Origin of the sequence: Microbacterium sp. NPDC089696, assembly GCF_044749125.1 — a bacterium.
Lineage (GTDB): Bacteria > Actinomycetota > Actinomycetes > Actinomycetales > Microbacteriaceae > Microbacterium.
The window spans coordinates 896,993-1,011,786 of record NZ_JBIVHF010000002.1 but is presented as its reverse complement, the minus strand read 5'-3'; the positions used below and the strand labels follow the sequence as shown (position 1 = coordinate 1,011,786).

At 67.4% G+C, this 114,794-nt stretch carries 102 protein-coding genes and 1 pseudogene (2 of these 103 running past the window's edge); 69 read left to right on the top strand and 34 right to left on the bottom strand.

The window, feature by feature from the left end; all coding sequences use genetic code 11:
- Positions 1 to 654: the 3' portion of an electron transfer flavoprotein subunit alpha/FixB family protein gene (locus tag ACIPY8_RS15235; protein ID WP_400820369.1), read on the top strand. The gene continues 318 nt to the left of window position 1, outside the view; the window shows 654 of its 972 coding nt (coding positions 319-972); the start codon falls outside the window, past its left edge; its stop codon occupies positions 652 to 654.
- 2 nt (positions 655 to 656) lie between these two features.
- Positions 657 to 2,204 (top strand): cytochrome b/b6 domain-containing protein, encoded by a 1,548-nt coding sequence (locus tag ACIPY8_RS15230; RefSeq protein ID WP_400819831.1) that lies wholly within the window; start codon positions 657 to 659, stop codon positions 2,202 to 2,204.
- Positions 2,205 to 2,355: 151 nt separating this feature from the next.
- Here the strand turns inward: ACIPY8_RS15230 and ACIPY8_RS15225 are convergent, their stop codons facing one another.
- Positions 2,356 to 2,862 (bottom strand): GNAT family N-acetyltransferase, encoded by a 507-nt coding sequence (locus tag ACIPY8_RS15225; RefSeq protein WP_400819828.1) that lies wholly within the window; start codon positions 2,860 to 2,862, stop codon positions 2,356 to 2,358.
- Positions 2,863 to 2,992: 130 nt separating this feature from the next.
- Between ACIPY8_RS15225 and ACIPY8_RS15220 the strand changes: the two genes are divergently transcribed.
- From ACIPY8_RS15220 to ACIPY8_RS15210, 3 genes are all read left to right on the top strand, one after another.
- Positions 2,993 to 3,553: an acyl-CoA thioesterase gene (locus ACIPY8_RS15220; RefSeq protein ID WP_400819825.1), complete on the top strand. Its 561-nt coding sequence runs from the start codon at positions 2,993 to 2,995 to the stop codon at positions 3,551 to 3,553.
- 4 nt (positions 3,554 to 3,557) lie between these two features.
- Positions 3,558 to 4,406 carry an SDR family NAD(P)-dependent oxidoreductase gene (locus ACIPY8_RS15215; protein ID WP_400819822.1) on the top strand — a complete coding sequence of 283 codons (849 nt, stop codon included), beginning with the start codon at positions 3,558 to 3,560 and terminating at the stop codon, positions 4,404 to 4,406.
- 77 nt (positions 4,407 to 4,483) lie between these two features.
- Complete coding sequence (locus ACIPY8_RS15210; protein ID WP_400819820.1) at positions 4,484 to 5,953, top strand: hypothetical protein; 1,470 nt, start codon at positions 4,484 to 4,486, stop codon at positions 5,951 to 5,953.
- On the opposite strand, the gene ACIPY8_RS15205 is transcribed toward ACIPY8_RS15210, so the two are convergent.
- From ACIPY8_RS15205 to ACIPY8_RS15195, 3 genes are read right to left on the bottom strand one after another with little or no spacing between them, the layout of a single operon-like run.
- Positions 5,839 to 6,444: a hypothetical protein gene (locus ACIPY8_RS15205; RefSeq protein WP_400819818.1), complete on the bottom strand. Its 606-nt coding sequence runs from the start codon at positions 6,442 to 6,444 to the stop codon at positions 5,839 to 5,841. The genes ACIPY8_RS15210 and ACIPY8_RS15205 overlap by 115 nt on opposite strands.
- A complete protein-coding gene (locus ACIPY8_RS15200) occupies positions 6,441 to 7,061 on the bottom strand; it encodes a hypothetical protein (RefSeq protein WP_400819816.1) in 621 nt (206 codons plus the stop codon). The genes ACIPY8_RS15205 and ACIPY8_RS15200 overlap by 4 nt, the downstream gene beginning before the upstream one ends.
- A complete protein-coding gene (locus ACIPY8_RS15195; protein WP_400819814.1) occupies positions 7,058 to 7,810 on the bottom strand; it encodes a hypothetical protein in 753 nt (250 codons plus the stop codon). The genes ACIPY8_RS15200 and ACIPY8_RS15195 overlap by 4 nt, the downstream gene beginning before the upstream one ends.
- A gap of 116 nt (positions 7,811 to 7,926) precedes the next feature.
- Between ACIPY8_RS15195 and ACIPY8_RS15190 the strand changes: the two genes are divergently transcribed.
- The 6 genes from ACIPY8_RS15190 to rocD all read left to right on the top strand — a co-directional run bounded on the left by ACIPY8_RS15190 (position 7,927) and on the right by rocD (position 15,648).
- Positions 7,927 to 11,583: a proline dehydrogenase family protein gene (locus ACIPY8_RS15190; protein WP_400819812.1), complete on the top strand. Its 3,657-nt coding sequence runs from the start codon at positions 7,927 to 7,929 to the stop codon at positions 11,581 to 11,583.
- Positions 11,584 to 11,663: 80 nt separating this feature from the next.
- Positions 11,664 to 12,110 (top strand): hypothetical protein, encoded by a 447-nt coding sequence (locus ACIPY8_RS15185; RefSeq protein ID WP_400819810.1) that lies wholly within the window; start codon positions 11,664 to 11,666, stop codon positions 12,108 to 12,110.
- Entirely contained in the window at positions 12,110 to 12,340 is a 231-nt protein-coding gene (locus ACIPY8_RS15180; protein ID WP_400819808.1) for a helix-turn-helix transcriptional regulator, read from the top strand. The genes ACIPY8_RS15185 and ACIPY8_RS15180 overlap by 1 nt, the downstream gene beginning before the upstream one ends.
- A gap of 1 nt (position 12,341) precedes the next feature.
- The gene (locus ACIPY8_RS15175; RefSeq protein WP_400819805.1) at positions 12,342 to 13,382 is read left to right on the top strand and encodes an NAD(P)-dependent alcohol dehydrogenase; all 1,041 of its coding nucleotides are present in this window, start codon (positions 12,342 to 12,344) and stop codon (positions 13,380 to 13,382) included.
- Between the two features lie 164 nt (positions 13,383 to 13,546).
- Positions 13,547 to 14,452 (top strand): dimethylargininase, encoded by a 906-nt coding sequence (gene ddaH, locus ACIPY8_RS15170; RefSeq protein WP_400819803.1) that lies wholly within the window; start codon positions 13,547 to 13,549, stop codon positions 14,450 to 14,452.
- Positions 14,449 to 15,648, top strand: a complete 1,200-nt coding sequence (gene rocD, locus ACIPY8_RS15165; RefSeq protein WP_400819799.1) for an ornithine--oxo-acid transaminase — start codon at positions 14,449 to 14,451, stop codon at positions 15,646 to 15,648. The genes ddaH and rocD overlap by 4 nt, the downstream gene beginning before the upstream one ends.
- 23 nt (positions 15,649 to 15,671) lie before the next feature.
- On the opposite strand, the gene ACIPY8_RS15160 is transcribed toward rocD, so the two are convergent.
- From ACIPY8_RS15160 to ACIPY8_RS15150, 3 genes are read right to left on the bottom strand one after another with little or no spacing between them, the layout of a single operon-like run.
- Positions 15,672 to 16,076, bottom strand: a complete 405-nt coding sequence (locus ACIPY8_RS15160) for a hypothetical protein (protein WP_400819796.1) — start codon at positions 16,074 to 16,076, stop codon at positions 15,672 to 15,674.
- Between the two features lie 59 nt (positions 16,077 to 16,135).
- Positions 16,136 to 17,488 carry an MFS transporter gene (locus tag ACIPY8_RS15155; RefSeq protein WP_400820367.1) on the bottom strand — a complete coding sequence of 451 codons (1,353 nt, stop codon included), beginning with the start codon at positions 17,486 to 17,488 and terminating at the stop codon, positions 16,136 to 16,138.
- Between the two features lie 5 nt (positions 17,489 to 17,493).
- Positions 17,494 to 17,934, bottom strand: a complete 441-nt coding sequence (locus tag ACIPY8_RS15150; RefSeq protein ID WP_400819793.1) for a MarR family transcriptional regulator — start codon at positions 17,932 to 17,934, stop codon at positions 17,494 to 17,496.
- A gap of 93 nt (positions 17,935 to 18,027) precedes the next feature.
- On the opposite strand from ACIPY8_RS15150, the gene ACIPY8_RS15145 reads away from it, so the two are divergent.
- The 6 genes from ACIPY8_RS15145 (at position 18,028) to ACIPY8_RS15120 (ending at position 24,205) form a co-directional block, all read left to right on the top strand.
- A complete protein-coding gene (locus ACIPY8_RS15145; protein WP_400819790.1) occupies positions 18,028 to 18,768 on the top strand; it encodes a copper homeostasis protein CutC in 741 nt (246 codons plus the stop codon).
- A gap of 43 nt (positions 18,769 to 18,811) precedes the next feature.
- Positions 18,812 to 19,666 (top strand): alpha/beta fold hydrolase, encoded by an 855-nt coding sequence (locus tag ACIPY8_RS15140; protein WP_400819788.1) that lies wholly within the window; start codon positions 18,812 to 18,814, stop codon positions 19,664 to 19,666.
- Between the two features lie 275 nt (positions 19,667 to 19,941).
- Positions 19,942 to 20,679 carry a DUF1684 domain-containing protein gene (locus ACIPY8_RS15135; RefSeq protein ID WP_400819786.1) on the top strand — a complete coding sequence of 246 codons (738 nt, stop codon included), beginning with the start codon at positions 19,942 to 19,944 and terminating at the stop codon, positions 20,677 to 20,679.
- 46 nt (positions 20,680 to 20,725) lie between these two features.
- On the top strand, positions 20,726 to 21,775 hold the full coding sequence (locus ACIPY8_RS15130) for a biotin/lipoate A/B protein ligase family protein (protein ID WP_400819784.1): 1,050 nt from the start codon (positions 20,726 to 20,728) through the stop codon (positions 21,773 to 21,775).
- Positions 21,772 to 22,689 (top strand): DNA-methyltransferase, encoded by a 918-nt coding sequence (locus ACIPY8_RS15125; protein ID WP_400820365.1) that lies wholly within the window; start codon positions 21,772 to 21,774, stop codon positions 22,687 to 22,689. The genes ACIPY8_RS15130 and ACIPY8_RS15125 overlap by 4 nt, the downstream gene beginning before the upstream one ends.
- Positions 22,690 to 22,717: 28 nt before the next feature.
- Positions 22,718 to 24,205, top strand: a complete 1,488-nt coding sequence (locus tag ACIPY8_RS15120) for a carboxylesterase/lipase family protein (protein WP_400819783.1) — start codon at positions 22,718 to 22,720, stop codon at positions 24,203 to 24,205.
- On the opposite strand, the gene ACIPY8_RS15115 is transcribed toward ACIPY8_RS15120, so the two are convergent.
- The 3 genes from ACIPY8_RS15115 to ACIPY8_RS15105 are packed head-to-tail and all read right to left on the bottom strand — an operon-like array spanning position 24,193 to position 26,454.
- Positions 24,193 to 24,540, bottom strand: a complete 348-nt coding sequence (locus ACIPY8_RS15115) for a cupin domain-containing protein (protein WP_400819781.1) — start codon at positions 24,538 to 24,540, stop codon at positions 24,193 to 24,195. The genes ACIPY8_RS15120 and ACIPY8_RS15115 overlap by 13 nt on opposite strands.
- Positions 24,537 to 25,943: an NAD(P)/FAD-dependent oxidoreductase gene (locus ACIPY8_RS15110; RefSeq protein ID WP_400819779.1), complete on the bottom strand. Its 1,407-nt coding sequence runs from the start codon at positions 25,941 to 25,943 to the stop codon at positions 24,537 to 24,539. The genes ACIPY8_RS15115 and ACIPY8_RS15110 overlap by 4 nt, the downstream gene beginning before the upstream one ends.
- A gap of 43 nt (positions 25,944 to 25,986) precedes the next feature.
- A complete protein-coding gene (locus tag ACIPY8_RS15105) occupies positions 25,987 to 26,454 on the bottom strand; it encodes an Lrp/AsnC family transcriptional regulator (RefSeq protein ID WP_400819777.1) in 468 nt (155 codons plus the stop codon).
- 100 nt (positions 26,455 to 26,554) lie between these two features.
- Here ACIPY8_RS15105 and ACIPY8_RS15100 point away from each other — a divergent pair, with 100 nt between their 5' ends.
- From ACIPY8_RS15100 to ACIPY8_RS15080, 5 genes are all read left to right on the top strand, one after another.
- A complete protein-coding gene (locus ACIPY8_RS15100; RefSeq protein WP_400819775.1) occupies positions 26,555 to 28,003 on the top strand; it encodes a gamma-aminobutyraldehyde dehydrogenase in 1,449 nt (482 codons plus the stop codon).
- 88 nt (positions 28,004 to 28,091) lie between these two features.
- Positions 28,092 to 29,270 (top strand): ROK family transcriptional regulator, encoded by a 1,179-nt coding sequence (locus tag ACIPY8_RS15095; RefSeq protein ID WP_400819773.1) that lies wholly within the window; start codon positions 28,092 to 28,094, stop codon positions 29,268 to 29,270.
- Entirely contained in the window at positions 29,267 to 30,172 is a 906-nt protein-coding gene (locus ACIPY8_RS15090) for a polysaccharide deacetylase family protein (protein ID WP_400819770.1), read from the top strand. Before ACIPY8_RS15095 ends, ACIPY8_RS15090 begins: the two co-directional genes overlap by 4 nt.
- A complete protein-coding gene (locus tag ACIPY8_RS15085; RefSeq protein ID WP_400819767.1) occupies positions 30,169 to 31,497 on the top strand; it encodes an MFS transporter in 1,329 nt (442 codons plus the stop codon). The genes ACIPY8_RS15090 and ACIPY8_RS15085 overlap by 4 nt, the downstream gene beginning before the upstream one ends.
- 276 nt (positions 31,498 to 31,773) lie before the next feature.
- Complete coding sequence (locus ACIPY8_RS15080) at positions 31,774 to 32,847, top strand: hypothetical protein (protein ID WP_400819765.1); 1,074 nt, start codon at positions 31,774 to 31,776, stop codon at positions 32,845 to 32,847.
- Positions 32,848 to 32,913: 66 nt separating this feature from the next.
- Here the strand turns inward: ACIPY8_RS15080 and ACIPY8_RS15075 are convergent, their stop codons facing one another.
- Together ACIPY8_RS15075 and ACIPY8_RS15070 are read right to left on the bottom strand one after the other, a co-directional pair.
- On the bottom strand, positions 32,914 to 33,042 hold the full coding sequence (locus tag ACIPY8_RS15075) for a hypothetical protein (protein WP_400819763.1): 129 nt from the start codon (positions 33,040 to 33,042) through the stop codon (positions 32,914 to 32,916).
- Between the two features lie 185 nt (positions 33,043 to 33,227).
- The gene (locus tag ACIPY8_RS15070; RefSeq protein WP_400819760.1) at positions 33,228 to 34,058 is read right to left on the bottom strand and encodes a DUF2971 domain-containing protein; all 831 of its coding nucleotides are present in this window, start codon (positions 34,056 to 34,058) and stop codon (positions 33,228 to 33,230) included.
- A 262-nt stretch (positions 34,059 to 34,320) separates the two neighbouring features.
- On the opposite strand from ACIPY8_RS15070, the gene ACIPY8_RS15065 reads away from it, so the two are divergent.
- The 9 genes from ACIPY8_RS15065 (at position 34,321) to ACIPY8_RS15025 (ending at position 42,991) form a co-directional block, all read left to right on the top strand.
- Positions 34,321 to 35,841 carry a hypothetical protein gene (locus tag ACIPY8_RS15065; RefSeq protein WP_400819757.1) on the top strand — a complete coding sequence of 507 codons (1,521 nt, stop codon included), beginning with the start codon at positions 34,321 to 34,323 and terminating at the stop codon, positions 35,839 to 35,841.
- Entirely contained in the window at positions 35,841 to 36,227 is a 387-nt protein-coding gene (locus ACIPY8_RS15060; RefSeq protein WP_400819755.1) for an ASCH domain-containing protein, read from the top strand. Before ACIPY8_RS15065 ends, ACIPY8_RS15060 begins: the two co-directional genes overlap by 1 nt.
- A gap of 599 nt (positions 36,228 to 36,826) precedes the next feature.
- Positions 36,827 to 37,741: a hypothetical protein gene (locus ACIPY8_RS15055; RefSeq protein ID WP_400819752.1), complete on the top strand. Its 915-nt coding sequence runs from the start codon at positions 36,827 to 36,829 to the stop codon at positions 37,739 to 37,741.
- 75 nt (positions 37,742 to 37,816) lie between these two features.
- Entirely contained in the window at positions 37,817 to 39,055 is a 1,239-nt protein-coding gene (locus ACIPY8_RS15050; protein WP_400819749.1) for a PASTA domain-containing protein, read from the top strand.
- 389 nt (positions 39,056 to 39,444) lie between these two features.
- Positions 39,445 to 39,882, top strand: coding sequence for a helix-turn-helix domain-containing protein (locus ACIPY8_RS15045; RefSeq protein WP_400819747.1), 438 nt, complete (start codon positions 39,445 to 39,447; stop codon positions 39,880 to 39,882).
- Between the two features lie 27 nt (positions 39,883 to 39,909).
- Positions 39,910 to 40,485, top strand: coding sequence for a hypothetical protein (locus ACIPY8_RS15040; RefSeq protein WP_400819744.1), 576 nt, complete (start codon positions 39,910 to 39,912; stop codon positions 40,483 to 40,485).
- A 441-nt stretch (positions 40,486 to 40,926) separates the two neighbouring features.
- Positions 40,927 to 41,964: a nucleotidyltransferase gene (locus ACIPY8_RS15035; RefSeq protein WP_400819742.1), complete on the top strand. Its 1,038-nt coding sequence runs from the start codon at positions 40,927 to 40,929 to the stop codon at positions 41,962 to 41,964.
- Positions 41,961 to 42,467: a hypothetical protein gene (locus tag ACIPY8_RS15030; protein WP_400819740.1), complete on the top strand. Its 507-nt coding sequence runs from the start codon at positions 41,961 to 41,963 to the stop codon at positions 42,465 to 42,467. Before ACIPY8_RS15035 ends, ACIPY8_RS15030 begins: the two co-directional genes overlap by 4 nt.
- Entirely contained in the window at positions 42,467 to 42,991 is a 525-nt protein-coding gene (locus ACIPY8_RS15025) for a hypothetical protein (RefSeq protein WP_400819737.1), read from the top strand. The genes ACIPY8_RS15030 and ACIPY8_RS15025 overlap by 1 nt, the downstream gene beginning before the upstream one ends.
- Positions 42,992 to 43,059: 68 nt before the next feature.
- On the opposite strand, the gene ACIPY8_RS15020 is transcribed toward ACIPY8_RS15025, so the two are convergent.
- Genes ACIPY8_RS15020 through ACIPY8_RS15005 form a run of 4 tightly spaced genes read right to left on the bottom strand, consistent with a single transcriptional unit; the run spans position 43,060 to position 49,250 of the window.
- Entirely contained in the window at positions 43,060 to 45,396 is a 2,337-nt protein-coding gene (locus ACIPY8_RS15020) for a zinc-ribbon domain-containing protein (RefSeq protein ID WP_400819735.1), read from the bottom strand.
- On the bottom strand, positions 45,386 to 46,477 hold the full coding sequence (locus ACIPY8_RS15015; RefSeq protein WP_400819733.1) for a TniB family NTP-binding protein: 1,092 nt from the start codon (positions 46,475 to 46,477) through the stop codon (positions 45,386 to 45,388). Before ACIPY8_RS15015 ends, ACIPY8_RS15020 begins: the two co-directional genes overlap by 11 nt.
- A 27-nt stretch (positions 46,478 to 46,504) precedes the next feature.
- On the bottom strand, positions 46,505 to 48,484 hold the full coding sequence (locus ACIPY8_RS15010; RefSeq protein WP_400819730.1) for a Mu transposase C-terminal domain-containing protein: 1,980 nt from the start codon (positions 48,482 to 48,484) through the stop codon (positions 46,505 to 46,507).
- 28 nt (positions 48,485 to 48,512) lie between these two features.
- Positions 48,513 to 49,250, bottom strand: a complete 738-nt coding sequence (locus ACIPY8_RS15005; protein ID WP_400819728.1) for a TnsA-like heteromeric transposase endonuclease subunit — start codon at positions 49,248 to 49,250, stop codon at positions 48,513 to 48,515.
- A gap of 92 nt (positions 49,251 to 49,342) precedes the next feature.
- Here ACIPY8_RS15005 and ACIPY8_RS15000 point away from each other — a divergent pair, with 92 nt between their 5' ends.
- The 3 genes from ACIPY8_RS15000 to ACIPY8_RS14990 all read left to right on the top strand — a co-directional run bounded on the left by ACIPY8_RS15000 (position 49,343) and on the right by ACIPY8_RS14990 (position 51,236).
- A complete protein-coding gene (locus tag ACIPY8_RS15000; RefSeq protein ID WP_400819726.1) occupies positions 49,343 to 49,780 on the top strand; it encodes a hypothetical protein in 438 nt (145 codons plus the stop codon).
- Between the two features lie 224 nt (positions 49,781 to 50,004).
- Positions 50,005 to 51,012, top strand: coding sequence for a metallophosphoesterase (locus tag ACIPY8_RS14995; protein WP_400819724.1), 1,008 nt, complete (start codon positions 50,005 to 50,007; stop codon positions 51,010 to 51,012).
- Positions 51,009 to 51,236: a hypothetical protein gene (locus ACIPY8_RS14990; RefSeq protein WP_400819721.1), complete on the top strand. Its 228-nt coding sequence runs from the start codon at positions 51,009 to 51,011 to the stop codon at positions 51,234 to 51,236. The genes ACIPY8_RS14995 and ACIPY8_RS14990 overlap by 4 nt, the downstream gene beginning before the upstream one ends.
- 135 nt (positions 51,237 to 51,371) lie before the next feature.
- On the opposite strand, the gene ACIPY8_RS14985 is transcribed toward ACIPY8_RS14990, so the two are convergent.
- A complete protein-coding gene (locus ACIPY8_RS14985; RefSeq protein WP_400819718.1) occupies positions 51,372 to 51,821 on the bottom strand; it encodes a hypothetical protein in 450 nt (149 codons plus the stop codon).
- An 850-nt stretch (positions 51,822 to 52,671) separates the two neighbouring features.
- Between ACIPY8_RS14985 and ACIPY8_RS14980 the strand changes: the two genes are divergently transcribed.
- Both ACIPY8_RS14980 and ACIPY8_RS14975 read left to right on the top strand, forming a co-directional pair.
- Positions 52,672 to 53,634 (top strand): helix-turn-helix domain-containing protein, encoded by a 963-nt coding sequence (locus ACIPY8_RS14980; RefSeq protein ID WP_400819716.1) that lies wholly within the window; start codon positions 52,672 to 52,674, stop codon positions 53,632 to 53,634.
- Between the two features lie 284 nt (positions 53,635 to 53,918).
- A complete protein-coding gene (locus ACIPY8_RS14975) occupies positions 53,919 to 54,587 on the top strand; it encodes a hypothetical protein (RefSeq protein WP_400819713.1) in 669 nt (222 codons plus the stop codon).
- A 312-nt stretch (positions 54,588 to 54,899) separates the two neighbouring features.
- Here the strand turns inward: ACIPY8_RS14975 and ACIPY8_RS14970 are convergent, their stop codons facing one another.
- Positions 54,900 to 55,541, bottom strand: a complete 642-nt coding sequence (locus ACIPY8_RS14970; RefSeq protein WP_400819711.1) for an NAD(P)-dependent oxidoreductase — start codon at positions 55,539 to 55,541, stop codon at positions 54,900 to 54,902.
- Between the two features lie 335 nt (positions 55,542 to 55,876).
- Here ACIPY8_RS14970 and ACIPY8_RS14965 point away from each other — a divergent pair, with 335 nt between their 5' ends.
- Positions 55,877 to 56,830 (top strand): hypothetical protein, encoded by a 954-nt coding sequence (locus ACIPY8_RS14965; protein WP_400819709.1) that lies wholly within the window; start codon positions 55,877 to 55,879, stop codon positions 56,828 to 56,830.
- Positions 56,830 to 56,994: pseudogene (locus ACIPY8_RS14960) on the top strand (LysR family transcriptional regulator); the annotation flags it as partial. The gene ACIPY8_RS14965 and the pseudogene ACIPY8_RS14960, both read left to right, overlap by 1 nt.
- 87 nt (positions 56,995 to 57,081) lie before the next feature.
- On the opposite strand, the gene ACIPY8_RS14955 reads toward ACIPY8_RS14960, so the two are convergent.
- The gene (locus ACIPY8_RS14955) at positions 57,082 to 57,546 is read right to left on the bottom strand and encodes a GNAT family N-acetyltransferase (RefSeq protein WP_400819706.1); all 465 of its coding nucleotides are present in this window, start codon (positions 57,544 to 57,546) and stop codon (positions 57,082 to 57,084) included.
- A 281-nt stretch (positions 57,547 to 57,827) separates the two neighbouring features.
- Entirely contained in the window at positions 57,828 to 58,451 is a 624-nt protein-coding gene (locus ACIPY8_RS14950; protein WP_400819704.1) for a TetR/AcrR family transcriptional regulator, read from the bottom strand.
- A 147-nt stretch (positions 58,452 to 58,598) separates the two neighbouring features.
- Between ACIPY8_RS14950 and ACIPY8_RS14945 the strand changes: the two genes are divergently transcribed.
- Positions 58,599 to 59,948, top strand: a complete 1,350-nt coding sequence (locus tag ACIPY8_RS14945) for an MFS transporter (RefSeq protein ID WP_400819702.1) — start codon at positions 58,599 to 58,601, stop codon at positions 59,946 to 59,948.
- Positions 59,948 to 62,629 carry a family 78 glycoside hydrolase catalytic domain gene (locus ACIPY8_RS14940; protein WP_400819700.1) on the top strand — a complete coding sequence of 894 codons (2,682 nt, stop codon included), beginning with the start codon at positions 59,948 to 59,950 and terminating at the stop codon, positions 62,627 to 62,629. The genes ACIPY8_RS14945 and ACIPY8_RS14940 overlap by 1 nt, the downstream gene beginning before the upstream one ends.
- Before the next feature lie 21 nt (positions 62,630 to 62,650).
- Here the strand turns inward: ACIPY8_RS14940 and ACIPY8_RS14935 are convergent, their stop codons facing one another.
- Entirely contained in the window at positions 62,651 to 63,964 is a 1,314-nt protein-coding gene (locus ACIPY8_RS14935) for a glycoside hydrolase family 140 protein (RefSeq protein ID WP_400819698.1), read from the bottom strand.
- A gap of 53 nt (positions 63,965 to 64,017) precedes the next feature.
- A complete protein-coding gene (locus tag ACIPY8_RS14930) occupies positions 64,018 to 65,625 on the bottom strand; it encodes a DUF5597 domain-containing protein (RefSeq protein WP_400819696.1) in 1,608 nt (535 codons plus the stop codon).
- A gap of 191 nt (positions 65,626 to 65,816) precedes the next feature.
- Here ACIPY8_RS14930 and ACIPY8_RS14925 point away from each other — a divergent pair, with 191 nt between their 5' ends.
- From ACIPY8_RS14925 to ACIPY8_RS14885, 9 genes are all read left to right on the top strand, one after another.
- Positions 65,817 to 67,613: a family 43 glycosylhydrolase gene (locus tag ACIPY8_RS14925; RefSeq protein ID WP_400819694.1), complete on the top strand. Its 1,797-nt coding sequence runs from the start codon at positions 65,817 to 65,819 to the stop codon at positions 67,611 to 67,613.
- Positions 67,607 to 69,403: a beta-glucuronidase gene (gene uidA, locus ACIPY8_RS14920; protein WP_400819691.1), complete on the top strand. Its 1,797-nt coding sequence runs from the start codon at positions 67,607 to 67,609 to the stop codon at positions 69,401 to 69,403. Before ACIPY8_RS14925 ends, uidA (ACIPY8_RS14920) begins: the two co-directional genes overlap by 7 nt.
- Positions 69,400 to 70,836, top strand: coding sequence for a glucuronate isomerase (gene uxaC / locus ACIPY8_RS14915; RefSeq protein WP_400819689.1), 1,437 nt, complete (start codon positions 69,400 to 69,402; stop codon positions 70,834 to 70,836). The genes uidA (ACIPY8_RS14920) and uxaC overlap by 4 nt, the downstream gene beginning before the upstream one ends.
- Positions 70,833 to 72,152, top strand: a complete 1,320-nt coding sequence (locus tag ACIPY8_RS14910; protein ID WP_400819687.1) for a mannitol dehydrogenase family protein — start codon at positions 70,833 to 70,835, stop codon at positions 72,150 to 72,152. The genes uxaC and ACIPY8_RS14910 overlap by 4 nt, the downstream gene beginning before the upstream one ends.
- Positions 72,153 to 72,282: 130 nt before the next feature.
- On the top strand, positions 72,283 to 73,839 hold the full coding sequence (locus tag ACIPY8_RS14905; RefSeq protein WP_400819684.1) for an ABC transporter substrate-binding protein: 1,557 nt from the start codon (positions 72,283 to 72,285) through the stop codon (positions 73,837 to 73,839).
- 49 nt (positions 73,840 to 73,888) lie between these two features.
- Complete coding sequence (locus ACIPY8_RS14900) at positions 73,889 to 74,830, top strand: ABC transporter permease (protein WP_400819681.1); 942 nt, start codon at positions 73,889 to 73,891, stop codon at positions 74,828 to 74,830.
- A gap of 41 nt (positions 74,831 to 74,871) precedes the next feature.
- Complete coding sequence (locus tag ACIPY8_RS14895) at positions 74,872 to 76,650, top strand: ATP-binding cassette domain-containing protein (protein ID WP_400819678.1); 1,779 nt, start codon at positions 74,872 to 74,874, stop codon at positions 76,648 to 76,650.
- Complete coding sequence (locus ACIPY8_RS14890) at positions 76,647 to 77,471, top strand: ATP-binding cassette domain-containing protein (protein ID WP_400819675.1); 825 nt, start codon at positions 76,647 to 76,649, stop codon at positions 77,469 to 77,471. Before ACIPY8_RS14895 ends, ACIPY8_RS14890 begins: the two co-directional genes overlap by 4 nt.
- Before the next feature lie 2 nt (positions 77,472 to 77,473).
- Positions 77,474 to 78,931 (top strand): family 43 glycosylhydrolase, encoded by a 1,458-nt coding sequence (locus ACIPY8_RS14885; RefSeq protein ID WP_400819672.1) that lies wholly within the window; start codon positions 77,474 to 77,476, stop codon positions 78,929 to 78,931.
- 25 nt (positions 78,932 to 78,956) lie between these two features.
- Here ACIPY8_RS14885 and ACIPY8_RS14880 read toward each other — a convergent pair whose 3' ends face one another.
- Positions 78,957 to 79,550 carry a TetR/AcrR family transcriptional regulator gene (locus ACIPY8_RS14880; protein WP_400819670.1) on the bottom strand — a complete coding sequence of 198 codons (594 nt, stop codon included), beginning with the start codon at positions 79,548 to 79,550 and terminating at the stop codon, positions 78,957 to 78,959.
- Between the two features lie 96 nt (positions 79,551 to 79,646).
- On the opposite strand from ACIPY8_RS14880, the gene ACIPY8_RS14875 reads away from it, so the two are divergent.
- The 10 genes from ACIPY8_RS14875 to ACIPY8_RS14830 all read left to right on the top strand — a co-directional run bounded on the left by ACIPY8_RS14875 (position 79,647) and on the right by ACIPY8_RS14830 (position 91,251).
- Entirely contained in the window at positions 79,647 to 80,891 is a 1,245-nt protein-coding gene (locus ACIPY8_RS14875; protein WP_400819668.1) for a family 1 glycosylhydrolase, read from the top strand.
- A 63-nt stretch (positions 80,892 to 80,954) separates the two neighbouring features.
- Positions 80,955 to 82,280: an MFS transporter gene (locus ACIPY8_RS14870; RefSeq protein WP_400819666.1), complete on the top strand. Its 1,326-nt coding sequence runs from the start codon at positions 80,955 to 80,957 to the stop codon at positions 82,278 to 82,280.
- Positions 82,281 to 82,308: 28 nt separating this feature from the next.
- Positions 82,309 to 83,136, top strand: coding sequence for an SDR family NAD(P)-dependent oxidoreductase (locus ACIPY8_RS14865; protein ID WP_400819663.1), 828 nt, complete (start codon positions 82,309 to 82,311; stop codon positions 83,134 to 83,136).
- A gap of 110 nt (positions 83,137 to 83,246) precedes the next feature.
- Positions 83,247 to 85,040 (top strand): beta-glucuronidase, encoded by a 1,794-nt coding sequence (uidA, locus tag ACIPY8_RS14860; RefSeq protein WP_400819661.1) that lies wholly within the window; start codon positions 83,247 to 83,249, stop codon positions 85,038 to 85,040.
- A gap of 19 nt (positions 85,041 to 85,059) precedes the next feature.
- Entirely contained in the window at positions 85,060 to 86,298 is a 1,239-nt protein-coding gene (manD, locus tag ACIPY8_RS14855) for a D-mannonate dehydratase ManD (RefSeq protein WP_400819658.1), read from the top strand.
- A gap of 29 nt (positions 86,299 to 86,327) precedes the next feature.
- Positions 86,328 to 86,810 (top strand): gluconokinase, encoded by a 483-nt coding sequence (locus ACIPY8_RS14850; protein WP_400819655.1) that lies wholly within the window; start codon positions 86,328 to 86,330, stop codon positions 86,808 to 86,810.
- Positions 86,811 to 86,833: 23 nt separating this feature from the next.
- Positions 86,834 to 87,871, top strand: coding sequence for a LacI family DNA-binding transcriptional regulator (locus ACIPY8_RS14845; protein WP_400819653.1), 1,038 nt, complete (start codon positions 86,834 to 86,836; stop codon positions 87,869 to 87,871).
- Positions 87,872 to 88,008: 137 nt separating this feature from the next.
- Entirely contained in the window at positions 88,009 to 89,448 is a 1,440-nt protein-coding gene (locus tag ACIPY8_RS14840) for an MFS transporter (RefSeq protein WP_400819651.1), read from the top strand.
- Positions 89,441 to 90,409: a Gfo/Idh/MocA family protein gene (locus ACIPY8_RS14835; RefSeq protein ID WP_400819648.1), complete on the top strand. Its 969-nt coding sequence runs from the start codon at positions 89,441 to 89,443 to the stop codon at positions 90,407 to 90,409. Before ACIPY8_RS14840 ends, ACIPY8_RS14835 begins: the two co-directional genes overlap by 8 nt.
- Before the next feature lie 38 nt (positions 90,410 to 90,447).
- Entirely contained in the window at positions 90,448 to 91,251 is an 804-nt protein-coding gene (locus tag ACIPY8_RS14830; RefSeq protein WP_400819646.1) for an SDR family NAD(P)-dependent oxidoreductase, read from the top strand.
- 8 nt (positions 91,252 to 91,259) lie between these two features.
- Here ACIPY8_RS14830 and ACIPY8_RS14825 read toward each other — a convergent pair whose 3' ends face one another.
- Positions 91,260 to 91,745 (bottom strand): MarR family winged helix-turn-helix transcriptional regulator, encoded by a 486-nt coding sequence (locus tag ACIPY8_RS14825; RefSeq protein ID WP_400819644.1) that lies wholly within the window; start codon positions 91,743 to 91,745, stop codon positions 91,260 to 91,262.
- Between the two features lie 174 nt (positions 91,746 to 91,919).
- Between ACIPY8_RS14825 and ACIPY8_RS14820 the strand changes: the two genes are divergently transcribed.
- A complete protein-coding gene (locus tag ACIPY8_RS14820; protein ID WP_400819642.1) occupies positions 91,920 to 93,770 on the top strand; it encodes a flavin-containing monooxygenase in 1,851 nt (616 codons plus the stop codon).
- Positions 93,767 to 94,777, top strand: coding sequence for an SMP-30/gluconolactonase/LRE family protein (locus tag ACIPY8_RS14815; protein WP_400819639.1), 1,011 nt, complete (start codon positions 93,767 to 93,769; stop codon positions 94,775 to 94,777). Before ACIPY8_RS14820 ends, ACIPY8_RS14815 begins: the two co-directional genes overlap by 4 nt.
- 425 nt (positions 94,778 to 95,202) lie before the next feature.
- On the opposite strand, the gene ACIPY8_RS14810 is transcribed toward ACIPY8_RS14815, so the two are convergent.
- The 5 genes from ACIPY8_RS14810 to ACIPY8_RS14790 all read right to left on the bottom strand — a co-directional run bounded on the left by ACIPY8_RS14810 (position 95,203) and on the right by ACIPY8_RS14790 (position 101,827).
- The gene (locus ACIPY8_RS14810; RefSeq protein WP_400819636.1) at positions 95,203 to 97,839 is read right to left on the bottom strand and encodes a family 78 glycoside hydrolase catalytic domain; all 2,637 of its coding nucleotides are present in this window, start codon (positions 97,837 to 97,839) and stop codon (positions 95,203 to 95,205) included.
- A 93-nt stretch (positions 97,840 to 97,932) separates the two neighbouring features.
- Positions 97,933 to 98,400 carry a MarR family winged helix-turn-helix transcriptional regulator gene (locus ACIPY8_RS14805; RefSeq protein WP_400819634.1) on the bottom strand — a complete coding sequence of 156 codons (468 nt, stop codon included), beginning with the start codon at positions 98,398 to 98,400 and terminating at the stop codon, positions 97,933 to 97,935.
- A gap of 183 nt (positions 98,401 to 98,583) precedes the next feature.
- Positions 98,584 to 99,876 (bottom strand): MFS transporter, encoded by a 1,293-nt coding sequence (locus ACIPY8_RS14800; protein ID WP_400819631.1) that lies wholly within the window; start codon positions 99,874 to 99,876, stop codon positions 98,584 to 98,586.
- Between the two features lie 927 nt (positions 99,877 to 100,803).
- Positions 100,804 to 101,175 (bottom strand): DoxX family protein, encoded by a 372-nt coding sequence (locus tag ACIPY8_RS14795; RefSeq protein ID WP_400819630.1) that lies wholly within the window; start codon positions 101,173 to 101,175, stop codon positions 100,804 to 100,806.
- Between the two features lie 28 nt (positions 101,176 to 101,203).
- Positions 101,204 to 101,827 (bottom strand): NADPH-dependent F420 reductase, encoded by a 624-nt coding sequence (locus tag ACIPY8_RS14790; protein ID WP_400819627.1) that lies wholly within the window; start codon positions 101,825 to 101,827, stop codon positions 101,204 to 101,206.
- Positions 101,828 to 101,933: 106 nt separating this feature from the next.
- Here ACIPY8_RS14790 and ACIPY8_RS14785 point away from each other — a divergent pair, with 106 nt between their 5' ends.
- Together ACIPY8_RS14785 and ACIPY8_RS14780 are read left to right on the top strand one after the other, a co-directional pair.
- Entirely contained in the window at positions 101,934 to 102,404 is a 471-nt protein-coding gene (locus ACIPY8_RS14785) for a MarR family winged helix-turn-helix transcriptional regulator (RefSeq protein ID WP_400819624.1), read from the top strand.
- A gap of 142 nt (positions 102,405 to 102,546) precedes the next feature.
- A complete protein-coding gene (locus ACIPY8_RS14780; RefSeq protein WP_400819621.1) occupies positions 102,547 to 103,197 on the top strand; it encodes an NAD(P)-dependent oxidoreductase in 651 nt (216 codons plus the stop codon).
- Between the two features lie 201 nt (positions 103,198 to 103,398).
- Here ACIPY8_RS14780 and ACIPY8_RS14775 read toward each other — a convergent pair whose 3' ends face one another.
- Positions 103,399 to 104,439 carry an AraC family transcriptional regulator gene (locus ACIPY8_RS14775; RefSeq protein WP_400819619.1) on the bottom strand — a complete coding sequence of 347 codons (1,041 nt, stop codon included), beginning with the start codon at positions 104,437 to 104,439 and terminating at the stop codon, positions 103,399 to 103,401.
- Positions 104,440 to 104,818: 379 nt separating this feature from the next.
- Here ACIPY8_RS14775 and ACIPY8_RS14770 point away from each other — a divergent pair, with 379 nt between their 5' ends.
- The 3 genes from ACIPY8_RS14770 (at position 104,819) to ACIPY8_RS14760 (ending at position 108,145) form a co-directional block, all read left to right on the top strand.
- The gene (locus ACIPY8_RS14770) at positions 104,819 to 105,976 is read left to right on the top strand and encodes an NAD-dependent formate dehydrogenase (protein ID WP_400819617.1); all 1,158 of its coding nucleotides are present in this window, start codon (positions 104,819 to 104,821) and stop codon (positions 105,974 to 105,976) included.
- Positions 105,977 to 106,109: 133 nt separating this feature from the next.
- On the top strand, positions 106,110 to 107,333 hold the full coding sequence (locus tag ACIPY8_RS14765; protein ID WP_400819615.1) for a hypothetical protein: 1,224 nt from the start codon (positions 106,110 to 106,112) through the stop codon (positions 107,331 to 107,333).
- Positions 107,334 to 107,662: 329 nt separating this feature from the next.
- Positions 107,663 to 108,145, top strand: coding sequence for a hypothetical protein (locus ACIPY8_RS14760; RefSeq protein WP_400819612.1), 483 nt, complete (start codon positions 107,663 to 107,665; stop codon positions 108,143 to 108,145).
- 752 nt (positions 108,146 to 108,897) lie between these two features.
- On the opposite strand, the gene ACIPY8_RS14755 is transcribed toward ACIPY8_RS14760, so the two are convergent.
- The 4 genes from ACIPY8_RS14755 to ACIPY8_RS14740 form a co-directional block, all read right to left on the bottom strand.
- The gene (locus tag ACIPY8_RS14755; protein WP_400819611.1) at positions 108,898 to 109,377 is read right to left on the bottom strand and encodes a VOC family protein; all 480 of its coding nucleotides are present in this window, start codon (positions 109,375 to 109,377) and stop codon (positions 108,898 to 108,900) included.
- 96 nt (positions 109,378 to 109,473) lie between these two features.
- Positions 109,474 to 109,869 carry a nuclear transport factor 2 family protein gene (locus ACIPY8_RS14750; protein WP_400819608.1) on the bottom strand — a complete coding sequence of 132 codons (396 nt, stop codon included), beginning with the start codon at positions 109,867 to 109,869 and terminating at the stop codon, positions 109,474 to 109,476.
- A gap of 56 nt (positions 109,870 to 109,925) precedes the next feature.
- A complete protein-coding gene (locus tag ACIPY8_RS14745; RefSeq protein WP_400819605.1) occupies positions 109,926 to 110,513 on the bottom strand; it encodes a flavin reductase family protein in 588 nt (195 codons plus the stop codon).
- A 95-nt stretch (positions 110,514 to 110,608) separates the two neighbouring features.
- Entirely contained in the window at positions 110,609 to 111,655 is a 1,047-nt protein-coding gene (locus tag ACIPY8_RS14740; protein ID WP_400819603.1) for a LacI family DNA-binding transcriptional regulator, read from the bottom strand.
- Between the two features lie 96 nt (positions 111,656 to 111,751).
- Here ACIPY8_RS14740 and ACIPY8_RS14735 point away from each other — a divergent pair, with 96 nt between their 5' ends.
- The 3 genes from ACIPY8_RS14735 to lpdA form a co-directional block, all read left to right on the top strand.
- A complete protein-coding gene (locus ACIPY8_RS14735) occupies positions 111,752 to 112,777 on the top strand; it encodes an NAD(P)-dependent oxidoreductase (RefSeq protein ID WP_400819601.1) in 1,026 nt (341 codons plus the stop codon).
- Positions 112,774 to 114,075 (top strand): M24 family metallopeptidase, encoded by a 1,302-nt coding sequence (locus ACIPY8_RS14730; protein ID WP_400819599.1) that lies wholly within the window; start codon positions 112,774 to 112,776, stop codon positions 114,073 to 114,075. Before ACIPY8_RS14735 ends, ACIPY8_RS14730 begins: the two co-directional genes overlap by 4 nt.
- Positions 114,076 to 114,149: 74 nt before the next feature.
- Positions 114,150 to 114,794, top strand: the start of a protein-coding gene (gene lpdA / locus ACIPY8_RS14725; RefSeq protein WP_400819597.1) for a dihydrolipoyl dehydrogenase. It continues 753 nt past the right edge of the window; 645 of the gene's 1,398 nt are visible here — the first part of the coding sequence; the start codon lies at positions 114,150 to 114,152; the stop codon falls past the right edge of the window.

The following is a 114,794-nucleotide window of genomic DNA, read 5'->3' as shown; positions in this document are numbered from 1 at the left end:
GTGCGCGCGACACTCGCCCTCGCGGTCGACGCGGTCGGCGTCTCGCGCGACGACGAAGGCATCGTCGCGCACCACTCCGTCTACGGCGGGGCCTACCTCGTCGATGCGGCCGCCACCTACGGCGCCCCCGTCATCACGGTGCGTCAGGGGGCGGTCGAGGCGCGGGCCGACGCTGTGGAGTCGCCGACGGTCGAGGCGCTGGAGGTCACGGCGTCCGACGTCCCCGTCGCGACGGTGGGTGAGATCGAGGCCGTCGAGCAGGCGTCCTCGCGTCCCGAGCTGCGCGGCGCGACCCGGGTCGTGTCCGGAGGGCGCGGACTCGCCTCGAAGGAGAAGTTCGTCCTCGTCGAGGAGCTCGCCGACGCGCTCGGCGCCGCCGTCGGAGCATCCCGCGCCGCGGTCGACGCCGGCTACATCCCGCAGTCCCACCAGGTCGGCCAGACGGGCGTCTCGGTGTCGCCGCAGCTGTACGTCGCGCTCGGCATCTCGGGTGCGATCCAGCACCGCGCCGGCATGCAGACCTCGAAGACGATCGTCGCTATCAACAAGGGCGGCGAGGCCCCCATCTTCGACGTGGCCGACTTCGGCATCGTCGGCGACCTGTTCACGGTCGTGCCGCAGATCATCGCGGCCCTCGAGGCACGGAAGAAGTAGCGATGGCAGAGCGGATGCTGCGCCGCGGCCTTCCGCGGACGCCCGGTGGCGAGCCGTGGCCGCCCGGCGGCGTCGTCGACGTGGCGGAGGTGACGGTCGTCGACGAAGTGGGGGTGGTGGCGGCCGACGTGAGCGAGGCGACGGAGACGCCGCCGGTCGTTGAGCGAGCGGAGCGAGACGAAACGCGTCGACCCGCCGGTACGACCGTGCGCCGCGGCCTCCCTCGGACACCGGGCGGAGAGCCGTGGCCACCCGCCGGTGCGACCGCCGCCGCAGCATCCTCCGCGACCCCGTCCGCTGAGGAACGCGTTTCGTCTCGGTCGACTTCGTCGTCCTCGCTCAACGACCGGGATCCGGCCGACTCGTCCTCGCTCGACGTTCGGGATACGGCACCGTTCTCGGCATCCGTCCGTCGAGGCCTGCCCCGCACTCCCGGCGGCGAGCCCTGGCCGCCGGCGGGCACCGCTTCCGCGCCGGGCCCCGACGTGGCAGCCGCGACCACGACCACGACCCCCACGACCACGGCCGTCGCGACCGTAGCCGAGGCTCCGACCGACGTCGTGGCCCGTGACGTCTCGACGCCGCTGCCGTGGAACCGCACCGTGTGGGACGGCCGCGCGCCGCGTCACGTCGCCGAGGTTCCGGCATCCGCGCGTCGCCGCCCGACCTGGACGCAGGCGATCGCCGTCCTCCTCGGCGCCGCAGCCCTCGGCATCCTCGCGGGCGCGGCGATCGCGTTCGTGCGCACGCTGCTGAGCCTCCCGGCGATGCAGGACTTCCTCGTGGCGTTCCCGGGCGAGTACGAGCCGGCCGTGCACGTGGAGCCCGGCTTCGCGCCGTGGGTCGGCTGGCAGCACTTCTTCAATGCGTTCCTCATGGTGCTGATCATCCGCACGGGACTCACGATCCGCACCGAGAAGCGGCCGACCGCGTTCTGGACCCCGCGGAACAACCCCAAGGGCAAGGTCAGCCTGACGATCTGGTTCCACCAGGCGCTCGACGTGCTGTGGCTCGTGAACGGCGTGATCTTCGTGGTGCTGCTGTTCGCGACGGGGCATTGGGTGCGCATCGTGCCGACGAGCTGGGAGGTCTTCCCGAACGCGCTGTCGGCGGCCCTGCAGTACGTGTCGTTCGACTGGCCGCACGAGAACGGCTGGAACAACTACAACAGCCTGCAGCAGCTCGCGTACTTCGCGACCGTGTTCCTCGCGGCGCCGCTCGCTGCGATCACCGGGTTCCGGATGTCGGGGATGTGGCCGAAGAAGGCCGAGCGTCTGTCGAAGGCGTATCCGATCGAGTGGGCGCGGGCGCTGCACTTCCCGGTCATGCTGTACTTCGTGGCGTTCATCATCGCGCACGTCGCGCTCGTGATGCTGACCGGATTCCTCCGCAACCTCAACCACATGTACGCCTCCCAGGATGCCGTGACCTGGACGGGCTTCTGGGTGTTCGTCGCGTCGCTCGTCGTGATCGCCGTCGGCTGGGTGGCTGCGCGTCCGCTCGTGATCGCGCCGATCGCGAAGCTCTTCGGGAACGTCTCGGGCCGCTGACCCGCGGCATCCTTCGAAGACCTGTCGTCGAGGCCCATCTCGCGCGTCGAGACCCACCGCCCGCAACGTTCGGACTGGTGGGTCTCGACGAGGGCGATGGGTCTCGGTGCAGGATGCTGCAGGGCAGCGCGGGGCCGCGACGCAGAGCGGGTCAGCGCGTGAAGCGGACCTCGGTCAGCGTCTCGCCGAGGAACGGCTCCGTGTGGCTGGCGCCGTCGAGCGCGAAGCCGTTGCGCGTGTAGAAGCGGTGCGCGCGGGGGTTGTCCTCTGCGACCCAGAGATACAGCGGCTCGTCCTTCTCGACGGCGGCGTCGAAGAGCTTCTGGCCGATGCCGGTGCCGTGATACGCGTCGAGCAGGTAGATGAAGTAGAGCTCGCGGAACGACGGGGCGTCCTTGTCGCGCGCCGGACCGGAGCCGACGAAGCCGACGATCTCGCCGTCGACGAGCGCGGCGTTCATCGTGAACTCGGGGCCCTGAGCCGCCCAGTGCGTCCACAGCTCGGCCATGCGCCGGGGCGAGACCTTCTCGAGCGCGGCCTTGCTGATCAGGTGGTCGTAGGTCTCGTGCCAGCACTGCGCGTGCACGCGACCCAGGGCTTCCGCATCCACATCACGGACCGGACGGACGATGACTTCAGGCTGGGCTTCGGCGCTCATGCCGTGACTCTACGCGCGGGTTCAGCGAACCGGAAATCGAGGAGAATGCCGAAATGCCGCTGTAACACCGTATGGAGGGATCTCACAACGAAGTTCGCGGATCGTGCGTCGAAGGCTACGATCGTTCCTCGTGAACGTGATCTGGCGCACCCTCCTCGTGATCCTTTCCGCCCGTCGCCGCGTGCGTCGGGGCAAGGCCCTCGATCCGACGGCCGTCGGCAGCGTGCGTCTCACGACCCTGCCCAGCGACATCGACATCCTGCGCCACATGAACAACGGCCGCTACCTGTCGCTCTTCGACCTCGGACGCTGGGACCTGCTGATCCGCACAGGCCTCTTCGACGCCATGAAGGATCACGGCTGGTACGCGGTCGTGTCGAGCGAGACCATCACGTTCCGCAAGTCCCTGCAGCTGTGGCAGCGGTTCGAGGTGCAGTCGCGTTTCATCGGCCACGACGAGAAGGCGCTCTTCCTGGAGCACCGCGCGGTCGTCAAGGGGCAGGTGTACGCGCGGGCTATCGTCCGGGCGCGGATGCTGCGGCGCACCGGCGGCACCGTGAGCAACGAGGAGCTGTTCGCCGCGGTCGGCAAGCCGGAGGGTGTGCGCGAGATCGACGCCTGGGTGCACGACTGGGCCGCGGCGTCGGCGCTGCCGCCCGTGCGCACGCCGGCCCCGAGCGACTGGAGCTGAGCCGGTGACGGATGCGGGCCGGCGCCCCGGTCGCACCCTGCTCGTCGGCTGCGGTGCGCTCGGCGCGGCTCTGGGCGAGCGACTCGTGGCCGACGGCGGCGAGGTCGTGGCGATCCGGCGCGACGCCTCGCGACTTCCGTCGACGTTCTCGACGATCGAGGCCGACCTCCGGCATCCGCTGCCGACGGTGCTTCCGGCGTTCGGCTCGGTCGTGATCACGCTGCCGCCCGGGACGGGGCCGGAGGGCTCGATCTACCCGGCCGCGCTCACGCACCTCGCCGCCGCACTGTCCACGCGTCCCGAGCGCGTGGTCTTCGTGTCGTCGACCCGGGTGTTCGAGGGGTACGGCGATGAGACGTTCGGTGGCCCGGACGGACGCGACCCCCTCACCGAGGACGACGACCCCCGGGTCATGGGCCACCGGGGTGAGGCGCTTCTCGACGGCGAGCGTCGAGCCGCAGACCTGCTCGGCGCGGTGATCGTGCGCCCCGCGGGCATCTACGGTCCGGGGCGCGACTCGCTGATCCGCCGGGTGCGCGAGGGCGCCGCGGTCGATCACGAGCGCCGCACCAACCGCATCCACGAGCACGACCTCGTGCGCCTGCTGGAGGTGCTGCTGCGCGCCGAGGGCCCGCCCGCACTCGTGCACGCGATCGATCGCGAGCCGGTGCTGCTCGGCGAGGTCGTCGCGCATATCGCGGCTCGGCTCGAGGTTCCGCTACCGCCGCAGAGCGCGGGGGATGCCGGCGGCGGAACGGTGCTCGACGGAGCCCTGGCGCACACGCTGCTCGGCGAGCTCGTCTACCCGACGTTCCGCGAGGGCTACGACGCGATGCTCGACGCCGCGACCTGACGCGCGGCTCACGGAGGTGCGGCACCGGGCACCCGAGAGGATGCGCGGCGGCGGCGGCCCCGCGGTAGTCTCGGGGCGTGGGGGCGATCCTGAACACGGTCGGGCGTGTGCTGTGGCGGCACTGGCCGGCGATGCTGGCGTGGTATCTCGCCGGCCTGCTCGTGCACTACGTCGTGGTGCAGATCGCCGGTTTCGTCGGCGGGTACTCCGCGACCCTCGGCTTCCTCGTCCTGCCGATCGCGATCCTCGCGCGGCTCGTGAGCTACGTCGCGATGTTCCTCGTGCTGCGCGACGGGCTGCGCGAACTCGAGCGCATCGCGCCGCTGCCCGAATCCGCCGCTGACCGCCGGCGCACCTTCCTCACCGCGCTGCTCGCCGGCATCCTGCCCTTCTTCGCCGTGTACTGGGCGCAGGGTCTGCTCCGCGAGGACATCAACGCTTACTCCGCGCGTGCGCTCGACGCGCTCACCGATCGCACCTGGATCGCCGCCGCGGCGGGCGTCGACGGCCCGGCCCGCGAGGACACCGTGCTCAACCTGCCGCTGAGCGTGTGGACCGTCGCCATCATCGTGGTCGCTTTCGCCGGACGCTGGGCATGGACCAAGTGGTCGACGAAGCTCGCGCGCTGGCTGTCGCCGGTCGCGGTGTACTTCGAGGTCGTGTGGGTGTTCTTCTCGGTCATGGTGATCGGTGACATCGTCGACGGCGTGCGCGGGTGGGTCGATCAGCGCGCCGTCGTTGTCCTCCTCGAGCAGACGTGGACGGATCTGGCGGATGCCGTGGCACCGCTGCGCTGGCTGGGTGACGCGATCGGTTGGGTCCTCGCCGCGGCGGGCCCGGTGCTGCTCGCACCGCTCGCCTGGCTCACGATCGGCGGTGTGATCTACGGCCAGGCGATCGTGGCGGAGAAGCTCCGCATCGAGAACCGGCTGGTGGCCCGGTTCCGCGAGCACACGGCCGCGGTCCCGAACCCCGTGCTCCGACGGCTCAAGGACCTCGGCGATGAGCTCGGCGACCGGTTCCGGCCGATCGGGCGCGCACTCCTCCTCATGTGGCGGGCGGGGCCGGTGCTCGTCGCCTCGTACGCGCTGCTCTCGGTCGCGGTGAAGGCGCTGGAGTCGTATCTCGGGCTCGGCCTCACGCGCCTCGTCGGACCCCACGAGTTCGTGTTCTGGGCGATCGTGTCGCCGCTCGTGCTCGCGATCCCCGCGCTGCTGTGCGAGCCGATCCGCATCGCGGTCGTCGCCGGCGCGTACGACGCGACGCTCGGGCGGCTGCACCGCATCCAGGAGCGCACCGCCGAGGCTGAGGGGACCTCGCAGGCCGAGGCGGAGCTGCGCGCGGTCGCCGACGCCGCCGGCCTCCTGCCGCGTGCCGCGGACGCGGTCGTCGCAGCGGTGGTGAACGCGCCGCCGCGCGACGTCGTCGGCGGTCAGGGCTCGAGCGGGAACCTCACGAACGCACCCGCCGACCCGGAGGGACGCACGTCGACCCAGAACGGCCCCTCGACGTCGTCGGGCACGACGAACGGCACGATCAGCTCGTAGGAACCCGTGTCGCTCGCGAGGCACGAGGCCGGTTCGTCGGGGGAGTAGTCGAGTCCGATCTCGCCGCGCACGGGCGTCCAGGAACGACCGGTGGCCTGCTCCGTGAGGACGGGGGCATCGCAGGCGACGCCGTCCGGCGCATCGACCCGGACGGCCACCGCGATGACGGTCGCTCCCGGAGGCACGTCGAGGCCCGCGAGATCATCCAGCTCGCCGCCGCGGATGGGTCCCCACGTCGCGCCGACGAGGTCGACGGTGTCGTCGGGGGCGACCAGGACGGGAGTGACCGGGCGCGCGTCGAACGCGAAGAACTGGCGCCAGCCCTGCCATCCGATGACGGCGGCGGTCGCGGGGAGCAGCACGGCGACCGCGACGAGCGCGAGCAGGTTGCGCCGCCACCAGGTGGGGCGCGGGGAGGATGCCGTCGGCGCGGCGCTCGCGGGGCCGGGGGCATCGGGCGCGGGCGGGACGGGCGCGGGAGGAATGGTCATCGGGCCCAGCCGTTCTCCGTGATCGTGGCTTCGGACTCCACCGGCAGCGCGTCGAGGTCGATCGTCATCTCGATCACGCCGTCGAGTTCGGCCCCCGAGGCGACACCCGGAGCCCCGAGCCGCAGTGTCGCCGTCCCGGTCAGGGCGTCTGCGGGCAGCTCGAAGGCCAGGGCGCCCGATCGGGGCACGCCCGGCACGAGCGACTGACCGCGGAAGGTCGTCCCGCGGTCGGTCGCGCTGTAGGTGCGATCGCCGACCACGAGCTCGACGAGGGTCAGACGGGCGTTCTGCTGGGCGACGACCGCCGCGGCCTCGAGGTCGACCACGACCCAGGTGCCCTCGGCCGACCAGCCCCCGGCATCCGTCACCGTGCGCGCTGCGCGCACGTCCGTCACCGTGACGGCGAGGTTGCGGGCGGTCGCGGGGTCGCCGAGGGTGGCGGCGGTGACGAAGGGGGCGAGGGCGGCGTCGTCGGGGAGCGTCACCTGTGTGAGGCCCCAGGCCGCCGCGAGCATCGCGATCGTGAGGGCCCAGGCGAGGAGCTTCGGCGTGCGGCGAGCGGGAGGGCGCGCGGGCGTCGTCACGCTCGGCGTTGCAGGAGGTGGCGGGATGCTCATGGCATCGTCTCCTCGACCGTCGTCGTCACGGTCGCGCCGACCTCGACGTCCCACCAGTAATCGCCGTCGACGACGCTCGTCCCGGTGTACCGCGTCGAGTCCGGCAGGGTCAGGGTGATCTCCTCGCCCGGCTCGACCTCGCCGTCGGCGACGATCCACGCGATCAGCACCCGCGTGGGCACATCGGGCTGCAGCATCGGGGAGCCGGTGCCGTCGTCCGCCCGCGAGATCGCCGGGGGAGTGCCGACTCCGCGATGCGAGGAGTAGTCGGCCGCGGCCTCGTCGTCGGAGGCGTCGAACTCGACCGTCTCGACGGCCGCGCCGCCCAGTGATGTGATGCGGATGCCGTCGACCACCGGCGACAGGACGGAGCCGTCGACCGAGGGGCGGGGCTCGCGGTACGTGTTCACGACCTCGGCCTCGATCGCGAGGATGCGCTCGCCGGCTTCCTGGTCGGGGTACAGGGCGGCGTAGCCGGGTTCGTCGACGAGGGAGACGCCGAGCACGGTCATGGTGAGGTCGGCTGCCGCGAACGGCTCACCGATCTCGATCTGCGGCGTCGGTTCGGCAGGGGCGGTCGCGAGGCCGCCGAATCCCGCGGTCGTCGCGAGCGCGACAGCGGCCAGCCCACCCAGCAGCCAGGGCGTCGGAATGAGATCGATGCTGCGTCGCGCCCAGCCGAGCACCTTCGCTCGCGCGTCCGTGCCGGACGTCGGTGTCGGCGTCGCGGGCGTGTCCCTGTCCCCCACGACATCAGCATATCGGCGGGGCGTTCCGCGTCGAGAGCGACGGGTCGAGCCGTGACGAGGTCGTGCGCCCGGCGCGGGGACGCGGCGACGAGCCCGCGCAGTCCTAGGCTGAGGCCATGGCCGACCCGACGCCGTCCGCACCCGCATCCGACACCCTCGCGGAGCGCGCGATCGAGCTCGCGCGCCGCTGGGTCGCCGAGGCCGCCGCGGTCGACGTCGACCCCGCCGCCGCGCGTCTGGCGGGCGTGCTGCAGGACGCGAACGGCCTGCCCTTCACGCTCGGCTTCGTCGACGGCGTCATGCGGCCGGAGAGCCTCGGCGCCGCCGCATCACAGCTGCACCGCATCGCGCCGATCGTGCCCGACTTCCTGCCCTGGTACCTGCGCTCCGCCGTGAAGATCGGGGGCGGCATGGCGCCCGTGCTCCCCGCGCCGGTCGTGCCGATCGCCCGCCGGGTGCTGCGCGAGATGGTCGGGCACCTCGTGGTCGACGCCCGCCCCGCCAAGCTCGGACCGGCGATCGCGAAGATCCGCGAGAGCGGTGCGCGGCTGAACCTCAACCTCCTCGGCGAGGCCGTGCTCGGCGAAGCCGAGGCGAAGCGCCGCCTCGACGGCATCCACGATCTGATCCGCCGCCCCGACGTCGACTACGTCTCGGTCAAGGTGTCGGCGATCATGAGCCACATCTCGATGTGGGCCTTCGACGACGTGGTGGATGCCGTCGTCGAGCGCCTCCTGCCGCTGTATGCCACCGCGGCGTCCGACCGCACCTTCATCAACCTCGACATGGAGGAGTACCGCGACCTCGACCTCACGATCGCGGTGTTCACGCGCATCCTCGAGGACCCGCGGCTGCAGGGGCTCGAGGCGGGGATCGTGCTGCAGGCGTACCTGCCCGACGCGCTGCCCGCGCTGCAGGAGCTCACCGCCTGGGCGCGCGAGCGCGTGGAGCACGGCGGAGCGCCCATCAAGGTGCGCCTCGTGAAGGGCGCGAACCTCGCGATGGAGCACGTCGAGGCCCGCATGCACGGCTGGCCCACGGCGACCTACGACACCAAGCTCGACACCGACGCCAACTACCTGCGCTGCCTCGACTGGGCGCTGCGCCCCGAGAACGTCGCGGCCGTGCATCTCGGGATCGCCGGTCACAACCTGTTCGGCATCGCCTACGCGTGGCTGCTCGCGGGGGAGCGGGGTCTGGTCGGCGCGACGTCGACCGACAGCGGCGCGGTCATCGCCGGGCAGCCTCCGATCGAGTTCGAGATGCTCCTCGGCATGGCGCAGGGCCAGGTGCAGGCCGTCTCCCGCGAGGTCGGCGAGGTGCTGCTGTACGTCCCGGTCGTGAAGCCCGACGAGTTCGACGTCGCGATCAGCTATCTCGTGCGGCGCCTGGAGGAGAACGCCTCGTCGGAGAACTTCCTGTCGGCGGCCTTCCGGCTCGGCGACGACGAGGCGCTGTTCGTGCGCGAGCAGGATCGATTCCTCGACGCGCTCGACCGCTCCACGTCGCCGACCCTGCGCCGCGGGCCTCGGCGCACGCAGGACCGCAGCGCGCCCGTGCACGAGTCGATGCGCCCCGTGCCCGTCGCTCCGGCGCCCGAGCAGGACCTCACGAAGGCCGTGCTCGGCATCTCCCGCGGTTCCGACGGCGGAGGGCCGTTCCTCGAGACGGCGGTGTACGACCCGCGCGAGCTCGAGCGCGGGACCGGCGGCGCACCCGGGTTCGAGAACACGGCGGACAGTGACGCCTCCCTGCCCGCGAACCGCGCCTGGGCCCGCGACGTGCACGCGCGCATCGCCGGCTCCGTGCTCGGCGAGGCGACGATCGCCGCCGCCCGCATCGACGACGCTTCGGTGCTCGAGGGCACCGTCGCCCGCGTCCGGGATGCCGGGAGCACCTGGGGATCGCGGTCGGCGGCCGAGCGCGCGGAGGTGCTATTGCGCGCCGCCGCCGCGCTGGAGGGTCGCCGCGGCGACCTGATCGTGGTCGCGGCTGCCGAGACGGGGAAGGTGTTCGCCGAGGCCGACGTCGAGGTCAGCGAGGCCGTCGACTTCGCCCGGTACTACGCCGCCACGGCGCGGGAGCTGGATGCCGTCGCCGGCGCCTCGTTCGAGCCGGCGCGCGTGACAGTCGTGGCCCCGCCGTGGAACTTCCCGCTCGCGATCCCGGCCGGGGGAGTCCTCGCCGCGCTCGCCGCGGGCTCCGGTGTCGTGTTCAAGCCCGCTCCGCAGTCCCGCCGCTGCGCGGCCGTGATCGCCGAGACCCTGTGGCAGGCGGGGATCCCCCGCGACGCCCTCGCGCTCGTCGACATCGAGGAGGGCGACCTCGGCCGCACGCTGATCACGCACCCCGCGGTCGACCGGGTGATCCTCACCGGCTCGTGGGAGACGGCGGCGCTGTTCCGCTCGTGGCGCCCGGACCTGCCGCTCCTCGCCGAGACGAGCGGCAAGAACGCCATGATCGTCACCCCGTCGGCAGATCTCGACCTCGCGGTGGCCGACCTCGTGCGCAGCGCCTTCGGCCACGCGGGGCAGAAGTGCTCGGCGGCCTCGCTCGCGATCCTCGTCGGTCCCGTGGGGCGCTCGCAGAGGTTCGCCCGCCAACTCGCCGACGCCACCCGCTCGCTGCACGTCGGGTGGCCCGAGGACCCGCGCTCCGAGGTCGGTCCGGTGATCGAGCGCCCGCAGGGCAAGCTCGCCTGGGCGCTGACCGAGCTGGAGGGCGAGGAGCAATGGCTGATCGAACCCGCGGTCGCCGCCGACGACCCGTCGGGGCGGCTGTGGCGCCCCGGCATCCGCGTCGGGGTGCAGCCGGGTTCGCGCTTCCACACCGAGGAGTTCTTCGGTCCGGTGCTCGGCGTCATGCACGCGCCGACGCTGGAGGCGGCGATCGAGATGCAGAACGCCGTCGCCTACGGCCTCACCGCGGGGCTGTACACGCAGGACCCCGACGAGCTCGCCCTGTGGCTCGACCACGTGCAGGCGGGCAACCTGTACGTGAACCGCGGCATCACCGGGGCGATCGTGCAGCGACAGCCGTTCGGCGGCTGGAAGCGCTCCTCGGTCGGCCCCGGCGCCAAGGCCGGTGGTCCGAACTACCTGATCGGGCTCGGCTCCTGGCGTGCCAGCGGCTCCGGTCCCGTGTCGAGCACGCTGCATCTGCGCGGGCTCGACTCGCGGATCACGGACGTCATCGAGGCCGCGCAGTCGTCACTCGACTACGAGGCGTTCGAGTGGCTGCGGCGCGCGGCGCTGTCGGACGCCCTGGCCTGGGACCGCGAGTTCGGCCGTGTGCGGGACGTGTCGCAGCTCGGCGTCGAGCGCAACCTGTTCCGCTACCGGCCGGTGTCGGTCGCGATCCGCGCGACGGCGGACGCCGGATGGCAGGAGCTGCTGCGGGTCGTCGTCGCTGCGGTGCGGGCAGGAGCGGGTTTCGTCCTGTCGACGCCGGTCGGTCTGCCCTCGGGGGTGCGTCACGCGCTCGGCGAGCTCGGCGCCGTCGTGTACATGGAGACGGACGACGAGTGGATCGAGCGGATGCGGTCGCCGGAGCGCCCGGCGCGCGTGCGCCTCGTGGGGGAGCGGGTCTCGGTCGCCGCGCTGCACGGTGCGCTCGCCGCGGCCCTCGACGGGGACCCCGACCTCGCGGTGTACGACGGCGAGGTCACGTCGGCCGGACGCATCGAGCTGCTGCCGTTCGTGCACGAGCAGGCCATCGCGATCACCGCGCACCGCTACGGCAACCCCGACGACTGGAGCGCCGACGTCATCTGACGATCGATCGCGACACCGTGTAAAAAATTCTTGACACGAGGATCTGGAGCGTCGTAACCTCCATGTAAACAATCTTTTACATGGAGGCTGTCATGGTCTACGAAGAGCGCAATGTCTGGGCGGGACTCATCGTCGCCGTCCTCGTCATCCCCGCGTACATCGTGATCGTCCTGCAGCAGGCGGCGCGCGGACCGGTCGACGCGATCGACTGGTTCCCGCTCATGCTCTGGACGATCGGCATCGGCATCGTCGCGACCATCGTGCTCAGCGTCGTCTGGGGCATCGTCGCCGGCGCCCGCGACCCCGACGGCGTCGGGAAGGCCGACATCCGCGACCGCGACATCAGCCGCATGGGCACCAGGGTCGAGCAGTCCTTCCTCGTGATCGCGGGACTGGGCGTGATCGTGCTGTGCGCGATCGGGGCCGACGTGTTCTGGATCGCGAACACGATGTTCGCCGGGTTCGCCGTCTCGGCCGTCGTCGGCGGTGTCGCCCGTGCCGTCGCCTACCGGCGGGGGCTCGTGTGATGGTCAAGCCCACGCTCGTCTCGAACCGCATCCGCATCCACCGGGAGGCCGCGGGCCTCACCCAGGCCGAGCTCGCCCGCACGATCGGCGTGACCCGGCAGACCCTCATCGCGATCGAGCAGGAGAAGTACTCTCCCACCCTCGAGCTCGCGTTCCAGATCGCCCGGGCGTTCGGCGTCGGCCTCGACGACCTGTTCCAGTACCCGGATCCCGCTCCGACGGAGGCCTGACATGACCGCAGCCCGCTCCACCCCCACCACGTCGACCATGCCCGCCTGGAGTCGCGAGACCTACGGTCCGGCCGACGGAGTCCGCCTCGCGCAGCTCCCGATCCCCGTGCCCCGTCGCGGCGAGGTCGTGCTCCGGGTCGAGGCCACCGCGCTCAACGCGGGCGATGTCCGCCTGCTGCTCGGCGACCCGCTGCTCGTGCGTCCGGTGTTCGGCCTCACCCGTCCCAAGAACCCCGTTCGCGGCATGGAGGTCACGGGTACCGTCGTCGAGCTCGGGCCGGAGGCGATCGGCGTCGAGGTCGGCAGCCGCATGGTCGGCGAGCTCGTCGACGGAGGAGGGCTGGCCTCGCACGTGGCGGTGCCGGCCTCGCGGCTCGTGGCGGTGCCGCCCGACGTGGCGTCGGACACCGCGGCGACGCTTCCCGTCGCGGGAGGAACGGCCTGGCAGGCGCTCGACCTCGCAGGCGTCGGCATCCGTCCCGCGGGCACCAGCCCGAGCGACGGCGCGGGTCGGGTGCTCGTGATCGGAGCGTCGGGCGGCGTCGGCACCTTCGCGGTGCAGCTCGCCGCGCTCCGCGGGGCCGAGGTCTGGGCCACCTGCGGAGAGCGCAACGCGCGACTCGTCGAGCACCTCGGCGCCGTCCGCACGCTCGATCACCGACACACGCCCCTGTCGACGCTGCCGGACGGGCACTTCGACGCCGTGATCGACATCGCGGGCGGCCTCCGGCTCCGCGACCTGCAGCGTCTCGTCGTCTCCGGTGGCACGGTCGTGCTCGCCGCGGGCAACGGCGGGCACGTGCTCGGGCCGATGCCCCGCATCCTCGCCGCCGCGCTCCGCTCGATCGGGTCCCGCCGCCGCATCCGCCCCCTCCTCGCGACGCCGCGCGCCGAGGTGCTCGCGGCGCTGCTCGAACTCGCCGCCGAGGGGCGGATCACCCCCGTGATCGAGCGCGAGTACGCGTTCGACGAGGCCCGGGACGCGCTGCGCCACGTCGAGGCCGGTCACACGGTCGGCAAGGTGGTCGTGCGCGGGGCGTGAGCCCGGGGGTCGGGGTTCTGGCGGCGTCCAGGCGCCGGGTGACAGAATGGACCCCGGCGTGCTCGAGTCGCATCTTCCCCGAGCGCCGACTCCCTCGGAGCGGCACGGGTCGAAGGACCGCCGGGCCCCTGGACAGCGTCCGCCGCATCCGTTCGAGGAGCACCATGTCTGTCGAAACCACTGCGTCGTCCGAAACCGCGTCCGAGACCGCGGCGTCGAGCGCTCCGGTCCGCACCGCCCACCGCCGTCGTTACCTGATGTGCGAGCCGTCGCACTTCACGGTGAACTACTCGATCAACCCGTGGATGGAGCCCGCGAAGCCGACCGACACGGCCAAGGCCGTCGCCCAGTGGCAGAAGCTGCACGATCTCTACCTGAACCTCGGCCACGAGGTCGAGCTCATCGAGCCTCTCGCCGGCTATCCCGACATGGTCTACACGGCCAACGGCGGCTTCCTCATCGACGGCCGCGCCTACGTGCCGAAGTTCCGCTTCGTCGAGCGCCAGGGTGAGGCCCCGGCCTTCGCCGACTGGTTCCGCGCCGCCGGCTACGACACCGTCATCCCCGAGGAGGTCAACGAGGGCGAGGGCGACTTCCTGCTCGTCGGCGACGTGATCCTCGCGGGCACCGGCTTCCGCTCCACGGGCGACAGCCACCGCGAGGTCGGCGAGGTGTTCGGCCGCGAGGTCGTCTCCCTGAACCTCATCGACCCGCGCTTCTACCACCTCGACACGGCCATCGCGGTGCTCGACCCCGTGCAGGGCGTCGAGAACGGCGGACCCGAGCGCGCCAACATCGCATACCTCCCCGGAGCGTTCGACGACGAGAGCCGCGCGATCCTCGAGGAGCGCTTCCCCGACGCGATCCTCGTGTCCGACGAGGACGGCTCGGTGTTCGGCCTCAACTCGGCCAGCGACGGCTACAACGTGATCATCTCCCCGCGCGCCGTGGGCTTCGAGAAGCAGCTGCGCGAGCGGGGCTACAACCCGATCATGGTCGATCTGTCGGAGCTGCTGCTCGGCGGCGGCGGCATCAAGTGCTGCACGCTCGAACTGCGGGGCGCGGCATGAGCGGCGTCGAGGTCGCGGTCGGCGCCGAACCGCACGTCGCGCACAACTACCACCCGCTGCCCGTCATGATCGCCCGCGGCGAGGGCGCCTGGGTCACGGACGTCGAGGGCAAGCGCTACCTCGACCTCCTCGCGGCCTACTCGGCCGTGAACTTCGGACACCGGCATCCGGCCCTCGTCGCAGCCCTCACCGAGCAGCTCGGGCGGGTGACGCTCACCAGCCGCGCATTCATGAGCGACCGGCTCGAGCCGTTCGCGGCCGCGCTCGCGGACCTCGCCGGCAAGGACATGGTGCTCCCGATGAACACCGGCGCCGAGGCCGTCGAGACCGGCATCAAGGTCGCACGCGCCTGGGGGTACCGCGTCAAGGGCATCGCCGACGGCGCCGCTCGCATCATCGTCGCCGCCGGCAACTTCCACGGCCGCACCACGACCATCGTGAGCTTCAGCGACGACGAGGAGGCGCGCGCCGGCTTCGGCCCGTACACGCCCGGCTTCGATGTCGTTCCCTACGGCGACGCGGATGCCGTCGCCGCGGCCATCACCGATGACACGGCCGCCGTGCTCATCGAGCCGATCCAGGGCGAGGGCGGCGTGATCATCCCGCCCGACGGCTACCTGCGCCGCATCCGCGAGATCTGCGACGAGAAGAACGTGCTGTTCATCGCCGACGAGATCCAGTCGGGCCTCGGCCGCGTGGGGGAGACCTTCGCGTGCGACCGGGAGGGCGTCGTGCCCGACCTGTACCTGCTCGGCAAGGCGCTGGGCGGCGGCATCCTGCCCGTGTCGGCCGTCGTGGCGAACGCCGACGTTCTCGGTGTGATCCGGCCCGGCGAGCACGGCTCGACGTTCGGCGGCAATCCGCTCGCGGCGGCCGTCGGTCTGCGCGTCGTCGAGATGCTCGGGACCGGCGAGTTCCAGGAGCGTGCCCGCGCCCTCGGCGCTCATCTTTCTGCGGCGCTCGAGCCCCTGATCGGGCACGGCGTCACGGCCGTGCGCATCGCGGGGCTCTGGGCCGGCGTCGACATCGACCCCGCGAAGGGCACCGGCCGCGAGATCGCGGAGAAGCTCCTCGACCGCGGTGTGCTCGTCAAGGACACGCACGGACAGACGATCCGCATCGCGCCGCCCCTCGTCGTGCGCGCGACCGAGCTCGACTGGGCGGTCGAGCAGCTCAAGCACGTGCTCGGGGCGTAGGGAAGAGCTGCCGCCCCGCGGGCTCAGGCCGGGGCGTCGTCCGGGTCGAGCGTGCGCAGCGTGTCCCGTTCGACGTCGGTGTCGGCGTCGAGCTGCTCGGCGGTCGTCGCGTCGCCGCCCAGATGCGCTCCGCGATCGGGGTCGGCGTCGCCCTGGATCGCGCCGTGCGGCGATTCGCCGTGCGAGCTGTCGCCCTGGATCGCGCCGCCCTGCGTCGCGCCCTGCGGATCGCCGTCCTCGGCCTCGCCCTGGATAGCGCCGCGCGGCGACTCTCCATGCGAGCTGTTGCCCTGGATCGCGCCGCCCTGGGCCGCGCCCTGCGCGCCTCCGTCTTCACCGTCGGGGGCGGTGTTGTGCTCGGGGTTGACGTCGGGGGACCCCTCGGCGGGCTGCTCGGGGTGCGGCGTGCGTCCTGTGTTCTCGTCCATGAACGCGACGCTACGCGCGCCCGCACACGTCCGAGAGGGCGTTGACAAAGGGGTGGGGGTCAGTCCTGCTTCGCGATGCGGATCGGCGTGGTCGCCGTCGCCTTCTCGGTGAAGTCGACCGGCTCCGCGGATGCCGCGGGCTCGGCCAGCTCCGGCTCGTCGACGATGCTGAGGGGCCGCGTCTCGTCGAGAGTGAGCAGGAAGCGCCGGCTCTCGTCGCGGTGCACGCGCCCGGACGTGAGCACCCAGATCAGGCCGATCGCGCAGGCCACGAAGCCGGCCGTGCCGCCGAGCATGATCGCGCTGCGGGGTCCGAACGTGTCGGCGACCCACCCGGCGATCGGCGCCCCGACCGGGGTCGAGCCCATGATGACCGCCATGTACAGCGCGAGCACGCGACCGCGCAGCGCCGGGTCGGTCGTCATCTGCACGTATCCGTTGGCCGTCGTCAGCAGCGTCACGATCATGAACCCGGTGAACGTGAGGGTGATCGCATACGTGAGGTAGGTCGGCATCGCGGCCGACACGAACGCGGCGATGCCGAACCCGCCGGCGGCGAAGATCACGACGCGCACGCGGGCGCGGTCACGTCGCGCCGCGAGCAGCGCCCCGGCGAGCGAGCCGATCGCGAGGATCGAGCTGAGCACGCCGTAGCCGTCGGCCCCCGCACCGAACTCGAGAGCCATGGTCGAGGCGAAGATCGGGAAGTTCATGCCGAACGCGCCGATGAGGAACACCGTCACGAAGACCACGCGCAGGTCGCTGCGCCCCCAGACGTAGCGGAACCCCGCCGCGAGACCGCCGCGACTGCGGTTCTTGAGGCGCGGAGCCAGCTGCCCCGTGCGCAGCAGGAGCAGTGCCACGAGCATCGCGAGGAAGGTCACGGCGTTCGCGATGAACACCCAGCCGGAGCCGATCGCGACGATCAGCAGACCGCCGACGGCGGGGCCGATCATGCGGGCGAGGTTGAACGACGCCGAGTTCAGGGCGACCGCGTTCGACGTGTCGCCGACCGAGACCATGTCCGATACGAAGGCCTGCCGGGCCGGGGCGTCGAACGCGTTGACCACGCCGAACGCCGCCGCGAAGCCGAACATCATCGGCAGCGTCATGAGGCCGTTGAGCAGCAGGGTGCCGACGGCGATCGCCAGGATGAGCAACGAGGTCTGCGTGGCGAGCAGGATGCGGCGGCGCTCGAACCGGTCGGCCACCCATCCCGTGAGGCTCACGAGCACGAGAGGCGGGCCGAACTGCAGGGCCATCGTGACGCCCATGGCGGCTGCGTCGTTGTCGGTGAGCTCGGTGAGCACGACCCAGTCCTGCGCGGTGGCCTGCATCCAGCCGCCGACGTTCGACACGAGCGCCCCGGCGAACCAGATGCGGTAGTTGATGTTCGCGAAGGAGCGGAACATGGCGCTCATCGGTCGACCACCTTGCGCATCAGGGCGCTGGCCTCGCGGAGGGTCGCGAGTTCGTCCTCGGTGAAGTCGAGCTCGGCGAGCATCTCGGCGAGCAGCTCGTCGCGACGCTGGATCGTCTCGGCGACGATCGCGGTGCCCGATTCGGTGATGTCGACGTGCACGCGGCGTCGATCCTCCTCGTCGGGGATGCGGATCACGTACCCCTGCTCCTCGAGGCCGTTGATCATGCTCGTCATCGACGGTGCGGTGACGCGCTCGCGTTCGGCGAGGGCGCTGATCGTGCGGCGCCCGTGCATGCGGAGCGTGGCGAGGACAGCGAGCTGCGCATCGCTCATGGCGTCGACGGCGCGGGCGCACCGGAGGCGGCGCGCGAGCCGGAACGTGGCCATGCGCAGGTCTGTCGCGGTGAGGTGGAGGGCTTCATCAGACGCAGACATTACTTAGACAGTCTAAGTAATTTTTCCGGCGCGCGAAAGCCCGACTGCGACGATATGGGGCGGATGCCGGTGCGTGCGCGCCAGAATGGACGGATGACGACCCGCACGCCTGCCCTCGAGATCGCCGTCAACGGACCCGCCGGAGTCCGCATCGCCGGAGCCGTCGGGGCCGTGCGCGTCGAGCTCGCCCAGGCGCTGCCGCTGGGCGGCCTGACGCCGTCTCCCGCGACGCTCGAGCTCTCGATAGAGACCGCCCGCGAGGTCGGCGTCGAGGTGCACGTGCTCGTGCGTCCGCGCGCGGGCGGCTTCCACTACGACGACGACGAGATCGCGCTCTCGGCGCTCGACGTCCGCCGCGCGATCGAGGCCGGCGCCCACGGCGTGGTCGTCGGAGCGCTGGATCCCGCCGGGCGCCTCGACGTCGATGCCATGGCGCGGCTCCGCGACGCCGCGGGGGCGGGGTCCGTCACCCTGCACCGGGCGATCGACGTCACCGCCGATCCCGTCGCGACGCTCGTCGCCGCACGATCGCTGGGGCTGCGCCGCGTGCTCACCTCCGGGGGCGCCTCCGCCGCGATCGACGGCATCGACACGCTGCGCGCCATGGTGTCGGAGGCGGCGGGCGCGATCGAGGTCATGGCCGGGAGCGGGGTGGATGCCGCATGCGCGGCCGCACTCGCCGGAGTCGGCGTGGACGCCCTGCACTTCTCGGCCAAGCGCACGGTGCACGAGGACGGCGGCGTGCGCATGGGGTCGGCATCCGACGGCGTCGGCGGCTACGAGGTCACCGACCTCGACACGGCGCGCGCGGTCGTGGCCGCCCTCGCGGCGTGAACTCGTCCGCGCCGGTCTCCGTCGCGATCAGTAGGGTGGGGGCGTGACGGATACGCGCGAGTTCACGGATGCCCACGGCATCGCCATCGTCTACGACGTGCACCCCGCAGCGGGTGAGGCGCGAGGGGTCGTGCAGCTCCTGCACGGCGTCGGCGAGCACGCCGGGCGATACGTCGCGCTGATCGCAGCGCTCACCGAGGCGGGCTTCCACGTGTACGCCGACGACCACCGCGGGCACGGTCGCACCGGCATCCGCCAGCATGACGGTCCGGCGAAGCTCGGCCGTCTCGGCGCGGGCGGCATCCGCGCCGCCGAGGCCGCGATCTGGCAGCTCACCGGCATCATCCGGGACGAGCACCCCGACCTGCCGCTCGTGCTCCTCGGGCACTCGTGGGGCTCGTTCCTCGCGCAGATGCTCGTGAACGACCACCCCGAGGCGTGGGACGCCGTGATCCTGTCGGGATCCGCGCTGCGCATGCCCGGCTCCCTCAACGCCGCGCCGCTCAACGCCCGCTGGGCGGCGCCCGATGCCACCGGCCTGGAGTGGCTCAGCCGCGACCCGGAGGTCTGGACCGCGTTCCACGACGATCCGCTCACGACCGAGGTGCCGCTGCTGAAGCTGTTCGGTCCGATCGAGGCCGCGAAGCTCTACGGACGACCGCGCCGCGACCTGGGCCACGACATCCCGATGCTCCTCCTCGTCGGACGCGACGACCCGGTGGGCGGCCCGCGCAGCGTGCACAAGCTCGCCGACGAGTACCGCTCACGCTCGGGCCTCACCGACATCACGACTCTCGTCTACCCGGACGCCCGTCACGAGATCTTCGCCGAGCTGAACCAGGCCGAGGTCCGCGCCGACGTGCTGTCCTGGCTCGACGCCCGCATCCAGCGGCGCTGACCTGCGCTCGAGGCGCGAGCCCTTCCGGAGGCGATGCCGTTCCGCAGGCGATGTGCGCTTCGACAGGAGCATCGGCGCGGAGGGATCCTTCGGAGGTGCGCATCTCCTGTCGGGACGACCGCCTGCGCGGGGGCGGGCCTCGGGAGAAGTCGTCCCGTGACGCCGCGTGACCCCGTGTGACAGCGGGTGAAGGCGCATGACGCCACGCCCTCGCGGCATCCGCTCCTCCGCCTAGATTCACGTCGGAGGGTGAGAGCGGCGAGAGGAGGTGCGCGGTGGGCTTCGTACAGGAGTGGCGCAGCTGGCACGAGTCGCGCGAGCGCTATGCCGGCGCCGAGTACGGACCGGCCGCGCTCGAATCGACGAACTGGCTCATCACGGAGCCGGCCGCGGTGGAGGGCGTGCCGGGGCTCTGGGCGCTCACGGGCGACGGAGGCATCCGTGGCAGCGACCTCGGGACCGCCGGGAACGTCGTCACGCTGCGGGGGCGCGAGACGCTGCGACTCGGACGACGCGAGCTGCGGGTGTTCGACCGTCGAGGGGCGGTGGCGCTGCGGGTGTTCAACCCGCGGCGCGCCGAACGAGAGCGGTTCAGCGGGATCGACGCGTATCCGCCGCGGGAGGGGTGGCGGGTGCGCGCCGACTTCGAGGAGACGCCGGGCGAGACGGTCACGATCACCGCGGTCGACGGCGCCGTGCACGAGCAGCCCCTCGCGGGACGGCTGCGCTTCGCGCTCGACGGCATCCCGCTCACGCTGTCGGCGACGCGCACGCCTCAGGGGGAGCTCACCGCGGTGTTCGCGGACGGGACGAACGGCACCGAGACCTACCGCTTCCGGTTCCTGCCCATCGAGCACCCCGGCGACGACGGCACCGCGATCGTCGACTTCAACCGCGCGTACCTCCCGCCGTGCGCGTTCTCGGACCAGTTCGTGTGCCCGCAGCCGCCCGCGGAGAACCGCTACTCGCTGCCGATCCGCGCGGGTGAGCGCGCGGTCGTGCTGGGCCGCTGAGCCCCCGGCATCCCCCGCCCGCGCAGGCGCGCCTTAAGCTGGAACCGTGCACGGAGAATACAAGGTCCCAGGCGGAAAGCTCGTGGTCGTCGACCTCGAGGTCGAGGACGACCGGATCGCGCGATTCCGTCTCGCGGGCGACTTCTTCCTCGAGCCGGACTCGGCGATCGAGGACATCGACGCCGCCGTGAACGGTCTGCCCGTCGAGTCGGACGCCACGACGATCGCCGCGGCCGTCCGCGCCGCGCTCCCCGAGGGGGCGCAGCTGCTCGGCTTCACGCCCGAGGCCGTGGGCACAGCGGTGCGCCGCGCGCTGGTCACGGCTCCCGGCTGGGGCGACTTCGACTGGGAGATCGTGCACGAGAAGGCCGTCTCGCCGCGCATGAACCTCGCGCTCGACGAGGTGCTCACGGCCCGCGTCGGCGAGGGGCGCCGACGCCCCACGCTGCGCATCTGGGAGTGGGACCAGTCGGCCGTCGTGATCGGCTCGTTCCAGTCGTACCGCAACGAGGTCGACCCCGAGGGAGCTGCCCGGCACGGCTTCGACGTCGTGCGCCGCATCTCCGGCGGCGGGGCGATGCTCATGGCCGCGGGGCAGATCATCACCTATTCGCTCTACGTGCCGGCATCCCTCGTGCAGGGAATGACGTTCGCCGACTCCTACGCGTTCCTGGACGACTGGGTGCTGCAGGCGCTGCGGTCGCTGGGGATCGACGCGGTCTACCAGCCGCTCAACGACATCGCGAGCTCGTCGGGCAAGATCGGCGGCGCCGCGCAGAAGCGCCTCGCGAACGGCGGGGTGCTGCACCACGCCACGTTGTCGTACGACATCGACGGCCAGACCATGACCGAGGTGCTGCGCATCGGCCGCGAGAAGCTCAGCGACAAGGGCACGACGTCCGCAGCCAAGCGCGTCGACCCGCTGCGCAGCCAGACCGGGCTGACGCGGGCCGAGATCATCGACCGTTTCATCGCGACGTTCCGGTCGCTCACGCACGCGGAGGACGGCGCGATCACGGCCGACGAGTACGCCGACGCCGAAGCCCTCGTCGAGTCGAAGTTCGCGACGGACGCGTGGCTGCACCGGGTCCCGTGACGCCCGACGCGGCATCCGGATCCGCTGCTGCCGACAGCTCCGGGGCCGTCACCGTCATCCAGGGCGACAACCTCGCGGTCGCGGCGTCACTGCCCTCGGCGTCCTTCACGCTCGTGTACCTCGACCCGCCGTTCAACACCGGGCGGGCGCAGGAGCGGCAGGTCGTGACGGCCCGCCGTGCCGCACCCGACGAGGAGCCGCAGGCCGAGGATGCCGAGCAGGCGGCGCCCACCGAGGTTCGCCACGGCTTCCACGGACATCGGTACGAGCGCGTGCGCGGGATGCTGCGCGCGTACGACGACCGGTTCGACGACTACGGCGACTTCCTCATGCCGCGCCTCGAGGAGGCATGGCGTCTGCTCGCCGACGACGGCACGCTCTACCTGCACCTCGACTACCGCGAGGCGCACTACGCCAAGGTCATGCTGGATGCCGTGTTCGGTCGCGACTGCTTCCTCAACGAGCTGATCTGGGCGTACGACTACGGCGCCAAGTCCCGGAGGCGGTGGCCGACCAAGCACGACACGATCCTCGTGTACGTGAAGAACCCGCGCGAGTACGTGTTCAACGCCGATGACGTCGACCGCGAGCCGTACATGGCCCCCGGTCTCGTCACACCCGAGAAGGCCGCGCGGGGGAAGCTCCCTACTGACGTCTGGTGGCACACGATCGTCCCGACGACCGGACGCGAGAAGACCGGCTACCCGACGCAGAAGCCCGAGGGCATCCTCCGCCGCATCGTACGGGCGTCGAGCCGACCCGGCGACCGCGTGCTCGACCTCTTCGCGGGCAGCGGCACGACCGGAGCCGTCGCCTCGGCGCTCGGACGCGACGCCGTGCTCGTGGACGACAACGCCGAGGCTATCCGCGTCATGACCGAGCGGATGCCGCACGCCGAGGTCGTGCGGGGCTGACCGCGACGGCATCCGGCAGACTGCTGTGATGAGCGAATTCGTCGAGGTCGACACCGCTGCGGGGCGCGTCCGAGGACGCTGGCGTCCGACGACGGGAGGTCCGGATGCGCCGAGATCGGCCGCGTTCCTCGGCATCCCGTTCGCCGAGCCGCCGGTCGGCGACCTCCGTTTCGCGGCCCCGGTGCCGCATGCGCCGTGGGAGGGCGTGCGCGATGCGCTCGAGTTCGGGGCGACCGCGCAGCGCGGCGATCAGGGCGACACGCTGATCCCGGAGCCGAGCGTCGAGGGGTCGTCGACGCTGAACGTCAACGTGTTCTCCCCCGACCCGGATGCCGAGGGCCTGCCGGTGCTCGTGTGGATCCACGGCGGCGGCTTCACGAGCGGCTCTCCGGCGAGTCCCTGGTACGACGGCCGCGCGTTCACCCGCGACGGCGTCGTGACGGTGACGCTCTCGTACCGGCTGGGCTTCGAGGGCTTCGGATGGATCGAGGATGCCCCGGCGAACCGCGGCGTCCGCGACTGGCTGCTCGCGCTCGAGTGGGTGCAGCAGAACATCGCGGCGTTCGGCGGCGACCCGGGGAGGGTCACGATCGCCGGGCAGTCCGCGGGCGGCGGCGCGGTGCTCACCCTCCTCGGCATGGCGACGGCGCAGCATCTCTTCCACGGGGTGTACGCGCTGTCCTCGGCGCTCACCGACGTCGCGGCAGCGCGGTCGGAGGCCTTCGGGCGCGCCCTGGCGACCTCGGCCGGCGTGGAGGCGACCGTCGCGGGGATGTCGACGGTCGACGAGCTGCGGCTGCTGACGCTGCAGAAGAGGGCCATGCATCTGAGTCCGCAGGCGATCGCTTCGCTCGTCGACGAGGGCCTCCCCCTGGGTCCCGCCGTCGACGGCGACCTCATCGTGCGCCCGACCCTCGAGTCGCTGCGCGCGGGCGTCGGCGCCGACAAGCCCCTCGTGCTCGGGGCCACCGACGACGAGTTCACGATGGTGTTCGGCGGGGCCGCGGCGAAGGCGCTGCGCTGGGTGCCGCGGAACGTCCTGCTCGACCGGCTCGGCCTCCCGCGGGGCGCCCGTGCCGAGTACCTCGCCGCGAACGCCGACGTCGTGCGGCTCGGCAAGTCGCGTCTCGCGGGCCGCGTGCTGACCGACCGGATGTTCCGCGTCGGCGTGCTCCGGGCGGCGGATGCTCGTGGCGACGCGCCGACCTGGGTGTACCGGTTCTCCTGGCCGTCCGGACGCTTCGGGTTCGCGGAGCACTGCCTCGACGTGCCGTTCTTCTTCGACTGCCTCGACGGTCCGCGCATCGAGAACCTCGCCGGTCCGAATCCTCCGCAGCAGCTCGCCGACGAGGTGCACGCGGCCGCCGTCGCGTTCGTCACGGACGGCGATCCCGGCTGGCCGCGACACGAGGGGGATGCCGGCATGGTGCGCGTCTACGACGTCCCGAGCCGTGATGTCGCCGACGCATACGCGACCATCAGGCCCTTGAGGGCGACTGACTCTCAGGCGATGTAGACCTTGCGGAGCGTCTCGGTCACCGTCCAGACCGTGCGCTGACCCTCGGCGAGACGCACGAGCGACCCAGGACCCACCTCGATCGACGGGAGCGGCGGGTCGACGAAGTCGATGCGCGCGTGCCCCGACAGCACGACGAAGACCTCGTCGGCTTCGATGTCGGTTGCCGTGCCGGGGGTCATCTCCCACACGCCGACCTCGATGTCCCCGAGCGCGCCGAGAGCCGCCGTCGCGGTCGTCGGAGCGCCCGACACCACCTCGGACGCCGGGAGCGCCTGATGTGCGAGGGACAGAGCCCCCGCATCCACCACGGCCCCCGGAGCGAGACCGGTCACGAGTCGAACCCCATGCCCACGGCATCCAGCGTCTTGAGGAACAGGTTGCGCTTGCCCTCGTTGTGGTCGGCTCGGTCCATCGCGGCGCGCACGAGGTTGATGCCGATCGCGGCGGCGGGCTCCGGAGGGAACGGGATCGGCTTCTCGCGGACCATCGCGAGCTCGGTGCGCTCGGTCGGCTCGCCCGACAGCTTGTCGAGCATGACGTCGGCCGCGAAGCGGGCGGCCCCGACGCCCAGTCCCGTGAACCCGGTCGCGTACGACACGCGCCCCTTGCGAGCCGTGCCGAAGAACGCGCAGAAGCGGCTCGACGAGTCGATCGCCCCGGCCCAGCGGTGCGTGAAGCGCAGGCCCTCGAGCTGCGGGAACGTCGTGAAGAAGTGCGAGGCGAGCTTGCGGTGGCTCTCCATCCGGTCCTCGTACTCCGGGCGCACCTTGCCGCCGAAGTGGTAGACGGCGTCGTAGCCGCCGAACAGGATGCGGTCGTCGGCGGTCAGGCGGTAGTAGTGGAACTGGTTCGCACTGTCGGCGAGGCCCTGACGGTTCGACCAGCCGATCGACGCGAGCTGCTCGGACGACAGCGGCTCGGTCATGAGCACGTAGTCGTACACGGGCACGGTCATGAGGCGGTTGCGCTTCAGGAGCGAGGGGAACACGTTCGTCCCGAGAGCCACGGACTCCGCGAAGACCTTCCCGCCGTCGCGCGTGACGACCGTGATCGGGCCGGAGCCGTCGCCGGAGATCTCCCGCACGAGCGAGTTCTCGTGGATCACGACGCCGAGCTCGACCGCCACGCGCGCGAGCTCGAGCCCGAGCTTGGCAGGGTGCACCATCGCGCACGCGTCGCGTTCCCAGGCGCCGGCGAGGAACGTGGGCGAGTGCACTTCGGCCTGCACGGCCTCCCGGTCGAGGAAGCCCTCCTCCTCCCGCAGCCACTCGACCTGGTGCGGCTCGACGGCCACGGCGAGCTGACCCGTGCGCTCGAAGTCGGCATCCATCTCGTAGCGGCGCACCGCGGCCTCGATGCCGTCGAGGTTCTCGAGTCCCAGCTCCTCGAGGCGGTCGATCTCCTGCGGCCACCGGGTGACGCCGTTCTCGTGCCCGTGCGTGAGGCTCGCCTCGCAGAACCCGCCGTTGCGACCGGACGCCGCCCACGCGATGCGCGACGCCTCCAGCAGGACGACCGAGCGCCCGGGGTCGCGCTCCTTGGCGCGGATAGCGGTCCAGAGGCCGGTGTAACCGCCGCCGACGATCACGAGGTCGGCGCTCGTCGTGCCCCGCAGCGGCGGATGCGTGGGGCGGTCGACGTCGTCGAGCCAGAACACGCGGAAGGCCGTGTCCTGCAGGGATGCATCGATCACGGCATCCGCGGGACGCCGGCGTTCGAAGACGGTGGTTCCCATGATCATCACTCCGATGTGTGCGTGAGGGGGAGGGTGCGGCGCGTCAGCGCGTACCCCAGTTGTAGAGGTCCTTGTAGAGGCCCGCGTAGAGCAGGCTCTCGGTGTGCGTCACACCGGGGATCGTGCGGATGCGCGTCGCGATGAGATCGAGCAGGTCGGCGTCGCTCTCGCACACGGCCTCGACGAGGATGTCGTAGGTGCCGAGCGTCACGACGACGTAGGCGAGCTCGGTGATCGCGGTCAGCTGCTCGGCGACCGCACGCGGATCGCCCGTGACGCGGATGCCGATCATCGACATGCGGTGGAATCCGAGCTGCATGGGGTCGGTGACCGCGACGATCTGGATGATGCCCGCCTCGGTCATGCGCTGCACGCGCTGCCGCGCCGCGGCCTCGCTGAGACCGACCTCGCGGCCGATCTCGGCGTAGGGGCGACGGCCGTCCTCCTGCAGCAGTTCGACGATCCGCTTCGAGATGTCGTCCAGCACGGGCTGCTTCGTCGGCGCGCTCATGTGTCGATATTGACAGGTGACCGAGTGTCTCGCAACTGATTCCATCGTCATTCCCAGATGACTCTTCTGTATTCGCAGTGCTCTCGCTAGCATGGCGGGCATGGTCACTGAGCATCCGAGCGCCGAGCTTCTGCAGAACTTCGTCGGCGGCGCCTTCGTCCCCGTGAACGGCACCGGCCGGATGCCGCTGATCGATCCCGCGACCGAAGAGGTCTACGGCGAGCTGCCGATCTCCGACCCCTACGACGTCGACGCCGCCTACGCCGCGGCCGCCGCGGCCTTCCCGCTGTGGCGCGACACCACCCCCGCCGATCGTCAGCTCGCGCTGTTCCGCATCGCCGACGAGATGCAGGCGCGAGCGGAGGAGTTCGCCGACCTCGAGTCGAAGGACACGGGCAAGCCCCGAGCGAGCCTCGTCGCCGACGAGATCCTGCAGTCGATCGATCAGCTCCGCTTCTTCGCCGGCGCCGCCCGCAGCCTCGAAGGCCGTGCCGCCGCGGAGTACCTCGCCGGGCACACCTCGTTCGTCCGCAGGGAGCCGATCGGCGTGATCGGCCAGGTCACGCCGTGGAACTACCCGCTCAACATGGCGGTGTGGAAGATCGCCCCGGCGCTCGCCGCGGGCAACACGGTCGTGCTCAAGCCCGCCGAGTCGACGCCGCTCACCACGCTGCTGCTCGCCGAGATCGTCGCGGTGCACACCCCGGCCGGCACGCTCAACGTCGTGCTGGGCGACCGTGACACGGGAGTCGCGCTCGTCGAGCACCCGACCCCGCAGATGGTCGCGATCACGGGGTCCGTGCGCGCCGGCATGGCGGTCGCCCGCTCGGCGGCGGCCGACGTCAAGCGCGTGCACCTCGAACTCGGCGGCAAGGCCCCCGCGGTCGTCTTCCCCGACGCGGACCTCGCCAAGGCCGCGGAGGGCATCGTCACCGGCGCGTTCTTCAACGCGGGCCAGGACTGCACGGCGGCGACGCGCGTGCTCGTGCACTCCTCCGTGCACGACGAGTTCGTGGCGTCGCTCGTCGAACGGGCGCGGACCGACGCTCGCACCGGCGCTCCGCAGGACGAGGGCGTGCTGTACGGGCCGCTCAGCAGCGCGGCGCAGCTCGCCCAGGTGTCGGGCTTCGTCGACAGGCTTCCCGCGCACGCGACGATCGCGACCGGCGGGCGTCGCCAGGGCGAGAAGGGCTACTTCTTCGAGGCGACGATCGTCACCGGGCTGCGTCAGGACGACGAGGCCGTGCAGGGGGAGATCTTCGGCCCCGTGCTCACGGTGCAGTCGTTCGAGACGGAAGAGGAGGCGCTCGCGATGGCCAACGACGTGCCCTACGCGCTCGCCTCCTCGGTGTGGACGACCGACCACGCGCGGGCCATGCGGTTCTCGCGCGACCTCGACTTCGGCTGCGTGTGGATCAACACGCACATCCCGTTCGTGTCGGACATGCCGCACGGCGGGTTCAAGCACTCCGGCTATGGCAAGGACCTGTCGCAGTACGGCTTCGACGACTACACCCGCCTCAAGCACGTGATGACCGCTCTCGACTGAGTCGGTTCGCGGGAGGGCTCCCGCGGCGCTCGACCGGTGAGACGCGATGTGTCTATGCTGGGTCGGACGTCGACTCGGGGGGACTCTCATGGCACGACCGCTCGCCGGTCCGCAGACGCTGCTGCGCACGCTGAACGGACGCGCGATCCTCGAATCGCTGGCACGTCGCGGCCCGCTCACCCGCGCCGAGCTCATGACCGAGACCGGTCTCTCGCGCACCGCGGTCACGCAGGTGCTGCGGATGCTGGAGGGGTCGGACGCCGTCGCCGCGGCGGGCGTCGACCGGGACACGCGCGGTCCCGCGGCGGGACGCGTCTCCCTGCATCCCGCCCTCGGGTACGCGGCCGCCGTGCACGTCGAGCCGTCCGCGGCGCATGTCGCTCTCGTCGACGCGACCGGGGCCGTGCGCGTGGAGACCCACGGTCCGTTCCCGCCTCTCGGCGATCGGGTCGACCACATCGCGGGCCTGATCGAGGCGTGCCTCGAGAAGGTGCACGGACCGCTGCACGTCGCCGTCATCGGAGTGCCCGGCATCGTGACGGCCGACGGCGCGATCCGCGACGACCAGGGGCCTGACGGGGGTGCCTTCCGCGCCGCGCTCTCCGCCCGCCTCGGCGCGCCGGTGCGGATCGAGAACGACGTGAACCTCGCCGCCCTGGCGGAGCTCGCCGACGGCCGAGGAGCGGAGCTCGCGAGCTTCGCGCTCCTGCTGCTCGACGACGGGCTCGGCGGCGGCATCGTGATCGACGGCGCGCTGCACCGGGGGTTCTCCGGGGTCGCGGGCGAGATCACGTTCCTGCCGCAGACCCCCGTGCCGATCGGTGCGCCCGTGCTCGGCGACGCGGTCGTGCGCGACCTCGCCCTCGCCCACGGACGCGATCCCGAGGAGACCGTCCATCAGCATCTGGACGCCGCGGCCGCGGGCGACGAGGCCGCACTCGCGATGGCCGCCGAGATGGGACGCCGCCTGACGATCGTCGCCGGCAGCATCGCGCTCGTGCTCGATCCCGAGGCGTTCATCCTCGGAGGCGTGGCCGCGCACCCGGTGCTCGTCGATGCCGTGGCGCGCGTCGCCGAGGAGTACGCCGCACAGCTGCCGATGCGCTTCCTCGTGTCGTCGTTCGGGCCGGAGGCGCCGTTGGTCGGCGCCGTGCAGGAGTCCGCCGCCGCCCTGCGCGCGACCGTGTTCTCGCGTCTGGTGCCCTCGGTCGATCGCGGCGCCTCCGTCGATCACGGTGCCGCTGCCGTCGACCGGTCCGTCCGATGATCTCCGACCTCGCCGACCGACTCGGCCTCGCGCCCGGAGCACGCGCGATCATCGTGAACGCCGACGACTTCGGCATGTGCCACGCGGCGAACACCGCCATCACGCAGCTGCTTCCGACCGGTCGCGTCGACTCGGCGACCGTGATGGTCCCGTGCGCCTGGGCGCCGGAGGCGCTGGCCTTCGCGGCCTCCCGCACCGACCTCGACGTGGGTGTGCACCTCGTGCTCACGAGCGAGTGGACGCGCTACCGCTGGCGGCCGCTCACCGGCACCGCCTCCACACTTGTCGACGACGCGGGGTACTTCCCGGCGGAGGTGCTCGCGGTCGAGCAGAACGCCGCGACGGCCGACGTCGCCGCCGAGATCGAGGCGCAGCTGCAGGCGGCCCTCGACGCCGGCGTCGACGTCACGCACCTCGACAACCACATGGGCTCGGTGTACGGGCTGCTCACCGGCCGCGACTTCCTCGGACCCGTGCTCGAGCTCGCGGCGCGACACGGCCTGCCCTTCCGTCTTCCGCGCACGATGGAGGGCGCCGCCGGCGACCCCGCGCTCCAGGCTCAGCTCACGGAGGCCGCTGCGGCCGCCGACGCGCTGGGCGTCGAGATCGTCGACCGCCTCTGGACGCATCCGTTCGAGACTCTGCCCGGAGAGACCTACGAATGGGTGCGAGAGGGGTTCCTCGCCCTGTTGCGTGCCGTGCCGGCCGGGGTCACCGAGATCTACCTGCACCCCATGGTCGATGACGAGGAGCTGCGCGCGGTGGTCGACTTCGGCGCCGAGAAGCGCGGGCACGAGCTGCGGCTGCTCGACGATCCGATGGTGCTGCAGGCGATCGACGAGGAGGGGCTCGTCCGCATCGGATGGCGCGAGCTGCGCGCCCTGCAGAGGGGAGAGCGGTGACCTCGCTCACCACGCGGTTGCGCGACCGCCGGCTGGACGCCGCGCCGACCAGGGCACAGGCCATCGCGTTCGGCGCCTCCGGCTTCCCGACGCAGCTCATGGCGCAGACGTTCTCGGCGTTCGTGGTCTACTTCTACGTCACCCACCTCGGCGTCGCCCCGGGCTGGGTCGCGGCCGCGATGATCGCGCACGGCGTGCTCAACGCCGTGCTCAATCCCGTGGCCGGGGCGCTCTCCGACCGCATCCGCACGCCGTGGGGGCGCCGCATCCCGTGGATCGGGATCGGCATCGTGCCGCTCGTGGTCGCGTTCGCGCTCGTCTGGATGCCGCCGGCGCTGCCCACCGCCGGGCTCATCGTCTGGTTCCTCGTGGTCGTCGCGGTGTACGACATCGCCTTCGTCGTCGTGGTGCTCAACATCTCGGCGCTGTTCCCCGAGATCTTCCGTACCACCGAGGAGCGCGCTCGCGGGAACGTGCCCCGGCAGATCTTCGCGATCCTCGGAATGGTGCTCGGCACGGCCGGAGCGCCGGCGCTGTACGGCTGGATCGGCTGGTCGGGCATGGCGATCGCGCTCGCCGCGGTCTGCCTGGTGATGCTGGTGTGGTCGTTCGCGGGCGGCATGATCGAGCGCCGGGTGCCCGAGGCGTCGTCCGAGGCCATGCGCTGGGGCGACCAGCTGCGGTACACGTTCGCGAACCGGGCTTTCGTCCCCTACGTGCTCGGCTCGCTCTTCGTGCAGACGTCGATCGCCGTGATCCTCGCCGCGATCCCGTTCTACGTCCGCTATTCGCTGGGAGCGGCGGAGGGTGAGGGGAGCCTGCTGCTCGGGGCGATCTTCGTCACCGCGATCCCGTCGATCGTGCTGTGGAGCGCGGTCGTGCGCCGCACCTCGCCCCGCACGGCGCTGCTGTGGAGCGTGTCCGTGTTCGGCGTCGCCGTACTCGGCTACCTGCTGCCCACGAGCGTGCTCGCGGCGGCGCTCGTGGGCGTCGCGGTGGGCGTCGGAGTGGGCGGCCTGCTGCAGCTGCTCGAGGTCGTGCTCGCGCAGATCATCGACGAGGATGCCGCGCGCACGGGGCACCGGCGTGAGGGAGCGTACTTCGGCATCAACGGCTTCGTCGTGCGCGGGTCGGTCGTGCTGCAGGCCGTCGTCGCGGCGGCCGTGCTCACGGCGTCAGGGTTCGACGCGGGCCTGGGTGACGCCGCCCAGCCGGACACGGTCGACGGCGGCATCCGGATCATGGTCGCGGTCGTGCCGCTCGTGTTCACGGCGCTCGCGTGGCTGTGCTTCTGGCTCTACCCGATCCGCGCGCGCGACGTCTGACCCATCCAGCGCGTTTCGTCTCGCTGCGCTCGCTCAACGACCGGATCGGCGCCCCTGGTCGTTGAGCGAGGAGCGCAGCGACGAGACGAAACGCCCCCGCGTGTCCGCTCAGCGGGTATGACTCACCTCGATAGTTGATCCAGGTGATCCCTGAGAGCACTGGGGTGCGGCCACGCTCCACCCCGCCGATCTCGTCATCTAAGTTGCTCCGGTGCGGAGGCCTCGGAGATCAGTGGAACTACGCGGGTGCTGCGGTGGCTGGCTATGCTCGACCTCGTGAGCGACGACGTGCTGGCAGAAGCCCCCTCCGCCTCCAGCCCGTCTGCGAAGCCGACTCTCGGCGTCCCGACACCTCCGCCAGTTCGAACCGCCACGCGCTGGGTATGGGCGTCGGTAGTCGGAGCGGGCGCGGGAGTAGCGGTCGGCGTCGCTGCACTCACCATCGGCGCGGGCACAGGTCACATCGAAGCCATCGGTCAGTTCGTCCAGGACTTCGTGAAGAGTCCCGGCCTTGGCGGCATCGCTGCGCTGGTGGCTGCGATGATCGCATACCGCGGGATCAAGGGTCAGGTCGAGACGTCTCGAGCCGCACTCGCCAGTCAGCAAGCCGCAGAAGAGGCAGATCGGTGGTGGACGACCTTTCAGTGGACTGCGGATCGCGCACTCCCATCCGTGAAGCTCGATGTTCCGCTCCCGGAGCCGGTCGCCATTGCCACACTCAAGGAACTCGCGGTCACGGCGACGGACGACGCTCAGCAGATCGCATGCGCTGGCCTCGTCAACACGCTTGGCAGCAAGGCCGAGGCGCTGCTGGAGGAACCCGACGATTCGAGCGAGGCATCGCAGGAGGCGCTTCGGTCCGTCAAGGCAACGGAGGCGGCGGCACAGGAAGCGATGATCAGTGCAGCGCTCGCGAGTTATGCCAGGGCGACCGCTGGAAGTCTTGCCGAGTCCTCCGTCGCGCAGGAACGCACGTTCGAGATAGACGCTCTCGCCGCCGTTGAGCGGACTGCACGCTCGCTCGGACTCGAGTACGAGCGCGAGCCATACGTCGGAATGGACGATGAGCGCTCGAGAGGACGCCACAGTCGAGCGGACGCCGCGGTCGTAAGTCTTACTGGCAGAAGAGTACTCATTGCGGTGCACTCCAGCCCTCGAGTGGGTGGGATCTCGTCCAATTACTTCCGGCGCCTCGCTAACAACGGCAGGAATTCGCTGTTGATCATCTCGCCCTTTCCGCAGCCCAAGGCCATGGAAGAGTTTCCCGCCTCGACCCGCTGGCTGCAGTGGAAGCCCAACGACATCACCCCGACTCTCACTGGCACGCTCCGAGAGATGACCATGCACTAACCCGCGGGCGCCTGTCGGCCAACCTGCCCCTCACCCCGCGAAGCAATGCCGCCAGGTGACACTCCCTCACACGGACACCTTCGCGCCCAAGTGGGCGAGCTGCACGGCGACGACGTTCAGCCTGCGTCGGATGAGGTGGGCGGTGATGGATGCTGCGAAGGCAATGACCGTGATGGCGGTGAGTACCGGGTACACGGTGGCCAGTACTTGCGGGAAGTCCTACGAAATCAGGGTGTCCGAGCCGCAGCGCGATGACCATGGTCACGGCGGTAGCCATAGCCCCAGCAAGGGCGAGGCGGCCGGAGAACTACGCGACCCTCATCTGACGAGATCCTGAGCGACAAACGTTGCGCGCTGGGTGCGGAGCTACTCGGCCTTGGCTACTGGACTGGCAGGTACCGGATGGTCGAGCCGTTTACTGCTGCCTCGATTCCGTGGGTGTTCAGGAGTGACCTAACACCGATGATCCGCTGACGCTCACTCTCACCGTCGGGAGGTCCGACCCGAACCTCCTGAATAGGCAAACCGACCCTCTCGCCCACCAACGCACGCCCCGGGAGCTCCCAGCCGAGCATCGCGTCGTGAGTGATCTTCAGGAACGGAATAACGCCCCTAGTCGATCCCCGATGATGCGGTTGACGCCCATCTGGGAGATGCACTACGAGCCTCACTTCTTTCTCCTCCGCGTAAGCGGGGTCCTTCATCGACGCTGCAAGGGAAGCAAGCGTGCCGCGGATCAGCATGTTCGCGATCCCGGGGTTGTTCGCAATAACGTCTCGGAGTCTTCCTGTGCCGATGTCGGCTAGGACGCGTCCGATCCTCGCGTCCTGATCCGCCGGCGCGTACTTGACCTCAACCCACTGAGGCAGAAAGAGGAAGCCCGCGTCCGCAGCGTCGTCATGAACCAGCGGTGCATGTGGTTCAAGCCGGAGACTCACACCGGACGTACTTCCATAGTTCCGCCACTGGTTCAAGACCCGGTAGTCGGTGGATGCGCACACGACGTACGCCGGGTTCTCCTGCGTACGCTCAATGAAGTTGTCTTTCAGGATCTCCGTGAGCTGCAGGTGTAGCCCGATGTTCTTCGGCAGGCTTTCGCCATGCGTTTCGTACCAGTCGACGATTCGCGCCGCGCCATACACCAGTTCCTCAGGGTCGTTCAGCATCGTCGCCGCAGAAGCCCACAGCTCTTGCCTCTCGACGATGCTCACCAGGGCGCTAGCGTCAGTGAAGTGCCAGATCGGTCCGTGGTAATGCTCGCTAAAGGGCAATGGCGTGATCACCCCTTCTGGCGTATCAACCTCATCGCTCGCCGAGGCACGGCCTGTTCTGCTCACCCACCCAGGCTAGGGGCAGGCGCTGCCGTGTGGGCCGCGTCTGCCGTCCCGCGCTGAAGAACTCGTTGATAACGAATCCACGTGTCGAGAGTCGAAGCACAATAGCATCAGCCGCGGGGGACTCATGCAGACTGCGATGACATTCTTGATCGACTCGAACGTCGTCATCGCCGCCGAGCCCTTCAACGGCAAGCTCGAGGCGCGACATGCGCCGGTGAGCAAGTTTCTCCGAATCGCGGGAGAGCATGGCCACGTCGTCTTCGTGCACCCGGCGACGCGCGATGATCTCGGCGAAACGCGTGACCCGGCTCATCGCGCGCAGAACCTCGCCGCGTTCGAAAAGTACCCTGCGCTGACCGATGAGCCTGCATCTCCAGCCGTTCTTGCCGAGTTCCCGTCCCCAATCGGGAAAAACGATGACCGTGACGCTCGCATTCTCGCTGCACTCCATGTGGGTGCCGTCCACTTTCTGGTCACCGATGACACGCGGCTGCGGAAGCGGGCCGGGCGACTCGGGCTCGAATTGAAAGTGCTGACGCCAGGCGAAGCGGCTACTCAACTTGCTGCATGGCATCCCGATGTTCCTCCGCCGCCCCCGTCGGTCGAGGAGATGAAGACGTATCTTCTAGACACCTCACAGGGCATCTTCGATGACCTCCGACGAGACTACTCACCGCACTTCGACGCTTGGGTTGCCAAAGTGAAGACGGAGTCGATAACAAGGCGTGCGTGGGTGGTTCGAACCCCGAGCGGCGAGTACGAAGCGATGGCAATCGTCAAGATGCGCGACGCGCACCCGTCCGTGCCCGGTGCTGAGGCGATCAAGCTATCGACTTTCAAAGTAGCCGATAGTGCAGCCGGCCGCCGGCTCGGTGAACTGATGTTGAAGGCGGTGCTGAGGTGGGCCGCCTCCGAGCCGGGACGCCCCAGCGAGTTATTTGTGGAGGTCGACGCTGCCAAGGTCCGAATGGTGGAGTTCCTCCGTGACTTTGGTTTCGCCTTCGTCACCTTAAAACCGGGTAAGCCCGATGAACACGTATATCTGAAGTCACTCGATCCACAGGCCGGACAAGCGCTCGGTGGTCTCGAGCATCACGTGGCCTACGGACCGCCGGCGATCCGGACGGATCAGCCAGTGTTCATCATCCCGATCACTCCGCAATGGTACGAAGACCTTTTCCCCGACGCGACGGTTATCGGCGCATCCGGAGTGGCCGTCATCCCCGGAACCGTGGCGTCGACGAAGGCGCATGGCAACGCCATCCGGAAGGCGTATCTCTGCCACAGCCCGACCAAGTCGATCCCCGCCGGTTCGACCCTTCTGTTCTATCGAAGTCAAGGAAAGAAGCGAGGCGACGGCGCGATCGTCGCGGTCGGTGTCGCCGAGATGTCCAGTCGGTCGGCGGACCCCGTCGAGACGATCGAGTTGTCATTCAAGCGGACGGTCTACTCCGCGGACGATGTCGCAGGCTTACATCAAGATGGAAAGGCGGTGTTGACGATCCTGTTTCGACACGACCGCTTCCTCGTTCCGCCTTGGACGTTGGATGACATCGTTTCGAATAGTCTCGTGAGAAGTTGGCCACAGTCCATAGTTCGGGTCGCCGACGGAAAGGCAATCGCGTGGGTCGAGCAGATGCTGAACGCGTCGCCCTGATGGCGATCCATGAACACTGGGCGGACGCCATCATGGATGGTCGTAAGACTGTTGAGTTCCGCAAGCGTCGCCTTGCTCCGGACATCGACACCGTCATCGTGTACGCCACGGCTCCGGTGAGTATGGTCATCGGTCGTTTCACCATTGCCGAGGTGGTGTCCGGCACTCCGGAGGAGATCTGGAGCCGTTTTGGTGATGTGGGGGAGATCGACCACGCCTCCTACAGTGCCTACTACGAGGGGCGAGACTCCGCGGTGGCCATCGTTGTCGCAGAGGCGAGCCGGTTCGACGATCCACTGGCGCTGGCGGACATCGAACCTCGGCCAGCGGTCCCGCAGAGCTTCGCTTACTTGCCAGCCGCTACGCCCGCGTTGGCTGGAGCTTAGGGGCGAACTTTCCTGATCCGGGCGGACTGTTTCTGATGGTGGTCCTAGCGGGCCTCGAGATGAGCGAGGAGCGAAGCGACGAGACGAAACGGGCCGACCCCGCGTACCTGCTCAGCTCGCTATGACCCACCTCGATAGTTGATCCAGGTGATCCCTGAGAACACTGGCGCGTGACTACGCTCCACACCGCTTATTTCGTCATCTAAGTTGCTCCGGTGCGGAAGCCCCGGAAATCCGCGGAATTACGGGGGTGCCGCGGCCGCTGGTTAAGCTCGACCTCGTGAATGACGACGTGCCGGCAGAGGTCCTTCCCGATGTCCCGACGCCTCCTCCAGCTCGCAGCGCCAAGGTGGGGCGTGGCCATCTCGCACTCGACAGAAGCGTGCACTCGCTCGCGACGATGTCCGTGCGGCCGGCGCGGCCTGAAGTGTGAGGCGGAGGACTGCACGCCCGTTCAATTCGTTATCTCCATTCGCTGTGGAATGTCTGTGGGTGCCACTAGATTGAGGTTGTCCATCCGGACACTGGGGGAGTCACAGGGGCTATGGGTCCCGCGCCATTCGCGCGCGCCCCCGCAAGAACACAGCACCTGGAGAATCATGACGAACGTCCCGCCCCCGGCTCCCGACGCGCAGCCGGCGCCCGCCCCCGAGTACGCGCAGCCCGCACCGAGCGCGCCCTACGCGCAGCCAGCTCCCGAGCACGGCCTGCCACAGGCTCCCGCCGCCGTCGCGCCGCCAACGAAGAAGCAGCGAAACATCCTCGGCCTCATCGCGCTCATCGTGTCGGCCGTCGGCTTCATCTTCGCCTGCATCCCCGGCGCCCTCATCGTCGGCTGGGTGCTGCTGCCCATCGGCTTCATCCTCGGCATCGTGTCGCTCTTCCTCAAGGGCAAGGTGAAGTGGCAGGGTGTCACCGCCATCATCGTCTCCATCGTGGGCACCATCATCGGCATCATCGTCTTCACCGTCGTCGTCGCCACCGCGTTCAACGACGCATTCGGCGGCTCGGACGTCGAGGTCGGATCCCCGACCAGCGTCACCGAGGAAACCGACGCTCCCGCCAACGACGAGGGCGCCGCAGCCGAGGCTGGCACGCGCGAGAACCCCATCGCCCTGGGCACCCCGTTCTCGTCCTCGGACTGGACGGTCGTCGTCAACTCCGTCACCCTCGACGCGAACGCGCAGATCGCCGCGGAGAACCCGTACAACGAGGCTCCCGACGCGGGCTCCGTCTTCATCCTCGTCAACTACACCGTCACGTACATCGGCACCGACCCCGAAGGCCAGATGCCCGCGTTCGTCGGCCTCGACTACGTCACCGCTGATGGTGTGACCATCGACCCGCTCGAGAAGCTCGTCCTCGCCCCCGAGGCCATGAACAGCACCTCGCCGCTGTACGAGGGCGCGTCGGCGACCGGTAACTACGCCATCCAGGTCCCGAGCCCCGTGGACGGCGTCCTCGCGGTCCGCGCCGGCATGATCACCGACAAGGTGTTCGTCGCCGTCCAGTAATTCGCGAGCAGGGGAGGGCCAGGTCACACGTGCCGGCCCTCCCCGAACCAGCAACCCTGAATCCAAGGAGCAACGGTGGTAGATGAGTCTTCGGGAGCAGAGCCCGGCACCCAGATGCCCGGTGACGATCCGGAAGCACCAGCGATTGAACGCGGCACGCTCTTGGACCGCATTCGTTCCCGGATCCGCAAGCGCTCGATCCTGGTCGGCGGGATCATCGTCGCAGGCGTGGTCGCGCTCGGGCTCGTCGCGTTCGTCATCGTCGACCAAGTCACCCGGGTGTCGGTTCCGGTCGTCGAACAGCAGACCCTCGCTGACGCCACGGCCGCCCTCGACGGCGTCGGGCTCAAGAGCGTCTTCCACACCGATTCGTCGTTCTGCGAAGACGACGACCGCGGACCCGAGTTCTGCGTGGTGACTTCTCAAAACCCAGCCGGGGACGAGCGTATTCATGCGGACGAAGTTGTGACACTTGAGGTAGTCCCGTCCGAAGTCTCGATCCCGGACTTGGACGGGATGACCTACAGCGACGCGCGCGACGCAGGCGCCGAAGTCGCGCTCGAGGTTCTGCCCGCCGACACCTCCGACAGCCTCATCGACGGATACGAGGACTGGACAGTCCTCACCCAAGCCGACCGCGGAACCTCGACAGCCGGATCCAACCTGAGGGTCACACTCGACCGCCCCGTCGCCGACGCCCCCGCAGTTATCGGAATCAACCTGCAGGGGGCAGTTGACACGCTTACGGCTGCCGGGTTCCTGGCGGTGGTGTCCTCGGATCCTGGCGACCCGTACGACCCAGCCTGGGTCGTGACTGGGACCGATCCGGAGATCGTCAACGGCAAACTACCCATCGCCAGCAAGATCTCACTCTCGTGGGGAGTGCAGCTGCCGAGCGTCGTCGGGATGACGGACCTTGCAGCGAACAACGCGCTCTCGAACGCCAAACTGACCGTGACGGGTTCGAAGTCCAGCTCGCAGGCGGTCGCCACCCAAGACCCTGCCGCTGGCACAGTCGTCAAGCCCGGCGACACCGTGACCATCACCCTTGAACCGCCGTCCACCGTGTACGAAGTCGTGTCGAACGGAAGTCGTGGCACCGTTACCTGGGTGCCACCGAACAGCTTCAGCATCAGCCAGGCGGGCGACACCCCGCTCCCGTGGCGAATGTCCTGGCCGACCGACTCCGGCTACCGCAACTTCAACGCCCAGATCATGGACGGCAACAGCGTCACCTGCAACATCTACGTCAACGGTCAACTCATCAAGACAGCCACGTCCACGGGACGCTATGCGGTCGTCAGCTGTGGGTAGGCGAGACGTGGTCCTCTGACGCAGGAATCGGAGACGACTGACCTGCCTCGTCCGAGAGGCGGCCTTGCCCTCAGCCAGAGCCTGGCTGAACTGACCAACTCGAAGCGTCACCCGCTCGAAGTGGCTCGCTCTGCGTGTCCGTTCACGTGCTGATCGTCGGCTGAGTCAGCGCCTGAGGCATCCTGCTGGGAGCAATCCCGTTGGACAGAGGTTCACGCGACCGCTTGTGTCCGGCCTCCGCGAGGCTGACCCGTTGCAGCAGATTCATAGGCTTGACTTCCGAGATGGGATTTCGGAATGGGGCGCCATTGGTCTATCGTTGCACCTGCAGGTGAAGCTCGTACGCCCCCAGCTAGCCGTAGCTTTCGCATACCTGAAAGAAGGATCTGATGGCATCCTCGACGCTCCTTACGCGCGGGACGGTACTTGTCGACGAAGAGACCCAGGCTCTTGCCAACAAAGCAGTGCAGGACGTGGGCGATGACAAGATCGCGCGACTGATGTTCACCACGGAGTCCGGGCATGAGGTTGAACTACCCGCTCGCCTTGTTGAGTTGCTCGCGGGTGTGATGAGCCGAGTTGCGCTCGGCGGCTCGATGAGTGTGCAGACGATGCCCGACTTGCTGACCACGTCGGCTGCGGCGGAACTGCTCGGAGTGTCGCGTCCCACGGTGATGAAGCTGATCCGCGACGGGTCTCTGACGCCGGTCATGGCCGGTTCCCACCATCGCTTACACCTACGAGACGTGATCGCAGTGAGATCGGAGCGTGAAGACGCTCGTCGCGACGCAGTCGACGCGCTTCTGTCTTTGGGTAAGAACCAGTAGATGTAGCCTGCGCGCTAGTCTGAGCGTGTGCGCACCCCGGTAGCATTCGTCGACGCAAACGTCTTGGTGTCCAAGACGTTGCGCCTCTGGCTGCTCATGCTGCGCGTGTACACGCAGGGAGGATTGTTCGTCCTCCACTCGACGGACGAGTTCTTCAGCGCCGAGCACGTTGCGGCGCCAGAGCGGGACGAAGCCCGGATCTTTGTTGACGATGTCGTTGATGAACCGGATCTGTCGGACTTGTCCGGCGCAGACGAGAGAACCAGCCGTCTCCACGCCGCGGCCGTATCGAGCAATGCCGTCTACGTCATCGCGGACGCGGGCCTGTTTGACAACGTCGACCTGGACGAGCTCCCATACGAGGTGCACACCCCTGACTCGTTCTTCATGCTGGTGGCGGCCAACCACGCAGAGGCCGTCGACGCAGTGATCGAGGCCCATCTCGGTAGTGCCGACGCCTCGAAGAAGCCCCACCTTCAGCTCGAACAGGCTGGGTGTCCGGAGTTCGCGACGTGCGTTCTCGCACACATGCAGCGCACCTTCTCGGGTAAGTCCACACACGGGATCGCAGACGGATTGCTTCTCGGAAGCGCCACCGACTAAGCCGCAGCCTGATCCACTTGCTCTAGCGAGTCGACGATTCCCGGTGATCGAACCTGTTTGAATAACAGCGATGTAGTTCACCGGGTGTCGCCCGGCCTTCATTTGCCCCTCAGCGGCCGTGTACGCACGCCTGGCGCTCGGTTGGACTGCGCGGCACGACATCTGCTCAGAACCCGATGAAGAAGCCTCTGAAGGGCGCCGGGGAGAATCTCTCCTCGCCGATGTCGCCGGCGGCGGGTACACTTGTAAGTGAAAGGAACAAGAAGACCCCGACTCACCGGAGCCGGGGCTCAGGCAGGTCGGGGCCGAATGTCTTTGGTAGGACAATTCGACCCTAAGCGCAATTCGTTGTGCGATCAAGCCCGCACCCGTGGGCTGATCAAGCCTGCCTTCCGTGCCCCCGGGATCCTCCCGGGAGCAAGACACCGAAGGAGGCCCATCGTGGTCCAGCCGTACCCCACCATCGAACACGTGGTGAACATCGCCCGCACCAAGATCCAGGTGACCGAGGAGGAGCTCGCCGAGGCGCGTAAGCGTCGCACCGCCATCGCCAACGCCCTCCACATCGCGTTCCCCGGATCCCGTCACTACTACAACGGCAGCGTTGCCCACGGCGACGCCCTCACGCCGCTCACCGACGTCGACCTCGGCATCGTGATCGCCGACCCCGACGGCGAGTACGGCCCCGGCAAAAAGGGGCCGGCCGCGCTGCAGGAGCGTGCAGCCAGCGCCATCCGACGCGAACTCGCCGACACCTACGAGGACCTGCGGATCGAGTTCCGGGGACGGAAGCGATCCATCCTCATCCGCTTCCGCGACCCGATCCGACCGGGCCTCCCTGACTTCACGGCGGACGTCATCGTCGCCATCGACAACGTCTCCGCCGAGGGCCTCTTCATCCCCCGCTTCACGAGTTGGGATCGCTCCGCCCCCGAAGCGCACACCCGCATGATCGCCGAGGCCAACAAGCGCACCGAAGCGGTGTTCGCACGAACGATCCGCCTCCTCAAGCACTGGAACCGGATGAACGGGGACACCCTGTGCACCTGGAACATCAAGGCGCTCGCACTCGACGCGGGCATCACCGGCGGCTCGCTGATCACCGCAATGCGCACGTGGTTCGACTACGCGATCACCTCCCTCCAGCAGGGCGAGACCGAGGACCCGGCCCTGGTGAGCGGCAAGCCCATCAAGCTCAAGGCCACCCGGACCGAAGTTCTCGGTCGGCTCCGCGACGCCTCGGCGCGCCTCGAGAAGGCCGTCGAGCTCGATCAGGCTGGCTTCCCCGTTCTGGCGTGCAAGGAGCTCGCGGACATGTTCAACGACCCGAACATGCTCCCGGTCCCGGCGCACGCTGACCTGCTCCGCGAGGGCGCGCGCTTCCACGCGAAGCCCTCGAAGACGTTCGGTGCGCCGACGCTGATCACGTCCACGCCGGCCGCAGCGGTGACGCCGGTGCGATCCTGGGGTGAACGGTGAGCTGTCCGGGGTTGCCTCAGCCCGCCCTGTCCGAGCCGCTGGGGGCGCGCCGGTTCGAGCCCTGGTGGGGCAGCGAGGCGGGATGGATCTATCCGCTCGAACGGGACGCGCGCAGGCAGTACGGCGCACAGCTTCGACGCATCGAGCGCCCGAACATGCTGATCTACATCGTGGATGTCTCCGTGACCGCGCGTTCGGAGCGGGTTCGGGTTCGGGTGGAGTTTCACCGGAACCCGCCGTACCCGACCTACAAACTCGCGCCGTCCGACTACCCGCGGGTGTTCGCCGACGTCGGAGCCGAGTCGCCGCATCGCCTGCTGGACGACAGCCTGTGTCTGTACCACCCGTCCGACCCGGTCGAGCGGAGGTGGACGCCGGACAAGGGGCTTGCGGAGCTCCTGCACCTCGCCGCGAGGCACCTCTTCGCTGAGGACTACTGGCGTTCCAGCAACCACCGCTGGCCCTTCGACGAAGCGCCCCACGGTCTGGAGGAAGTCGCCTGATGCAGTGCACGACGATCTTTAGCAGCTGCTTCTGGTTGTCGGAGGCGGGCGCCACCATTATGGCGGCGTTCATCGCCGCTGTCATCGCTGTCGGCGGGTATATCTGGCAGCAGCGTCATACTCGCGCGGACAAGCGGGCGGTCATGTACAGCGAGGCTCTTCGCGCAGTCGAGGACTACGCGGAAGCGCCGTTCCGGGTCCGCCGACGTCAGGGGAAGGATGCGCGCGCCACGGTGAGCACGCAGATCAGCGAGATCCAATCCAGGCTCGCACTGAGCGCGGCCCTCCTCACGATCTCGACGAACACGCACATCGCCACGGCATTCGACAACCTCGTCACGATCACGAAGAAGACCGCAGGCCAGGCCATGACAGATGCGTGGAAGTCGCGCAGGCTGCGGCGTGACTCGGAGATCCCGTGCCCTTCTCCGTACGACCGCAGTGCGATCCTCAAGGCGCGGGAGCAGTACCTCGCAGCGATCCGTCGTCATGATCGAGTCGCATCGCGCCTCGTGAACGGCTGAGTGATCCGGTAGAAGATCGCCGGGGAGAACGAGGAGGTCGGGACGCATGTCCCGACCTCCTCGTTCGTTCAGTGCGACTTGCCGCGACGCCTCAGCTCTCGGCGGCATGTGGGACACATGCTCCCGGTCCGTACCCGGGAGAACGCCGGCGCCGTCCACTCGTGCCCCGCCGTGCACCGCCACCACAGCTTCTTGGCGGCGCCGGCGGTGATGGTCTGCGCGGTGACCGAGCCGTTCAGGTCCGAGGCCAGCTCTGCCCCGAGGTCAGGATGCGTGGTCATCAGGTCGTTGAACCCGGCGAGGACCTTCTGATTCGAGCAGACGGGGCACCTGTTGCCATTGCGACGTGCGCCGGGGGTTGCCTGCCACTCATGCCCCTTCGCGCACTGCCACCAGATCGCCTTCGACGAGCGGACGACCACGTCCTCGGGCCGGAGCCCCTCATTTCGGGACTCATGCCACTCATTCGCGAGCTCGCGGTGGGTCGTCGCCAGATCGTTCCACCCCTTCAGCACTCGACGCCCGGAACAGAACGGGCATCCGGCCCCCTGCACGCGGCTCACGCCACTGGCTTGCCACTCGTGACCGAGCTGGCACTTCCACCAGAGCTTCGTCTTCGTGGTGGCGAGCACGTTGTCCGGCGTCTTCTCTCCGTTGCGGTTCTCGTCGAACTCCGAGGACAGCGCCGCGTGTGTTGTGCGCATGCTGTTGTCGGCGTTGACGGCACGGTTGGTGCAGACGTTGCATCCGTCGTCTTGCCTGCGAGTCTGGTACCACACGACGGCTTCGTACTCGTGGCCGCGTGCGCACTGCCACCACACCTTCTTCGTCGAACCGGCGACGACATCGGTCGGGCGGAGATCACCATTCTTCGACCCGTGCCAGCGTTGGGCGACGGCCTTGTGAGTGGTGGCGAGGCACGTCGACGGGTGGACCTGCTGGCGCGAGCAGATCGAGCACGACGACGCTCGCTTCTTCCTTGACCGGTTGTTCACGGACATCAGGTAGTCGTGCCCCTCCGGACACCGCCACCACACCTTCCTATCCGTACCCGCGGGCACCTGTTCTGGAGTCAGGTCGCCGTTAAGGCGTCTGTGCCATTCCGCAGCCAGATCCGGCCGGGTCACGGCCAGCGAGTTCACGTCGGCCTGGACGACGCGGTTCGCGCACACCCCGCAGCCGTTCCTGTTCGACGTTCGGGCGGTGACGGTCGCCCGGAACTTGTGGCCCTTCGCGCACAGCCAGTACCGCATGCGGTCCGACCCGGCGATGGCACGGTCGGGGGTGATGTCGTTGTCGGGGTGCCACTCCTTCGCGATCTCGGGATGGGTGTCCACGAGCGAGTTGAACCCCGCTGCCGCTGCTCTATTGGCGCAGTACGGGCATCCTGCCGTCGTGGTGGACTGGCGGATGCCGTGCCCGGTGGACCGAAAAAGGTGCCCCCGCGCACACAGGTAGGTGTTGACCGAGCCCCGGATTCCCAGGCGTGAGGCCCGGGTGCCAGGAAACGCGGACGACACATACTGAACCAAGTAGAGGTGGCGCGACCTCGGGTATCCGGAGCTGCGCAGTTGCGCGAGGTGAGCCTCGTCATCGAGCGGAGCCAGTCCGTTCGGAACGAGGAACGCGTGCGGATCAGTGCTCGCAGCGTGCCTCATTGTCCGAAGCATGAGCCACACGGCATCGACGAGGACGGTCGCGTTGCGCCCACGCACGATGCGTCCGATGAGGTGACTCAGCGCGACGTAGCGCTCAGTCGCGGTCTGGTCCGCTGCCATAGCGGTGGCGAGTCGACGGGGAGCCATGACCCGGCGGGCGAGCTCGATGGCGATGAGGAACCGCTCGGGAACGGAGACCGGGGCGTCGAGCTCGGTCGCGGCCCACTCGTCGACGCAGTCGAGGAGCTCAGCCAGACGGTGTGCATCGAGGATGCCTCGTCGGCGCAATACCTGGTAGTGACGGTCGGCAGCCACGATCTCCTTCCCGACGACCTCCTGTGCTTCGGGCTCGGTGCCGGGCCCCACCCAAAGCCGATGGCGGTGGCACACCCTCGGACCATCGTGGGTGACCTGGGTGACGACGGAGCCGCCGCTGCAACGGCGGCACCCGTATCGGGTCGACAGGCCCGTCTCGCACTTGTTGCAGCTCTCTCCATCAGTGTGAAGGAGGGCTGCGCGAGCGTCGCGCTGGTGGTGTTCGATGCTGCGGTCGCCGAGGACCGCGAGCAGTCGTGCCTTCGCGTCCTTCTCGTCTCCGCCGTGCAGACGCACGAGCGGGTTGAACCAGAGGGACCATGTCGTGCGCTCGATGAAGTTGGCGTCGCGCAGACGGGCGGCGTAGCTCTCGACCGTCTCGAAGGCGATGGGGCGGACCCGCATGGGCAGCTTCCTGAGTTCAGTCAGCACGGCGCACCCCCTTTCCGCGTCGGCTGACGCTGATGTTGTCGTCGCTACCCAGAAGCTCGCGCTCGGTGGTCAGGTCGAGTCTGATGTCTTCGAGGTGCTCGATGGTGATTCGCTCGCGGTCCGGGTCATCCCGGGCGATGAGGTCGAGCGCGGCGATGGAGAGGAGTCGGGACAGCGCTCCGAGGGAACCGCGCGTCCGCTTGTGCAGGTAGCGTGCGCTCTCGGCGGTCAGCAGCGTTTTCTCGGGGTGGTTGAGAAGCGCGAACTGTCGCTCGAACCCCTGGATGACACCGGCCCAGAGGGACTGGCCCTTGCTGGTGCCGATTTCGACCTTGCCCAGCTTCACCAACCGGCTGCGGCTGGAGAACTGCGCCCCGAGCTCCTTGTTGGTGAAGGAGGTCTTGTCGAGGTTGATGCCGACGTAGAGCGGCACGCTGCGCACGCTGTTCATCAGGTTCTTGATGGACTGCGCGGCTTCGAAACGCCCGTGGCTGGACACGCCGGACAGGTTCTGGACCTCGTCGAAGACGACCAAGGACGTGTTGCTCTTCGTCAGGATGTTCGTGACGATCCGCGTGCGCTCCTCCAGGGTCATGCGGTTCGGGGCGGGCTCGGCGAAGAAGTCGAAGAACGCACCCATGACCCGCTTGCCGTTGGCGCCGCTGGGAATCTCGATGTACACCACCGGGATGTGGCCCAGCTCCTTCCAGTTGGGGTGACGCTGGACGTGGCGATGGAACGTCTCGACCATGACCTGCAGGGCCGCGGTCGTCTTGCCCATCGTGGCGGGGCCGGTGAGGATGACCCCCATGCGGCCGACGGCACGGTTGGCGAACTGGGACGCTCGCCGGCATTCCAGCTTGAGCTCCTTGATGGCGGGCGTCTCGATGACGATGGAGTCCGCGATGCGGGCGCTTCGTCGGTCGTTGAAGGCCATGCGCTCGGTGGGCTTCCAGCGCTTGTACTCCTCGACCGTGACGGTCTCCGCCTGCGGCGGCTGATACGTCTCGAGGAGGCGCTCGAGCGCCTCCCGGCGATTGAAGTGGCCCACACCCGGGTCTTCGAGGGCGATGGTATCCATGTGCTTCTTCTTCCTGTTGTCCGTGGGTCAGCCCACGGAGAGGTCCATCGGGTTGCTGAAGTTGTCGTCGTCGCCGCCAGCGCGGATGTTCTCCAGCACGTCGCTGGAGGAGATCGTGGCAGCCTCCGCCCGGGCTGCCTCCACGCGGGCCTCGCGCTCGGCGGCCTGCTGGGCGATGAACTCATCGCGCAGACGCATCATCAGCTCGTCCGCCTCGTCGTTCTTGAAACCGGGGTTCGCGGACGTGAGCCGGTGGGCGATCTCGTTCATCGTGCGCTCGAGCGGGCGGGACATTCCGTCCTTGGCGACCCAAGTGCACATGACCCACTCGGTCTCGACGCGCGCCCAGGCGCGGGTGACGTCGGCGGGGTCGAAGTGGACCGCGAACTTCTTCTTCGACCCGTCGGGGTTGCGGATTCCGCGCATGCCGGCGAGGTGAGGGCTGTCGTACATCCGCCCGTTCAGCTCGATACCGTCGTTCTGGATGGTGCGCTCCATGCTCGGCATGAGCGCGATGAAGTCATCCTCGTCGCAGGGGACGACGAAGTGTCCCTGCAGCTCGACCGAGGCGGCGAACATCGTGTTCGGGGTGTGCCGCAGGTTCGGCTGGAGGTGGTCGACGAGGCCATCGTGCCTGCGGTTCTGCCAAATGACGCCCAGCCAACGGTCGAAGAGCTCGGACACCTCCTCCAGGGTGAGCACCTCCTCCGCGCGAGCGTTCTCACCGCGGGACTGAACGTTGCTGTGCACGTACCCGGGGAGGTACTGAGCGAACTTGGTGTTGATGGTCCCGAAGTGCCGCTCAACGTGCGCCTTAGCCGTCGGCGCCTTCAGCGGAGCCTCGGTGAGGTGGATGCCGTAGCGGTCGCAGGCGAGGCGGAACACGTGGGACCGGTAGTCCTGACCGTTGTCCGTGATGATGCGGCGCGGGAAGATGTACGGCCGGAAGGTGTCGTACTCCTCGAGCTGCTCCTCGTCCAGGTACTCCGACCACGGCATCCGCGGCAGCGAGAGCGTGTCGTAGTACGTGTGCCAGGAGCGGAGCTTCTTGGGCACCAACGCGTTCGCCAGGAGCACCGCGTGGTCGTAGCCGCTGGGCGGACCCGCGGTGAAATTGAAGGCGATGATGGACCGGGTGCGCTTGTCGATGAGGATGGTGAGGTGCGGACGCTCGACCTTCCCGTTGGGGAAGCGAACGAACGCGTCGAACACGGTGGTGTCAATCTGACACTCATCGCCGGGCGCGGACACGAGACGGGGCTTGTGCTGCCGGGTCGGCGCGAGGGCGTTGGTCTCGCGACGCCGAGCCGGGGTCGTCGGGTTCTCGCCGTCGAGCGCGGCCACGTAGCGCTTGACCGTCGACAGCGACGGCAGCGCGGGGCGGTCGTCCTTGTCCGGGTACTCGGTCAGCAGCAGCTTCTGGAGATCAGCACGCACCCTCGTGTAAGAGGGGCTCGAGCGACCGACGTAGGTCGAGATGACCTCCGCGAGGGCCAGGGTGACCTTCTCGTCGGCGCGACCGAGCGCGGTCTGGCGGCGAACCGAGCGGCCATCGACGAGGCTCTCGACACCGGCCTTGCGGAAACGCTGCATGCGGCGCTTCAGCGTGGAGGGCGAGATGTCATAGCCGCCGTCGGTCAGCTCCTTCCACTTGGACAGGAGCCGGGTGCCCATCGGGATGCCGAGCGCGTACTGCTCGCGGGGAACGTCGCCGATGGCAGGTGAGCCGTCCATGAGCTCCTGCAGGTGCGGGATGAGGAACCGGGCCTCATCGTTCAGACCGGCGACCGCCTCGCTGAGGGTGGACTCGGCCACGGCCTTCGAGGTTGAGTCGATGGTCTGTCCGGGCGGGAGCAGGCGACCGAGCTCGGTGTGGTGGATGAGCTCGTACTGGTTGGTGAGCTCGTCACGGAGCCGGAATACGCCGTTGCCGTAGCCGGCGATGGTGAACGCGCCTGCTTCGAGGTCGAGGGTGTCGCCGATGGCGACGGTGCGGGGAATGGTCATGTCTTTTTCTTTCGTGAGCGGTTGTTCGTTAGATGGAGAGCGGGGTGAGGTCCGTCAGGGGCTTGGTGATGTCGATCTGCAGATGGCGATTCCAGAGCATGTTGTAGAGGGCGGGCATGTGCTCACCGGGACGGTCGGTGCGGAGGGCGGCGCGGAGCTCTCCGAACGTGGCGGTGCGGGTTGCGGCCCGAAGAATCTGCTTCTCCACTCGGGTGCTCGGCGTGAAGCGAGGGTGGTGGTAGCGGGCCAGCGCCTCGAGGTTCCACCGCACGACATCGTCGAGCTGGTCGATGACGGTGAACCGCCAGCCCAGCCGCTCGCACATCTCGCCCGTCTGCTTGAAGGCGAGCTCGTGGGCCTCCTCGGTCCGGGACTTCAGGTGCACGTCGACCAGGTGGCGCGTGCCGTCCGCCTCGATGGCCAGGAAGTCCGGGTAGTGGAACGTCCCGTCGGCGAAGGTGAGGAGCATCGGCTGCGCGAAGAGCTGGTCGATGTCGTACAGGTGGTCGATGAGCATGAGCCCGGTGAACTCCGCCATCGACTCATGGAACACATGACCCTCGATGCCGGCGCACCAGTAGTTGCCCTGATAGGTCGACTGACCGCGGTACTTGCCCGGGCGGCGCGTGCGCTCGCCGGGGATGACCTCGGCCGCGGTCAGGGGATTGTCGGCCCGGACGGCGTGCTTGTTGCCCGCTGCGTCCAGCCATTCGATACGGTCGTATCCGTCGCCTCGCGACTTTCTGATTCCTGTGTTCTTGCTCATGCTCCCTCCATGCGCTCCGGATCTCGAAGAACCGCGAAATCACGCGGTTTTTGTGTCTTTTGGCTCTTGTTTATGTCTTTTAGGTGCGTTTGATGAGCAATCCCCGGTACATCCCACGAATGTTCGCCGTGACCCCGCGCCTATTCGGGCAGCAGGAGAAGCTCGACTGGGTCGACCTCGAGCCAGACGCAGATGCCCGCACGCGGGCGCATCGAAGTGCAGCGAAGACGCAGCATCAGATCAGCTACGGGGTCCAGAGCCTGTACATGCCGCACTCGGACCAGGCGACCATCACGGCCCTGGCGTCGAAGCTGGAGGTCCCGTACGACCGGCTGCATAAGGTGCTGAGCGGTCGGGCGGTGATGCAACTCGAGGACATCGGTCGTCTGCGGGAGGTCGTCGGGGCGGAGCTGGATGAATGGTTCCTGCGAGACAACCTCCGGCAGGCGGTCAGGATCGCCAAGGCGCAGATCGAAAGCGTGGCGCGTCGACAAGCTGAGGATCGAGCCCGCGGGCACCGCGCAGGTTGATGCCGACGCGATCCCGGGCGTCGACGTCAGAGCGGGCTGGCGCGCGACCGATGGTGCAGGATCGGCGAGAGCGGTGGTCGGCCAACTCCGCGCTGGAGGATGAACTCGTTATCCATGGTGCGTAATGATATACGCATCACGAGAGAAGTCAAGGTCTATTTCATGTCGGCGTCGAAGAGTATGTTCGCCGCCATGAACTCTGACGATGAGCGCTGGACCCGACGATGAAGGTTCGTGATCACGCGGCCTACATCGATCTTCCCGATCAGCGAGTAGCGGTCTGCGGGGACTGGCACGGGAACCAGGGGGGGGCTCGGATGCTCTCCCGGGCGCTGCCGTATCTCGCGCCAGACGTCACGACCATGCTGCACCTGGGCGACTGGTGGATGCCGCCGGACGCGGTCGACGAGATCTTCGCCGAGACCGCCATCACCCGCTTCTACTTGGTCGCAGGAAACCATGAGCAGTGGGATGAGATCACCCCACTCCTCGACAAGTACCCGGGCGAAGCCGTGCAGGTCTCCGAGCTCACCTGGATTCTTCCGCGGCCGGCACGCCTGACCATCGGCGGACGCTCCGTGCTCGCGCTCGGCGGCGCCTCATCCGTGGACCGCGAGTCGCGGGTGGAAGGGCTGACCTGGTGGCCGGATGAGGCGGTCACCGACGCGATGGTCGACGAGGCCATCGCCGGCGGCCCCGCGGACCTGATGCTCACCCACGAGTCCCCGGCAGGCACCCCTGTCCGCCCCGTTCGTGAGATCCTCCGCTCGAACCCGGGCTGGATCACGAAGGCGGCGTTGGAGGCGTCTGCGGCATCCCGGGCACGGATCAGTCAAGTGTGGGATGCGGTGCGCCCCGAGCTGTTGGCGCATGGCCACATGCACGTCGGTGCCGGCGGGAAGACCGAGGACGGCCGCCGCGTGGCGAGCCTCGGACGAGAGGGGCACGAGTGGAACATCGCGATCCTCGACATGAGCAACCTGAGGATGGCGACCCCGAGCCTGGCAATCCTCCGGGGATATGCCAACGACGACGACGGTTCTCGTCGGACTCGGGAGCAGCGGATGAACAGCGTCGCCGAGGCGTTGCACTCGGGAGTCCTGGACGGGCTGAAGCCCACACCCGCGGCGCTCCAGGACGCGCAGGACTACGTCGACGGTGTCCGTACCCTCGACCAACTCATTGAGGACGTCCGTCGTCGCCACACCCGCGACCCCGATGAAACCTCATGACCGAGGAGCCAAGCCCCGGGGCCGAGATCGTCGGCGCCTGTCACACGGTGACGAGTATCGCCCGTCCCCTCGACTGGGCCGAGGCCGAGGTCATTAGCGCGGGGAACGATCTCCGCCTCCTCAAGCTGACCTCCGACGACGGCGTGCACCCGTTCCCGTCGCTCCAGCTCCACGACGGGAAGATCGTCGACGGATTCCAGGACATCATGTCGCGTGGGCATTGAGCAGATGACGCGATGGCTTCGAAAGCAACGTCGACGACCGCAGCAAGCGTCCGACACTTCACTGTGGTCGGCAGGCTGACCGAGTGAGGGGCGGCTGTCCGCGTGTCCGTGAGCAGCCGCCTCCGCGGTTCAGTGTTAGAACTCGATCTCGGTGTGCGCTTCGCAGGTCGTACACCCGCACTCCGGGGGCTTCGGCGGGACGTACCTCGTCACGGGTTCGTTGCCGACCTCCCACGCTCCCCACGGGTCGCTGGCACCGTCGACCCAGGACTGAACGCGATACGTCCGCGCCTCCCAGAACACTCCATCGAGCTTGTGGGCGCGGCCCCCGGCCTCGAACACCTCGATCTCCTCTGCCATGTTGGTGGCGTCCAACAACACCGAGACGCCAGCGCGCTGGGACAGGTTGAGGGCATGAGCCTTGAGCCGAGCGATGTACTCGTGTGCCCCCTGTGCCCCCAGGCACTCGTCGAGATCGAAGACGACGAGCACCTCCCCGCTGTCTCGGATGAACAGTTCGGCGTCCGTCTGCATCGGCGTGAGGATGGGGTCGGCCGGGTTGTCGGCGATGTCGGGTTCGTGCATGGTCAATTCATGTCCTTCGTTCATGGCCAGTCGGCCTCGGATGGTGGGCGTCCACCGTGGCCCTCTATGCGCGGCACTCGTGCGCGCGGCAGGTCGTTGTCGTCGGGTGCGGCGGCGGAGGCCCGGGCGAGTGTGTGAACGCCGTCAGTCCGGGCCGAGTCGCGTTCCCAGAGGGGCTTCCCGCGAACGTCACGCCACGCTTTGAAGATCGTCTTCAGGGGGCACCGTCCCGCCGCGCTGCCGAGCGTGTATCACGACCGCGCACGGCGTGCACTACGAGCGGACCTCGTCGCGGCGTGTGTGCGATCTGACCAGCTCCGATGTGGATGGCCTCTGTGTAGTTGGGTGTTGAACTCTGGCCCCGGCGCGAGGGCGCCCCCTCCTGCAACGGTCGCGGCCGCTCGGCAGTTCTAAGACTTGCTTCGACCGGGGATGAGTTCTCCGCGACACCTTCTCGCCGGATACCCTACGGCGAACGCCCGGGCAGGCTCGGAGATCCTCGACGATCCAAGCCTGGCAAGCTCTGGCAAGCCTCCTGGCAAGTCCAGAAATCGTGTTTTTCCCAGTTCACAGTACAATAATGGTCGAGATGGCAAGCGTGGCAAGCGCATACAGTGCCCCTATAGAGAGGCAGAGAGAGAAGTTTCCCCTTATATCTCTATCTCTCTCTTGAGATCTCATACATACAACTACTACTACTTGCCAACCTTGCCAGGGCTATCCGATCCCAGTGGGGAGTAGGGCTCGCTCCAGCCAAGCACCTGGTTGCCAACGCTTGCCAGACTTGCCACATACACGGGATATCGAGAAATATTTCTCCATATCGTGTGTACGCGAGAGGATGGAGCCCGTGCAGCAACCTCCACGGACCCTCCTCGAAGCGACACGGATTCTCCGCGGCCTCACTCAGTCAGACCTCGCTTCGGCTCTCGGGATCACCCAGTCGGTGGTGTCGCTCCTCCAGTCGGGCGCGCAACGCGCGCCCGCGGCCCTGGTCACGAACATCGCCTCCGCCCTGGAGATGCCTGAAGCTCTCCTTCGTCGCCCGTCGCCTGCACCGCGCATCGGTCACCTGCTGCGGCCGTCACTTCCACGCACGGCTCTGAACAGGGCGTTAGCCGAGGTGACCATGGCCCACGCCCACGTGGCCCTACTCACGGACCCGGTTCACGCAGACCTCGACCCCAGGCCCGACAGAAACCCTGACGATCTCGCTCGGCGGCTCCGAGATCGGTGGGCGGTAGCGCCCGGACCGATCACCGAGATGATCTCGATCCTCGAAGCGAACGGCATCGTCTGCATCTACCGAGACCTCTCGGACCTCGGGGTGGTCGCGCTCTCGTCGACCGCGGCGAGCGGCAGCACCCTGATGTTCTTGGATCGCACTGCATCCCGGATGGACCTCCGGTGGGCCATCGCACACGAACTGGGTCATCTCGTCATGACCGACAGGTCAGCGAAGGACAGCGAAGCGCTCAGCGACGCGTTTGCTATCGCTTTCCTTCTGCCGGAAGGTGATCTTCGTGTTGACCTCGACGACATTGCTGCGGAGGCCGCATGCTTCGGGGTCCGTCCGCGCGTGCTGGCACAGCGGTACCGGAACCTGAGGCTCATCACGGACCTGCAGTTCCGGAAGCTTGTCCGCGAAGAGGTTGCTCTCGCCGACGCCGAGTTGCCACCGGTTCAGCTCGGGAGCCCCTCGATCATCGCGGACGCCGTCCGAGCTGCGGGCGGATCTCGCCATGCTGCGGCGGAAGCGTTCCTCTCCGTGGACGACCTTCGGCAACGCTACCTCGCCCGATCACAGTCGTAGAGTCGTCGCCGATCACCTCGTCGTACAGCACGCAGAGAGGAGGCACGCCCGTCGAGTGCGCCGCGGACCCTCACTCAACCCGGGACCTCAGAGGTCAGCCGGCACCGCAGGGCCGGTGGTGATCTACTTGCCGACCAGGCGAAGGCAGACTTCGGTGACGAGACTTCGCCCTCCACGCGGACGAATCGTTCCACGGCGATCTGAGGGCCCGATGCCACATGTACGTCGTGGGCGGCGAGCTCGCGCATAGAGAGGTGTCCAAACCCATAGGAAAGAGAACGCCAGTGATTGAGAACAACTCCACTACCGAACCGCAGGCCGACGTCCACTCCTCGACGAAGGCGCAGCCCGTCACCACCTCTTCTGCGACGCCGTTGTCCGACTCGGAGCTGCCCGACACGCCGCAGCCTCGCACTGACGACTACGACGAGTTCCTGAAACGCTCGCCGCTCGCCCGCGCCCTGTCGTGCGCGATGACCAAGGTGGGAGCGTGGGACGACTACGGCGTCCGTGTCCTCACCAACGAAGACGAAGAGTACGCCAGCATCCACTTCCGTGTCCCGCCCGCTCTGCCGGCCTCCTCGGTTGACCAGCTCGCTGTCTTCGCCGTTCAGCGCGTTCCCTACACGGAGCGAGACCGAGCGTGGGACTCGGTGAGCGGCCCTACGTCCGACTACCTCAAGTGGAGCGGGTTCGTCGACTCCGTCCTCGCCGCCGCGAACTTCGCTCGCGCAGCGGTGGAGTCCGCGGTGTGGGCGCACGCTCGGGGTGAGGAGTGGACCTGGTCCTGGCCTGTCCCCGGTCGCGACGACAAGAAGTACGAGCTCTGGGGAGACGGCCACCCGAACGCATACGACCCCGAGGACGACTACGTCTACTACGACGACGATGCCTACTGGCAGAAGCACGACCCCCTCGGGCTGAGGCCTATGCCGGAGGACGTCGTGTTCTAGCTGGCGGACAAGGCCCTCGACCGTGGGTTCAAATCCCACCGTCACCGCCACCACGAAGGCCCCGACTCCCTTTGTAAACACTGGGATGCGGGGCCTTCGTCATGTCGAGAGTGGAGTCTCCGGTAACGCAGCGGTAACACTCTGCAGAATCGCGATCGTTGTTGTTGACCCGCTCAGCGGGAGTCGGCGTCATCGCTACTCCTGACGCCATCGGCGTCGGGCATGCTTCAGAAGAGGTGGATGCGCGGTGCTGGCCCAGGTGCGGGTTTCAGGTCAGTCCGGGCTGACAGGCACGCGCGCTGATTCGAGCACTCAGTATCCGGCGTCGATGTCGACGCGGCCGAGCAGCGAGCGCTCCGCGGCCCACCGCTGAAGATTCTCCTCGATGCGGGCGTCGAGGTAGGTGCTCGAAAGGTCATCGGTGTTGGCAGTGTGCGGGGTGAGAAGGCAGCGCGGCTCGCGCCACAACGCATGCTCGGGAGGAAGGGGCTCCGGGTCGGTAGTGTCCAGGGCGGCTGCACCGAGGGCTCCGTTCGCAAGCCGGTGTGCCAGGGCGTCGTGGTCCAGCAGATCGCCGCGCGCCACGTTGACGACCCCGGCTCCCCGGGGGAGCAGATCGAGCATGGCCGCATCGATGGCGCCTCGCGTTCCGCCCGTCGACGCGGCCGCGATCATGAGCACCGTCGTCGACGGGAGGAGCTGTTCGAGTCGGTGAGGGCTCACCGTCCGCGCGGCACCGTCGACGGGTTCTGCGCTTCTGCGCACCGCATTCACGCGCGGTTCGAACGGCTGCAGAAGGCGGATGTACTCCCGTCCGATCTCGCCCGCGCCGAACACGGTGACCTCTTGGTCGAAGAGTGAGTCGCCGCGCTTCGCACTCCACGAGGTCTCGCGCGCGAACTCATGAAGCCTGCGCAGAGACGCCAAGGTGAGCGCGAGGGCGAACTCAGCCACTGGTCGTGCGTAGGCACCCTTCGCGCTCACCCACTGCAGGTCGGGGCGCGTCCTCATCACTTCCACGGTTGGCCTCGATGATGGGGCATTGGCCGCCGGCGATTGATATGGCCTGCCATTGGATAGCCCGTCGCGGGGGCCAGCTGTCCACGCTGCAGGACTATCTTGACCGTGTCGAAGAGGTTGATCTTGATGAGGAACAGTCCGTGCCCGTCGGATACACCCACACCGCGGTCCAAGCGATCCTGATCGCCTGAAATGATTTGAGCGAACCAGCACGGGTTCTTCTCCTGATGGGTCTCCTATGTGGTGGGGATGACGTACCTCTCGACGCAGTGGCGGGCGCGGTCGCAGAACTTCCCGAGGATCTCAGCCTGAAAAGTTTCGATCAGGAGGTTGTTCTCGCGGAACTGGCGGGTTCCTCGTTGGTTACGCGGTTCCTGAAGGACTCGCGCGACTTGGAGGCCCCTGGGCGCGATCGGGTAGCCATCCACGAATCGCTATGTGTCGTGGCGGATGGTCGCTGGGAATATCCGGGCATTTATGTACTGGTGCTAAGCAATGCGTTGGACGGTCGGGCACGGCCATTGCGTGACGCCGCGCGCATTCAGGCAGCGGCGTCCTACCTGCCAGCAGGCACCAACGTGTTGACGGTCGCTGCGACGATGCTCGAAGTCGGAGACCAACTTCCGTTTGCGCCGGCAATGCACAACGCCGGGGATCTCTTGCTGCTGACGGGGTCGGCTGAGCAGGCTTCGTTCTGGTTGACCCAGGCGGCGGAGGTGTATGCGGCGCGCATCGAGAACGACCGGGACGCGGGCATGCGGATGGTGGAGTATTTCTTCGCGAGTGCGGGGCGACTCACGACGGCGCTGGCACGGACGCCGCATACGGATCGAATAGACCGGGTCGTGGAGTTCGCGCTCGGCGTGGCGAACGCTCACCCTGACGCAGTTTCGATGCCCATGGTTCAGGCAGCGCTGGACATGATGGCGGGAACTGTCCAGGTCCTCGGCAGCCCTGAGACAGAGCTGCTCGCCGAAGTCCGGAAACTGCGGGTGCTCGCCGCGCGCAGCGAGTACTCGCCGCAGAACATGCGCGGTCAGGTGTTCGTCTGGGTGGGGGCGTTGAAGATCACGGCCGGGTCGGTGGGGACGGCTGCGGCAGGAACGCTCGTCGCGAGTAATGTTCTTCTCCCCGTCGCGATCGCCGCAGTCCTGGCCGTCGTGATCGCCGTCGTGTCGACGGTGGATCGTGCGGTCTCCCGACGCAGCGAGGGGAGGACGTGATGACGATCCTCCCCACGGAACTCGCACGCACGCTCCTCGCCATCGCCGACACAGGGTCGCTCGATGCCGCCGCACGTCGACTCGCGATCACGCCGTCGGCGGTCAGCCAGCGACTCAAGTCGCTCGAAACGCTCGTCGGTCGCATCCTGCTCGTGCGATCGAAGCCCGCGAGCCTCAGCCAACCGGCCCTCAGGAGCGTGGGTATATCGTCCAGAGGATGCCAGGCGATGATTTACGGTAGAGGGGCACTGCTACAGAGCAGGCCGGGTCATTGGTACGTGGGGGATGCCGTCTTCGATGAACTCGGCGCCGCTGATAGCGAATCCAAATTGGGCGTACCAGTGTGCGAGATGCTTCTGCGCGTCCAGGGTGATGGGGACGTGGGGCTCTCGTTGCTCGACGCGCCCGATGACTGCTTGCATTAGTTCGGAGCCTAGGCCCCGGCCGCGTGCGTTGGCAGCGGTCGCGACGCGGCCAACGCGAATCATGCGGTCCGATGTTGCTGTGGCTGCGTCGAATAAGATTCGAGCCGTCGCAAGTACCTCGTCTTCTTCCTCGAGCCACACCAACTGGGTGTCGGGCTCAAGATCACGTCCGTCGAGATCTGGGTATGCGGCGCGCTGTTCGACGACGAATACGCTAATGCGAAGCCACAGCAGTTTGTACAGGGTTTCCGCGGAGATATCGCGCAGTGGCGCGTGCATAAAAGTGGGCATTGTGACGAGGTTGATTCCGATCGAGTGGTGGTCTTAGTTATAGTCTGTCGCAGACGGCAGCTCAAACCGTGTCATGGCATTCGGCGACGACGCCTCTCCCCTGCGTGGTCGCTGCGCTCTACTCGTGGTTAATGGGTGCTGTGTCCTGGTGGGGTGACCTCCCGTTCCCATGATGGTGCGACCTGTCGCAGGGTTCCTCGTGGCAGAGCATCGTGCGCGCCTACGCCTCGGAGGGAGGTCAGGGTGCCCAGCTGGATCACCTTCAGCAACGAGGCGGGGGTTCATGGTCCGTCCTCCGTCGGCGGCTGTGCTGCCACGATCCGCATGAAATGTGTGAGCAGACCGAGCGCATCCCGCGACGGGTCGAGGAGCGCCTGGATGCGGAGGCCGTCGACCATCGCGAGCACGAGAGTGACCTTCTCATCCGCCGTGAGGTGCTCGCTGTCCGAGATCGGCAGGGGGCCGTCCGTGAAACGCGTCCGCATGCGCTCCCGTCGACCGGTGAAGAACGCATGCGCAGGGTGGTCTGGATTCGTCGCCGCCACCGAGAGCGCCAGCCAGTTGCGCTGGTAATCGGGATCGTCGAACTCCGTCGCGAGGACGGCACTGAGGATCTGGTCCCCGGGGAGCTCGGCCGCCATGATCCGGGCAGCGAGATCCTCCTCATGCGCCTCGCGCTGGGCGAGGGCCGCGGGGAGGAGCTCGTCCTTGCCGGCGAAATGGCGCAGGAGGGCGGCATGCGTGAGACCGGCACGCGCGGCGATGTCGCGCAGCGATGCCCGTTCGTACCCGTGCTCCGCAAAGCTCGCGAGCGCGGCCTCGGTGATCTGCGCTCGCCGCGTCGGGGTGCCTGCACCCTTGCCGCGACGCCGCGGAGCGCTGTCGTCTCCTTGAGAGGGCGTCATGCGTCCACTTTCCCAGCTTTGCCTTTTGTAACCAAACTGGTTACCATCGGCGACAGGACAAGCAATCGGTTGCCAAAACGGTTGCCTCGCCGACGCATGCCACCCGAGGCCGGGACATGCGGATCACTGCACGATGAAGGAGTCCAGGTGACCACCAGCGAGTTCGACCACAGCGAGGCGATCGAGAAGATCCCCGTGCCGCACGCCGGCGGCGGAGGAGTCGGAGATGAGGCACCACGCGGCGGAGCGGCCGGATCCGAGCCGACGGCGAAGGTCAGCGGCGGGTACATCTTCTTCCTGATGCTCGCTAGCTTCGGCGCGTCCATCGCGATGATGGTCCCGCTGTCGTACGGCCTCGCGCTGCGCATCACAGAGCTCGCCCCCGGGCATGAGGAGGTGCTCGGGTACGTCACCGGCACCGCCCAACTGATCTTCCTGGTTCTGAGCCCCATGATCGGTATCTGGAGCGATCGCACGCGTTCGCGGCTCGGACGCCGCACGCCGTTCCTGATCCTCGGTGGGATCCTCGGCCTCATCGGCGCTGCGATCATCGGTTTCGCTCCGAACCTCCTGCTGGTGGGTGCGGGGTGGGTCGTCGCGATGACCGGCTGGTCGACGACCGGAGCAGCGCTGCAGACGCTGCTCGCGGACAAGCTCCCTGATGGGCAGCGCGGGAAGGTGTCGGCCCTGACGAACCTCATGACCCAGGTGGCCCCGGTGATCGGCATCGGCATCGCGTATGCCGTGTCCTCGAGCACGTTTCTCGTGTTCTTCGTGCCGGCAGTCATCGGCGTCGTCCTCATCATGCTGTTCCCGATCTTCAAGCGCGAGGGAAGCTCGAAGGATCTCGTGGTGGACGCGGGCGTGACGCTCCGGAAGGTCGTCTCCGGCTACGGCTTCAACGCCCGCAAGTATCCGGACTTCGCCTGGAACTGGATCGGCCGGCTGGTCTTCTTCATCGGCCTCTACTTCAACACGACCTTCGGGACGTTCTTCTACGCGCAGCGCCTCGATCTGCCGGTGCGAGAGGTCGCGGGAGTCGTCGCGACGGTCGGCATGCTCGGCGTCGTCGCTGCAGCGGGCGGCGCCCTCCTCGGTGGATTCCTCTCCGACAAGCTCAAGAGGCGCCGCCTTTTCGTGCTCATCGCGGCGTTCATCTTCGTCGGCGGTGCGCTCGCCGAGGCATTCGCGTGGTCACTGCCGCAGCTCATCGTGGGTGCCGTGCTCATGCAGCTGGCGATCGCGGTGTTCGCCACGGTCGATCAGGCGATCATCTTCGCCGTCATCCCTGACCGAGCGGAGTCCGGACGGTACATGGCGGTCGTGGCCTTCGCGCAGAAGATCCCGAGTGCGGTGGCGCCGCTGCTCGCCCCGCTGATCATCACGATCGGCGCTGTGGGTGCCGAGAAGAACTACACGATGCTCTACCTCACCGGCGCCGTGTTCGCGCTGGCAGGCGGAGTCCTCGTCGCACTCAAGGTGAAGGGTGTTCGCTGATGGCCTTGCACAGCACTCCCGGCGCGGCGTCCGCGCCGTTCGACCTGCGCATCGACAGCGGCGGTGACCTGTTCCCAGTGTCTGAGGAGCGTCCACGGCTGTCGTTCACCGTCCCTGCGGTTCTCGACGATTGGCATGCCTCCGAGCTTGAGGCCGTCGTCGACGGTGAGCCTGTCGGTGCAGTGGTCCTCGAGTCCACGGAGCACCTGTTCGTCCCGTGGCCGTGGCCAGTGCTCTCGAGTGGGCAGCGGGTGCGATGGCGGGTGCGCGTGCACGCACCTTCCGGCGCGTCCTCCTGGTCGGAATGGACGTCCTTCGAAGCGGGGCTCCTCGACGCCGACTGGGCGGCGGACTGGATCAGCCCCGTAGAGCGCGACACCCCGGCGGCCGGCGAACGCGGCGCTCACGTGCTGAGCCGTGCCTTCTCAGCGGATGAGGTCGTCTCGGCCCGTCTGTACTCCACCGCGCTCGGGGTCTACGAGGCCCGCATCAACGGCGAGCGCGTCGGTTCGGCCGAGCTGTCGCCGGGGTCGTCGTCGTACGATCGCACCCTGTACGCGCAGGCGGCGGACGTCACTGCGCTCCTCCGGGCGGGCGAGAACGTCGTCGAGATCGTGCTGTCAGACGGTTGGTACCGCGGGCAGGTCGGCGCGTTCCGCATCCCCGCAGGCTGGGGTACGCAGCTCGGTGCACGGGCTGAACTGCACCTCGAGCTCACGGACGGCGCCCGCCGTGTCATCCGGACGGATGCCGCCTGGATGAGTGCACCGTCGTCGATCACCCGTGCCGATCTCATGGACGGTCAGACGACCGATCTGCAGGTCTCGCAGGGTCACGCGGAACCGGCCCTCGTCGGTGTCGTCTCCGGTCCTGCACCCTCGTGGTCTCCGGCGCCTCCGGTGCGCATCGTCGAGACGTGCGCGGTCGCACACTCGACCCGCGTCGACGACGAGACCTGGGTGCTCGACTTCGGACAGAACGCCTCCGGATGGATCCGACTGGACGACCTCGGCGCCGCGGGGACCAGGACGGTCATCGACTACGGGGAGTTCGTGGGACCGGACGGCGACCTCGACACCTCTCATCTCGATTCGACCAGGCCGGGCGAACCCGTCAAGGTCTTCGTCCAGCGCGACGTCGTTGTGTCCGATGGGAGCGATGCGGTGTTCGAGCCCCGGCACACCGTGCACGGCTTCCAGTACGCCCGCGTCGGACGCGACGGCGGGGCGTTCGATCCGTCGTCAGCGGTGATGCGCGTGGTGCAGACCGATTTGCGTCGCACCGCGTTGTTCGAGTCGAGCTCGTCGGATCTGAATCGACTCCACGAGATCGCCGACTGGAGCTTCCGCGGCAACGCCGTCGACGTGCCAACGGACTGCCCGACCCGGGAGCGACTCGCGTGGACGGGTGACTATCAGGTGTTCGCGCCGACGGCGGCCCGCCTGTACGACGTGCTCGGATTCACTCGCAAGTGGCTGCGGTCGGTGCGCGACGATCAGCTCGATGACGGACGGATCGCCAACTTCTCCCCGGATGGTCGGCGCATCAAGAACAACTTGGACGACCAGTTCGCGCAGATGACCGGTTCGTCGGGGTGGGGGGATGCGATCACCTTCGTCCCCTGGGAGATGTACCGGACATACGGCGATCGCCGCGTTCTTGAGGAGAACTGGGACGCGATGGTGCGCTGGGTCGAGTGGGTGCTCGCGGCGGCTCGCGACAACCGGCACCCGTCTCGCGTCCAGCGGTCGGCCGAGCCTCAGGAGCACGAGCGCTTCCTCTGGGACGGCACGTTCCACTGGGGTGAGTGGACGGAGCCCGTGCTAAAGGCCGAGGACGGTTCGCGGCTCGATCCAATCAAGGTGAACCCCATGGCGTGGTTCATGGCTGACAAGGGCGAGGTCGGCACGGCCTACCTGCACCGGTCGGCGCGGATCCTCGCAGACACGGCTCGCGTTCTGGGCCGTCCCGACGATGAGATCCGTTATGCGGACATCGCCGATCGCGTCCTCGATGCCTGGCGCACGGAGTTCGTGCGTGAGGACGGGCGTACCGCGCAAGACACCCAAGCCGCCTATGTACGCGCCCTCGCGTTCGGGCTGATGCCGGAGGCATCGAGGTCCGCAGCGGCCGCGCGTCTGGTCGAGCTGATCCGCGAGGCGGGCACGCACCTCGGCACCGGGTTCCTGTCGACGGGGGACCTGCTGCCGGTACTGACCGAGGCGGGATATGCCGACGTCGCGTACGACCTGCTCTTCCAGCGCAGCGAGCCCTCGTGGCTGCACATGGTCGACAAGGGCGCGACGACGATCTGGGAGGACTGGGAGGGCATCGACGACGACGGCGTGGCCCACGAGTCGCTCAACCACTACAGCAAGGGGGCTGTCGTCCGGTTCCTGCACACCCACACGCTGGGACTTCGCCAGGAGCCCACCTCGATCGCGTGGGAGTCGTTCGTCATCGCTCCGGTCCCCGACCAGCGGGTCACGGCTGCATCCGGACATGCGGACACCCCGCAGGGGCGCGCCTCCGTCGACTGGCGGGTCGTGGATGGCGAGATGCGGATCGATGCGGAGATTCCGGCGGGATCCCGTGCGACGGTCGTGTTCCCGGGCGGCGAGACATTCGAGGCGGGGCCCGGAAGGTTCACCGGCTCCGCGGCGATCCGTCCTACCGCCTGAGTGCACGTGGACGTGTGAGCGTCAGTCCTCTCGCACGGCCACGTACGGGTACGATCGGCCGGGTGCCTCGCGCGGGACGTCCGCCGAGTCGATCACCAGAACCCAATCTGGCCCACCTGCGGGAGGGGAGAAGCGGCGCCGCGGTGTCACGTCGCCCGCCGTGTCCCTCTGCGCAGAGCCGGTTCGCGGATCGAACCACCACGAGCGGAAGCGCGGACCTGCCAATACGGAGAGATCCACTTCGATGCTCTGCCCGGCCGGGATGTACGCCATGAGAACTGTCCCCTCACGGTCGCGTGTGGCGGCGACATGGTAGGCGCCGGGTCCGTCGCCGTCGGTGACCAGCGACTGATCGGGGATGCGGTCGAAGTACGGGCGTGACAGCAGCAGGTCCTTCGCATGGCGCATCTGTCCTGCGCCCGGTGCCTGCAGTGCCTCACGCCAGGATCGGCGCACCCACATCCGCGGATCCCGTCCGCTGTCCCACATCTGCCAGACGGGCCAGCAGCCGTAGGTGTGGCCAGCGGCACCGGCGAACAGCGACCAGTAAAGACCCTTGCGCACCTCGTATTCGTCGATGAACCCTCCCGCGATGTCACCGATCGCATTCGGCGCCTCTTCGTAGGCGGGCTCGAGGTCGATGCACGGCGTGCCGGGTTCGCGGGCGAGGTCGGCGCGGATCATCCGCCAGTTCTCGAAGTTGCGTTCATGCCCGCTCTGGACGGTATGGAAGTCGAGCCAGGTCTCATCGCCGAAATACTCGGTCGTGGAATGCTGACCCCACACATGGGCGGTCATAAGATTCCGGCCGCCATCGCCCGCTCGTACCCCGGCTGCCATCGACCGGATGATCTCTTCGTGCATCGCGGACTCTGTGGGTCGATCCCCTCCGAGGATCCAGATCACGTCGCGCTCCGCATAGCGCCGACCGACGTACTCGCCGAAGATGCGCGCCGAATCCGGGGTGAAGACCTCGGGCCCCGTGCCCCACTTCTGGTTCCACTTGTCACCCCACGTCGGCAGCAGACCGATCGTGAGGTCGAGGGACTCGGCGAGATCGAACGTCGCGTCCAGGAGGCGGAAGTAGTCCTCGTTCGGACGCGTCGGATCCTCGTCGTGGAGCGGCAGGTGGCCCTGCGCGTTCGGAGTCCGCAGACCGTCGATCTCTGCGAGGATTACGGTCTGCACGACGGTGAACCCCTTCGACGCCCTGTCTCGGAGGTAGTGCTCGATCTCGGTGAGCGTGCACCGGTGCAACAGCTCCCAGGCGGTGTCGCCGAGATAGAAGAATGGCGCACCGTCCGACCGCATCAGGTATCTGCGATCGTCGCTCACCGCGAGCGGATGAGCTGTGCCGGCGACGGGCGGACGAGGAGACATCGCCAGGGTCAGAGGGCGCGTCGGAGCAGGCGGACGCGCACGACTCGCAGATCGTCGCTCTGGAAGGCGAAGTAGCGCTCGTCCCCGTTGAGCGTGCGACGCGGACTCCAGACGCCGTCGGTGTAGGTGCCCTCCTGCAGCTCGTCGAGCTCCACCCGCGCGTCGGTGCGGGAGAACGACAGCGAGGCGTGGCGTGCGGCGACCACGAACTCATCGTCGTCCGTCTGCAGGATCAGCCCGTACCCGCTCAGTGTGTCGGCGGCGGCCCCTGTTCCGGTGCCGAACAGACCATATGTGTCGCGGGCGCCGTTGAGCGTCACGTCGTAGTCGCCGATCCTGGCCTGGTGCACCTCGCCGGTCGCGATGCTGAACCCGTGGATGCGATCGCGCACCTGGGCGTCGGTGATGAGGTCGCGCATCTCCTCGAGCACCCGGTAGCAGCGGAAGATCTCGTGATCCACCGCGAGGTCCTCGATGCCGAAGGGGTTGAACCCGATCGCCTTGTAGGCACCGACTGCGATAAACGCGTTGCCGGCGATCGGGATGGCCTCGGGGATGAAGATGGGGTTGTCTTCGCTCGCGTAGCCGTCGATCGTTCCCGTGAAGTCCTGCACGTAGATGTCGGGGGCGAGCAGGCCGAGCGTCGGCGCGCCGATGCGCCAGATGTCGAGCATCCGCGAGACCGGACCGCCGCTCGGGTACTGGCCGGGCGTCTCGGCGCCCGGCTGCGGACCGAGCCACGCGTTCGCATAGTGGGGGATCGGATGCGCGGCCGTGCCCGCAGAGGCGACCCGCTCGACGTAGGAGCTGAACGCCCAGGCCATGAAGATCTCCTCCGCCTCGCGGTCGGTCCCGAACACCTCGCTCCAGGTACCCGAGGTGCGTGAACCGGCAGCGCTCCACACGTCGCGGATCCACGGGTGCAGCGACGCCCCGCGCCGAACAAGCCCGTCGAGGAGTGCTGCGGGGACGTCCTGTTCCCAGGCGGCGTCGGCCAGCGCTGAGCGGTCGCGGCTGTCGCCGAGCAGACCGACCTCGTTCTCCACCTGGACCATGATCACCGTATGATCGCGGTCGATCTCTGCGATGTGGGCCATCAGCGCGGCGAACGCGCGCGCATCCGCGACGGTGAGCTCTTCGCTGAAGACGCTGAGGATCGGGCCGTCGAGAGCGAAGCGACCGGAGAGCATCTGCTCCGGGTCGCGCTCCGCCCGCGGGAACCGGTCCTCGTCGCTGCGCACCCAGCGGGGTGCGTAGGCGGAATCGGCGTTCTTGTACGCACCGAACCAGAGGAGCACGAGGCGGATGCCGCGGGCACGCGCCTGCGCGATCTGATCATCGACCGCGGTGAAGTCGAACACGCCCTCCTCTGGTTCGACGAGCTGCCAACTCGCCACACTGATGAGGGTGCGGATGCCCGCCGCGCCGAGGCGGTCCCAGACCGGGGCCATGTACTCCGGGCTCGATGTGCTGGAGTTGTGCAGCTCGCCGCCGAGGGCCAGGTACGGACGTCCATCGACGACGAGCTGCGTGGCCCCGCCGGTGCGGCGCAGGTGCGGAAACCCTGCATCGTGGCTCGGTGTCGTGAGGGGTGCGTCGGTCTTGTCGGTCGTCATAGCGCTTGCTCCTCGATGAGTGCGTCGGGGTGGACGGCGGTGGTGGTGCCCATCTTGGCACGAGAAGGCAATCGAATGCCATTAGGCATCACGGCATCATGAGATACCCGTCAGGTCATTTTGGCAAGCGATTGCCTTTCTTCGCTCGATCCGCTTCAATGGAGCGAATCCCCGACTTGGAAGGTGCCTCGATGACGATGCCGTCCCGCTACTCCTGCAACCCGCTCGACCTCGCCTATCGATTCCAGGACGTGCGGTTCAGCGGCGTCGTCGGCGGAGTCAAGATCAGCGAGCCGCGACGGAGCGTCCACCGCGAGGCAGCGGACCCGTCCATCGTGCGCTACCGGGGTCGTTACCTGCTGTTCGCGTCGATGTCGGCCGGCTTCTGGCACTCGGAAGACCTCGTCGACTGGACCTTCGTGCCGACCGACCGGCTCCCTGCCCTGGACTACGCTCCCGACGTGCGCGAGATCGACGGTGCACTGTACGTCTCTGCATCGCGCAAGACGGATTCGCCGATCTTGCGCAGCGAGGATCCACTCGCAAACGATTTCGTCGAAGTCTCCGCCGGCTTCCCCTTCTGGGACCCCAACCTGTTCCAGGACGATGACGGCCGCGTCTACCTCTACTGGGGGTGCGACAACCGCACGCCCATCCAGGGCGTCGAGGTCGACCGCAGCACGATGGAGCCGATCGGTGACCCCGTGGCCCTGATCTCTTCCGACACCGCTGCTCGCGGATGGGAGCAGGTGGGGGAGAACCACCGCCGGGAAGAGCCGCGCACCCCCGAGGAGAAGCTCGCCGCGCAGTTCAAGAGCGATGCGCCGTTCATCGAGGGTGCCTGGATGGATCGTCATGACGGCCGATACGTGCTGCAGTACTCTGCCCCGGCCACGGAATCGAACACTTACGCCGACGGGTACATGGTCGGATCCTCTCCGCTCGGCCCGTTCGAGTACTCACCGCACAGTCCCTTCTCGTCCAAGCCGGGCGGCTTCATCACCGGTGCCGGGCACGGAAGCACCTTTCAGGACGAGTACGGCAACTGGTGGCACGCGGCGACGATGCGTATCTCGGTCAATGACGTGTTCGAGCGCCGAGTCGGTCTCTTCCCCGCCGGCTTCGACGAGGACGGCGTGCTGTTCTGCAACCAGGTGTTCGGCGACTACCCCATGCAGGTGCCGCCCGGGCCGGCCGATCCGTGGGCGCCGCCGCCGTGGATGCTGCTCAGCCATGGGGCGTCGGCGACTGCATCCAGCGCCGCCAAGGGACACGGAGCGGAGCTCGCGGTCGACGAGGACATCAGAACCTGGTGGGTCGCGGATTCCTCCGACCCGGGGGAGACGCTCACGATCGACCTCGGTCGCCAGATGAGCGTCGCCGCCGTGCAGCTCAACCTCGCGGATCACGATCTCGCCGCCGTGGCGTCTCTTGCAGACGGTGGAAAGGACTTCGGGCACAGCTGGCGCGCCATTCATCCTGCGCAGCAGGCGCCAGAGGTGCGGATCGAGACCTCCGTCGACGGCGAACGGTGGCATGTCGTGCTCGACACGTTCGGAGGCGACGACGACCGGCCGCACGCGCTCGCCGTCCTGGAGCCCGCCGCTGATGCACGTCTCGTCCGGGTGACCGGGGGCCGGATGCCGTTCGGTGCCCCCCTGGCGATCTCGGGGCTACGCGTGTTCGGCCATGCGGACGTCCCGCTGCCGACCGTGCCCGTCGCCTCCGCGACGAGAACGGGCGATCTCTCGGCGATGATCCGCTGGTCCCCGGTCGAAGGAGCGACCGGATACACGGTCCGATACGGCTCGGCGCCGGGCAAGCTCTACCACAGCTGGCAGATCATCCGTGGGACCGAACTGGATCTCCGTGCCCTCAACGCCGGAACCGACTACTGGTTCGCGGTCGACGCCTACAACGAGGCCGGCGTGACGGGTGGCACGGTCGTCCCTGTCCCGAGCGGCGTCGGCGAGGCCGCGGAATGCTGAGTCCACGCACGACCGCGACGCGCGAGGCGCTGCGACTCGACGGCCTGTGGCGATTCGACCTCGACACCGTGCTCGGTGTCGAGCCGTGGACTGGCCCGCTCATGACCGACCGTGAGGCCCCTGTCCCGTCGAGCTATGACGACCTCTTCCCAGATGCCACCGTGCGCGAACACGTCGGCGTCGTCTGGTACCAGCGCGAGGTGCGTGCGCCGCGCGGCTGGCTGGACGACCGGGTGATGGTGCGGGTGGGGGCAGCGACCCACGCCGGCACGGTGTACGTCGATGACACCCTCGTCGCTTCGCACGTCGGCGGCTATACGCCGTTCGAGGCTGACATCACGGAGCACGCCCGGCCCGGCGAGACCTTCCGGCTCAGCATCGCTGTCGACAACAGGCTGACGCCGACGACGATCCCGCCTGGCATCGTCGACACCGACGAGTCCGGACGGCCGCGCCAGCGTTACATGCACGATTTCTTCAACTACGGCGGGCTGCCTCGATCGGTATGGCTCGTCTCGGTTCCGGCCGCGCGGATCGAAGACCTCACCGTCGTGACGTCGGTCGACGGGAGTACCGGGCGCATCGAGTACGAGCTCGAGAGCGTCGGAGAGCGTGATGGTCTGGAGGCGCGCGTCCGGGCCTTCGATCGCGACGGCGCTCTCGTCGCCGAGGCTTCGGGCTTCGACGGCGAGCTCCGGATCGCGGATGTGCACCTCTGGCAGCCGGGTGCGGCGTACCTCTATGAACTCGTCGCCGAGCTGCACCGGGACGGGCGGACGATCGATTCGTACCCGCTTCCCGTCGGCGTTCGGACGGTCGAGGTGCGAGGCAACCGGATCCTCATCAACGGAGCGCCGTTCTACTTCACCGGATTCGGCAAGCACGAGGATTCTCCCGTGCGCGGCAAGGGTCACGATGACGCCTACCTCGTGCACGACTTCGCCCTGATGCGCTGGATGGGGGCGAACTCGTTCCGCACCTCGCACTACCCCTACGCCGAGGAGGTGCTGGACTATGCGGATCGGCAGGGGATCGTGGTGATCGGCGAGACCGCGGCCGTCGGCCTCAACCTCGCGATCGCGGCTGGACACCTCGGCGCGAGGGAGATCACGACCTTCGGCCCTGACGGGGCCTTCGGCGACGCGACGCGCGAGGCGCACGCGCAGCACCTGCGCGAGCTCATCGGGCGTGATCGCAATCACCCGAGCGTCGTGATGTGGTCGCTCGCGAATGAGCCGGACTCCCGTGATCCCGGGGCGAGAGCCTACTTCGAGCCGCTTGTCGAGCTGGCGAGGGAACTGGACCCGACCCGCCCGCTCGCCTACGCGAACATGATCCTGGCGCAGCCGGATACCGACGTGATCGCCGACCTCTTCGATGTGCTCAGCATCAACCGCTACTACGGCTGGTATCAGGACACGAACGATCTCGCTGCGGCGGAACAGCACCTGGAGGCCGAGCTGCGTGCATGGGAGCGGACGTTCGACAAGCCCATCCTCATGTCGGAGTTCGGCGCGGACGCGGTCGCTGGGCTGCACACGGTGGTCGATCAGCCCTGGAGCGAGGAGTACCAGGCGGCGCTGATCACGATGTACCAGCGCGTGTTCGACCGGATCGACTCGGTCGTCGGCGAGCATGTCTGGGCGTTCGCCGACTTCCAGGCGATGTCGATCACGCAGCGCGTGGACGGCAACAAGAAGGGCGTCTTCACGCGAGACCGTCGACCCAAGGCGGTCGTCGCCGCACTACGCCAGCGGTGGATCTCACTGCAGGGAGGAACCGACCGATGACATCCGTCACCGTCCCCCAGTCGTCGCAGGCAGTCGTCGATGCGGCGGGTCATCGTGATCCGGATCGGCTGTTGCCGGCCGATCCGCGTACGCGATCGATCGCACGCGCCCTCTACGAGCGCGTGGCAGGTGCGCCGATCATCTCGCCGCACGGGCACGTCCCTGCGGAGTGGATCGCCGACGACACCCCGTTCGAGGACGCGACATCGCTGCTGGTCTCCCACGATCACTACGTGACCCGGTTGTTGCATGCATCAGGGGCTGACCTCGGGGCACTCGGTGTCGGAGGTGCGCCGACGGACCCCAGGGCTGCATGGCGGACCTTCGCAGATCATTGGCACCTGTTCGCCGGGACAGCATCCGGGTACTGGATCGCCGAGGAACTCAGCGGGGTGCTCGGCATCGAGGTCGACCTCGGTCCGGACAGCGGTGACGCCGTGTTCGATCTGATCGCGGAGAAGCTACGGCGCCCGGAGTTCCGACCGCGGGCACTGTTCGAGCGCTTCGGCATCGAAGTGCTCGCCACGACGGATGATCCTCTCGACCACCTCGACACGCATCGCCGTATCGCCGAGAGCGGATTCGGTGGACGAGTGATCCCGACGTTCCGTCCGGATCGTTACCTCGACCCTGACGCAGAGGGATTCACAGCGGGGATCGATCGCCTGCTCGGCGCAACGGGAGAGGCCGCGACCTTCTCCGGGTACCTCGCTGCGCTCGAGAATCGGCGTGAGCACTTCATCCGTGCGGGCGCAGTGTCAGCCGACCACGGGATCGAGGATCCGGAGACGTTCGACGTCGACCCTGATGAGGCCGATCGGCTCTTCCATGCGGTGATGTCGGGGGCAGCCGATGCCGCTCAACGCAGGGTGTTCCGTGGCCACATGCTGCTGCAGATGGCGCGGATGAGTGTCGACGACGGACTCGTGATGACGGTGCACGCAGGAGTCGTGCGCAACCACAGCTCGTCCACCTTCCGCAGCTTCGGCCCTGACAGCGGACACGACATCCCGCGGCAGACGGACTTCGTCCGTGGTCTGCGCCCGCTCCTCGAGCGCTTCGGCCTGGAGCGTGACTTCCACCTGGTGCTGTTCGCCGTGGATGAGACGGTCTACTCGCGCGAACTCGCCCCGCTCGCCGGTTTCTATCCGAGTGTCTACATCGGCGCTCCATGGTGGTTCCTCGACGCGCCGGACGCGATGGCTCGCTTCCGTTCCGCGGTCACCGAGACGGCCGGCTTCTCCCGTGGTTCGGGGTTCATCGACGACACGAGGGCGTTCCTGTCGATCCCGGCACGGCACGACACCGCGCGTCGCGCAGATGCCGGCTTCCTCGCGCGGTTGGTCGCAGAAGGACGCGTGACCGAGGGCGCTGCCGGGAACATCATCGAGGACATCGTCGGTCCCCAACCCAGAAGGGTGTTCAAACTGTGAACATCGACTCGAACGCACTGCTCGGCGGGCGCACCTCGTCGGCACCGCCCGTGCGCATCGTGCACCTCGGGCTGGGGGCGTTCCATCGGTCCCATCAAGCGTGGTACACGGCGCGTTCGAGTGACGCGGCCGAGTGGGGCATCGCAGCCCACAGCGGACGCAGTGCTGCGCTGGCTGACGCACTCACCGCACAGGATTGTCTGTACACCCTCGTGGTCCGCTCTCCGCAGGGGGATTCCGATGAGCGGATCGACAGCATCGTGCGCGCGCACCCCGGTTCTGCACTGGGGCCGTTCCTGGTCGATCTGGCAGCCCCTGAGACGGCGATCGTGACGCTCACGATCACCGAGGCGGCCTACGCCGATCCGGACATGAGCGTGGACCGCGACGCCCTCGCCGGTCTCTCGCCGGACGGCGACCTCGGCGCCCAGCGCCCGGTGAGCGCGTTGGGGCGGCTCGTGCTGGGGCTGGAGGCGCGTCGACGTGCAGCTGCTCCGCCGATCGCCGTCGTCTCGTGCGACAACCTTCCAGACAACGGCGGGGTGCTTCGCCGAGCAGTGATGGAGCTCGCTGCGCCCGTCGCCGGCCTCTCTGCCTGGATCATGGCGAACGTCTCCTTCGTGTCGAGCTCGGTGGATCGGATCACCCCTCGTGTCGACGCCGAGGAGGCATCGGCGCTGCGCTCCCGCCTCGGCGATCGTGCGCCGGTTGTGACGGAACCGTTCGCCGACTGGGTGCTCGAAGGGGTCTTCCCGGCTGGGCGTCCGGACTGGGAGAGCGCTGGAGCGCGCGTCGTGGACGACCTCGAGCCATGGGAGGCGCGCAAGCTCTGGCTGCTCAACGGTGCGCACACCCTGTTGGCGTCACTCGGCCAACTGCGCGGTCATCGAGAGGTGGCTGAAGCGATCGCGGATGACGAGTGCAGACGCGCGGTGGAGGCGTACTGGGACGAGGCATGTCAGCACCTGCCGGATCGCATGGACCTCGCCGGCTACCGGGCCGCCCTGCTCGAACGCTTCGCGAATCCTCGCATCGTGCATCTGCTCTCGCAGATCGCTCTCGACGCGTCGACGAAGATGCGCGTACGCATCGTCCCTGTGGCTCTTCGAGAGCGACGTGCGGGGCGCTCAGCGCGAGGATGCGCGACCGCCGTCGCGGCCTGGCTGGCACTCGAACAGGGGGCGGGAGACACCGGGAGCGAAGGAGACATCGACAGCCGGTTGCGCGTGTTGAGCGCGGAGCTCGCGGATGACGACGAGTTCGTCGAAGCAGTGCATGAAGCCTTCGCCTCGTTCTCAACGCTTACGCTTCGATAACATGTTGGCAATCGGTTGTCAGAAAGTTGATTTCCTGCTTTACTGACATCGAGCCACCCGTACCGCACTTCGTGCTCTCACGATGCCAAGCGGTTGCGCATCACCCGATTCATCCAAAGGAGCATGAAGAATGTGGACCACTCGTAACTCCCGCGTCGCGCGTCGCGCGGCCGTTCCCGCTGCGCTGCTCGCAGCGGCTCTCGTCGTGAGCGGCTGCTCCTCGAGCACCCCTGAACCTGCGACGTCCGACGGTCCAGTGGTCGAGAAGGACCTCTCACTCGCCGCAGTGAGCGCGCCCAACTCCCTCGACCCGGCACAGCTCGTCGACGGCCAGCAGATGTTCGTGTGGTCGTCGATCCTCGACACCCTGCTGCGCAAGGACCCTGAGACGGCCGAGATCATCCCAGGGGCCGCCGAGTCCTGGGAGTACAACGAGGACGGCACCGAGCTGACCCTGAAGCTCAGGGAGGGCATGACCTTCAGCTCGGGCGACCCTGTCGATGCGGCAGCCGTCGCGGCGACCCTGCTGCGCTCACGGGACACACCGGGCAATGTGCAGAGCCGGCTCGCGCTCGTCGCCGACGTCGTGGCCGAGGACGACACGACCGTGAAGGTGACGTTCTCCTCGTTCGACCCGCAGTTCCTCGACAACCTCTCGTCGGGCGTCGGTGCGATCGGCGACCCGGCCACGATGGACGAGGCCCGCACGGCCACAGATCCGATCGGCTCCGGACCGTTCACGCTCGACGTGGACAAGACCGTCCCAGGCAGCAGCTACGTGCTCGTCAAGCGTGACGATTACTGGGATGCCGAGAACGTGCCGTTCAAGACCCTCACCGTCAAGGTCATCCAGGACCCGACGGCGAGCTTCAACGCGCTGCAGTCCGGCGAACTCAATGCTGCGACCGTGCAGTCGCAGATGGTCGGCCAGCTGAACCAGGACGACTGGAACGTCACGGTCAACGATGCGACGGCGCTGGGGTATCTGAACATCCTCGACCGCGCGGGCGAGCAGTGGCCCGCACTCGGCGACGAGCGGGTGCGGCAGGCGATCAACATGTCGATCGACCGGGAGACCGTCCTCACGGCGCTCTTCTCAGGCGTCGGAATCGCGACTGAGCAGGTCGTCAGCCCGTATGGACAGATCTACGACGAGGCGCTCAGCAGCACGTACGAGTACGACCCTGAGAAGGGCAAGGAGCTCGTCGAGGAGGCCGGCTTCGCCGGTGAGACCTTCCAGATCCCCAGCACGTTCCTCACGACCACGATCGAGCCGGTGCTTACCCAGTCGTTCGCCGACATCGGTCTCACTCTCGAATGGGTGACGGTGCCTCCGCAGCAGGCGCAGAGCGCCGCGCGCTCGGGGGAGTATGGCCTCTACTACCAGATCGTCGGCTTCAACTCCGACACCGCCGACCTCGCCACGATCTTCGGTATCGAGGGAACATCGAACCCGCGCGCATACACCGACGCGACGCTGGACGAGCTCTTCGGCGTGATCAACTCGACCGTCGACTTCGACGAGGCGCTGCCGGCCTACACGGAACTGAACGAGTACGTCGTCGACCAGGCGTTCGTCGCCCCTGTCGCCTACATCGGGACGACCTGGGCCACGGGCGATGGCATCGAGTACGTCGGCAAGGCGAACACGCTTTCGACCATCCGTCAGTTCGCCGTCACCGACTAATCCGAGTCCCGGGGGCGCACCCGCGCCCCCGGGCTCCCTGGAGCCGCTCATGCTCGCGTACATCGCCCGACGCCTCGGGGCCGGAATCGTCCTCGCCGTCCTCGTCACCTTCATCACGTTCCTCCTGCTCAGCACCTCGTTCGAGGACGTCGCCCGGACGATCCTCGGCCCTGCTGCGACGCCGGAGGTCACCGCGGCGCTCATCTCCGAGAAGGGGTGGGACCGTCCTGTCGTCGTCCAGTACTTCGAATGGCTGGTCAACCTGTTGCAGGGGAATCTCGGCGTCTCGGTCTACACGTCGCTCCCAGTCGGACCGAGCGTGTTGCAGCGGCTGACCGTCACGCTGTCGATCATCGTCCCGGCGCTGATCCTCACCGTCGTCATCTCTGTGCTCCTCGGTGTCTGGGCGGCCTCCCGCGGAGGGGTCGTCGACCGGATCGCGCAGGGCATCTCGCTGATCGGCTACATCGTCCCAGGACTGCTCCTCGCCATCGGCCTCGTCGTCATCTTCGCCGTGCAGCTGAAATGGCTTCCGGCAACCGGGTTCACCCCGCTGTCCGAAGATCCCGGCGCCTGGGTCCGCAGCATCACGATCCCGGTCATCGTGCTCACGATCGGCGGCGTCGCCAACATGGCGGCCCAGGTGCGCGGGCGCATGATCGATGAGTTGCGACGCGACTACATCCGCACGCTCCGCACCCGCGGCGCGTCGAACACGTCGATCGTCATCAAGCACGCCCTCCGCAACGCAGCCAGCCCGGCGCTCACGGTCATGTCGCTGGAGTTCATCCAGATGTTCGGCGGCGCGCTCATCATCGAGAACGTGTTCGCACTCCCCGGATACGGCAGCTTCGCCTTCAACGCCTCCCTCCAGGGAGACATCCCCGTGATCATGGGCGTCGCCGCGTTCGGTGTGCTGCTCGTGACGGTCGTCAACCTCCTCACCGACCTCGCAAACGGTTGGCTGAACCCGAAAGCGAGAGTCCATTGAGCGACGAACGCCCCACCGCACCACGTACGCAGAACGTCACGATGCCCAGCACGGAGCTGCTCGTCACGCTCGAGAACACCGCGAAGACGCGCACATCGACATGGCGTCGGATCCTGCGCGACCCGCAGGCCATCGGCACGCTCGCGCTGCTCGCGCTGATCTTCCTGCTCGGCATCCTCACTCCGCTGCTCACCAGCCATGGGCCCAATGAGGCAGACCTGTCGATGGTCAACGCCGCAGTCGGGACGCCCGGATATCCGCTCGGTGCCGATGAAGCGGGACGCGACATCTGGACTCGGATGCTGCACTCGATCAACACCGCTGGTATCTCCGCACTCATCGGTGCGGGCGTCGCCCTCGTGGTCGGCGTCACCGCCGGGCTCATCGGCGGGTACTTCGGTTCAGTCACCAGGGCGACCACCGAGTGGCTGTTCAACCTCATCATGACGTTCCCCGGCATCTTGCTGCTCATCATCCTGATGCCGGTCACCGGAGGCGACTACCGGTTCACGATGCTCATCTTCGGTGTGCTGCTCTCGCCCGGGATCTACCGCATCGTCCGCAACCTCGTGCTCGGTGTGAAGAACGAGCTGTACGTGGACGCCGCCCGCGTGTCCGGTCTCGGCAACATCCGCATCCTCGGTCGACATGTGCTGTTCGTCGTGCGCGGTCCGATCATCATCGCGGCGGCGTTCCTCGCAGGCTCGGCGATCGCCGTGCAGTCGGGACTTGCATTCCTCGGTGTCGGATCGATCCAGATCCCGAGCTTCGGAGCGATGATCTCCTCCGGGTTCAGGAACCTCTACATCGCTCCGACCCAGTTCCTGTGGCCGAGCCTCATGCTCGGTGTCATCACGGCGTCGCTCGTGCTGCTCGGCAACGCCCTGCGCGACATCCTGGAGGGGTCCAAGCCCAAGCCGTCCAAGGTCGGTCGCGGCCAGCGGACGCTCGACGCCGCCGGCGAGTCCGACGGCGCGGCCGCTGCACTGCTGCAGATCACCGACCTGGCGATCGCCTACCCTCGCCCGCAGGGCGGTCTCAACGAGGTCGTCCGCGGCGTGGATCTGTCCATCGCCCGTGGGCAGGTCGTGGGGCTCGTGGGAGAGTCCGGCTCAGGCAAGTCGCAGACCGCGTTCGCGTCCCTCGGCGTTCTGCCGAATGAGGCCGTGGTCGCCCGCGGATCGATCCGCTTCGAGGGACGCGAACTCATCGGCCTCACCGATGCGCAGATGCGGCCGTTGCGCGGCAAGGAGATCGCGTACATCCCGCAGGAGCCGATGTCGAACCTCGACCCGTCCTATCGCGTCGGCACCCAGCTCGTCGAGGGCGTGCGGTCGGCGCTCGGCATCACGCGCGCGGAGGCGGCGACCCGTGTACTGGCGTTGCTCGAACGCGTCGGCATCGCAGACCCGCAGCGCACCTTCGACTCGTATCCGCACCAGATCTCCGGAGGCATGGCCCAGCGCGTGCTCATCGCCGGAGCCGTGGCGAGTCGTCCGAAGCTGCTCATCGCCGACGAGCCGACGACGGCGCTCGACGTGACCGTGCAGGCGGAGATCCTCGACCTGTTGCGCGACCTGCAGTCGGAGCTCGACATGGCCATCCTGCTCGTCACCCACAACTTCGGTGTCGTCGCCGACCTGTGCGATCGGATCGCAGTGATGCAGCAGGGCGTGATCGTGGAGTCGGGTACCGCACGTGAGGTGTTCGAGAACCCTGAGCACGAGTACACGCGCATGCTGCTCGGAGCGATCCTCGACGAGAGCACCGTCCGTACTGATCCGCCCGTCGTCATCGCGGGAGAGGGGATCATCCGATGAGCCTTCTCGAGATCGATCAGCTCAGAGTCGCCTTCCCGGGGCGAGGGTGGCGAGCGGCTCCCGTCGAGGTGCTCCACGGCGTCTCGCTCGACGTCGCCCCGGGGGAGACCCTCGGTCTGGTCGGAGAATCGGGATCGGGCAAGACGACCATCGGCCGCGCGGTGCTGGGGCTGGTGCCTCCGTCCGGCGGCGACATCCGGTTCGACGGCTCGTCGATCACCGGAGCATCGACACGGGAACGACGCAGGCTCTCCCGCGATATCCAGGTCGTTTTCCAGGATCCGTATACATCGCTCAATCCGTCGATGACGATCGGTGACATCCTTGCCGAACCGCTCGTGATCCAGGGGGCGACGGCGAAGGACGCTCGAGTGCGCGTCAAGAGCCTGCTCGACCAGGTCGGTCTCCCCGCCGATGCGATCGAACGTCTCCCCCGGGAGTTCTCCGGTGGACAGCGGCAACGAGTCGCGATCGCGAGGGCGCTCGCGCCGGAGCCGCGGCTCATCGTCTGCGACGAGCCGGTGTCGGCTCTCGATCTGTCGACCCAGGCGCGTGTGCTCGACCTGTTCGTCGAGATCCAGCGGCAGACCGGCGTCGCGTATCTGTTCGTGTCGCACGACCTCTCCGTCGTCCGTCACATCAGTCATCGTGTGGCTGTGCTGTATCGCGGAGAGCTCGTCGAGACGGGGTCGGCGGAGCATGTGACCTCGACGCCCGACCATCCGTACACCCAGCGCCTGCTCCTCGCGGCGCCGGTTGCCGACCCGGTCCGACAGCGTGAGCGGCGTGAGGAGCGTCGTCGAGTGCTCGAGGCATCGTGACGATGCATCCGGTCATCCCGGGGTTCCACCCCGACCCATCGATCTGTCGAGTGGGCGACGACTACTTCCTCGTGAACTCGAGCTTCGAGTACGCACCAGGGGTGCCGATCTTCCACTCGCGCGACCTCGTCGCGTGGGAGCAGATCGGCAACGTCCTCGACGATCCTGAGCACCTCGTGGTGCAGCAGGGCATCGGCGGCGCGAGCGGAGGGATCTACGCGCCGACGCTGCGGCATCACGACGGACGGTTCTGGATGATCACCACGAACATCCACGAGGTCGCTCGCGGGCATCTGCTCGTGCACGCGGACGATCCTCGGGGCCCGTGGAGCGAACCGGTGCATGTGGCCGGGCTCATCGGCATCGACCCGGACATCGCGTGGACTGATGACGGCCGCTGCCTGGTGACCTGGAGCGACGTCATGCGTGGCGGCATCGCCCAGGCCGAGATCGACCCGTTCACCGGGGCGGTGCTGAGTGAGCCGCGCTCGCTCTGGGCGGGGACGGGCGGCGCGCACGCCGAGGGGCCGCACCTCGTCCGACATGGCGACTGGTGGTACCTTGTCGTCGCGGAGGGCGGCACAGGGCCGGGCCACATGGTCACGATCGCCCGCTCGTCTAGGCCGGACGGTCCGTTCGAGCAGGCTCCCACCAATCCGATCCTCACGCACCGCAGCACCGGCGACCCGGTGCAGTCGACGGGGCACTCCGACCTCATCGAGCTCGCCGACGGATCCTGGGCCCTCGTGTTCCTCGCCACCCGGCCGCGCGGCACGTTCCCTCGCTGGCACACGAACGGTCGGGAGACCTTCATCGCCGGGGTGGACTGGGTGGACGGATGGCCCACCGTCGACGAGCAGCGCCACGCCGCGCCGGCGAGCTCGACAGGCTTCGTCGACGACTTCTCGACCGATGCGCTGGATCCGCGGTGGATCTCGCCGGGGCGGGCGCCTCGGACCTTCGCGCATCCCACGGCGGCAGGGCTGGCGCTCGACGCCGGCCGCGCCCCCGAGGACGCCACTGCCCTGGCGCTGCTGGCGGCGCGGGTGGAGGATGAGCGCTGGTCCACGACGGCAGAAGGGTCGGGAGACCTCGCGTTGTCGGTGCGGATCGACGATGCGCACCAGGTGATCGTCGAGCGGGTCGGGTCGGAGATCCGGGTCAGGGTCGTGATCGGCCCGCTCGACCAGGTGGTCGCTCGTAGTCGTGCTTCGGTGGACTCGGCCCTGATCGTCCGAGCAGACGAGGCGGTGGCCGAACGCGGCGCACGGCGCGGGCCGGATGTCATCCGCGCCGGTTTCGTCGACGGCGGTGCGGAGACACTTCTCGCCGACGTGGACGGACGCTATCTGTCGACCGAGGTTGCCGGTGGCTTCACCGGCCGCGTGATCGGCATCGAGGCACTCGGCGACGGTGTCGTCGTGCAGCGATTCGCCTACCAGCCGTTGTCAGAGGAGTGAGTGGGGCGGCTCTGGGCCGCCCCACTCACTCCCGTACGAGCACGGAGAGCAGCTCGCTGATGCGGGCGTCGACGTCGATCGCCTCGCGATCGTAGAGCCACTGCGTGTGCAGGCCGTCGGTCGCAGCGATCAGGAGCGCGGCGAGGTGCTCCGCCGGTGCGTCTGTCGTGAGCCTGCCCTGCTCACTCAGCCGGGCGAACAGTCGGGTGACGAATGAGCGGATGTTGCGGTAGCGGTTCGAGAAGTAGTCGTGCGCAGGGTGTGCGGGCGATGTCGCCTCGCCGGTGAGGACGGCGCTCAACTCCACGAGCCCGACCCGGTCATCGCGCCCGATCAGCGCGTGGGCCATCCCGCGCAGCACGGTCAGCGGGTCGGCCTCGGGTGACAGCGCGGCGTTGGCTTCGAGGTATGCGGCGCTGCGCTGGTCCTGGAGGTCGAGCACCGCGGTGAGGAGATCCTCCTTGCGCGGGAAATGATGCACGAGGCCGGTATGGCTGATGCCGGCGCGGCGGGCGATCTCGGCCATGGATGCTGCGTGGAAGCCTGACTCTCCGAAGATCGCCAGACAGGCGTCGACGATGCCACGACGGACTTCCGCCGTCTTCGCGTACTGCGCCATGAGTGCTCCGAGTTCAAAATAGTGAGTGCTTACTAAATTGTATGCTATCGTCGGAATGGCAATCGGTTGGCACGTGTCAGGTGAAAGGACACTCTCATGACGAACTTCCCGAACGGCTTCCTGTGGGGGGCCGCCACCGCCGGACACCAGATCGAAGGCAACAACGTCAACAGCGACTGGTGGGAGCGGGAGCTGACCATGCCGGGCATGGAGCCCTCAGGAGACGCGGTCGACAGCTACCACCGGTATCGCGAGGACATCGACCTCCTCGCCGACGCCGGCCTCACGACGTATCGCTTCAGCCTCGAGTGGTCGCGCATCGAGCCCGTCGAAGGTCGCTTCTCCCGAGCAGAGCTCGCACACTACCGCCGGGTGATCGACCACTGCTTCGACCGGGGCATCGTCCCGTTCGTGACCCTGCAGCACTTCACGACGCCGCGCTGGTTCGCGAACGACGGCGGCTGGACGTCGCCGAAGGCGAAGGAGCGGTTCCTCCGTTTCGTCACCGAGGCCACCACGATCCTCGACGGCGTCGAGTGGGTCGCGACGATGAACGAGCCCAACATGCAGGCGGCGATCATGACGGCCATGCGTCGCATGGCTGCCTCACAGGACGGTCAGTGGCAGAGCCCGACCGTCGAGAGCGACGTCGAGCGCGACGGCGCCGAGGAGACGAAGCTCGAGAAGGAGCAGCACGGGGCCTTCCTGCAGGATGCCGATCCCGAGATCGGTCGCGCCTTCGTGGACATCCACCACGCGGCCCGCGAGATCGTGCGTGCTCGCACGAATGCGAAGGTCGGCTGGACCATCGCAGCGGGTGCCCTGACGGCCGCACCCGGTGGCGAGGAGAAGCTGAAGCAGATCCGCTACGGCAAGGAGGACGTCTACTGGGAGGGCTCCCGCGGTGACGACTTCGTCGGCGTGCAGGCGTACTCGAGCCAGGAGGTCGATGCCGACGGGCTCGTGCCGCACCCGCCGCACCCCGACAACACCCTGGTGGGCACGGCGTTCCGCCCCGACTCGCTCGCGATGGCCGTGCGCCATGCCTGGGAGGTGTCCGAGGGCGTCACCGTGATCGTGACCGAGAACGGCATCGCCACCGCCGACGACACGCAGCGCGTGCGGTACACCGATCTTGCTCTGCGCGGTCTCGCCGCGACGATCGCCGACGGCATCGATGTGCGCGGATACCTGCACTGGACACTGCTGGACAACTTCGAGTGGGGCCACTGGGCACCGACATTCGGGCTCATCGCGGTCGATCGTGAGACGTTCGTCCGCACGCCGAAGCCGAGTCTGGCGTGGCTCGGCGACGTCGCGCGTCGCAACGGGCTGGCCTGAAGACACAGACCGAAGGCGGAGGATGAGGTGAGCGTCGACGTGGACGATCCTCGGAAGGCGGGAGTGGCTGAAGCAGCCGGTCGTCTCCCCGAAGGCAACGTCGTGCTCCCTCGTCCGCCCGACCTCGGCGGGCCCGTCGACGGGCCCATCGCCCAGGAGGAGCGCGACGTCCCGCTATGGTCGCTGATCCTGCTGGTCGCGGCGACCTTCGGTAGCGGCATGGCGATGATCGTCCCGATGTCCTACTCGCTCGCCGTGCGCCTCGACCAGCTCGCGCCCGGCCGGACCGAAGCCCTCGGTCTGGTGCTCGGCATCGGGTCGGCTGTGACGCTCGTGCTCGCGCCGCTCACCGGCATCCTCAGCGACCGGCTGCGCAGCCGCTTGGGGCGGCGGCGGCCGTTCGCGATCATCGGCCTACTGCTCGGCGGGGCATCGGTGCCGGTCATGGCGCTCGCGCCCGACACCGCCCTCTTGACAGTCGGATGGGTGCTGTCGACCGTCGGGTGGGGCACAGCAGCGGCATCCATCGGCAACTGGCAGGCAGATCGGCTGCCGCCCCGCCAGCGTGGTCGCGTGTCAGGCCTCACGGGTGTGACGATGCAGGTGGCCCCCGTCGTCGGCATCGTGCTCGTCGGTCTGTTCCGGGAGCAGATCTTGCTGGTGTTCGCGGTTCCGGCCGCGATCGGAGTCGTGCTGGTCGTGCTCTTCATCGCAGTGGTCCCCGATCCGGACAGTCGAGGCCTCACGTTCGAACGGCGTCTGACCATCGGAGGAGTGCTGCGCAGTTACGGATTCAATCCGCGGTCCGCCCCGGATTTCGCATGGAACTGGCTCGGTCGCTTCATCTTCTTCTCCGGTCTCACGCTGACGACGAGTTTCACGGTCTTCTTCGTCGCGCAGAGGCTGGACCTGCGTGTGCCCGACGTCGCGGGCGTCCTCGCGATCGTGTCTGCCTCGAGCATCATCACGGCCACCATCGGCTCCCTTGGTGGGGGGTGGGTCAGCGACCGGATCGGGCGTCGCAAGCCGCTCATCCTCATCGGCGCTGCGTTGTTCGCTGCGGGATGCTCGGTGTCGGCGTTCGCCCACGACCTGCCGACGCTGATGGTCGGCACGCTGCTCAATTCGCTCGGGATCGCGACGTTCTCCGCGGTGGCGCAGGCGCTGCTCCTGGATGTCCTCCCTGACCGGGAGCGCGAGGCCGGCCGGTACATGGCCATCGCGCTCTTCGCCCAGAAGATCCCCGGAGTCCTCGCGCCCGTCATCGGCGCCGCGGTCCTGGCGATCGGCGCCGGCCCCGAGAATTTCACCGCCCTGTATCTCCTCGCGGCCGCTATCGCATTCGCAGGCGGCCTCGTCATCACCCTCACCGTGCGCGGCGTCCGCTGAGCACCCGTCAGAAATGGAGCACCCCCTCATGACCTATCCCTTCTCCGACGTCTCCGCGCAGCCCCTCTCCGCGCTCACAGACCTCACCGGCCGCACCGCGCTCGTGACCGGGGGCGCCCAGGGGTTGGGGCGCGCGATCGCGGAGCGCCTCGCCGAGGCCGGAGCGACCATCGTCATCGCCGATCTTGATGCGGATCGTTCGAGTGCAGCAGCCTCGGAGATCGCTGAACGATTCGGCGTGCTGGCGACCGGCGTGCGGATGGATGTCGCGGACTCGCAGTCGGTCGCCGCGGCGGTCGATGAGGCAGCGGTGACTGCCGGTGCCCCGAGCATCTGGGTCAACAACGCGGGGATCTTCCCCAGCCAGCCTCTGCTCGAGATGAGCGACGAGACCTGGGAGCAGGTGTTCGCGGTGAACACCCGTGGCGTGCGCAACGGGGCGCGGGAAGCGGCACGGCGGATGAGCGACGGCGGCGTGATCGTGAACATCGTCTCGACTGCAGGGTTCCGGGGCACAGCCCCTGGGCTCTCTGCCTATGTCTCGTCGAAGCATGCCGTGCGTGGGCTCACGAAGCAGCTCGCCCTCGAGCTCGCCCCGCGTGGCATCAGGGTGCTCGGGGTGGCTCCCAGCTATGTGCCCACCGAGGGCAATATCGCGATGGCCACGGCGGCGATGGAGCAGATGGCTGCGGCCGGCATCGACCCGTCTTCGATGCCCGCGGCCATGTCACAGAGTCTCATCGGACGGCAGGGCACCCCCGACGACATCGCCAGAGTGGTGCTCTTCTGCGCGAGCGCCCTGTCTCTCGTGATGACGGGGAGTACTCTGCTCGCCGATGCAGGCGAGACGATCTGACCGACCCTCTCTGTCATCGTCGGGTAAATTGTGGCAATCGGTTGCCATTTGGTCTCGACTCTGCTGTACTGAACATGGACATTCGCAAGGAAGCGCAAGGAAGGCCATCGATGCTCAAGCCCATCGCCACAGCGACACGTGATCTCGTCACCCTCGACGGAGTCTGGAAATTCGGGATCGACTCCCGCCTGCCGGAGCGGCCGTGGCTCGGCGCCCTCGACACCCCGCTCGAGGCCGCAGTGCCAGCCAGCTACAACGACCTCTTCACCGACCCGGCGATCCGCGACCACGTCGGCTGGGTGTACTACCAGCGCACCGTGCAGGTACCTCGCGGGTGGACGGGCGAGCGCATCCTCCTGCGCTTCGACGCCGCCACGCACGCAGCGAAGGTGTACGTTGACGATGCCCTGGTGGGAGGGCATGTCGGTGGCTACACGCCGTTCGACATCGACATCACCGACGCCGTCCGCGCGGGCAGCGCCTTCCGCCTGACCGTGGCGGTGAGCCCTGAGCTGACGAACACGACGATCCCGCCGGGCAAGATCGAGGTCGGGATGACGGGCGGGAAGACGCAGACGTACTTCCACGACTTCTACAACTACGCCGGCCTCGCCCGCTCGGTGTCGCTCTACTCGCTGCCGCAGGTGCACGTCGATGACGTCACCGTCGTCACGACCTTCGAGGGCACGACCGGCTTCGTCGACTACCGGGTCGCGACGCGGGGCACCGCCGGCGTGCGAGCGACGCTGACGGACGCGGCAGGCCAGGTCGTCGCCACCGGTGACGGTGCCGAGGGGCGTCTCGAGATCGCCGACGTCGTGCTGTGGAAGCCAGGCGCTGCATACCTCTACGACCTCACCGTCGAAGCGCTCGACGGCGACGACGTCGTCGATGTGTACGCGATCGCCGTCGGCGTCCGCACCGTCGAGGTGCGCGGCGAGGAGTTCCTCGTCAACGGAGAGCCGTTCTACTTCACCGGATTCGGCAAGCACGAGGACACCTTCGTCCGCGGCAAGGGCCACGACGACGCCTACATGGTCCACGACTTCCAGCTGATGGAGTGGACGGGGGCGAACTCCTTCCGCACATCGCACTACCCCTATGCCGAGAACGTGCTCGACTTCGCTGATCGCCACGGCATCCTCGTGATCGACGAGACGGCGGCCGTCGGGCTCAACATGGGCGTGGTCGGCGGTCTCAGCGGCACCCCGCCGTTCCCGACCTTCTCGGAGCAGTATGCGGGCGCCGAGACGCAGGCCGCGCACGCGCAGCATCTGCGTGAACTCATCGGGCGCGACAAGAACCACCCGTCGGTGGTGCTCTGGTGCATCGCCAACGAACCTGCTTCGAACGAGGACGGCGCGCGCGAGTACTTCGAGCCGCTCGTGAACCTCGTGCGGGAGCTGGATCCCACCCGGCCGATCACCTACTCGATGGTGATGTTCGCGACGTTCAAGAACGACCAGATCATCGATCTCTTCGACGTGGTCAGCCTCAACCGCTACTACGGCTGGTACATCAACGCCGGAGACCTCGCGACAGCCGAGCTCTACCTGCAGGGCGACATCCAGGGCTGGATCGACCGCACCGGCAAGCCGATCATGATGCTGGAGTACGGCGCCGACACGATGCCCGGCCTGCACTCGGTGTGGGACCAGGTGTGGACGGAGGAGTACCAGACCGACCTGCTGGCGATGTACCACCGGGTCTTCGACAGATTCCCGCAGTTCGTGGGCGAGCAGATCTGGAACTTCGCGGACTTCGCCACGACGAACGGCCTGCACCGGGTCGGCGGCAACAAGAAGGGCATCTTCACGCGTGAGCGCCGGCCGAAGTCCGCCGCCTTCGCGCTGCGGAAGCGCTGGACCGGACTCGACGGACGCAAGCCGTCGAGCGACGCCTGAGTGTCGGGGAGGACACATCATGACCATCGACAAGGCTGAGGTGATCGTCACGAGTCCTGATCGGAACTTCGTGACGCTGAAGGTCACGACCGCGGACGGGGTGACGGGGCTCGGGGATGCGACGTTGAACGGGCGTGAGCTCGCCGTCGTCGCGTACCTGACGGAGCATGTGGTGCCGTTGTTGATCGGGGCTGATGAGTCCCGCATCGAGGACACGTGGCAGTTCCTGTACCGGTCGGCCTATTGGCGTCGTGGGCCGGTGACGATGGCGGCGATCGCTGCGGTGGATATGGCGTTGTGGGACATCAAGGGGAAGGTTGCTGGGCTCCCGGTGTACCAGTTGCTCGGCGGTGCGTCGCGGAACGGGTTGATGGCGTATGGGCACGCGTCGGGCAAGGAACTGCCAGAGCTGTTCGATTCGATCCGTGCGCATCAGGAGCAGGGGTATCGGGCGATCCGCGTGCAGACGGGGGTGCCCACACTCAAGGCGATCTACGGCATCGCGTCACAGTCCGCTGACACGGGTGGGGGAGAAGCCCGGTACGACCATGAGCCGGCGCGTCGTGGCGCGAAGCCGGTGGAGGAGGATTGGGACACCCGCGCGTATCTGACCCATCTGCCCGGTGTGTTCGAGGCGGTGCGGAACGAGTTCGGTGCTGATATCCCGTTGCTGCATGACGGGCATCATCGGATGACGCCGATCCAGGCGGCCCGGTTGGGGAAGGATCTGGAGCCGTATGACCTGTTCTGGTTGGAGGACTGCACGCCGGCGGAGAATCAGGAGGCGTTGCGGTTGGTGCGTCAGCACACGACGACGCCGTTGGCGATCGGGGAGATCTTCAACACGGTCTGGGATTTCAAGGACCTCATCCGTGACCAGCTCATCGACTATGTCCGTGGTGCGGTCACGCACATGGGTGGGATCAGTGCGTTGAAGAAGACTCTCGACTACGCGGCGATGTACCAGATCAAGTCCGGGATGCACGGCCCGACCGACATCTCCCCTGTCGGGATGGCCGCGGCGATGCACCTCGGGCTCGCGATCCATAACTTCGGCATCCAGGAGTACATGCAGCACGGCGCGAAGACGGATCAGGTGTTCCAGCAGTCGTTCATCTGGAACGACGGTTACCTTCACCCCGGCGACGCACCGGGTCTCGGAGTGGAGCTGAACGTCGATGAGGCCGGGAAGTACCCGTACGAGCAGGCCTACCTGCCGTACAATCGTCTCCTTGACGGCACGGTCCACGACTGGTGAGTGTCCTAATGACTCGTCGGGTCGTCGTGATGGGCGTGTCCGCGGCGGGGAAGTCCACTGTCGCTCGACTGATCGCCGAGCGGATCGGCGCGGACTTTCTCGACGCGGACGACCTGCATCCCGCGGCGAACCGCTCGAAGATGAGTGCGGGGGTACCTCTCGACGACGACGACCGCGCGCCGTGGCTTGATCGTGTCGCGCGGGAGATCGGGTTTCGAGGGGACGCGGGGGTGGTGATCGCTTGCTCGGCACTGCGGCGCCGTTACCGCGACCGGATCCGGGCAGGTGCTCCTGGCATCCGCTTTGTCCACCTCCACGGGAGCGAGATCCTCCTCGCCGAGCGCGCCGCCGCGCGCACGGATCACTTCATGCCTTCATCGCTTCTCGCGTCGCAGATCGCTACGCTCGAACTGCTCGATGCGGATGAGGATGGTGTGGTCCTCGACGTGGCGCCGGCGGCGGACGCCGTCGCTCAAGCCGCCGTCAAATGGCTCGATACGCGCAGCTCATGACACGCTAGGAGCTGGGAGGAACCATGGATGACGAACTGCCGGCCGACATCGCGTTGCGCATCCGCAAGCGGGGTGGCGTCGCGACCATCTACGACATCGCCGAACTCGCGGGGGTGAACCCGTCGACGGTGTCGCGCGCGCTCAGTAAGCCGGGGCGCGTGAGCGAGAAGACGGAGGCGCGGATCCGTGCGGCCGCCGACCGATTGAACTTCCAGTTCAACCCCATGGCTAGGGCGCTTCCGACGGGGCGCAGCCACACGCTCGGCCTCATCGTGGCCGACATCACCAACCCGGTCATCTTCGGGATCGTCCGCGGTGCCGAGCACGCGGCGGCCGAGGCCGGGTACACGCTGGTGATCGCAGAGTCGCAGGAGTCAGGTGAGGCCGAGGACCAGGCCGTGTCGCGACTCGTCCCGAGTGTCGACGGGCTGATCCTCGCGACGACGCGACTGCCGGACGAGCGGATCTCGCACCTCGCCGAGCGCAAGCCCATCGTACTCATCAACCGTCATATCGACGGAGTGGCGGGTGTGCTCCCCGATGTCGACTCCGGCGTGAGGGAGCTCGTCGACCATCTCGCCGACCTCGGCCACGAGTCGATCGCCTACCTATCGGGCCCGGTGACGTCGTGGATCTCCCGGCGCAGGTGGGAAGTGCTCCTGGAGGCGACGGAATCAAAGGGCATCGGACTCGTCGAGATCGGCCCGCTCAGCCCGACCATCGATGGAGGCCACGAGTCGCTGCGGCGCGTCCAGGCGGCGCGTGCGAGCGCGGTCATCGCGTTCAACGACCTCATGGCGATCGGGCTGATTCAGGCGGCATCGGCCGGCGGAATCGCCGTGCCGCAGCAGTTGAGCATCGCTGGGTTTGACGACATCTTCGGGAGCGAGCTGGTCGTTCCGGCGTTGACGACCGTGCGTGCGCAATTGCAGCTCGCCGGGGAACTCGCCGTCGGGCGCATCTTCGAGGCGCTCGGCGAGTCGTCGTCTAACGTGGACGATGGGCCGCTCGCCACCACGCTCGTGGTGCGGGGGAGTACGGGAGCGCCGGCAGTGCAGTGAGGAAGCGTCTCGCCTTCGGCGAGGCAACCGATTGCCAAAGGGTTGGATCTCTGGTTTGATGGAAGTGCCTCGACATGGAGGCGACCAGAGGAGCATTCGATGATGAGAGCGACGACGCGGACCCGTCGGGGCCGGCCATGAGCGAACCGCTGACCAAGGCGACGGGCGAGGAGTCCCGCTGGACCTCATCGGTGGCCGTGCACTACGACGCGAAGCGGCCGCTCTCACGATACATACGCTGGTATTTGCTGCTCTCGCTCGCGGTCTCTGCGGTCTGGGCTGCCACGAACAGCATCCTCATGCCGAACCAGATCCAGCTCCTCGAGCTCGGTTCGTTCTTCCATGGTGCTGATGCGGGGGTCGACCTGCAGGCCCTGACCGAGCTCGGCCGGTTGGTCGCCGACGGCACCGTGCAGCCGACCGCCGACCAGACCCGTCAGCTGGGGCTCCTCGCCGACTTCGAGGCGGCACGGGCCGCCGGGCTCGCGCTCGTGACCACCACCAGCGCCATCGTCGTGATGATCCTGCACCCCGTGATCGGCGTGCTCTCCGATCGCACGCGCTCTCGCTTCGGGCGTCGAGCCCCGTGGATCCTCTACGCCGGTCTCTTCGGCGCCGTGATGCTCGCCGCCGTCCGCTATGCGCCATCCGTCGCCGTGCTCGTGGTGCTGTGGACCATCACCGAGCTCTCGCTGAACGTCGCTGGGAACCCGCTGCAGGCGACGGTCGCCGACCGCGTGCCGAGGGATCGCCGTGGCCGCGTGACCTCGTGGACGAGCATGGGCTCGATCATCGGCGGAATCCTCGGCGGCATCGGCGCAGGCGCGTTGTTCGGCATGATCGGCCTGGACTTCTATCTGATCCTCGGACTGCTCGTGGCGATCGCCACGGTGCTCTTCGTCGTGCGCAATCGCGACACGTCGTCGGTCGACCTCGACCGCGAGCCGTTCGCATGGGGTGCGTTCATCCGGGGGTACGCGAGTGCGCTGAAGGCGCGCAACTACCGTTGGCTCTGGCTCTCCCGTGTGCTGTTCTTCTTCGGATACAGCACGTCGACGGTGCTGAGCCTCTACATGCTGCAGAGTTACGTGACACCGGCGCTGAGCGCGGAGCAGGCATCCGCGACGACGCCGCTCCTCGGCATCGCCGGCATCCCGTTCACCCTGCTTGCCGTCGCGATCTCCGGCCGGCTGTCCGACCGGCTCGGGCGGCGCAAGCCCTTCATCGTCGTCGCCTCCGGCCTCATGGCTGCGTCCATGGCGATCCCGCTGCTGTCGCCCACCCTTCCCGCGCTGTTCGCGCAGGCGATCCTGACAGGGCTCGCCTTCGGGATCTACCTGCCGGTCGACAACGCCATGTTCATCGATGTGCTCCCCGATCCGTCCAAGGCGGGGCGCGACCTCGGGCTCGCCATCGTAGCCATGAACCTCGGGCAGGCGCTCGCGCCAGCGCTTGCCGCTGTGGTGGTCGCCATCACCGGCGGATACCAGCTCGTCTGGGGGGCGGCGCTGGTGCTCGTGGCGCTCGCGACGCTCACCGTGGCGCCGATCAGAGAACGGAGGGCGTCGGATGCCTAGGTGGGGAATCATCGGAACCGGCGACATCTCGGATCGTGTGGTCGCGGACCTGCTCGGCGTCGGGGGAGAGGTCACGGCGGTGTGGGGTCGTTCGCCGGCGCGCGCTGCGGATTTCGCGTCGAGGCACGGTATCCCGTATTCGTCAGCGGGCCGTGCGGAGATGCTCACGCGCACTGACATCGACATCGTCTACATCGCGACTCCTGTTGACACGCACACCGCGATCACCTTGGAGGCGCTCGACGCGGGGAAGCACGTGCTCGTCGAGAAACCGATCGCCACTTCAGCTGCGGAGGCGGAGTTGCTTTTCGCGAAGGCGCGCGACGTCGACCGCTTCCTCATGGAGGCGATGTGGATGCGGTTCAATCCGCTCCATGTCGAGCTCATCGATCGCATCGCTCGTGGCGAGATCGGAGCCGTGCGCAGCGTGAGGGCGAGCTTCGGCACGCCGTTCCACCCGCGTCCGGGCAAGGAGCGACCAGAGGACGGTGGCAGCATCGTCCGGGATCGCGGCATCTATCCGGTCACCCTCGCGCACTGGTTCCTCGGCGAGCCGGCGCACGTCTCAGCAGACGGAGTCGTCTCGGACGGTGTCGATCTCTCGGGGCACGCGACTCTCGAACACGCTGACGGCGGGTTCGCTCAGCTCGCCTGGTCGGGCGTCGAGTTCCTCGATCTGTCGGCCGCCGTGAGTGGAGAGCGCGGGTGGATCACGATCGACCCGATGTTCTGGGCGGGTGGCAACGCCCGCATCCACGCGGGGAGTGCCGAGCGCATCTTCCGTGACCCGGAACGCGTCATGCACCCGCGCGTCGGGAACGGCTACGGACCGATGCTCCTGGCTGTGATCGAGGCGGTCGAGGCGGGTGAGCGAGAACACCCCTGGCATGACGCGGCCACGACGATCGCAGTGACCGCGACGCTCGACCGCATCCTCGCCGACATCTCATCCGCGCGCTGACCGCGCGCGTCCATCACCGCAGCATCAGGAGGAACTCCATGGACATCGCAGGCAAGGTCTTCGTCGTCACCGGCGCAGGCAACGGCATCGGACGAGAGGTCGCGCTGCGGCTCCTCGCCGAGGGGGCATCGGTGGCCGGAGTCGACCTCAACGCCGCAGGACTCGAGGAAACGGCTGGGCTCGCCGCGGCTGGGACCCGCTTCACCGGGCATGCGGTGAACATCACTGACAGGGACGCGGTCGATGCGCTCCCTGGTGAGGTGGTGTCGGCGCATGGGCAGGTCGACGGCGTCGCGAACATCGCGGGTGTCATCCAGAAGTTCGTCAAAGTCGTCGACCTGCCGTTCGCCGAGATCGAGAAGGTCATGAACGTGAACTTCTGGGGTGTCATGAACGTCTGCAAGGCGTTCCTGCCGCACCTCATCGACCGCCCAGAGGCGTCGCTGCTCAATGTCGCGAGCATGGGTTCGTATGCCCCGGTGCCAGGTCAGGCCGTCTACGGCGCCTCGAAGGCGGCGGTCAAGCTGCTCACAGAGGCGCTGTACGCCGAGTTGCTCGACACGAGCGTGCACGTGACGGTGATCTTCCCGGGTGCCATCGCCACCGGGATCGCGGCGAACTCGGGGGTGGACCTCGGAGGAGACGCCTCGGCGAAGAACAGCACGCACAAGACGACCACACCGCAGGAGGCCGGTCGCGTGATCGTGGAGGCCATCCGAAAGAACCGGTTCCGAGCGACGATCGGCTCGGATGCAGCGGCGATGGACCGCATTTCGCGGCTCAATCCGAAGTTCGCGACGACGCTCATCGCGAAGCAGATGGGCGATCTGCTGGACGCGTGAGCGATTCCTCAGCCCGTGGCGCCGGGGCCGGCGCCACGGGTGTCGGCTGTGACCCTCTGGAGCTCGCGGTTGATGGCGCGCAGGCCGCGTTCGAGGGACTCCAACTCGGCGACGTCGAGGCCCTCGAGCACGTCCGTTCCCATCTCCGGGCGGGTGGCCATGAGCTGCGAGATGACGTCGCGACCCAATGCCGTCGGGGTCAGTCGGCGTACCCGCTGATCGTCGGGGTCGACAGCCCGGGCGATGAGGCCCTGATCGACGAGGCGCTCGACGACCTTCGACATCGTAGCGAGAGAGACCTCGAACGCGGCAGCGAGGTCGGTCGTGGAGCGCTGATCGGCGACGACGACGGATGTCAGCACCTTGAGCTGTTGGATCGTCAGCTGCGTGCTGAGGAGCGAGCCCACCATCCGCGGGAGGGAGCGCACCGAGATCGCGAGCGTCAGAGCGTCGATGTTCGCCTTCGCTGCGGTGCGTCTGCTGTCGTTCGTCACGTCAACACCGTAACCGGTCGCCGGGCGCTGAGCGGACTCTCAGGAAAAACTAGTTAGCTTCAAGCTAACCTTTGGAGAACAAGACCGATCCGGAGTTGTGTCGGGCTCAGCCCCCACGCTCCCGCGTGTGCTCCATCGGCTGCGTCCGGCTCCCGGAGAGTGGAGGGCGGACACATGACCGAATCGCAGATCGACGTCTCGCAGGACGAGCTCGAGCACCTGCAGGAGCTGCGGGAGCGTTACGCTGCCGAGCGCGACCGGCGGATCCGGCCGGACGGAGCTGTGCAGTACCGCACGGCTCGCGGCGAATACGGCTACTACGCGCGGGATCCGTACACGGAGCGGACCCATCGAGAGCCGCGAGAAGACCATGTCGACGTGCTCGTGATCGGCGCCGGATTCGGCGGTCTGCTCGTGGGGGCCGAGCTGCGCGACGCCGGCATCGCCTCGATCAGGCTCATGGATGAGGCCGGCGACGTCGGTGGCACCTGGTACTGGAATCGCTATCCAGGCATCCACTGCGACATCGAGTCGTACGTCTACATGCCCCTCCTCGAGGAGACGGGGTACATGCCGACCCGGCGGTACGCGCCAGGGGAGGAGATCCGGCAGCACGCCGTGCGCATCGCCCGCCACTACGACCTCTTCCGCGACTTCCTCGGCCACACCAGGGCGACAGGACTGACATGGGATGAGAGCGCCTCGGACTGGATCGTCGAGACCGACCGAGGGGACCGCTTCCGTGCCCGACACGTGATCACGTCGTCCGGCACGCTCACCCAACCGAAGCTCCCCGGCATCCCAGGCATCGAGGCGTTCCGCGGGCACACCTTCCACACGAGTCGCTGGGACTACGCCTACACGGGCGGGACAGCAGACGGCGGTCTCGATCGGCTCGCCGACAAGCGGGTCGCAGTGGTGGGCACCGGAGCCACCGGGCTGCAAGTGATACCCAATCTGGCGGAGAGCGCCAGGCAGCTGCTCGTCTTCCAGCGCACCCCATCGACGGTCGATGTCCGTGACAACCGCGACACCGACCGGGAATGGGCTGCCGCGCTGCAGCCCGGCTGGCAGCGGGAACGGATGGACAACTTCCTGTCCGTGCTCGCGGGCGAGACGGTGGAAGGTTCGCTCGTCGACGACGGTTGGACCGCAACGCACACTCTGCAGCGCGCGATCATCTCCGGAGCCGTGTCCGATGAGCTGCCGGAGGCCGAGCGCTCACTGCACGACGAGCTCGTCGATGCGGTGACGATGGACAGGATCCGGAACCGTGTCGATGAGATCGTGAGCGACCCGACGGTCGCCGCGACCCTCAAGCCCTGGTACCGCTACATGTGCAAGCGCCCCGGGTTCAGCGACCTGTACCTGCAGGCGTTCAATCAGCCGAACGTCCGGCTCATCGATACGGCGGACACGCACGGCATCACTGCCCTGACCGAGAACTCGATCGTCGTCGGCGACGACGAGTACGAGGTCGACTGCATCATCTTCGCCACCGGATTCGACGTCGGCGTCTCCGGCGTCATGTCAGGCACGCTGCCGGTGATCGGGCGCGACGGCCGTTCACTGCTCGAGGCGTGGGCGTACGGTCCGCGCACCCTGCACGGTTTCGCCACGAACGGGTTCCCCAACCTGTTCCAGCTCGGCCCGACGCAGAATGCGAACTCCGTCAACTTCGTGCACATCCTGCAGGAGCAGGCTGTGCACATCGCCGCGATGATCGCGCGTGCCGAGCAGCAGGGTGCTCGCCGCATCGAGCCGACCGCCGAGGCGGAGGACGAGTGGTGCCGCACGGTCTTCGAGACCGCGCGCGACACGTCGGACTTCCAGGCGCAGTGTACGCCCGGGTACTACAACGGCGAGGGCACGCGCTCGATCGCTGGCTTCACGTACTCTCCGGGGCCGGTGGCCTTCCACCGCCTGCTGCGCGAATGGCGGGCGGGTGACATGGCGGACGTCCTGGTGCTCACCGACGACGACGAGAGTCTCCGTGCCGGCATCCGGGCTGAGGTGTCAGCATGAGGGCCCGCATCGGTGCACTCGCGGTGCTGGGAATCGGGGTGCTCCTGGTCGCGTGCGCCCCGACGTCCTCGGGTGATGACACGGGGGAGTCGCCTGCGACGGTTCCGGACGAGCAGGAGTCGACCGAACTGCTCCAGGTCTCGGAGCCTCACCAGATGACCGGCGGGACGCTCCTCGAGGGGCCCACATTCCATAAGGATAGCGACCTCTTCCTGGTCGATGTGATGGCACCCGCCGGTGCGGCCAAGGTTCTCCGTGTCGACGTCGACGAGGCTGAGGTCGCCGGCGTCTTCACGGATGAGGTGAGCGCGTTCACCTCGGCGCAGTTCCACCCTGTCGACGGCCGGCTGTACCTCACGGACTTCCTCGGTGGCGGCATCCTCAGCATGACCGCCGACGGAGAGGATGTGCGCACCGAGTTCGCCGGCGACGTCGAGGGGGTGCGAATGCTGATCGACGACATCGCCTTCGCGCCGGACGGCACCATGTTCGTCACGGACACCCGTGGCATGGACGGTCCCGGTTGGGAGACGCCTGGCAGGGTGGTCCGAGTGGATGCCGAAGGCGACGCGAGCGTGATCGCCCGGGATCTGCCCTCGCCGAACGGGATCGTCTTCGATGAGGAGGATGCCGGGCTCTGGGTGGCGCAGTACAACGCGAATCGCATCGACTACTTGGGGCTCGATGACACACGTACGTCCGTCGTGTCGGCGTATCCGGCGATCCACGTCGACGGCGGCATCGGGCGCATCGATTCCACCGCCGTCGATGCTGACGGGAACATTTACCAGGCGTTTCACGAGAAGGCCGAGATCCTCGTGTTCGCGAAGACTGGCGAGAAGATCGGCACGATCCGCGTGCCGGGTGAGGGGCTCGAGTCGGCCACGAACATCGCCATCCGCCCCGGCGCGACCGACGGCTACCTCGTGGTCAGCGGCCCTGCCGGGGGCTTTGTGCACACCTTCCAGGCGTATGGGGAGGGGATTCGTCAGTCCAACGGCGGCTGACTGCCGCGGCGCGAAACGATCTGCGGAGGAACCGACCGATCCTTTCCTTTCTCGCATGCGTCATGACGTTCCACGGAGCGTCATGACGCATGCGAGCTCGAAGCTGCTCCGACAACTCGTCGTCCACGTTCACGCTTTCGGCTTCACTTCGCTGTCGGCGCACGAGAGCTAGTCCATGGGGGTGAACGTGGCAGGGCGCCCTCAGCCGACCGGCCTCTGGACGATCACGGATGCCGTGCCCTCGCTGATTCCCTCGACCCGGTCAGTGACGGTGATCCTCCCTAAGGTAATCGGTCGGATGATTGCGAGGCCTCTCCCATCGGACAACGCCAAAGTTCCAGAGTCTACGGCCGCGGGCATGCGTAGACAGCTCGGCTTCTTTGGCATGGTGGGGGCCTTGCGATGTGGAGCGGGTGAGCCCTGTGTCAGCTGGCGGGAGCGACTGAGGTCGATACCCGGTGCTGACCGGGGCCTAGCTCCCGTCTCTCGTCGAGCAGACGCACCTCAGCGGTCGTGCCGAACGGCACCGTGATGTCCAGGTCGATAGCGTCGCCGTTCTGCTGCCAGTGGGCGCTGATGGCCCCGTAACGGGTAATGAGCGAGCCTCTCGCGTGGGTGAGCCCGCCGCCGGGCGTGGGGGAGACGGCGAATCGTCGGTAGCCCGGTTCAAGAGGGCGGACGCCTACGATGCCTTCGAACAGCCACTGTGCGACGGAGCCGAACGCGTAGTGGTTGTGGGACATCTTCGCATTGCCCTTGCGGTCGTATCCCTCCCACGTCTCCCAGACCGTGGTAGCGCCCCGCCCCAACTGGTGTAGCCAGGAGGGCGGCGCCGTCTGCAGCAGCACGTTGTACGCGGCATCCGGCCGCCCGATCTCCACAAGCACGGGCAGCAGCAGCGGCGTGCTGAGGAACCCCGTGCCGAGGCGCCACTGCCTCTTCTCTAACAGCTCCAGCAGTCGGTCGCCGGCGAGTTTCCTCTCCTCGGGCTCGAGCAGGTCGAGGGCCAGGGCACGCACGTAGTCGTCCTGCTTGTCGATCCCGATCCGCGAACCGCCGGAACGAACGAACGCGGCGCGGTACGCCTGCCGCACGTGGTCTGCGAGCTTTGCGTATCGGCGTGCGTCCTCGTGCTCCCCGATCAGCTCGGCCGTGCGTGCGAGTATCCGGGCTGAATGCGCGAAGTACGCGGTCGCGACCTCGGCCGGCGGGCGGACGATGTTGCCCGCCATCTGGGTGATGATGCTCTCTCCCGGGCGTAGCCACTCGCCGTAATGCACCTGGGTGTCGATCACGTAGCGCTCGAGATCGCCCGCGCGGCGGCCGAATCGGCGCACCTTGCCGGAGGTGGTGGCGGCGATATGGGTGAGAGCGTCGACCCACGTGCGCATTGACCCGTACTGCCGACGCAGTACGGCAACATCGTCGAAGTAGGTGTGCAATGTGTTGGGGAGAATCGTCGCGGTATCGCCCCACCCCGTCGCGAACCGCATCGCGTACTGGGTGTCCTTCCCTCCGCTGAAAACAGACGACTCACGGGGGATGATGGTGGGGATCCCGCCATCATCCAGCTGCTCCGCGGCAAGGTTGCGCAGGTAGCGGCGTAGGTACTGGTCGGCGTCGACCATGATTGAGGCGGTCGGGCCGAAGATCTGGATGTCGCCGGTCCACCCCGAGCGCTCGCGCGTGGGGCAGTCGGTGGGGGTGTCGAGGAAATTCGACCGCAACGACCATTCGACGTTCGACCAGAGCTGATTCAGGCCCGCGTGGGACGACTCGAAGGTGCCCGTCTGGCGCAGGGGGGTGGACATGACCACTCCTGTGACGGCCTCGACAGTGAAACTCGGATCATCGGCGAGCGATTCGATGGTGAGGTAGCGGAAGCCGTGATAGGTGAACCACGGCAGGTAGTCGGTGACCTCGGTGCCGAGGATCACCTCATCGCGCTGGAACCACTCCTTCGAGCGTCCTCGGAAGTCGAGGTAGTGTACGTCGAGCTCGCCGTCGGGCGTGAGCACCTCGCTGTAGGACAGGCGTATGGTGGTGCCCGGGGTTCCGGCGAGGCGGACTCGAGCGACGCCGGTGAAGTTCTGCTGGAAGTCGACGAGTGTGACGCCCGCCGGGGTCGTCGTGATGATGCCTGGCAACTCCGAGATCGCCTCGAGACGCTCGACCTCTTCGCCGATCAGGCTCCGCTCATGTGGGGGCAGGATCACGGCGGGGCGAGCGTCGATCGGCGTTGTGGATCCGGCGGTGAAGTCCACGCGCAGGTCGACACGTTCGCCGTGCTTGGGGTCGGCCGTCGAGATACGCCCGGCACCGACCTGCCACGAGGTGTCGGAGGAGATCACGATGTGGGAGCCGTCGGCGAGCTCCGCTTCGATCTGCACGATCACCGCGAGCCGGTCGCCGAACAGTCTGCCGTGGGACTGGAACCCGTTGCGCCCCCGGTAGCGGCCGTCCGCGACCACGGTATCGATGACGTTGCGTCCTTCCCGCAGCGCGTCGGTGACATCGTAGACTTGATACTCCACGTACTGGTCCAATGGGGTCCACCGCGGCACCAGTGCGTGACCTGTCACGTCGGTGCCGTTGATGAACAGTCGATACCAGCCGAGGGCGCTTGCATAGGCGCGAGCTCGCACGACCGGGGCGGGCAGCGTGTCCACGCCCTGAAAGTATAACGTGCGCAGCGAGTCAGTGGGGGCGTCATCGGTGATCCAGCTCGCCGCCCATTCATCAGTCATGATGCCCGTCTCGAACGCTGCGGGCATTGACCACTCGGTCGATCCCTGGCTATCGCCGATGCGCACCCGCCACGCGTATTCCGCCTTCGGCAACAGGGATTCGCCCTCGTATTGGACCCCGAACGGGCGGGGCGAGTGCTGTCGGCCCGGCTGCCACACGACCCGCCCTGCGCGGTCTGTCACCTCGACTTCGTACCATTCCTGCGCCAACTCTGGGGTGTGCCAGGAAAACTCCGGTTGTGACACCTCGAGCCCCAGAGGGGCTTGACGTCCCTCGGTACGCAGGTCGGTGGGCGCAGGGTATTCGGCAGGCATGACTTCTCCTTCGAAGCGGTCGGGACACGTTTGGGTGTGCTGACACTTTAGCTTGATATTGTCGTCACGCCAATATTTAGCGAATCTCACGATTCAGTAAAAAGTCACGCCGGCGGCGGAGGAGAGGGGGTGTTGTTCGGAGGCGTCCATGGCCGTGGCGAGCTTCACCAGAAGTCGCCCCAGCTCTTTTTCATCATTCTTGGTCCACCCCCCGGCTGATGGACTGTTCAAGTCGTGGGTGGCGTCGAGGATCCGGCGGGCGACGTCCCGACCGTTCCGGGTGAGCGCGACAACGACGGCGCGATTGTCTGAAGGGTCCGCGACGCGCGTCACCAAGCCGGCCGATTCCAGGCGGGCAACGAGCTTGCTGATGTTCGACTTCCCCGTATCAATCGCGTCCGCGAGGTCTGTGGGGCGGGCGACGCCGCGGTAGATCAACTGATTGATCACGAGGAAGGCGGGCACATCTCCCTCAAGGGGAAACTGAGCGTCGGCCATCAGTTGTTCTCGGAACCGCGTGGATGTTCCCCACGTACCGATCGCGAACCACGCGGTGAGCATGCTCGGCCCATCGCCCCCGATGAGCGGCGCCAGTTCCTGGGGCGACAGCGCATCCGGCGCAGTCAGATTTCTCGGTCTAGGCACACGGACCCCTTTCGCCTCGGCTCCCTAGCACTCTAGACAACGTGGTGCGTGCCGCCACGAGCCACAACAAAGCATCGGGAACACGCGCGTTGACTGGTTCTATCGAGTGACGGGCGTGCCAGCTCCCTCCACTCGCTCCTCGGCGGCGAACTCGTCATGCCTATCACGGGTGCGGAACACGATCCACGCCCAGGCGCACCCCACAAGCGACAGCGCGGCGAGCACTCCGTAGAGAATGCTCGGCCCAGCCGCGAGGACCACCGGGGTGATCCCCGCGACCAGCGCGGCGACGAAGCGGGCCACCGAAATGATCGCACCTTGCGCGGTCGTTCGCAGGAGTGTCGGGAACGATCTCTGCGTCCACACCTTCATGATCCCCTCGAAGGCGAAAGCGGTGCCGACGGCTGTGAAGAGAATGCTGACAAGATAGGTCGCGGCACTGACTCCGAATAGTGCGAGCGTGAGCGGGCTGAGCACCTGCAGGACGGCGCCGATCGTGAAGTACCGGAACCGGACCGGTTTGTCCGCGATCTTCATGAACCACAGCGAGGCGATGATCGAGATCGGCAGAACCGGAAGGCCGATGAGCGCTGCCGTCTCCAGCGATACACCACCGAAATTGACCAGGACGTAGTTGCCGTACTGGCCAGTCGTGTTGGCCACCAAATTAGTGAGCGTGTAGAAGACGATCAACGCGACGAACGGCGCCGCATATGGGGCGCGTAGCAGGTCGCGCACGTGAGCACGGTCTGCCCGGACAGTAGGTACGCCCCGAGAACGTTCCACTCGCGCTGCCCTCCATGCTTCAGACTCGGGGATCGTGAGTCGCCCGACGAGCACGAGAGCAGTCACCGCAGCGAGGGAACCGAAGATAATCTGCACTCCGGTCATCCCTTGGCTCGCCACAGCAGAGCCGAGGAGCGACGCAACAACGGCTCCGGCAAGCCATAAGAGGTTCGAGAACCCGAGAAGCCTGCCCCTGTTCTTGTCCGTCGCCGCTTCCGAGATTGTGGACAGCGATACGGGCAAGTCAGCACCTGTTCCTAGACCCAGAAGGATCGCACCCCCGAGTAGCACAGGGAAAGAAGGGGCGAACATCAATGCCAAGAGAGCGACGATGATCATGACCATAGTGATGGTGAAGACAGGCCGGCGCCCCCAACGGTCGCCCAACCTTCCTCCAGCAATCGCACCAATCGCGACGCCCATCGTCAATGCCCCCGATGCGATACCGACCTGGAGCTCGTCGAGTCCGAGTACGGCCTGGAAGATGATGATCGTGATGCCAAAGCTCACGATCGCTGCCGCGTCGATATATGACGCCATGCCAGACACGACGCCAACCCACCAAGGACGGGGAAGGCGAGGCGAAGGTGCCGGAACGTTGGACATGCTTCTCCTTTGAAGTCTGTGGACCAAGCCACGATGGTCGACAACACATTAAATGAATATTGTCTTCGAGACAATACGTGTGTCACGAGTCGGCACGGGGCGTTGGGTCTTCGCGCGGGTTCAGACCGCAGTCGTGGCAGAGACCGCCAGGGTGGTAGCCCACGGGTCGCGGAACCGTAGCGTGGCCCGTCGTCTGCGGCCTCAACCTTGGGGAAATGTAGCCGATCGGCGATCGCGCGAACGTCCTCGGGGTAGACACGCGAATGCGGACATCTCCAAAACCGAGCGTCGCCGTACGGGGCCGACTCCTGCGCGGTACCAGGCGTTCATCCCGATGTGGGGGTGGTAGCCGTCGGCGGAGACGAACAGAGCGGTCGGGATGTCGCTGACCTGGAGATGGATATCTCTGATCGCCGCAGTGATGCCGTAATCTGACAGGGGCGGGCAGTACCACTGCTGCATGAAGGCGTTCGGTTCGACCGGGTTCGCGGCCATCGTCACGAGGCCCTCCTGCGACACCGCCCATCGGTCACGCGACTGATCGTAGTACGGCTCGAGTCCGTTGCCTTCGGGGTCGATGAAGTAAGAACGCCTCGCTGACGAGGTGGTCTGATGTGTTGGCGAAGGTACTGCGGTGTGTTGCGCGATTGACAGTCTCGAGGAAGCGAGTTGGTGCTGATCCTCGAACATGATCGCGGTGTGATGAGCCTGGCGCTTCGGCGATCGAAGGCCTGAAGGTTGCGCTGGTGGCGTAGCACCAGTATCGGCATCCTTCCGCGCCCCAGGGTCGCGGTCGCCCCTTACTGGTCGCTGGCATTGAACGCCACCGCGCAGTGGAATAGGAGGTGTCCATGCGCGTTGAGCCCGCCGCGAGCCCCGCAGTGGACGTCGCGGTTGGTTGCCAGCCTGCGGTCGGGGAGGCGGTGGTCAGCTCCACACGAAGAATCCGAGCCAGGCTGCCGCTGCCGCGACCAGCAGCAGCACAATGTTTACCGGCACTGCCTTGCGCTCCTTGCGCATGAGGTGCGTGAGGGCCGCGCCGACCTGCACGAGCGCGAGGCCCATGGCTGCCCACGGTGCCAGCATCGGTGCGATCTGAAGCAGGGGTGGCAGGATGAGCCCGATCGCGCCCAGTACCTCAACGAAGCCGACGGCCTTGACCGACCAAGACGGGAAGTCACCTGCCCAGGCCATGCCTGAATCGGCCAGCTTCTGCGGCGACCTGGCGAGCTTCTGTCCACCTACGTACAGGTGGAATACGGCGAGCAGTCCCGCGATGATCCAGTAGGCGATCAGCATGATGTCTCCTTCGTCTCAGGCAGGCGGTTCAACGGACCAACGCGAAGCCACCGGTCCACGGGGTCTTCTTGGCGGCGGCGAGGGTGATCTGCAGGAACGCGAGAGCCTCCAGTTCACGGGCGCGCTTGAGCGAGCCGGCGTCTACTGCCTCCAGTCCGCCCGCGGTTGCGAGGTCGATCACCGCTCGCTTCGCGTCAGCATCGTCTCCAGCGACCAACACCGTCGTCGTGAGGGACCCGACCTGGCCGGTGGCGATGGTTGCGCCGAGGTTCGCGTTGAACGCCTTGACGACGCGAGCCTGTAGAGCGGTATCTTGGATGATTTGCGCGGCAGACGACTCCCCGGGGACGACCAGGTTGTCGAAGGTCGCGAAGTCAATCGGGTTGGTCACATCGATCAGGATTCTCTCGGTGAGCTGATCCGCGTACCGGGCCAGGACTTCGGCCACTGCCGGGTACGGCACAGCCAGCACCACGATCTCGCCCGTGATTGCGTCGCCTACTCGGCCCGCCTTTGCGCCCAGCGGCGCCGTCAGCGTTCTCGCCTTCTCCACGTCGCGGGCCAGCACCTGCACCTTCACTGCCGCCTTCGTCGCCAGATCCGCCACCGCTGCAGCGATGTCCCCAGCGCCGATGATCGTGACTGCAGTCATCACATACCTCCAATAGTTGATGCGTCAAGTTTAATAAGAACACGCCGCTTACAGCTTGATGCGTCAACCAAATAAGATGCATCTTATGAGACGTCGAGTGCCCCGGATGGACGAGGGTGAATCCCGTGCCTGGGTGGGCCTCACCGGTGTGCTGCAGCTGTTGCCGGCGGCGCTGGAGGCGCAACTCCAGCGGGACGCCAAACTGACTCACTTCGAGTTCGTCGCGCTCTCGGTGCTGCGGTTCGCTCCGGGGTCGACGGTACGAATGAGCGCCCTGGCGACTGCGACCGACTCCTCGCTGACGCGGTTGTCCCATGTGTGCTCGAGGCTGGAGAAGCGTGGCTTAGTCGAACGTTTCCCGTCTCCACAGGACAAGCGGGCAACTGATATCCGCTTGTCTGCGCAGGGGCGCCGCGAGCTAGTCCTCGCTACGCCTAATCACATTGCGAACGTCCGGCGCCTGGTCATCGATGTACTCACGCCTGAGCAGCTCGAGTCGCTCGCCGACATCACCGAGACAATCCTCGCGCAACTCGTCGACGATGCCGACTGCGAGGCAGAGTTCGCGGGGGTCTGAAGGTCGGAAGCTATGCGTCCTGCTGACCAACAGCGTCCTCGTCGCGTTCTTATCGAGTATGACGAGCGTCGCCGATGCGGGGCGTATGGGATGTATGTTGATTGTCGCATCAATCAATTGTCATAGGGAAGGGGTATCACACATGGCTCGAATTACCGTTCTGGGGGGCAGCGGCTACGCAGGAGCAGGCGTCGCCGCCGAAGCACGCAAGCGCGGCCACGAGGTCACTGCGGTCAGCCGTAGCGCGCCGACCGCGCCCGTGGCCGGCGTGGATTACATCGCGGGATCAGTTCTGGACGACGACGTGCTGGAACATGCCATCTCTGAGCGGGACGTTGTGGTCGTCGCGCTCTCCCCACGGGGCGGCTTAGGCGACCAGCAGGAGACCGTCGTTCAGACGCTCATTCAACGCCTCGCCGGCACTCCGACCCGCCTCGGTTACATCGGTGGTGCATCCTCGCTGCTCACCTCGGCAGGTGGGCCACGACTGTGGGACGTCTCACACGCGGACATCCCTGCCGAGCAGAAGCCAGAGATCCAGACCGGACTCAACGTCTTTGAGCTACTCCAGAACAGTCCCGACACGCTCGACTGGTTCTATGTCAGCCCGCCGGCCGACTTCGGTGCCTGGCTCAACACCCCGTCCAAGGGTAACTACGTCCTTGGCGGGGATATCCTGCTCCGTGATACTGAGGGCAACTCCACGATCTCTGCCTCTGACCTTGCCCTCGCGATCCTCGACGAAATCGAAACTCCCGTCCACCACCGAGGCCGCTTCACCGCCATCCACTAGCCACCGTCACAGGAGTGCCGCTGAACCCTCGACCGTGGTGCCTCTGCTTCCGGCTCACCCCGCTGCAGAGGCACCTTCCCTTCGGAGGTCGGTACACGGCGCGGCAGACGACCAACATTGGCAGCCTCCGCCCGCGGGTCGGTTCTTCGCTGCCCGAACCAGGCGATACTTTCGGCGCAGCTGCCTTGCGTTCCGTCGGCATCACGTTGTGCGCTGTGGGTGCGCTCGAATGTGCTGTTGCGTTTCTCGCGGGGACTCACCGAAGCGTCGCCGGTAACCGACGGAGAAGCGTCCGAGGTGCGTGAATCCCCACTTCATCGCCGTGTCACCGATCGCGTCGACACCTGTTAGCAGATCGTTGCGCACGCGGTCGAAGCGAACGGCGTGGAGGTAGGCCATCGGCGACATCCCGACTTGTGCGCTGAACCCCTGTTGCAGACGTCGGCTGCCGACTTCTGCGATTAGCGCGAGCTCGGCAAGTGTCCAGGCCCTTTCGGGTGCCCGATCGATCGCTTCGATGGCGCGTTTCACGCTCCGCCACCGCGGTGGGGCTACTTCGTTTGCCAGTTCGGATGAGTACTGATGCTCGGTGGCACGGAGGAATGCGGCGATGAGTAGACGTTGAAGGTCCTCACCGTAGCCGCGCTGTGTAGCAAGCAGACTGTCCGCGGTGGACAGTTCGCGAAGCAGAAGCCCCAGTGTCGCAACCCAACTGCGTCCCGCAGGGCTCTCCAGATCGATGTCGGAAGCAATCATCGGCATGCCGACGGGGCGCCCGAGAAGCCGCGACAGTTCGCTTTCGAGCACCCCAGGATGAATCTGCAGACAGAGTACCGCCGCATCGGTGCCCCATGAGGGGATCAGGACGGGGTCCTGAGGAGCAGTGACGGCCACCATACCAGGGGTCATCTGGACCTTGCGTGATCCGAAGTAGCAGCCGATCTCGCCGCTGAGGGGGACGGCGAGGTGGTAGGCATTCTGTGCCGCGATCCGGAGTTGAGACTGCTCACCGAGTCGGATGTTCGCGAGCGTCAAGTGAGTCATGCGGACCCCGGACACGGAGGATATCCCTCGGTGGCGCGGGTGGTGCCCCACGGGAACGATCTCACCGGCGCGCTCGGTCTGGGGGGAGTAGAGCTTAGCTAGGGAGCGCTGCGCGCTCTCTAGCTGAGGTCCCTGATACAGCCGATAGCCGGAGAGCGCTTGTGCCTCATCAATGGGGATGGCAGTTGCGGTACTCACATCGCCTCCTTGCAATGCGAACGTTTGCAGAACGGTAGCACTGTCGAGCCTGCACGCCAACTGGAGGAGCTCATTGAGCCGCTGTCGATGGGGGAGATTGCTGCGCATACGGGATGAACCGTCGCAGAAGGGGGATATGGAGCTCACGGGCTGCCGCTTAGCGTTTGAGCAGTCGCGGCCGATCAGTGGTGCGCGTCGATGCGAAAGCCGTGGGCCGCGAAGGCCACTGGGCAGGTTCGCGTTGCACGACGTTCCATCGACGGTCGCTTTCCGACCGCGACACGACAGCCCAAGATAGCTCGTTTATTGCTGCCAGATGTCTCCTCGCCGCCCCAGCGGGGTCGACAAGTAGATGTTCAGAATCTTCAAGGAGTAGCGCATGACCAAGATCGTCATCGTCCTGTACCCGGACCCGGAATCGGGGTACCCCCCGCGCTACGCACGGGACGTCGTGCCCACAATTCCTTCGTACCCCAACGGTCAGACCGCCCCGACACCCGCTGCGATCGATTTCATTCCCGGTGAACTGTTGGGCTCCGTCTCCGGTGGACTGGGCCTCGTCGACTGGCTTCGGGGCCTGGGGCATGAGGTTGTGGTTACGAGCGATAAGGAAGGACCTGATTCGGAGCTTGACAAGCATTTGCCTGACGCGGACGTCGTGATCTCGCAGCCGTTCTGGCCTGCGTACCTCACCCCTGAGCGGATCGAACGCGCGACGCGGTTGAAGCTTGCCATCACAGCGGGAATCGGATCAGACCACGTCGATCTAAGGACGGCGATCGACAGGCGGATCACGGTCGCGGAAGTGACCTACTCGAACTCGATCAGCGTCGCCGAACACACCGTTATGCAGGTGCTGGCTCTGGTCCGCGATTATCTCCCGCAGCACCAGATCGTGCGAGACGGAGGATGGAACATCGCCGACGCTGTGCAGCGGTCGTACGACCTCGAGGGTCTCGACGTCGGGGTGTTCGCCGCCGGGCGAATCGGACGGGCAGTGTTGGAGAGGCTCGCTCCTTTTGCGGTGAAGTTGCACTACACAGACCGGTACCGGCTGCCCGAGGACGTCGAAGCACGACTCGGCCTGATCTGGCATGAGTCGATCGTCGACCTGGTCCCTCATGTCGATGTCCTCACCGTCCACGCCCCTCTGACAGAGGAGACGGAAGGCCTTATCGACGATGCGCTTCTGGCGAAGTTCCGCCGCGGCTCCTATATCGTTAACCCTGCCCGGGGAGCGATCGCGGATCGCGACGCGATCGTCCGTGCACTGGAATCTGGTCGTCTGGCTGGATATGCGGGTGACGTATGGTTCCCCCAGCCCGCACCAGCTGATCACCCGTGGCGCACGATGCCCCACCATGGTATGACTCCGCATACCTCCGGCACGTCTCTCTCCGCCCAGGCGCGCTACGCCGCGGGAACCCGAGAGATTCTGGAGGCGTTCCTCGCAGGAAAGCCCATTCGTTCGGAGTACCTGATCGTTGACGGCGGCGACTACGCGGGAACGGGCGCCCACTCCTACAAGACCCGCTAGCCTCACCGATTCGCTACACGGACAGTGCCCCTCGCACACCGGATAGATCGCCTGGCTGCCGGGAAGTGACACTGACACTCGGGTTGCAGACCCAGACCGACAACTGACCGCCAAGCTCAATGAGGAGAAGACCATGACCATCACCGACTCCACCGTCGAGAAGCGGCTCGCCGAGCAAGCACAGCGCAGCAGCAACTACGGCGAGAGAGCGCGCGACCTGATTCCGCTGCTCCGAGCGGGCGCGGAGCAGACGGAGAAGGATCGCCGTCTTGTGGAGACGTCGGCAAGGGCAATGCTTGATGCGGGGCTGCTGCACGCGTGCGCGCCGGGACGCGTTGGTGGGGGAGGGGGTGCTGCCAGAAGCCTGATCGAAGTCGTCTCCGAACTTTCGCGAGGCGAGAGCTCGGCAGGGTGGGTGGCGATGATCGCCAACATGACCGCGTGGACGATGGGGTTGCTGCCCGACGATGCCCGAGACGCGGTGTACGGGCCTGACCCCCACGCCGTCTCGATCAGCCAATTCGGTGCCGGCGGGAAGGGGGTCCAAGTCGATGGCGGATACCGTATCAGTGGGCGCTGGCCGTTCGCCTCTGGCAGCTTCCACGCGCAGTGGACTATCAGCGGGTTTCTCGTTGTCGACGAGGACGGCATTCCGCAGGAGATTCGTTGGGCCCTGATGCCTATCGAAGACATGGAGATCGAGGACACTTGGTATGTGACCGGCATGGCGGGAACCGGAAGCAACACGCTCGTTGGCAACGACCTCTTCGTTCCCGAGAGCTGGACGCTGACGGCAGACGCCTTCGCGGGGCGACGATTCCCGGCCTGGCACGACGATGAGACCAGCTACCGATCCTCGGTCAGCTCCATCGCCTGCCTCGGCCTCGCCGCGCCCCTGCTGGGTATGGCCGAGGCGATTTGGGATCTCACCGTCGAGTCGATGAATAAGGGACGAGCCATCTCCAACTGGGGATACGACGACGTACGCGATTCCTGGGGGTGGCGGTCCGCATTGGCTGAGGCCCGCAGTTCCATCGACACCGGGCGGCTTCTTCTTTTCCGCGGTGCCAGCGACCTGGACCTCGCAGCGGAAGAGGGGCGCGTACTGGACAACACCCAGCGCGCTCGCCTCAAGAGCGATCAGGCGCTGTCCACGTCGCACTTCCGCAACGCCGTTGAGAACCTCATGGACATCAACGGCACCCGCAGTTTCGCGCTCAGCAACCCCCTACAGCGGATCTGGCGCGACTTCGGCACCGCCAGCCGGCACGGCCTCAACAACGGGCCCCTGAACCGGGAAGCCTACGCGTTGAGTGTGACGGGCCTGGACATGCAGCAGTACGCCAACGTCCTGTGAACGGCGGGGGGCGAGCAACGCGCCGGTCCGTACAAGTCGCGCAAAGGGCTAGCGGGGCTCCGCGGCGCAAGTTGTAGTGCCCTGGGACGTTGTTTGATCCGGTTGTCGTGACGTGACGAGAATCTCTGGTCAGAGTGGAGCTGCCCCGCGACATCCGCTCACAACCTGGAGATTTTCGTGGGTCCTTTGTGCGGCGCCGACGATGCGGAGTCGCGCGGCACCGAGACGGCACTCGACCGGTGCTTCGGCGCCGAGAGTTTCGATGTCGCGTTGGGGCACGCCGTAGCGGCCCGCTTGACGCGTTGGCGTCCGAGGGCTTCGCTGGCGACTTGACGTGCGCCGGCAAGATCCCCGCGCTCGTGCCGACGAGCGAGCTCACGGTTGAGTTCCACCGTCGAGCTGAGGACCTTTACTTCAATACCCCGGTCGCGATCGCGCACGCCGTGGTGCCGCCCATGCTCGATCGCGGCGACGGATCTCTTCTCGACGCGTTCGGTGCCTCGACGATCAATCCGGGCGTCGCGCCGGGCATCTCCGGGTTCAACAGCGTCGGGGCAGGCACGCGACATTGGTTGCGGGGCATGCACAGCGAATTCGGCCCGAATGGCGTGTTCGTCGGCATGCTGGGCATCGGCGCGATGATCGAGGGCAGCACCGCGTACGAGAGCACGAAGGCTGCACCGTCATCGTTCGGTGAGGTGCCCGTGGGTCACCCCTCGGTCCTCGCCGAAACCTACCGGGACATGTATACCGCGCGCGATCGCGCGGAGTCGGTCTATCCGGCTCGCGCCGCGGATGTAGAAGACGGATGACCGAGTCGAAGGAAGCCGCTGTCCGGCGGAGGACGTGGTCTACACCGAGAGCTTCGGCGCCGCAGTATCGCGGGATCGATCCTCTCGCGACGCCGTACGACTGGAGAACACCCGCCCGTCGTTGCTCATCACACGCGTCCGCCTCATCGCCATCGGGGCCGCCGACCTTGAGGAGGTGATGGCGCACACACATGGCGCTGCTGGCTTCCACACTGTCCCTCGGCACGCGGATCAACACCGGCCCGAGCAGGCAGCGCGTGCCACTGAAGGCGGCCAGGTCTATGTCACATACGACTGTGCGCTGACCCTCAGGGGGCCTTTCGCAAGCGGCCCACCCCGATAACGTTCCAGTATCCCGAGAGGCTGCAGGTAACCGCCGGCACCCCATTCATCGCCGAGGCGCGCACCGTCGGATTCCAGGTCGCGGGCAAGGGCATTCCCTGGTCACCAGCATCGAGGTCTGGCGCGACCATACTCGGCGTACTCATCGGGTTCCTCGCCGTGCTGCCGAGAGCGTTCAGCAGATCATCCTCGCCGACAAGCCAGTCCGCTCGACATCGCCGACCGGCTGCCCGCCGATCAGGTGCATGTTGGGGTGATTGACTGTCTGGCCCATCGCTGGGGGGTGGAGCTGCGCACGACCAGAAACGTGAATCAGGCGGCACCCGGCAGATGTCCTAGGGGCGGTGAGCCACCGGTTGTGTCTCACCGCCCCGTACTTCGACCGCGCGCGGCCGCACTCTTGTTGCGACTCAGAGAGCTGCTTCCGGGTGTAGTTCCTGGGTGGCCACGACAATGTCGGACCAGGGCGCATCGTTCAATTCGATGGCGTGCCCATCAGGGTCGGAGAGGTATGTGAAGCTCGCGGTGAGGCTGCCGAACGCACCGACGTGCGCCGGCGGCTCAAAGCCGGCGGACTCGAGTCGCGCGATCGTCGCGGCGAAGTCGTCGACATACACGGCGAAGTGCATGAAGCCGCTCTCCTGCTGCGGACGGCTAAACGTCTGGTTGGGAGAAGGGAGGAACTGGATCAGTTCGAGACCGAAGCCGTCCGGTAGTTCCAGATACTGCATGGTGTACTCGGTCTCCTCCAGCCCGAAGAGGCGCTTCGTGAAGTCCTTGTCGGTGACGTACCGTCGCAGAGCCTTGCGGGCTCCCAACGCTTCGTAGAACGCGACGGAGCGCTCGGAATCGGAGACGCGGATCGTGAGGTGCTGTGCGCGTGTGGTCATCGGATGTGCCCTTCCTAGTTGTGAAACAGTGACGAGATGTCGGTTGTGGGGCTCGGGCGCCGGGTGCGATGCGGGTTCCGCGAGACGATCGTCGCCTCACTGGGCCGGGGGCATGGCCGCCCATCGTCGAGAGCGGAACGCCCATCTGCCATCGATGTACCCGAGCTCATCGAGGTACACGCCAGCGGCAACGATCTGAGGAGGTTCCGCGTGCGTGTCCAGAACCGCAACATAACTGCGCACGCTCCCGCTGTCCTCCGATAGCTGCTGGAACTGGATGTTCCCGGTCCAGTGCTGCCACCCGCGATCTGCGAGGCTACTGCCCTCGGCGAACGCTGCGATCTCGGCAGTTCCGTGATACGTGCCGGTGGGCGTCTGAAGGACGGCGTCGCTCGCGAAGGTTGCGGCCACGGCTTCAGGAACTGTCGTGTCCAGACTCCACGCATATGTGCTGAGGAGCAGTTCGACGTCTTCACGTCTGAGTTCGGGCATTGCAAGTTCCAATCGGGATCGGAGCGGAGGGGGCGAGGCGGGTCCGGGACACGAGGTCAGGCCAGCGCGGAATGCTCCCCGAGACGGTGCCAGGTGCGGTTGTGGTACACGAGCGGATGAACGGCCTCCGCACTCGCGTCCGTGCTGTCGACGGGTGGGTGCTGTGAATGGGTCGCGTGCACGACGACAAGAGACGAACCGCCCGCCGCGTAGAGGTTGGTGATGGTTCCCCGAATCCAGGACGGCGCGGCGGGGAAGTACGGCTCGCCCGTGGGGAGTCGATCCCACAGCGAGGTATCGGCGAATCGGTCGATACCCGGTGTTGCACCAAGCTTGGCGAGATGGAGCTGGTTGGCGCCGAGGAGATGGACGACGACGGACTCTGCCCGTTCGATCGCCGAGGTCGCGGAAGAGAGTTGCGAGGCCGAGAAGACGAATAGGGGTGGGGTGGCGCTGACCGAGAACACCGAGGTGGCCGTCATCGCTACCGGGCCGTCGCCGGGATCCGCCGTCACGAGGGCGACACCAGCGGCATGGTTGCGGAATGCCGCGCGCAGTTCGTCTGGGGAGAGTGAATCGGCTGAGACTGATTGGTCAGAGACCAACGGCTGCTCGGTCCTGCTCAGTTCTGACTTCGTCGTCATGTGCGCCTCCTACGTCGTGTCACATGAACGTACGTGGACCGGGAGGCGGCTGATATCCGGTTTACGCGGTCCCGTGGCCGTTCTTCGAATCGAAGTCAGCGACGAGCAGCGCCCGTCGAACCGCGCACCATAAACGCCACGGGCAACATGATCGTCGTGGGCGTTGCCGCGTTCCTGAGGGCTGACCTTTCCCCGTCGAGCCAGTCGAGAAGCAGGCGCGCGGCGAACGCCCCCATTTCGAAATGAGGGACGCGCACGGTCGTGAGCGGGGGGCCGAGGTCCTCCGCGAGAGGTATGTCGTTGAAACCGGTAATCGACACGTCTGCGGGGCAAGTGAGCCCCAGTCTGCGCGTCGCGCGCATCGCGCCGATCGCCACAAGATCGTTGGCGGCGACGATCGCCGTCGGACGTGGCGATTCGGAGAGAATCTCGAGGGTCGCCTCCTCGCCTTCCGCGATCGACAGGGCGTTGAGTTCGACGACGTGGGCCCCTGGCGGGGCGAGACGTCGAAACGCCGTCGCCCGGGCTGCGCTGGTCATCAGCCCGGCGGGTCCGGCAAGGTGCGTGATGCGGGTATGCCCCAGCTCGACGAGATGCTCGAGAACCGCCCTCATGCCAGTTTCGTTGTCGGCTGTCACGAGGGGGAACGCCACGTCAGGTGCGCCGCGATTCACCGTCACGACTCGGATGCCGCGCCGCTGCGCCTCGGCGAGGAGGTCATGGTCGGCGTGGCCCGTGGCAACGACGAACCCATCAGCGCGGCGTGCCAACAGTGAGTCGAACGCTGCTCGTTCCTTGACGTCGTTGCCGTCGGTGTTCGCGATGAGGGTTGTATACCCGCGGGGACCGAGCACGGACTCGATGCCACGCACGATAGGCGGGAAGAGCGGATTGGTGAGGTCTGGGACCAGCACACCGATCGAGGACGACGCATCGGTGATCAGACCCCGAGCGAGAATGTTCGGGACGTAGCCCAGCTCCTGGGCGATGCTGCGAATCCGCTCGCGTGTCGGATCGCTCACCATACTTGCCGTGCGCTCGTTCAGAGCGCGCGACACGGTTCCGGCATGCACGCCGGCTCGCTCCGCGACATCCTCGATGGTGGCCGGCCTGCGCATGCCCTGACCGTACCAGCGCAGCACGCAATCCGATGCTGCGGAGGCTCGATCACTACGTCGTCGGCCATGAAGTGGCCACATCAGGCCATGACCTTATCCGTCAAACGAACTTGATCAGAAGTGGTTGTCTCAACGTCGCCTTCTCATGAGTACGCTCACAGCAAACGTTTGCAATCTCAGGAGGCGATGATGACGCACAAACGACCGACAGTCGGATGGATCGGTACCGGAAGGATGGGTTCTCAACTTGTCGAGCGACTGCTGGGCGCGGGGTACGACGTCAGCGTGTACAACAGGACCGCCTCGAAGGCGCAGCCGCTCGTGGACGCAGGGGCGCGCAGAGTGTCCACCCCGGCGGATCTCGCGGACCGCGACATCGTCTTCACGATGGTGTCCGCACCAAAAGACCTCGCCGCGGTCACCACCGGCCCGAATGGCCTTCTCACCAACCCCGACCACGCGCCGCGCATCATTGCCGACTCCTCGACCGTGTCCGTCGAGGCGAGTGAGATCCTCCGTGCGGCGGCCGCGGAGCGCGGCACCCACCTGCTTGCGACACCGGTGTCAGGCAATCCCGCGGTCATCGCGGCCGGAAAACTGACCGTCGCCGTGTCGGGGCCGCGCGAGGCCTTCGACGAAGTCGAGCCGGTTGTGCAACACTTCGGCCGCAGCGTCACGTACGTCGGCGACGGCGAGGTCGCACGACTGGTGAAGATCGCGCACAACATCATGCTGGGCGTTGTCACCCAGACGCTCGCGGAGATCACCGTGCTGGTAGAGAAGGGCGGTGTGGCGCGCGAGGCGTTCTTGAACTTCCTGAACGACTCCGTCATGGGATCGGTATTCACGAAGTACAAGACACCCGCGTTCGTGAACCTCGACTTCACGCCGACGTTCACGCAGGTCCTATTGCAGAAGGATTTCGATCTCGGCCTCGACGCGGGGTACAAACTCGGTGTGCCATTGCCCGTCACCTCAGTCACGCGGAATATCGTCGCGCAGGAGGTCGGTAACGGGAACGTCGAGCTAGACTTCGCCACTCTGCTCGTCACGGCTGCCAAGGGCGCGGGCCTCGAGCTCGTGCCGGAGGACGCCGACGTCAGCGACGGGCTTGAGGCGGAGGACCCAGCCGGGGTCGGCGCATGAGCCACAGCCACGGACCGACCCGCCGCTTCGAACGGCCGTCCCAGCGGCCGGCCGACGTGCGTCCGCTCATGGCGCTCGGCCAGAACGGCGTCGACTATGAGCACCGGGTCGACTTCGCCCGCCTGCGCGAGTACCGGCTGAGCCGCGCGAAGGCAGCGCTGGAAGCCAGCGACTGCGGAGCATTCCTGCTCTTCGACTTCTACAACATCCGCTACACGACCCAGACATGGATCGGCGGAGCACTCGGGGACAAGATGATCCGGTACGCGCTACTGATCCGCGACCACGAACCGATCCTCTGGGACTTCGGCTCGGCTGTGAAGCACCACAAACTGTTCTCTGACTGGGTGCCGGAGGAGAACTACCGACCCGGGTTCCTCGGCTTCAAGGGCGCGGTCGCGCCCGAGGGCGGCGCTGATCTGATGAAGACCGCGGTCGCTGAGATCAAGTCGCTGCTGCAGGCGGCGGGACTCGCCGACGCCCCCGTGGGGCTGGACATCGTCGAGCCGCCGTTCCTGTTCGAGCTGCAGCGTCAAGGCATCCGGATCGCCGACGCCCAGCAGCACATGTTGGACGCGCGTGTCATCAAGAACCAGGACGAGATCGCGCTGCTCAACCAGGCTGCGGCCATGGTCGACGGGGTCTACCAGGACATTGTAGACGTGCTCAAACCTGGCGTGCGTGAGAACGAGATCGTCGCGCTCGCGAACAAGCGGCTGTATGAATACGGGTCCGACCAGGTCGAGGCGATCAACGCGATCTCGGGGGAGCGGTGCAACCCGCACCCGCACAACTTCACCGACCGCATCATCCGCCCCGGCGACCAGGCGTTCTTCGACATCATCCACTCGTTCAACGGCTACCGAACCTGCTATTACCGCACGTTCGGTGTCGGCTGGGCGACCGAAAGCCAAAACGACGCCTACAAGCAGGCCCGCGAGTGGATGGACGCGGCCCTCGACGCCATCAAGCCCGGGGTCGGAAGCGACGATGTCGCAAGGGTGCTCCCCAAGGCGGAGGACTTCGGATTCGACAACGAGCTGGCGGCGTTCGGCCTGCAATTCGCGCACGGCCTGGGCCTCGGTCTGCACGAGCGCCCGATCATTTCGCGTCTGAACTCGTTGAGGGACCCCGTCGAGCTCCGGCCCGGGATGGTGTTCGCCATGGAGACGTACTGCCCCGCGTCGGACGGCATCTCTGCGGCCCGGATCGAAGAAGAGGTCGTCGTCACCGAGTACGGCACCGAGGTCCTGACGAAGTTCCCGGCGCAAGATCTGTTCATCGCGAACGAGTACTGAGGCATCGCGACGCTCGGGATACGGGGATAGGTGTCCCGAGCCTCGCGATGCATCCACACCAGAGAGCGGAGTCCATGGCTCACTACGACGTCGTCATTCTCGGCGCGGGCCCCGGCGGGTACGTCGCCGCCGTCCGCAGCGCCCAGCTCGGTCTCACGACCGCCATCATCGAAGAGAAGTACTGGGGCGGTGTCTGCCTCAACGTCGGCTGCATCCCCTCGAAGGCGCTCCTGAAAAACGCTGAGATCGCCCATACCTTCACCCACAAGGCCGACCTGTTCGGCATCTCGGGCGATGTGCACTTCGACTTCGGCGCGGCGTTCGACCGCAGCCGCAAGGTCGCGGACACGCACGTCAAGGGCATCCACTACCTCATGAAGAAGAACAAGGTCGTCGAGTACGCGGGCCGCGGCACGTTCACGGGCCCCAAGGCGATCTCCGTCGCGAAGTCGGACGGCACGAGCGCGGAGGTCACGTTCGACAACGTGATCATCGCGACCGGCTCGACCGTGCGCCTCCTGCCGGGCGTGCAGCTGAGCGAGAACGTCGTCACCTACGAGGAGCAGATCCTCACGCGCGAGCTGCCCGAGTCCATCGTCATCGTCGGCGCCGGCGCCATCGGCATGGAGTTCGCCTACGTCCTGTCGAACTACGGCGTCAAGGTCACGATCGTCGAGTTCCTCGACCGCGCGCTCCCCAACGAGGACGTCGAGGTCTCG

Bases quoted from the DNA above. Each gene is read 5' to 3' on its own strand.
- ACIPY8_RS15230 (WP_400819831.1), top strand. From the start codon at position 657: ATGGCAGAGCGGATGCTGCGCCGCGGCCTTCCGCGGACGCCCGGTGGC.
- ACIPY8_RS15225 (WP_400819828.1), bottom strand. From the start codon at position 2,862: ATGAGCGCCGAAGCCCAGCCTGAAGTCATCGTCCGTCCGGTCCGTGAT.
- ACIPY8_RS15205 (WP_400819818.1), bottom strand. From the start codon at position 6,444: ATGACCATTCCTCCCGCGCCCGTCCCGCCCGCGCCCGATGCCCCCGGC.
- ACIPY8_RS15200 (WP_400819816.1), bottom strand. From the start codon at position 7,061: ATGAGCATCCCGCCACCTCCTGCAACGCCGAGCGTGACGACGCCCGCG.
- ACIPY8_RS15190 (WP_400819812.1), top strand. From the start codon at position 7,927: ATGGCCGACCCGACGCCGTCCGCACCCGCATCCGACACCCTCGCGGAG.
- ACIPY8_RS15185 (WP_400819810.1), top strand. From the start codon at position 11,664: ATGGAGGCTGTCATGGTCTACGAAGAGCGCAATGTCTGGGCGGGACTC.
- ACIPY8_RS15180 (WP_400819808.1), top strand. From the start codon at position 12,110: ATGGTCAAGCCCACGCTCGTCTCGAACCGCATCCGCATCCACCGGGAG.
- ACIPY8_RS15175 (WP_400819805.1), top strand. From the start codon at position 12,342: ATGACCGCAGCCCGCTCCACCCCCACCACGTCGACCATGCCCGCCTGG.
- ddaH (WP_400819803.1), top strand. From the start codon at position 13,547: ATGTCTGTCGAAACCACTGCGTCGTCCGAAACCGCGTCCGAGACCGCG.
- rocD (WP_400819799.1), top strand. From the start codon at position 14,449: ATGAGCGGCGTCGAGGTCGCGGTCGGCGCCGAACCGCACGTCGCGCAC.
- ACIPY8_RS15160 (WP_400819796.1), bottom strand. From the start codon at position 16,076: ATGGACGAGAACACAGGACGCACGCCGCACCCCGAGCAGCCCGCCGAG.
- ACIPY8_RS15155 (WP_400820367.1), bottom strand. From the start codon at position 17,488: ATGTTCCGCTCCTTCGCGAACATCAACTACCGCATCTGGTTCGCCGGG.
- ACIPY8_RS15150 (WP_400819793.1), bottom strand. From the start codon at position 17,934: ATGTCTGCGTCTGATGAAGCCCTCCACCTCACCGCGACAGACCTGCGC.
- ACIPY8_RS15145 (WP_400819790.1), top strand. From the start codon at position 18,028: ATGACGACCCGCACGCCTGCCCTCGAGATCGCCGTCAACGGACCCGCC.
- ACIPY8_RS15120 (WP_400819783.1), top strand. From the start codon at position 22,718: ATGAGCGAATTCGTCGAGGTCGACACCGCTGCGGGGCGCGTCCGAGGA.
- ACIPY8_RS15110 (WP_400819779.1), bottom strand. From the start codon at position 25,943: ATGGGAACCACCGTCTTCGAACGCCGGCGTCCCGCGGATGCCGTGATC.
- ACIPY8_RS15105 (WP_400819777.1), bottom strand. From the start codon at position 26,454: ATGAGCGCGCCGACGAAGCAGCCCGTGCTGGACGACATCTCGAAGCGG.
- ACIPY8_RS15100 (WP_400819775.1), top strand. From the start codon at position 26,555: ATGGTCACTGAGCATCCGAGCGCCGAGCTTCTGCAGAACTTCGTCGGC.
- ACIPY8_RS15095 (WP_400819773.1), top strand. From the start codon at position 28,092: ATGGCACGACCGCTCGCCGGTCCGCAGACGCTGCTGCGCACGCTGAAC.
- ACIPY8_RS15090 (WP_400819770.1), top strand. From the start codon at position 29,267: ATGATCTCCGACCTCGCCGACCGACTCGGCCTCGCGCCCGGAGCACGC.
- ACIPY8_RS15065 (WP_400819757.1), top strand. From the start codon at position 34,321: ATGACATTCTTGATCGACTCGAACGTCGTCATCGCCGCCGAGCCCTTC.
- ACIPY8_RS15060 (WP_400819755.1), top strand. From the start codon at position 35,841: ATGGCGATCCATGAACACTGGGCGGACGCCATCATGGATGGTCGTAAG.
- ACIPY8_RS15055 (WP_400819752.1), top strand. From the start codon at position 36,827: ATGACGAACGTCCCGCCCCCGGCTCCCGACGCGCAGCCGGCGCCCGCC.
- ACIPY8_RS15045 (WP_400819747.1), top strand. From the start codon at position 39,445: ATGGCATCCTCGACGCTCCTTACGCGCGGGACGGTACTTGTCGACGAA.
- ACIPY8_RS15025 (WP_400819737.1), top strand. From the start codon at position 42,467: ATGCAGTGCACGACGATCTTTAGCAGCTGCTTCTGGTTGTCGGAGGCG.
- ACIPY8_RS15015 (WP_400819733.1), bottom strand. From the start codon at position 46,477: ATGGATACCATCGCCCTCGAAGACCCGGGTGTGGGCCACTTCAATCGC.
- ACIPY8_RS15010 (WP_400819730.1), bottom strand. From the start codon at position 48,484: ATGACCATTCCCCGCACCGTCGCCATCGGCGACACCCTCGACCTCGAA.
- ACIPY8_RS15005 (WP_400819728.1), bottom strand. From the start codon at position 49,250: ATGAGCAAGAACACAGGAATCAGAAAGTCGCGAGGCGACGGATACGAC.
- ACIPY8_RS15000 (WP_400819726.1), top strand. From the start codon at position 49,343: ATGAGCAATCCCCGGTACATCCCACGAATGTTCGCCGTGACCCCGCGC.
- ACIPY8_RS14995 (WP_400819724.1), top strand. From the start codon at position 50,005: ATGAAGGTTCGTGATCACGCGGCCTACATCGATCTTCCCGATCAGCGA.
- ACIPY8_RS14990 (WP_400819721.1), top strand. From the start codon at position 51,009: ATGACCGAGGAGCCAAGCCCCGGGGCCGAGATCGTCGGCGCCTGTCAC.
- ACIPY8_RS14985 (WP_400819718.1), bottom strand. From the start codon at position 51,821: ATGCACGAACCCGACATCGCCGACAACCCGGCCGACCCCATCCTCACG.
- ACIPY8_RS14955 (WP_400819706.1), bottom strand. From the start codon at position 57,546: ATGCCCACTTTTATGCACGCGCCACTGCGCGATATCTCCGCGGAAACC.
- ACIPY8_RS14950 (WP_400819704.1), bottom strand. From the start codon at position 58,451: ATGACGCCCTCTCAAGGAGACGACAGCGCTCCGCGGCGTCGCGGCAAG.
- ACIPY8_RS14940 (WP_400819700.1), top strand. From the start codon at position 59,948: ATGGCCTTGCACAGCACTCCCGGCGCGGCGTCCGCGCCGTTCGACCTG.
- ACIPY8_RS14930 (WP_400819696.1), bottom strand. From the start codon at position 65,625: ATGACGACCGACAAGACCGACGCACCCCTCACGACACCGAGCCACGAT.
- ACIPY8_RS14925 (WP_400819694.1), top strand. From the start codon at position 65,817: ATGACGATGCCGTCCCGCTACTCCTGCAACCCGCTCGACCTCGCCTAT.
- uidA (WP_400819691.1), top strand. From the start codon at position 67,607: ATGCTGAGTCCACGCACGACCGCGACGCGCGAGGCGCTGCGACTCGAC.
- uxaC (WP_400819689.1), top strand. From the start codon at position 69,400: ATGACATCCGTCACCGTCCCCCAGTCGTCGCAGGCAGTCGTCGATGCG.
- ACIPY8_RS14905 (WP_400819684.1), top strand. From the start codon at position 72,283: ATGTGGACCACTCGTAACTCCCGCGTCGCGCGTCGCGCGGCCGTTCCC.
- ACIPY8_RS14900 (WP_400819681.1), top strand. From the start codon at position 73,889: ATGCTCGCGTACATCGCCCGACGCCTCGGGGCCGGAATCGTCCTCGCC.
- ACIPY8_RS14895 (WP_400819678.1), top strand. From the start codon at position 74,872: ATGCCCAGCACGGAGCTGCTCGTCACGCTCGAGAACACCGCGAAGACG.
- ACIPY8_RS14890 (WP_400819675.1), top strand. From the start codon at position 76,647: ATGAGCCTTCTCGAGATCGATCAGCTCAGAGTCGCCTTCCCGGGGCGA.
- ACIPY8_RS14885 (WP_400819672.1), top strand. From the start codon at position 77,474: ATGCATCCGGTCATCCCGGGGTTCCACCCCGACCCATCGATCTGTCGA.
- ACIPY8_RS14880 (WP_400819670.1), bottom strand. From the start codon at position 79,550: ATGGCGCAGTACGCGAAGACGGCGGAAGTCCGTCGTGGCATCGTCGAC.
- ACIPY8_RS14875 (WP_400819668.1), top strand. From the start codon at position 79,647: ATGACGAACTTCCCGAACGGCTTCCTGTGGGGGGCCGCCACCGCCGGA.
- ACIPY8_RS14865 (WP_400819663.1), top strand. From the start codon at position 82,309: ATGACCTATCCCTTCTCCGACGTCTCCGCGCAGCCCCTCTCCGCGCTC.
- uidA (WP_400819661.1), top strand. From the start codon at position 83,247: ATGCTCAAGCCCATCGCCACAGCGACACGTGATCTCGTCACCCTCGAC.
- manD (WP_400819658.1), top strand. From the start codon at position 85,060: ATGACCATCGACAAGGCTGAGGTGATCGTCACGAGTCCTGATCGGAAC.
- ACIPY8_RS14850 (WP_400819655.1), top strand. From the start codon at position 86,328: ATGGGCGTGTCCGCGGCGGGGAAGTCCACTGTCGCTCGACTGATCGCC.
- ACIPY8_RS14845 (WP_400819653.1), top strand. From the start codon at position 86,834: ATGGATGACGAACTGCCGGCCGACATCGCGTTGCGCATCCGCAAGCGG.
- ACIPY8_RS14840 (WP_400819651.1), top strand. From the start codon at position 88,009: ATGAGCGAACCGCTGACCAAGGCGACGGGCGAGGAGTCCCGCTGGACC.
- ACIPY8_RS14835 (WP_400819648.1), top strand. From the start codon at position 89,441: ATGCCTAGGTGGGGAATCATCGGAACCGGCGACATCTCGGATCGTGTG.
- ACIPY8_RS14830 (WP_400819646.1), top strand. From the start codon at position 90,448: ATGGACATCGCAGGCAAGGTCTTCGTCGTCACCGGCGCAGGCAACGGC.
- ACIPY8_RS14820 (WP_400819642.1), top strand. From the start codon at position 91,920: ATGACCGAATCGCAGATCGACGTCTCGCAGGACGAGCTCGAGCACCTG.
- ACIPY8_RS14815 (WP_400819639.1), top strand. From the start codon at position 93,767: ATGAGGGCCCGCATCGGTGCACTCGCGGTGCTGGGAATCGGGGTGCTC.
- ACIPY8_RS14810 (WP_400819636.1), bottom strand. From the start codon at position 97,839: ATGCCTGCCGAATACCCTGCGCCCACCGACCTGCGTACCGAGGGACGT.
- ACIPY8_RS14805 (WP_400819634.1), bottom strand. From the start codon at position 98,400: ATGCTCACCGCGTGGTTCGCGATCGGTACGTGGGGAACATCCACGCGG.
- ACIPY8_RS14800 (WP_400819631.1), bottom strand. From the start codon at position 99,876: ATGTCCAACGTTCCGGCACCTTCGCCTCGCCTTCCCCGTCCTTGGTGG.
- ACIPY8_RS14795 (WP_400819630.1), bottom strand. From the start codon at position 101,175: ATGCTGATCGCCTACTGGATCATCGCGGGACTGCTCGCCGTATTCCAC.
- ACIPY8_RS14790 (WP_400819627.1), bottom strand. From the start codon at position 101,827: ATGACTGCAGTCACGATCATCGGCGCTGGGGACATCGCTGCAGCGGTG.
- ACIPY8_RS14785 (WP_400819624.1), top strand. From the start codon at position 101,934: ATGGACGAGGGTGAATCCCGTGCCTGGGTGGGCCTCACCGGTGTGCTG.
- ACIPY8_RS14780 (WP_400819621.1), top strand. From the start codon at position 102,547: ATGGCTCGAATTACCGTTCTGGGGGGCAGCGGCTACGCAGGAGCAGGC.
- ACIPY8_RS14770 (WP_400819617.1), top strand. From the start codon at position 104,819: ATGACCAAGATCGTCATCGTCCTGTACCCGGACCCGGAATCGGGGTAC.
- ACIPY8_RS14765 (WP_400819615.1), top strand. From the start codon at position 106,110: ATGACCATCACCGACTCCACCGTCGAGAAGCGGCTCGCCGAGCAAGCA.
- ACIPY8_RS14755 (WP_400819611.1), bottom strand. From the start codon at position 109,377: ATGACCACACGCGCACAGCACCTCACGATCCGCGTCTCCGATTCCGAG.
- ACIPY8_RS14750 (WP_400819608.1), bottom strand. From the start codon at position 109,869: ATGCCCGAACTCAGACGTGAAGACGTCGAACTGCTCCTCAGCACATAT.
- ACIPY8_RS14745 (WP_400819605.1), bottom strand. From the start codon at position 110,513: ATGACGACGAAGTCAGAACTGAGCAGGACCGAGCAGCCGTTGGTCTCT.
- ACIPY8_RS14730 (WP_400819599.1), top strand. From the start codon at position 112,774: ATGAGCCACAGCCACGGACCGACCCGCCGCTTCGAACGGCCGTCCCAG.